Origin of the sequence: Exercitatus varius, from assembly GCF_029577735.1 — a bacterium.
GTDB classification, from domain to species: Bacteria; Pseudomonadota; Gammaproteobacteria; order Enterobacterales; family Pasteurellaceae; genus Exercitatus; species Exercitatus varius.
This window is the reverse complement of sequence record NZ_JARQTO010000001.1, coordinates 287,734-403,076: the sequence shown is the minus strand read 5'-3', so window position 1 is coordinate 403,076 and position 115,343 is coordinate 287,734. Positions and strand designations below refer to the sequence as shown.

101 protein-coding genes and 1 tRNA gene (2 of these 102 only partly in view) are annotated in these 115,343 nt (G+C 45.2%); 41 read left to right on the top strand and 61 right to left on the bottom strand.

From position 1 onward, the window contains the following. Positions 1-562, bottom strand: partial view of a redox-regulated ATPase YchF gene (gene ychF, locus P7M01_RS01870; RefSeq protein WP_202937583.1) — the 5' portion only. The gene continues 530 nt to the left of window position 1, outside the view; only the first 562 of its 1,092 coding nucleotides appear in the window; its start codon is at positions 560-562; its stop codon lies beyond the left edge, outside the window. Positions 563-662: 100 nt separating this feature from the next. Continuing rightward, positions 663-1,247, bottom strand: a complete 585-nt coding sequence (gene pth, locus P7M01_RS01865; RefSeq protein ID WP_317477383.1) for an aminoacyl-tRNA hydrolase — start codon at positions 1,245-1,247, stop codon at positions 663-665. A gap of 173 nt (positions 1,248-1,420) precedes the next feature. Here pth and P7M01_RS01860 point away from each other — a divergent pair, with 173 nt between their 5' ends. Further along, positions 1,421-2,209, top strand: a complete 789-nt coding sequence (locus P7M01_RS01860; protein ID WP_317482859.1) for a TatD family hydrolase — start codon at positions 1,421-1,423, stop codon at positions 2,207-2,209. 53 nt (positions 2,210-2,262) lie between these two features. Here the strand turns inward: P7M01_RS01860 and nrdG are convergent, their stop codons facing one another. The 3 genes from nrdG to ttcA all read right to left on the bottom strand — a co-directional run bounded on the left by nrdG (position 2,263) and on the right by ttcA (position 6,305). Then, positions 2,263-2,739, bottom strand: a complete 477-nt coding sequence (gene nrdG / locus P7M01_RS01855; RefSeq protein WP_317482858.1) for an anaerobic ribonucleoside-triphosphate reductase-activating protein — start codon at positions 2,737-2,739, stop codon at positions 2,263-2,265. 261 nt (positions 2,740-3,000) lie between these two features. Further along, entirely contained in the window at positions 3,001-5,127 is a 2,127-nt protein-coding gene (nrdD, locus tag P7M01_RS01850; protein ID WP_317482004.1) for an anaerobic ribonucleoside-triphosphate reductase, read from the bottom strand. Positions 5,128-5,369: 242 nt separating this feature from the next. Further along, positions 5,370-6,305 carry a tRNA 2-thiocytidine(32) synthetase TtcA gene (gene ttcA / locus P7M01_RS01845; protein WP_317477386.1) on the bottom strand — a complete coding sequence of 312 codons (936 nt, stop codon included), beginning with the start codon at positions 6,303-6,305 and terminating at the stop codon, positions 5,370-5,372. A gap of 220 nt (positions 6,306-6,525) precedes the next feature. On the opposite strand from ttcA, the gene mukF reads away from it, so the two are divergent. From mukF to topA, 7 genes are all read left to right on the top strand, one after another. Then, positions 6,526-7,860, top strand: a complete 1,335-nt coding sequence (mukF, locus tag P7M01_RS01840) for a chromosome partition protein MukF (RefSeq protein WP_317482857.1) — start codon at positions 6,526-6,528, stop codon at positions 7,858-7,860. Between the two features lie 41 nt (positions 7,861-7,901). After that, the gene (mukE, locus tag P7M01_RS01835; protein ID WP_202937576.1) at positions 7,902-8,639 is read left to right on the top strand and encodes a chromosome partition protein MukE; all 738 of its coding nucleotides are present in this window, start codon (positions 7,902-7,904) and stop codon (positions 8,637-8,639) included. An 83-nt stretch (positions 8,640-8,722) separates the two neighbouring features. Then, a complete protein-coding gene (gene mukB, locus P7M01_RS01830) occupies positions 8,723-13,174 on the top strand; it encodes a chromosome partition protein MukB (protein ID WP_449536209.1) in 4,452 nt (1,483 codons plus the stop codon). A gap of 80 nt (positions 13,175-13,254) precedes the next feature. Beyond that, the gene (locus P7M01_RS01825; protein WP_317482855.1) at positions 13,255-14,124 is read left to right on the top strand and encodes an EamA family transporter; all 870 of its coding nucleotides are present in this window, start codon (positions 13,255-13,257) and stop codon (positions 14,122-14,124) included. A gap of 82 nt (positions 14,125-14,206) precedes the next feature. After that, positions 14,207-14,548, top strand: coding sequence for a YegP family protein (locus P7M01_RS01820; RefSeq protein WP_317477389.1), 342 nt, complete (start codon positions 14,207-14,209; stop codon positions 14,546-14,548). Positions 14,549-14,617: 69 nt separating this feature from the next. Further along, positions 14,618-16,033 carry an exodeoxyribonuclease I gene (gene sbcB / locus P7M01_RS01815; protein WP_317482928.1) on the top strand — a complete coding sequence of 472 codons (1,416 nt, stop codon included), beginning with the start codon at positions 14,618-14,620 and terminating at the stop codon, positions 16,031-16,033. Between the two features lie 246 nt (positions 16,034-16,279). Then, a complete protein-coding gene (gene topA, locus P7M01_RS01810) occupies positions 16,280-18,892 on the top strand; it encodes a type I DNA topoisomerase (protein WP_317482001.1) in 2,613 nt (870 codons plus the stop codon). 102 nt (positions 18,893-18,994) lie between these two features. Here topA and asnS read toward each other — a convergent pair whose 3' ends face one another. Then, positions 18,995-20,398 carry an asparagine--tRNA ligase gene (gene asnS / locus P7M01_RS01805; protein ID WP_317475284.1) on the bottom strand — a complete coding sequence of 468 codons (1,404 nt, stop codon included), beginning with the start codon at positions 20,396-20,398 and terminating at the stop codon, positions 18,995-18,997. A gap of 248 nt (positions 20,399-20,646) precedes the next feature. On the opposite strand from asnS, the gene folE reads away from it, so the two are divergent. After that, positions 20,647-21,300 (top strand): GTP cyclohydrolase I FolE, encoded by a 654-nt coding sequence (gene folE / locus P7M01_RS01800; RefSeq protein ID WP_317482854.1) that lies wholly within the window; start codon positions 20,647-20,649, stop codon positions 21,298-21,300. An 89-nt stretch (positions 21,301-21,389) separates the two neighbouring features. On the opposite strand, the gene P7M01_RS01795 is transcribed toward folE, so the two are convergent. Then, positions 21,390-22,718 (bottom strand): CitMHS family transporter, encoded by a 1,329-nt coding sequence (locus P7M01_RS01795; protein ID WP_317477393.1) that lies wholly within the window; start codon positions 22,716-22,718, stop codon positions 21,390-21,392. A 482-nt stretch (positions 22,719-23,200) separates the two neighbouring features. On the opposite strand from P7M01_RS01795, the gene P7M01_RS01790 reads away from it, so the two are divergent. The 4 genes from P7M01_RS01790 (at position 23,201) to P7M01_RS01775 (ending at position 26,476) form a co-directional block, all read left to right on the top strand. Then, positions 23,201-23,956: an alpha/beta hydrolase gene (locus P7M01_RS01790; protein ID WP_317480970.1), complete on the top strand. Its 756-nt coding sequence runs from the start codon at positions 23,201-23,203 to the stop codon at positions 23,954-23,956. Positions 23,957-24,147: 191 nt separating this feature from the next. Beyond that, entirely contained in the window at positions 24,148-24,837 is a 690-nt protein-coding gene (locus P7M01_RS01785; protein ID WP_317482853.1) for a pirin family protein, read from the top strand. 105 nt (positions 24,838-24,942) lie between these two features. After that, the gene (locus P7M01_RS01780) at positions 24,943-25,329 is read left to right on the top strand and encodes a DoxX family protein (RefSeq protein ID WP_317475293.1); all 387 of its coding nucleotides are present in this window, start codon (positions 24,943-24,945) and stop codon (positions 25,327-25,329) included. 250 nt (positions 25,330-25,579) lie between these two features. Then, on the top strand, positions 25,580-26,476 hold the full coding sequence (locus tag P7M01_RS01775; protein ID WP_317482852.1) for a hypothetical protein: 897 nt from the start codon (positions 25,580-25,582) through the stop codon (positions 26,474-26,476). A 116-nt stretch (positions 26,477-26,592) separates the two neighbouring features. Here P7M01_RS01775 and P7M01_RS01770 read toward each other — a convergent pair whose 3' ends face one another. Together P7M01_RS01770 and P7M01_RS01765 are read right to left on the bottom strand one after the other, a co-directional pair. Further along, the gene (locus tag P7M01_RS01770) at positions 26,593-29,616 is read right to left on the bottom strand and encodes a glycoside hydrolase family 2 TIM barrel-domain containing protein (RefSeq protein WP_317482851.1); all 3,024 of its coding nucleotides are present in this window, start codon (positions 29,614-29,616) and stop codon (positions 26,593-26,595) included. 10 nt (positions 29,617-29,626) lie between these two features. Then, entirely contained in the window at positions 29,627-30,910 is a 1,284-nt protein-coding gene (locus tag P7M01_RS01765) for an MFS transporter (protein ID WP_317482850.1), read from the bottom strand. Between the two features lie 185 nt (positions 30,911-31,095). Here P7M01_RS01765 and P7M01_RS01760 point away from each other — a divergent pair, with 185 nt between their 5' ends. After that, positions 31,096-32,136, top strand: coding sequence for a LacI family DNA-binding transcriptional regulator (locus P7M01_RS01760; RefSeq protein ID WP_317482849.1), 1,041 nt, complete (start codon positions 31,096-31,098; stop codon positions 32,134-32,136). 348 nt (positions 32,137-32,484) lie between these two features. Here the strand turns inward: P7M01_RS01760 and P7M01_RS01755 are convergent, their stop codons facing one another. The 3 genes from P7M01_RS01755 to dapD all read right to left on the bottom strand — a co-directional run bounded on the left by P7M01_RS01755 (position 32,485) and on the right by dapD (position 34,288). Next, positions 32,485-32,742, bottom strand: coding sequence for a YcgL domain-containing protein (locus P7M01_RS01755; protein WP_202937541.1), 258 nt, complete (start codon positions 32,740-32,742; stop codon positions 32,485-32,487). A 79-nt stretch (positions 32,743-32,821) separates the two neighbouring features. Beyond that, entirely contained in the window at positions 32,822-33,274 is a 453-nt protein-coding gene (locus P7M01_RS01750; protein WP_317475298.1) for a hypothetical protein, read from the bottom strand. Positions 33,275-33,460: 186 nt separating this feature from the next. Next, complete coding sequence (gene dapD / locus P7M01_RS01745; RefSeq protein ID WP_202937539.1) at positions 33,461-34,288, bottom strand: 2,3,4,5-tetrahydropyridine-2,6-dicarboxylate N-succinyltransferase; 828 nt, start codon at positions 34,286-34,288, stop codon at positions 33,461-33,463. A gap of 333 nt (positions 34,289-34,621) precedes the next feature. On the opposite strand from dapD, the gene P7M01_RS01740 reads away from it, so the two are divergent. After that, positions 34,622-35,173, top strand: a complete 552-nt coding sequence (locus P7M01_RS01740) for an NAD(P)H nitroreductase (RefSeq protein ID WP_317482848.1) — start codon at positions 34,622-34,624, stop codon at positions 35,171-35,173. Between the two features lie 31 nt (positions 35,174-35,204). On the opposite strand, the gene rnm is transcribed toward P7M01_RS01740, so the two are convergent. From rnm to pepN, 3 genes are all read right to left on the bottom strand, one after another. Continuing rightward, on the bottom strand, positions 35,205-36,059 hold the full coding sequence (gene rnm, locus P7M01_RS01735) for an RNase RNM (RefSeq protein ID WP_317482847.1): 855 nt from the start codon (positions 36,057-36,059) through the stop codon (positions 35,205-35,207). 82 nt (positions 36,060-36,141) lie between these two features. Further along, the gene (pyrD, locus tag P7M01_RS01730; RefSeq protein WP_317482846.1) at positions 36,142-37,164 is read right to left on the bottom strand and encodes a quinone-dependent dihydroorotate dehydrogenase; all 1,023 of its coding nucleotides are present in this window, start codon (positions 37,162-37,164) and stop codon (positions 36,142-36,144) included. 54 nt (positions 37,165-37,218) lie between these two features. Continuing rightward, positions 37,219-39,831 carry an aminopeptidase N gene (gene pepN / locus P7M01_RS01725; protein ID WP_317482845.1) on the bottom strand — a complete coding sequence of 871 codons (2,613 nt, stop codon included), beginning with the start codon at positions 39,829-39,831 and terminating at the stop codon, positions 37,219-37,221. 132 nt (positions 39,832-39,963) lie between these two features. On the opposite strand from pepN, the gene P7M01_RS01720 reads away from it, so the two are divergent. Continuing rightward, positions 39,964-40,608: a histidine phosphatase family protein gene (locus P7M01_RS01720; protein WP_317482844.1), complete on the top strand. Its 645-nt coding sequence runs from the start codon at positions 39,964-39,966 to the stop codon at positions 40,606-40,608. Positions 40,609-40,650: 42 nt separating this feature from the next. Here P7M01_RS01720 and folC read toward each other — a convergent pair whose 3' ends face one another. The 4 genes from folC to xthA form a co-directional block, all read right to left on the bottom strand. Next, positions 40,651-41,958, bottom strand: a complete 1,308-nt coding sequence (gene folC / locus P7M01_RS01715; RefSeq protein WP_317482843.1) for a bifunctional tetrahydrofolate synthase/dihydrofolate synthase — start codon at positions 41,956-41,958, stop codon at positions 40,651-40,653. 8 nt (positions 41,959-41,966) lie between these two features. Beyond that, the gene (gene accD, locus P7M01_RS01710) at positions 41,967-42,851 is read right to left on the bottom strand and encodes an acetyl-CoA carboxylase, carboxyltransferase subunit beta (protein WP_317475305.1); all 885 of its coding nucleotides are present in this window, start codon (positions 42,849-42,851) and stop codon (positions 41,967-41,969) included. Positions 42,852-42,930: 79 nt separating this feature from the next. Then, positions 42,931-43,713: a TIGR01619 family protein gene (locus P7M01_RS01705; protein WP_317475306.1), complete on the bottom strand. Its 783-nt coding sequence runs from the start codon at positions 43,711-43,713 to the stop codon at positions 42,931-42,933. Next, positions 43,713-44,513: an exodeoxyribonuclease III gene (xthA, locus tag P7M01_RS01700; protein ID WP_202937530.1), complete on the bottom strand. Its 801-nt coding sequence runs from the start codon at positions 44,511-44,513 to the stop codon at positions 43,713-43,715. Before xthA ends, P7M01_RS01705 begins: the two co-directional genes overlap by 1 nt. 179 nt (positions 44,514-44,692) lie before the next feature. Here xthA and moeA point away from each other — a divergent pair, with 179 nt between their 5' ends. The 3 genes from moeA to P7M01_RS01685 are packed head-to-tail and all read left to right on the top strand — an operon-like array spanning position 44,693 to position 47,441. Beyond that, a complete protein-coding gene (moeA, locus tag P7M01_RS01695; RefSeq protein ID WP_317482842.1) occupies positions 44,693-45,910 on the top strand; it encodes a molybdopterin molybdotransferase MoeA in 1,218 nt (405 codons plus the stop codon). Between the two features lie 3 nt (positions 45,911-45,913). Beyond that, entirely contained in the window at positions 45,914-46,639 is a 726-nt protein-coding gene (gene moeB / locus P7M01_RS01690) for a molybdopterin-synthase adenylyltransferase MoeB (protein WP_317482841.1), read from the top strand. A gap of 19 nt (positions 46,640-46,658) precedes the next feature. Then, positions 46,659-47,441, top strand: coding sequence for a hypothetical protein (locus tag P7M01_RS01685; protein ID WP_317475308.1), 783 nt, complete (start codon positions 46,659-46,661; stop codon positions 47,439-47,441). Here the strand turns inward: P7M01_RS01685 and P7M01_RS01680 are convergent. Next, positions 47,434-48,252 (bottom strand): glycosyltransferase family 25 protein, encoded by an 819-nt coding sequence (locus tag P7M01_RS01680; protein ID WP_317482840.1) that lies wholly within the window; start codon positions 48,250-48,252, stop codon positions 47,434-47,436. The two genes, P7M01_RS01685 and P7M01_RS01680, sit on opposite strands and share 8 nt — an antisense overlap. Positions 48,253-48,379: 127 nt before the next feature. Between P7M01_RS01680 and xseB the strand changes: the two genes are divergently transcribed. The 3 genes from xseB to dxs are packed head-to-tail and all read left to right on the top strand — an operon-like array spanning position 48,380 to position 51,367. Then, positions 48,380-48,616: an exodeoxyribonuclease VII small subunit gene (xseB, locus tag P7M01_RS01675; RefSeq protein ID WP_317482839.1), complete on the top strand. Its 237-nt coding sequence runs from the start codon at positions 48,380-48,382 to the stop codon at positions 48,614-48,616. Between the two features lies 1 nt (position 48,617). Further along, positions 48,618-49,508 (top strand): (2E,6E)-farnesyl diphosphate synthase, encoded by an 891-nt coding sequence (gene ispA / locus P7M01_RS01670; protein ID WP_317481986.1) that lies wholly within the window; start codon positions 48,618-48,620, stop codon positions 49,506-49,508. A 5-nt stretch (positions 49,509-49,513) separates the two neighbouring features. Then, a complete protein-coding gene (gene dxs, locus P7M01_RS01665) occupies positions 49,514-51,367 on the top strand; it encodes a 1-deoxy-D-xylulose-5-phosphate synthase (RefSeq protein ID WP_317482838.1) in 1,854 nt (617 codons plus the stop codon). Positions 51,368-51,511: 144 nt separating this feature from the next. On the opposite strand, the gene cobB is transcribed toward dxs, so the two are convergent. The 5 genes from cobB to nrdR all read right to left on the bottom strand — a co-directional run bounded on the left by cobB (position 51,512) and on the right by nrdR (position 55,213). Then, positions 51,512-52,249, bottom strand: coding sequence for a Sir2 family NAD+-dependent deacetylase (gene cobB, locus P7M01_RS01660; RefSeq protein ID WP_317475311.1), 738 nt, complete (start codon positions 52,247-52,249; stop codon positions 51,512-51,514). A gap of 170 nt (positions 52,250-52,419) precedes the next feature. After that, positions 52,420-52,494: transfer RNA gene (locus P7M01_RS01655), tRNA-Lys, on the bottom strand. Positions 52,495-52,590: 96 nt separating this feature from the next. Beyond that, positions 52,591-53,634 carry an outer membrane-stress sensor serine endopeptidase DegS gene (degS, locus tag P7M01_RS01650; protein WP_317477417.1) on the bottom strand — a complete coding sequence of 348 codons (1,044 nt, stop codon included), beginning with the start codon at positions 53,632-53,634 and terminating at the stop codon, positions 52,591-52,593. Continuing rightward, positions 53,631-54,758: a bifunctional diaminohydroxyphosphoribosylaminopyrimidine deaminase/5-amino-6-(5-phosphoribosylamino)uracil reductase RibD gene (gene ribD / locus P7M01_RS01645; protein ID WP_317482837.1), complete on the bottom strand. Its 1,128-nt coding sequence runs from the start codon at positions 54,756-54,758 to the stop codon at positions 53,631-53,633. Before ribD ends, degS begins: the two co-directional genes overlap by 4 nt. After that, positions 54,755-55,213 carry a transcriptional regulator NrdR gene (nrdR, locus tag P7M01_RS01640; protein ID WP_202937520.1) on the bottom strand — a complete coding sequence of 153 codons (459 nt, stop codon included), beginning with the start codon at positions 55,211-55,213 and terminating at the stop codon, positions 54,755-54,757. The genes ribD and nrdR overlap by 4 nt, the downstream gene beginning before the upstream one ends. Positions 55,214-55,312: 99 nt before the next feature. On the opposite strand from nrdR, the gene P7M01_RS01635 reads away from it, so the two are divergent. Together P7M01_RS01635 and ytfE are read left to right on the top strand one after the other, a co-directional pair. Further along, positions 55,313-55,810 carry a YbhB/YbcL family Raf kinase inhibitor-like protein gene (locus P7M01_RS01635; RefSeq protein WP_317475313.1) on the top strand — a complete coding sequence of 166 codons (498 nt, stop codon included), beginning with the start codon at positions 55,313-55,315 and terminating at the stop codon, positions 55,808-55,810. 171 nt (positions 55,811-55,981) lie between these two features. Further along, on the top strand, positions 55,982-56,650 hold the full coding sequence (gene ytfE, locus P7M01_RS01630) for an iron-sulfur cluster repair protein YtfE (RefSeq protein WP_317482836.1): 669 nt from the start codon (positions 55,982-55,984) through the stop codon (positions 56,648-56,650). A gap of 69 nt (positions 56,651-56,719) precedes the next feature. Here the strand turns inward: ytfE and qseC are convergent, their stop codons facing one another. The 5 genes from qseC to glyA all read right to left on the bottom strand — a co-directional run bounded on the left by qseC (position 56,720) and on the right by glyA (position 61,090). Continuing rightward, a complete protein-coding gene (qseC, locus tag P7M01_RS01625; RefSeq protein ID WP_317482835.1) occupies positions 56,720-58,090 on the bottom strand; it encodes a quorum sensing histidine kinase QseC in 1,371 nt (456 codons plus the stop codon). After that, the gene (locus P7M01_RS01620; protein ID WP_317477421.1) at positions 58,068-58,748 is read right to left on the bottom strand and encodes a response regulator; all 681 of its coding nucleotides are present in this window, start codon (positions 58,746-58,748) and stop codon (positions 58,068-58,070) included. The genes qseC and P7M01_RS01620 overlap by 23 nt, the downstream gene beginning before the upstream one ends. Before the next feature lie 87 nt (positions 58,749-58,835). Then, on the bottom strand, positions 58,836-59,453 hold the full coding sequence (locus tag P7M01_RS01615; RefSeq protein WP_317482834.1) for a YgiW/YdeI family stress tolerance OB fold protein: 618 nt from the start codon (positions 59,451-59,453) through the stop codon (positions 58,836-58,838). A gap of 102 nt (positions 59,454-59,555) precedes the next feature. Beyond that, positions 59,556-59,828, bottom strand: a complete 273-nt coding sequence (locus tag P7M01_RS01610) for a DUF1294 domain-containing protein (RefSeq protein ID WP_317477423.1) — start codon at positions 59,826-59,828, stop codon at positions 59,556-59,558. Further along, entirely contained in the window at positions 59,828-61,090 is a 1,263-nt protein-coding gene (gene glyA, locus P7M01_RS01605) for a serine hydroxymethyltransferase (RefSeq protein WP_202937513.1), read from the bottom strand. The genes P7M01_RS01610 and glyA overlap by 1 nt, the downstream gene beginning before the upstream one ends. A gap of 198 nt (positions 61,091-61,288) precedes the next feature. Between glyA and P7M01_RS01600 the strand changes: the two genes are divergently transcribed. After that, complete coding sequence (locus P7M01_RS01600) at positions 61,289-62,467, top strand: ATP-grasp domain-containing protein (RefSeq protein ID WP_317482833.1); 1,179 nt, start codon at positions 61,289-61,291, stop codon at positions 62,465-62,467. Between the two features lie 55 nt (positions 62,468-62,522). After that, positions 62,523-63,275, top strand: coding sequence for an esterase family protein (locus P7M01_RS01595; protein ID WP_317480996.1), 753 nt, complete (start codon positions 62,523-62,525; stop codon positions 63,273-63,275). Positions 63,276-63,371: 96 nt separating this feature from the next. Here P7M01_RS01595 and P7M01_RS01590 read toward each other — a convergent pair whose 3' ends face one another. The 11 genes from P7M01_RS01590 to P7M01_RS01540 form a co-directional block, all read right to left on the bottom strand. Next, entirely contained in the window at positions 63,372-64,202 is an 831-nt protein-coding gene (locus tag P7M01_RS01590) for an alpha/beta hydrolase (RefSeq protein ID WP_317477427.1), read from the bottom strand. 118 nt (positions 64,203-64,320) lie between these two features. Continuing rightward, positions 64,321-66,783 (bottom strand): glycogen/starch/alpha-glucan phosphorylase, encoded by a 2,463-nt coding sequence (locus P7M01_RS01585; RefSeq protein ID WP_317482832.1) that lies wholly within the window; start codon positions 66,781-66,783, stop codon positions 64,321-64,323. 81 nt (positions 66,784-66,864) lie between these two features. Then, complete coding sequence (gene glgA / locus P7M01_RS01580) at positions 66,865-68,295, bottom strand: glycogen synthase GlgA (protein ID WP_317477429.1); 1,431 nt, start codon at positions 68,293-68,295, stop codon at positions 66,865-66,867. Positions 68,296-68,350: 55 nt separating this feature from the next. Then, the gene (glgC, locus tag P7M01_RS01575; protein WP_317475323.1) at positions 68,351-69,646 is read right to left on the bottom strand and encodes a glucose-1-phosphate adenylyltransferase; all 1,296 of its coding nucleotides are present in this window, start codon (positions 69,644-69,646) and stop codon (positions 68,351-68,353) included. Positions 69,647-69,907: 261 nt separating this feature from the next. Beyond that, positions 69,908-71,911: a glycogen debranching protein GlgX gene (glgX, locus tag P7M01_RS01570; RefSeq protein ID WP_317482831.1), complete on the bottom strand. Its 2,004-nt coding sequence runs from the start codon at positions 71,909-71,911 to the stop codon at positions 69,908-69,910. A 52-nt stretch (positions 71,912-71,963) separates the two neighbouring features. Further along, positions 71,964-74,468 (bottom strand): 1,4-alpha-glucan branching protein GlgB, encoded by a 2,505-nt coding sequence (glgB, locus tag P7M01_RS01565; RefSeq protein WP_317482830.1) that lies wholly within the window; start codon positions 74,466-74,468, stop codon positions 71,964-71,966. A 141-nt stretch (positions 74,469-74,609) separates the two neighbouring features. Then, on the bottom strand, positions 74,610-75,443 hold the full coding sequence (locus tag P7M01_RS01560) for a 4-alpha-glucanotransferase (RefSeq protein WP_317482829.1): 834 nt from the start codon (positions 75,441-75,443) through the stop codon (positions 74,610-74,612). Positions 75,444-75,507: 64 nt separating this feature from the next. Beyond that, the gene (locus P7M01_RS01555) at positions 75,508-75,972 is read right to left on the bottom strand and encodes a YcgN family cysteine cluster protein (protein ID WP_317482828.1); all 465 of its coding nucleotides are present in this window, start codon (positions 75,970-75,972) and stop codon (positions 75,508-75,510) included. An 87-nt stretch (positions 75,973-76,059) separates the two neighbouring features. Then, positions 76,060-76,206: a hypothetical protein gene (locus tag P7M01_RS01550; protein ID WP_317475328.1), complete on the bottom strand. Its 147-nt coding sequence runs from the start codon at positions 76,204-76,206 to the stop codon at positions 76,060-76,062. A 1-nt stretch (position 76,207) separates the two neighbouring features. Beyond that, positions 76,208-77,887 carry a glutamine--tRNA ligase gene (gene glnS, locus P7M01_RS01545; RefSeq protein WP_317482827.1) on the bottom strand — a complete coding sequence of 560 codons (1,680 nt, stop codon included), beginning with the start codon at positions 77,885-77,887 and terminating at the stop codon, positions 76,208-76,210. An 86-nt stretch (positions 77,888-77,973) separates the two neighbouring features. Further along, a complete protein-coding gene (locus P7M01_RS01540) occupies positions 77,974-78,639 on the bottom strand; it encodes an N-acetylmuramoyl-L-alanine amidase (RefSeq protein ID WP_317482826.1) in 666 nt (221 codons plus the stop codon). Between the two features lie 230 nt (positions 78,640-78,869). On the opposite strand from P7M01_RS01540, the gene P7M01_RS01535 reads away from it, so the two are divergent. The 3 genes from P7M01_RS01535 to tdeA all read left to right on the top strand — a co-directional run bounded on the left by P7M01_RS01535 (position 78,870) and on the right by tdeA (position 83,530). Continuing rightward, on the top strand, positions 78,870-80,063 hold the full coding sequence (locus P7M01_RS01535) for an efflux RND transporter periplasmic adaptor subunit (RefSeq protein ID WP_317480198.1): 1,194 nt from the start codon (positions 78,870-78,872) through the stop codon (positions 80,061-80,063). Positions 80,064-80,090: 27 nt separating this feature from the next. Further along, positions 80,091-82,022: a MacB family efflux pump subunit gene (locus P7M01_RS01530; protein ID WP_317482825.1), complete on the top strand. Its 1,932-nt coding sequence runs from the start codon at positions 80,091-80,093 to the stop codon at positions 82,020-82,022. A 134-nt stretch (positions 82,023-82,156) separates the two neighbouring features. Beyond that, complete coding sequence (tdeA, locus tag P7M01_RS01525; RefSeq protein WP_317482824.1) at positions 82,157-83,530, top strand: toxin/drug exporter TdeA; 1,374 nt, start codon at positions 82,157-82,159, stop codon at positions 83,528-83,530. Between the two features lie 101 nt (positions 83,531-83,631). Here the strand turns inward: tdeA and hldE are convergent, their stop codons facing one another. Then, positions 83,632-85,062: a bifunctional D-glycero-beta-D-manno-heptose-7-phosphate kinase/D-glycero-beta-D-manno-heptose 1-phosphate adenylyltransferase HldE gene (gene hldE, locus P7M01_RS01520; RefSeq protein WP_317482823.1), complete on the bottom strand. Its 1,431-nt coding sequence runs from the start codon at positions 85,060-85,062 to the stop codon at positions 83,632-83,634. Positions 85,063-85,244: 182 nt separating this feature from the next. On the opposite strand from hldE, the gene P7M01_RS01515 reads away from it, so the two are divergent. Continuing rightward, positions 85,245-86,180: a Kdo(2)-lipid IV(A) acyltransferase gene (locus tag P7M01_RS01515; RefSeq protein ID WP_317482822.1), complete on the top strand. Its 936-nt coding sequence runs from the start codon at positions 85,245-85,247 to the stop codon at positions 86,178-86,180. On the opposite strand, the gene smrB is transcribed toward P7M01_RS01515, so the two are convergent. After that, positions 86,177-86,683 carry an endonuclease SmrB gene (gene smrB / locus P7M01_RS01510; protein ID WP_202937496.1) on the bottom strand — a complete coding sequence of 169 codons (507 nt, stop codon included), beginning with the start codon at positions 86,681-86,683 and terminating at the stop codon, positions 86,177-86,179. The genes P7M01_RS01515 and smrB overlap by 4 nt on opposite strands. A gap of 77 nt (positions 86,684-86,760) precedes the next feature. On the opposite strand from smrB, the gene prmB reads away from it, so the two are divergent. Both prmB and P7M01_RS01500 read left to right on the top strand, forming a co-directional pair. Then, complete coding sequence (gene prmB / locus P7M01_RS01505) at positions 86,761-87,705, top strand: 50S ribosomal protein L3 N(5)-glutamine methyltransferase (RefSeq protein ID WP_317482821.1); 945 nt, start codon at positions 86,761-86,763, stop codon at positions 87,703-87,705. Between the two features lie 212 nt (positions 87,706-87,917). Continuing rightward, positions 87,918-88,757 carry an NAD(P)H-hydrate dehydratase gene (locus P7M01_RS01500; RefSeq protein WP_317480201.1) on the top strand — a complete coding sequence of 280 codons (840 nt, stop codon included), beginning with the start codon at positions 87,918-87,920 and terminating at the stop codon, positions 88,755-88,757. A gap of 202 nt (positions 88,758-88,959) precedes the next feature. Here P7M01_RS01500 and cspD read toward each other — a convergent pair whose 3' ends face one another. From cspD to P7M01_RS01460, 8 genes are all read right to left on the bottom strand, one after another. Continuing rightward, entirely contained in the window at positions 88,960-89,169 is a 210-nt protein-coding gene (gene cspD, locus P7M01_RS01495; protein ID WP_202937493.1) for a cold shock domain-containing protein CspD, read from the bottom strand. A gap of 192 nt (positions 89,170-89,361) precedes the next feature. Beyond that, the gene (gene rplT / locus P7M01_RS01490) at positions 89,362-89,715 is read right to left on the bottom strand and encodes a 50S ribosomal protein L20 (protein WP_005596075.1); all 354 of its coding nucleotides are present in this window, start codon (positions 89,713-89,715) and stop codon (positions 89,362-89,364) included. Between the two features lie 79 nt (positions 89,716-89,794). Continuing rightward, positions 89,795-89,992 (bottom strand): 50S ribosomal protein L35, encoded by a 198-nt coding sequence (gene rpmI, locus P7M01_RS01485; protein ID WP_005759171.1) that lies wholly within the window; start codon positions 89,990-89,992, stop codon positions 89,795-89,797. Between the two features lie 223 nt (positions 89,993-90,215). Beyond that, a complete protein-coding gene (gene infC / locus P7M01_RS01480; RefSeq protein WP_317478254.1) occupies positions 90,216-90,764 on the bottom strand; it encodes a translation initiation factor IF-3 in 549 nt (182 codons plus the stop codon). A 284-nt stretch (positions 90,765-91,048) separates the two neighbouring features. Further along, a complete protein-coding gene (locus P7M01_RS01475) occupies positions 91,049-92,497 on the bottom strand; it encodes a YdgA family protein (RefSeq protein ID WP_317482820.1) in 1,449 nt (482 codons plus the stop codon). 45 nt (positions 92,498-92,542) lie between these two features. Beyond that, complete coding sequence (locus P7M01_RS01470) at positions 92,543-93,112, bottom strand: elongation factor P hydroxylase (protein ID WP_317482819.1); 570 nt, start codon at positions 93,110-93,112, stop codon at positions 92,543-92,545. A 38-nt stretch (positions 93,113-93,150) separates the two neighbouring features. Beyond that, positions 93,151-94,227 (bottom strand): DNA polymerase IV, encoded by a 1,077-nt coding sequence (dinB, locus tag P7M01_RS01465; protein WP_317482818.1) that lies wholly within the window; start codon positions 94,225-94,227, stop codon positions 93,151-93,153. Positions 94,228-94,300: 73 nt separating this feature from the next. Further along, positions 94,301-95,860: a DUF2813 domain-containing protein gene (locus P7M01_RS01460; RefSeq protein WP_202937489.1), complete on the bottom strand. Its 1,560-nt coding sequence runs from the start codon at positions 95,858-95,860 to the stop codon at positions 94,301-94,303. Positions 95,861-95,915: 55 nt separating this feature from the next. Between P7M01_RS01460 and P7M01_RS01455 the strand changes: the two genes are divergently transcribed. Both P7M01_RS01455 and P7M01_RS01450 read left to right on the top strand, forming a co-directional pair. Continuing rightward, entirely contained in the window at positions 95,916-96,824 is a 909-nt protein-coding gene (locus P7M01_RS01455; RefSeq protein ID WP_317482817.1) for a lysine exporter LysO family protein, read from the top strand. Between the two features lie 95 nt (positions 96,825-96,919). Beyond that, the gene (locus tag P7M01_RS01450; RefSeq protein ID WP_317482816.1) at positions 96,920-97,192 is read left to right on the top strand and encodes a hypothetical protein; all 273 of its coding nucleotides are present in this window, start codon (positions 96,920-96,922) and stop codon (positions 97,190-97,192) included. A gap of 81 nt (positions 97,193-97,273) precedes the next feature. Here the strand turns inward: P7M01_RS01450 and dacB are convergent, their stop codons facing one another. After that, positions 97,274-98,701 (bottom strand): serine-type D-Ala-D-Ala carboxypeptidase, encoded by a 1,428-nt coding sequence (dacB, locus tag P7M01_RS01445; protein WP_317481013.1) that lies wholly within the window; start codon positions 98,699-98,701, stop codon positions 97,274-97,276. A gap of 166 nt (positions 98,702-98,867) precedes the next feature. Between dacB and greA the strand changes: the two genes are divergently transcribed. Continuing rightward, on the top strand, positions 98,868-99,344 hold the full coding sequence (gene greA, locus P7M01_RS01440; RefSeq protein ID WP_202937485.1) for a transcription elongation factor GreA: 477 nt from the start codon (positions 98,868-98,870) through the stop codon (positions 99,342-99,344). Positions 99,345-99,393: 49 nt separating this feature from the next. On the opposite strand, the gene yhbY is transcribed toward greA, so the two are convergent. The 6 genes from yhbY to P7M01_RS01410 form a co-directional block, all read right to left on the bottom strand. Then, positions 99,394-99,690, bottom strand: coding sequence for a ribosome assembly RNA-binding protein YhbY (yhbY, locus tag P7M01_RS01435; RefSeq protein WP_202937484.1), 297 nt, complete (start codon positions 99,688-99,690; stop codon positions 99,394-99,396). A 99-nt stretch (positions 99,691-99,789) separates the two neighbouring features. Further along, positions 99,790-101,721, bottom strand: coding sequence for an ATP-dependent zinc metalloprotease FtsH (gene ftsH, locus P7M01_RS01430; RefSeq protein WP_317482927.1), 1,932 nt, complete (start codon positions 101,719-101,721; stop codon positions 99,790-99,792). Positions 101,722-101,812: 91 nt separating this feature from the next. Continuing rightward, complete coding sequence (gene rlmE, locus P7M01_RS01425; RefSeq protein WP_317475344.1) at positions 101,813-102,439, bottom strand: 23S rRNA (uridine(2552)-2'-O)-methyltransferase RlmE; 627 nt, start codon at positions 102,437-102,439, stop codon at positions 101,813-101,815. An 80-nt stretch (positions 102,440-102,519) separates the two neighbouring features. Further along, positions 102,520-103,104: a D-sedoheptulose-7-phosphate isomerase gene (locus P7M01_RS01420; protein ID WP_317480209.1), complete on the bottom strand. Its 585-nt coding sequence runs from the start codon at positions 103,102-103,104 to the stop codon at positions 102,520-102,522. 4 nt (positions 103,105-103,108) lie between these two features. Continuing rightward, complete coding sequence (locus tag P7M01_RS01415; RefSeq protein ID WP_202937481.1) at positions 103,109-103,468, bottom strand: YraN family protein; 360 nt, start codon at positions 103,466-103,468, stop codon at positions 103,109-103,111. A gap of 4 nt (positions 103,469-103,472) precedes the next feature. After that, positions 103,473-105,197 (bottom strand): penicillin-binding protein activator, encoded by a 1,725-nt coding sequence (locus tag P7M01_RS01410; protein WP_317475346.1) that lies wholly within the window; start codon positions 105,195-105,197, stop codon positions 103,473-103,475. 77 nt (positions 105,198-105,274) lie between these two features. Here P7M01_RS01410 and rsmI point away from each other — a divergent pair, with 77 nt between their 5' ends. Next, positions 105,275-106,120: a 16S rRNA (cytidine(1402)-2'-O)-methyltransferase gene (rsmI, locus tag P7M01_RS01405; protein WP_317482815.1), complete on the top strand. Its 846-nt coding sequence runs from the start codon at positions 105,275-105,277 to the stop codon at positions 106,118-106,120. A 74-nt stretch (positions 106,121-106,194) separates the two neighbouring features. Here the strand turns inward: rsmI and cra are convergent, their stop codons facing one another. Further along, positions 106,195-107,190 carry a catabolite repressor/activator gene (cra, locus tag P7M01_RS01400; RefSeq protein WP_202937478.1) on the bottom strand — a complete coding sequence of 332 codons (996 nt, stop codon included), beginning with the start codon at positions 107,188-107,190 and terminating at the stop codon, positions 106,195-106,197. Positions 107,191-107,508: 318 nt separating this feature from the next. On the opposite strand from cra, the gene nrdA reads away from it, so the two are divergent. From nrdA to yfaE, 5 genes are all read left to right on the top strand, one after another. Next, on the top strand, positions 107,509-109,779 hold the full coding sequence (gene nrdA, locus P7M01_RS01395) for a class 1a ribonucleoside-diphosphate reductase subunit alpha (RefSeq protein WP_317482814.1): 2,271 nt from the start codon (positions 107,509-107,511) through the stop codon (positions 109,777-109,779). A gap of 151 nt (positions 109,780-109,930) precedes the next feature. Next, positions 109,931-111,127 (top strand): tryptophan synthase subunit beta, encoded by a 1,197-nt coding sequence (trpB, locus tag P7M01_RS01390; RefSeq protein WP_317475348.1) that lies wholly within the window; start codon positions 109,931-109,933, stop codon positions 111,125-111,127. Continuing rightward, positions 111,127-111,936: a tryptophan synthase subunit alpha gene (gene trpA, locus P7M01_RS01385; protein ID WP_317477457.1), complete on the top strand. Its 810-nt coding sequence runs from the start codon at positions 111,127-111,129 to the stop codon at positions 111,934-111,936. Before trpB ends, trpA begins: the two co-directional genes overlap by 1 nt. Before the next feature lie 161 nt (positions 111,937-112,097). Further along, positions 112,098-113,228 carry a class Ia ribonucleoside-diphosphate reductase subunit beta gene (gene nrdB / locus P7M01_RS01380; protein ID WP_202937474.1) on the top strand — a complete coding sequence of 377 codons (1,131 nt, stop codon included), beginning with the start codon at positions 112,098-112,100 and terminating at the stop codon, positions 113,226-113,228. A gap of 62 nt (positions 113,229-113,290) precedes the next feature. Further along, positions 113,291-113,548, top strand: coding sequence for a class I ribonucleotide reductase maintenance protein YfaE (gene yfaE / locus P7M01_RS01375; RefSeq protein WP_317481959.1), 258 nt, complete (start codon positions 113,291-113,293; stop codon positions 113,546-113,548). Between the two features lie 2 nt (positions 113,549-113,550). On the opposite strand, the gene P7M01_RS01370 is transcribed toward yfaE, so the two are convergent. Next, positions 113,551-115,011 carry a DASS family sodium-coupled anion symporter gene (locus P7M01_RS01370; RefSeq protein ID WP_202937472.1) on the bottom strand — a complete coding sequence of 487 codons (1,461 nt, stop codon included), beginning with the start codon at positions 115,009-115,011 and terminating at the stop codon, positions 113,551-113,553. A gap of 147 nt (positions 115,012-115,158) precedes the next feature. After that, positions 115,159-115,343, bottom strand: the 3' portion of a protein-coding gene (dapB, locus tag P7M01_RS01365; RefSeq protein WP_317482813.1) for a 4-hydroxy-tetrahydrodipicolinate reductase. It continues 628 nt past the right edge of the window; 185 of the gene's 813 nt are visible here — the last part of the coding sequence; its start codon lies off the right edge, out of view; the stop codon is at positions 115,159-115,161.

Sequence of the window (115,343 nt, the reverse complement as noted above, 5' to 3'; positions counted from 1 at the left end):
GTTCGTCTTTATCCAAGCCGACGGAACGAATCATGCCGGCGTTTTCCAGAACCGGAAGAATTTTTTCCATCACGGACAATTCAAATTTCGCTTCTTTATCGCCGCCTTTGGCGCGTTTTTGCAGACGCTGAATCGCGCGTTCGCAGCTGTCTAAGTCGGCTAACGCCAATTCCGTGTTGATGGTGTCGATATCGTCCGCAGGGTCGATTTTGCCGGCAACGTGAACGATGTCGTCATTTTCAAAACAACGCACTACATGACCGATCGCGTCGGTTTCACGAATGTTAGCTAAAAATTTATTGCCCAAACCTTCGCCTTTACTGGCGCCCGCCACCAATCCTGCGATGTCCACGAATTCCATCGTGGTCGGCAATACGCGTTCGGGTTTGACGATTTCAGCCAGCGCGTCTAAACGCGGATCCGGCATCGGCACCACGCCGGTATTCGGTTCGATGGTGCAGAAAGGGTAGTTTGCCGCTTCAATGCCGGCTTTGGTTAACGCGTTGAAAAGAGTGGATTTACCGACATTCGGCAAACCGACGATACCACATTTAAATCCCATTTTTTGTTCCTGTTGTAAAATGATGACGCGCATTGTGATGCGGGTCTCGGTTATCAATTCGGCGAACGTTTAACATGCGCGCCGTTAATTTAAAATCCTACTAAGCTTTAAAGCCGTTTAAGCGGTTTGTCGCTTTGGTGACGCCGTCTTTCAGCAGAATTTCCACACAAGCGGCGGCTTCGTCCAGCGCTTTATCAATCAATGCCCAATCATCCGGCGAAGGCTTGCCTAATACGTATGAAGTAACCAGATTTCTGTCGCCGGGATGTCCGATACCCACGCGCAAACGATAAAAATTTTTGCTATTGCCTAATTGGGCGATGGTGTCTTTCAATCCGTTATGTCCGCCGTGTCCGCCGCCTTGTTTAATTTTTGCCACGCCGGGCGGAAGGTCTAATTCATCGTGAGCCACTAAAATTTCTTCCGGCTGAATGCGATAAAAGGAAGCGAGTGCGCCGACGGCTTTGCCGCTTAAGTTCATGAAAGTAGTCGGGACTAAAAAGCGAATTTCCTGTCCGCCGATCAGCGCGCGAGCCGTTTTACCGAAAAATTTGGCTTCGTCTTTCAGGCTAAAATTAAAACGACGGGACAGGCGGTCAATCAGCCATTCGCCGGCATTATGGCGGGTATCCGCATATTTATCGCCGGGATTGCCTAATCCGACGATTAATTTGATTTCAGACATATTAGCTTCCGATTGTCAAAAATAGGGGCGTATTTTAGTTTAAATCCGTATTTTTTTCAATGAGATATTATTGTCGTCAAACTGCGAATGGCCTTGTCGCCCCGAGGTTGCCGGCTACTTTTTCCGTTACCGATATGCTATGCTTTCGGCAAAATTCATTTTAGGGAAATATCATGCCGTTTTTTGATACGCATACGCATTTGGATTATCTGCATCATTTCAGCGGCGAACCGCTGGAATCGTTGGTTCGGTGCGCCGAGGCCGGCGGCGTGGAGAAAATACTGGTGGCGGCGGTTTTGGCGCGGGATTTCAAAACTATCGAAAAAATGACCGCATTTTATCCCGATAATTTACGTTATGGAGTGGGATTGCATCCGCTTTATATTAAAGAGCATAAGCCGTCGGATTTGGATGAATTGGAATGTTATTTGTCACAACGTCACGAAAGATTGACGGCGGTGGCGGAAATCGGACTGGAAAGGGCAAAGCCCGAATTGATGACGGCGGAATTATGGCGCAAACAATGTGATTTTTTCGACGCGCAATTACAGTTTGCGAAACAATTCCGGCTGCCGGTGAATTTACACAGCCGTAAATCTCACGATCAGCTTTTCGCTTTTCTCAAACGCGTTCGCTTGCCGGAATGCGGAGTGGTGCACGGTTTTTCAGGCAGTTATGAGCAAGCCAAGCGGTTTGTGGATTTAGGCTATAAAATCGGTGTCGGCGGCACTATTACTTATGTGCGGGCGAATAAAACCCGGCAGACGATCGCCAAACTACCGCTGGACGCTTTGTTACTGGAAACGGACAGCCCGGATATGCCGGTTTTCGGGTTTCAGGGCCAGCCTAATCGCCCGGAGCGGATTAATCGGATATTTCAGGCGTTATGTGAGTTGAGAACAGAACCGGCGGAAGAAATTAAAGCGGTGATTTGGCAAAATTCGCTGACCATGTTTGCATAACGGTCGATAAATTGAAATTTCTATAAAAGTGCGGTCAAAAATTGAGAAGTTTTTTAAAATTCGTTCGATTTAAAACGGTGTACGATTTGATTCGCCGAGCCCCGCCAGACAAGGCTTGGGTCAGCCTGTTCCTGAATAAATTTTCCGTCTATCAAAACATCGATATAGGGTAGCATTTGGCGTTGATAATCGTCCAATTCTCCCAGCGTATAACCCGTCCAAACCCAAATATCCTTATCGGGACATTCGCTTTTAACCCGTTGAACGAAAGGAAGCAATGTTTCGACGTTACGCGGATGCAGCGGATCGCCGCCGGACAGCGTTAATCCCTGCCGCTTAATCCGCGTGTCTTTGAGATCTTTGATGATTTGCTCTTCCATGGCGTGATCAAAGGGCACGCCGGCGCCGAACGACCAGCTTTTCCGGTTGTAACAGCCCTTGCAGGCATGGGGACAACCGCTCACGAAAAGCGTGCAACGCGTACCTTCGCCGTTTACGATATCAACGGGATAATATTGGAGGTAATTCATTTTCTTTTTTAAAAGCAACAGCTTCCCAATGAAAGAGGATATTTTGTTTAGACGGAAAAATTAAATTTTAAGTCGATAGCAGAAATCAAAAAAACATTCAAAAATTTGACCGCACTTTAAGGCAAAGTGCGGAGAAAATTCCTTCGATTTTGACACGCTTTTTGAACGACATTTTTAAGAAACGCTTTTTCGCGAATTTAAACGTTTTGCGTTAAGCAATTTTGTCGCAAAAAATAAGCGGCAAAATCAAGGGGCTTTCAGTTACATGTGTTTAACCCGGCGTTTCACTTCTTCCTGTTTCCCCGGATTAAACGGGCGGGCGTCCGGACTGCCCAGGTATCCGCAAACCCGGCGGGTGACGGAAACTTTTTCGCTGTCATGATTGCCGCATTTCGGACAGGTAAATCCTTTGCTGGTACATTCAAATTCACCGGTGAAACCGCATTCGTAGCATTCGTCAATCGGTGTGTTGGTGCCGTAATAAGGTACGCGGTCGTAACTGTAATCCCAAACGTCTTCCAAGGCTTTCAGATTGTGCTGAATGTTCGGATATTCGCCGTAACAAATAAATCCGCCGCTCGCCAATGACGGATAAGGCATTTCGAAATCCAGTTTGTCATACGGATTGACTTTTTTCTCCACGTCCAGGTGATAACTGTTGGTGTAGTAACCTTTGTCGGTAACACCGTCGATAATGCCGAATTGTTTGGTATCTAAACGGCAGAATCTGTCACATAAATTTTCACTCGGCGTAGAGTAAAGACTGAACGCGTAACCGGTTTCCTTCGCCCATTCTTTGGTGGCGGAACTCAGTCGTTCTACGATTTTGATGCCTTTTTCGCGCAGCATTTCGTCATCGAAGATATGCCCGTTGTTATAAAGTGCATTAATGGTTTCATGAATACCGATGTAACCCAGTGAAACGGAAGCCCGTCCGTTTTTGAAAATTTGCGCCACATTGTCGTCCGCTTTCAAACGTACGCCGCATGCGCCTTCCATATAAAGAATCGGAGCTACACGAGCTTTGGTATTTTCAAGACGCGCAATACGCGTCATTAAAGCTTTTTTCGCCAGTGCCAAACGCTGTTCGAGAATTTCAAAGAAACGTTTTTCATCATGTTTGGCTTCAAGTGCAATGCGCGGCAGATTTAAACTGACCACACCTAAATTATTCCGTCCGTCATGAATTTCTTGCCCGTTTTCTTCGTATTTTCCTAAGAAACTGCGACAGCCCATCGGCGCTTTGAACGACCCTGTCACTTTTACCACTTGATCATAATTTAAAATATCCGGGTACATCCGTTTTGAAGCACATTCCAGGGCAAGTTTTTTAATATCGTAGTTAGGGTCGGCAGGCGATTGGTTAACCCCTTTCTTTATGGTAAACACAAGCTTAGGAAAGACCGGCGTTTTGTGGTTTTTACCTAAACCGCGAATACGGTTGCGTAAAATGGATTTTTGAATTAAACGTTCCTGCCAACCGGTTCCCAAACCGAAACCGAATGTCACAAACGGGGTTTGACCGTTCGCGGTGTGCAGAGTATTGACTTCGTATTCGAGCGATTGGAAGGCATCAAAGCATTCTTTTTCAATACGCGCTTTTGCGAAGCCTTCGGCATCGGGAATTTGCCATTCTTCGGCGATTTTCAGCAGTTTTTCGTAACTAAGCTGCACATACGGCGCCAACACTTCGTCAATGCGGTTAATGGTCGTGCCGCCGTAAATATGGCTGGCAACCTGAGCAATAATTTGCGCGGTTACGGCCGTTGCGGTTCCGATGGATTTCGGTGGCTCGATTTCCGCATTGCCCATTTTGAATCCTTTGGTCAGCATGCCTTTTAAATCAACCAACATGCAGTTGAACATTGGGAAGAACGGAGCATAATCTAAATCGTGATAGTGGATTTCACCGCGTTCATGGGCGTCAACCACGTCTTTAGGTAACAAATATTGTTTGGCATAGTGTTTCGCGACGATGCCCGCCAACAGATCACGTTGAGTCGGGATGACTTTCGAATCTTTGTTGGCGTTTTCGTTTAACACCGCCATATTGGTTTGTTCAATTAACCCTTCGATTTCCTTGGTTAATTTACTGCGTTTTTCGCGCGCGGAATCGCGATCATGACGATATTCAATGTAAGCACGGGCAACCTGCGGATAAGAACTCGCCATCAATTTATTTTCAACAATACGTTGAATATGGCTGATGTCGATTTCGTTTTGGTAATGTTCGAAAATCTCATCGCAAGCCTGCTGACCGATTTGGTGATAATAACGCTCATCCTGTACATCTACCGCTTTTGCCGCTTTCTTAATGGCATTAATAATACGCTGAATTTCAAAGCTTGAGCGCGATCCGTCACGCTTAATTACATAGAATGAAGTCATAATAGTTACCTATATGTAGTGTTTGTTTGAGGTGGTCTATACTATATATAGATCAAAACAGGAATTCAACAACAATTTAGGTATCTTCATCACAATATCGTGGATATTCGTTCGGATAAAACTACAAGATATAGTGTTAACCCAAGAAATAGCGCCGAATGCGGGCAATCGTTCGGCTAAACGGGAAGTAAGAAAGTGCGGTGAAAATTTTTCATTTTTTTCCCGCACTTAGATGAACAAGATTAATTCACTTCTTTAAAATGAATCAGATTTTCCTCGCTGAAATCCGAAAATTCATCTTCATCAAATTGCGCAAGCGTCGGCAATTCTTCCTTATCAAAAGCGATATCGCCTTCAACGCCGGCTAAGCGTTGTCCTCGACGAATGTTCTTAAAATCAAATAAATTCGCATCGCATAAATGGGATGGCGTCACGTTTTGCATAGCGGAAAACATGGTTTCCAGACGACCGGGATATTGCCGATCCCAAGTATTCAGCATGTCTTTTACCACCTGGCGTTGTAAATTCGGCTGTGAACCGCACAGATTGCAGGGAATAATCGGGAACTGCTTTGCCACCGCATATTTTTCAATGTCTTTTTCTTTACAGTAAGCCAGCGGGCGAATCACGATTTGTTTGCCGTCGTCACTGATTAGTTTCGGCGGCATGGATTTCAATTTTCCGCCGTAAAACATATTCAAAAACAGCGTCGCCAGCATATCGTCGCGATGATGGCCCAAGGCGATTTTGGTGGCGCCCAATTCTGTCGCCGTGCGGTATAAAATACCGCGTCGCAGTCGGGAACAAAGAGAACAGGTGGTTTTGCCTTCCGGAATTTTTTCTTTCACGATGCCGTAAGTGTTTTCTTCCACAATTTTGTAGTCGACGCCGATACTTTCCAAATATTGCGGCAACACGTGTTCGGGAAAACCCGGTTGTTTTTGATCCAAATTCACCGCTACAATATCAAAATGAATCGGCGCACTGAGTTTTAAGTTCAGCAAAATGTCCAGCAAGGTGTAGCTGTCTTTTCCGCCGGACAGACACACCATCACTTTATCGCCTTCTTCAATCATATTGAAATCCGCAATGGCGTTGCCTACGTTGCGGCGTAAACGTTTCTGTAATTTGTTCAGGTTATAAATCTGTTTTTTGGCTTTTTCCGTTTGTTCCGTCATAGCATTTTTCTTTATCAATAAAATGAAAATCCTGCGTATGGTACGGTTTTATTCGGAAAAAGCAACCAAGAAAATGCGAGAAAAGCGATTTGAAAAGGCATAAAGTGCGGGCAAAATTTTGCCTGTTTTTTGTGAAAAATCAAGCTATAAGATCTTTCCGAATTCCTGTATAATCGGCAATATTTTTGTTATTTAAATTCTGTTTTGTGAGAATAATGACATGTCCGAAACATCACAAACTCTTCCCGAACTGGTTTCCTGGGCGCGCGAACGAGAGTTCTCGTTAAGCCTGAATACCGAACGGTTGTCCTATTTGCTGGCAATTGCGTTGTATAACAACGAACGCTTTGACGGCGAAATGCAGGAAAGCGATTTGGTAGATATTTTTCGTCACGTATCGAAGCAATTCGCTCAATCCGAAAACATCGCCACCCGCGCCAATAACGCCATCAACGATTTGGTGAAGCAGCGTTTTATTAATCGTTTCAGCAGCGAATTCACCGAAGGCTTGTCTATTTATCGCCTAACACCGCTGGGCGTGGGCGTGTCCGATTATTATATCCGTCAGCGTGAATTTTCCGCGTTGCGCCTTTCCGTGCAGTTGGCCATTGTTGCCGATGAAATCCAACGGGCTTCCGAAGCGGCGGAAGAAGCGGTGCGACGGGAAGAAGACGAATATTACTGGCGTCGTAACGTATTTGCTCCGTTGAAATATTCCGTGGCGGAAATTTTTGACAGCATTGATTTGTCGCAACGCATCATGGATGAAAATCAACAAAATATTAAAGAAGAAATCGCCGAACTGCTGACCAAAGACTGGCAGGCCGCTATTGCCAGTTGCGAGCGTCTGCTGGACGAAACTTCCGGTAATCTGCGCGAATTGCAGGATACGCTGAATGCGGCGGGCGACAAATTACAGGCGCAATTGTTGCGTATTCAGGATTGTGTCATCGGGCAGAGCGAACTGTATTTCATTGATCAACTTATCGTGGATTTACAGTCCAAACTTGACCGCATTATCAGTTGGGGACAACAAGCGATCGACCTGTGGATTGGTTATGACCGCCACGTACATAAATTTATACGAACGGCGATCGATATGGATAAAAACCGCGTGTTCAGCCAACGTTTACGCCATTCCATTCGCGGTTATTTCGATGCGCCTTGGTTCCTGTGGACGGCGCAGGCGGAACGATTAGTGGATTTGCGCGACGAAGAATTAGCTTTGCGCGACGAAGATGCCCTTGGCGAATTGCCGGAAGAATTAGAATATGAACAGCTTTCTGATTTACATGAACAAATTGTCGAAACCATGCAGGCGTTGTTGATTCATCAGCGCGAACATAATCAGCCAATCGATTTAAGCCTGGTGTTAAAACAACAACTCGACAATTATCCGCTTTCCCGTCATTTCGATGTGGCGAGGATTATCGTGGATCAGGCGGTACGTCTGGGCATGGCGAGTGCCGACTTGTCGGGCGTGTATTCCCAATGGCATGAGATCAACGATTACGGCGCGGAAGTGCAGGCAAATGTAATTGATGAATATAAATAATTGAATGCAGGGCCGGTAAGCCCGCTTACGGAAATATAATTATGAACGAAAATCTTCAAGACTTAATTTCAACCAAATTGGCGGCGGCAATCGCCAATCCGCTGTTTCCTGCGGTAGACAGCCAGTTGCGTTCAGGCAGACACATCGGACAGGAACATCTTGACAACTACGCCTTTCTGGCGGATTTCCAAAACGAGCTGGACGGTTTTTACCGTCGCTATAACGTGGAACTTATTCGCGCGCCGGAAGGTTTTTTCTATTTACGGCCGAAAGCCACCACATTGATTGCCCGTTCGGTATTGAGCGAGCTGGAAATGCTGGTCGGTAAAGTGTTGTGTTATTTGTATCTCAGCCCGGAGCGATTGGCGCAACAGGGCATTTTCAGCGTACAGGAAGTGTACGATGAATTATTAAATCTGGCGGACGAGGCGAAATTGCTGAAAGCCATCAATTTGCGCGCCAGCGGTTCGGATTTGGATAAGCAGAAATTAGCGGAAAAAGTGCGGGCGGCAATCGGACGCCTGCGCCGGCTGGGGATGTTGCATACGGTCGGCGAACAAAACAGCGGGAAATTTACCATTTCCGAATCCGTATTCCGTTTCGGCGCGGAAGTGCGAGCCGGAGACGATCCGCGCGAAGCGCAATTACGTTTAATCCGCGACGGGGAAGCGGCGACGCCTGAATCGCTTGCCGCAGAAAAGAACGCGGCGGAAGATGAAAGTGCGGTGGAAAATGAAGAAGATTTTGAAGATGACGATAATCAAGAAGGAGCGGAATAATGGCGGATTTTGAATTAGAGCAAGATGTGCTGGAAACCGAAGCGGTCGTAGAACAGGCGGAAACGGCGGACGATGAAAAAACGATTGAAAATTCTCCCGCACTTTCGCCGTTCAGCGTGCCGGCTGGCGTCGAGCGCGGCAAATTCCGTTCGCTCACCTTAATTAACTGGAACGGTTTTTTCGCCCGTACTTTCGATTTGGATGAACTGGTGACCACGCTATCCGGCGGTAACGGTGCGGGAAAATCCACTACCATGGCGGGTTTTGTCACCGCCTTGATTCCGGATTTAACCTTATTACATTTCCGTAACACCACGGAAGCCGGCGCCAGCGGCGGTTCCCGTGATAAAGGGTTGCACGGGAAATTGCGCCCAGGCGTTTGTTATGCCGTGCTGGACACGATTAACTCCCGTCATCAGCGCACTTTAGTTGGCGTTCGTTTGCAGCAAGTGGCGGGACGGGATAAGAAAGTGGATCTCAAAACTTTCAGCATTCAGGGCGTAGAATTGTCGTTAAATCCGACCGCACTTTTCACCGAAGCCGTCAGCGAACGTCAGGCGAAAGTATTAAATTTAACCGAAATTAAAGACAAAATCGACGAAATTGGCGGTCAATTCAAGCAATATCATTCCGTTGCCGATTATCACGGCATGATGTTCGATTTGGGCATTATTCCGCGCCGTTTGCGCTCGTCGTCCGATCGCAGCAAATTCTACAAATTAATCGAAGCTTCTCTCTACGGCGGGATTTCCAGTGCCATTACCAAATCCTTGCGCGATTATTTGTTGCCGGAAAATCTGGGCGTGCGCAAGGCCTTCCAGGACATGGAATCGGCTTTGCGGGAAAACCGTATGACGTTGGAAGCCATTAAAATGACTCAGGCGGATCGCGATTTGTTTAAACATCTGATCACGGAAACCACCAATTATGTGGCGTCGGATTACATGCGCAACGCTAACGAGCGTCGGGGCAACATCGAAACCGCGTTAAATTTCCGTAAAGAATGGTATAACGCTAAATCGGAACAGAATTTATCTCAGCACCGTTTGGTGGATTTAAGCCGTGAAGCCGCCGAGCTGGCGGAAAGCGAAAAGGTGCTGGAAGTGGATCACCAAAGTGCGTCCGATCATCTTAATTTGGTGCTGAATGCCTTGCGTCATCAGGAAAAAATCGAACGTTATCAAGATGATGTAAACGAGCTGACGGAAAAGTTGGAAGAACAAAAAATGGTGGTGGAAACCGCCGGCGAACAAGTGGAAAGCAGTCAGACGCAATTTGAGCTGATTGAAACGGAAGTGGATCAAATCCGTTCTCAGTTAGCCGATTACCAACAAGCCTTGGACGCGCAACAAACCCGCGCCTTGCAATATCAACAGGCTATTCAGGCGTTGGAAAAAGCCAAAACTTTGTGCGGATTAGCGGATTTAGCGGTGAAAAACGTTGACGAATATCACGAAGAATTTGCCGCGCAAGCGGAAACCTTAACGGAGCGCGTGCTGGAACTGGAACAGAAAATGTCCATTTCCGAAGCGGCAAAATCTCAGTTCGATAAAGCTTATCAATTAGTCTGTAAAATTGCGGGGGAAATGCCGCGCTCTGCGGCGTGGGAAAGCGCTAAAGCCTTATTACGAGAGTTTCCGACCCAAAAAGTGCAGGCGGCGCAGACTCCGCAACTGCGGGCAAAACTGCATGAGCTGGAACAACGTTATGCACAACAACAAAGTGCGGTACGTTTATTAACCGAATTTAATCAACGCGCAGGACTGAATTTAACCGATGCCGACGAATTGGAAGAATGTTACACGGAACATGAAGCCATTATCGAGGATTTAAGCGGAGAACTGTCCGCCCAAGTGGAAGAACGTTCGACTTTGCGTCAAAAACGCGAACAGCTGACGGCGCTTTATAATGATCATGCGGCAAAAGCGCCGGCATGGTTAACGGCGCAAGCCGCCTTGGAGCGTTTGCAAGAGCAGTCCGGCGAGCGTTTTGACGACAGTCAGGATGTGATGAATTTTATGCAGACGCAGTTAGTGAAAGAGCGCGAATTCACCATTCAACGCGATCAACTCGAGCATAAACGTCAGCAACTGGATGAGCAGATTTCCCGTTTAAGCCAGCCGGACGGCTCGGAAGATGCGCGGTTGAACCTGTTGGCGGAACGATTCGGCGGCGTGTTGTTGTCCGAACTGTACGATGACGTGCCTTTTGAAGATGCGCCGTATTTTTCTGCACTCTACGGACCGGCCCGCCATGCTATTGTTGTGCGCGATTTGAATGCGGTGAAAGCGCAGCTGTCCGAACTGGAAGATTGCCCGGACGATTTATATTTAATCGAAGGTGATCCGTCCGCCTTTGACGACAGCGTGTTAGCGGCGCAGGAACTGGAACACGGGGTTGTGGTGCAGGTTTCCGATCGCGAAGTGCGTTATTCCAAATTCCCGGATATCCCGTTATTTGGCCGTGCCGCCCGTGAAAAACATCTGGCGGAGCTGGAGGCGCAGCGTGACGAAGTGGCGGAAGCTTATGCGCAACGCGCTTTCGACGTGCAAAAATGTCAGCGTTTACATCAACAACTCGGTCAATTTGTCGGTTTGCATTTAGCCTTAGCGTTTCTGCCGAACCCGGAAGAAACCATGCGTGAGATTAATGCGGAACGTAACGAAATCGAGCGAGAATTGACCGCACTTTCAACGGGTGAACAACAAATCCGAATTAAATTGGATGCGGCAAAAGAAAAAATGCAACTGCTGAATAAACTGATTCCGCAACTTGCGGTGATTGCCGACGACGGTTTGCAGGATCGTATTGACGAAACCCGCGAACAATTGGATTTAGCGGAACAGGACGAGATTTTCATCCGCCAGCACGGCGCGACGTTGTCACAATTAGAGCCAATTGCCGCTACATTGCAAAGCGATCCGGAAAATTACGAGCGCTTAAAAGAGGAGTTTGCCCAAGCCGTCGCTATGCAAAAACAAGCGCAGCAAAAAGCCTTTGCCTTAGCGGACGTAGTACAGCGCAAAGCGCATTTCAGTTATGAAGACAATGTGCAAACTGAAAGCAACGGATTAAACGAACAGCTACGCGTACGTCTGGAGCAAATGCAGGCGCAGCGTGACGCACAACGCGAACAGCTCCGTCAAAAACAGGCGCAATTTGCTCAATATAATCAGGTCTTTATTCAGTTACAGAGTTCTTTCAACAGTAAAAATGATTTATTGAAAGAATTATTAGCCGAAGTCAACGAATTAGGCGTGCGTGCGGACGAAGGCGCGGAAGAGCGGGCAAGAATCCGTAAAGACGAACTTTATCAACAACTCTCCGCTAACCGCCAGCGTCGTTCTTACATTGAAAAACAATTAACTCTTATTGAAAGCGAAGCGGAGAATTTAACCCGTCGCATTCGTAAAGCGGAACGGGATTATAAACAGCAGCGGGAACTTGTGGTTGCGGCGAAAGTAAGTTGGTGCGTAGTATCTCGTTTGTCGCGTAACAGCGATGTGGAAAAACGCCTGAATCGTCGTGAATTGGCGTATTTGTCGGCGGACGAATTGCGTTCAATGTCGGATAAAGCGCTTGGTGCTTTACGTCAGGCCGTGGCCGACAATGAATATCTGCGCGATGCTTTGCGTCTTTCCGAAGACGGCCGTAAACCCGAAAATAAAGTGCGATTCTTTATTGCCGTGTATCAACATTTGCGTGAGCGTATCCGTCAGGACATCATTAAAACCGATGATCCGATTGACGCCATCGAACAAATGGAAATCGAGCTCAACCGTTTGACGGACGAACTGACCGGCCGTGAACAAAAACTGGCGATCAGTTCCGAATCGGTGGCGAATATTATGCGTAAAACCATTCAGCGGGAACAAAACCGCATTCGCATGCTCAATCAGGGATTACAAAATATCGCTTTCGGACAGGTAAAATCCGTGCGTTTGGTGGTGGATATTCGCGATACTCATGCGATGTTACTGGACGCGTTATCCGGTGATCAGGAAGAATATCAGGATTTATTTACGGACAATCGAATGACTTTCTCCGAAGCCATCGCGAAGTTGTATCAACGCCTGAATCCGCATATCGACATGGGACAACGCACTGCGCAAACTATCGGTGAAGAATTACTGGATTACCGTAATTATCTGAATCTGGAAGTGGAAGTGTATCGGGGCGCGGACGGCTGGTTGCGGGCGGAAAGCGGCGCACTATCCACCGGGGAAGCCATCGGTACGGGGATGTCGATTTTGCTTATGGTGGTTCAAAGCTGGGAAGAGGAAAGCCGGCGTCTGCGCGGCAAAGATATTCTGCCTTGTCGTTTATTGTTCCTGGACGAAGCGGCGCGCCTGGACGGCAAATCCATCAGCACATTATTCGAATTATGCGAACGTTTGGATATGCAATTATTGATTGCCGCGCCTGAAAATATCAGTCCGGAAAAAGGAACGACCTATAAACTGGTACGTAAAATTTCAGGCAACCAGGAACATGTTCACGTAGTCGGATTACGCGGATTTGGGGGGGCGGCTTAAAAACAGGCGAAAAAGTGCGGGAAAAAATACGTTAATTTTTGACCGCACTTTTAACGCGCCGCCAATAAAAAGGAAGTTGTATGCATTTTCTTGTTTTAGCGATTTGTTGCAGCGTATCGGTTTCGGTGCTGTTTAAACTGTGTAAACGCTTTAATGTGGTGACGGAACAGATGATTGCTTTTGGCTACATCATGGCGTTGTCGCTGAGTTATTTTCTATTACGTCCGGATTTTAACGGATTGAGTTTTACCGAATTTTTTATTCAAAGCGAAGCCAAGCCGATTTTTCTTACTTTAGGCGTATTGCTACCGGTGGGATTTATGGTGATGTCGAAGGCTATCGAATACGGCGGAATTGTACGTACTGACGCCGCTCAGCGTTTAGCGTTGTTTCTGCAAATTATTGCTGCGGTGGTGATTTTTGGTGAAACGTTGACGGATTTGCGGATTGCCGGCGTGGCGCTGGCGTTTTTAGCTTTGTTCTGTTTACTGTTCAAACCGGCGGGGACGGTGGGCAATATGGCAAAAGCCGCGTTTGCACTGGGCGGAGTGTGGTTGATTTGGGGAACGTCGGGCATTTTGTATAAGAAAATCGCTTTAATGGGCGGTGCGTTTCCAACCAGTTTATTTATTGCTTTCAGCCTGGCGGCCATGTTGATATTCTCTTATCTGATAATTAAACGCACTCGTTGGACGGTGCCGAGTTTTGTCGCCGGAATGTTGTTGGGATGCCTTAATTTCGGCAATATTTTATTTTACATTTATGCTCATCAGCATTTTAAAGAAAACCCGACCATTGTATTTGCCTGCATGGACATCGGGGTAATTTGTTTAGGTGCGGTTGTTGGTGCGTTATTCTTCAAAGAACGTATCAGCAAAATCAATAGCGCCGGCATCGGATTCGGTATTTTGGCGATTTTCTTGCTTTATGGCGAAAAATTATTTGCCTAGATTATCTTCAACATATTGAAAATTTAGGCAAAAAGTCTATGATTTAAGCGTGGGTTACCCACATAAATTAAGGAGAAACATTATGGCACTCGGTTGGTATGAACTTAAATCGGCGAAAGACGGTCAGTTTATGTTTAATTTGATTGCGGCAAACGGCCAAATCATTTTAACCAGTGAGCTTTATAAAGCCAAAGCCTCTGCGGAAAACGGTATTGAATCCGTGCAGAAAAACGGTTTGGATGAAGCAAATTTTGAATTCAGAACCACAAAAAGCGATCAACCTTATTTCGTGTTAAAAGCGAAAAATCACCAGGAAATCGGGCGCAGCCAATATTATTCTTCACAAGAAGCCGCGAAAAACGGGGTGAAATCCGTGATGAATAATGCCGCAACGACGGAAATCAAAGACAAAACCGCCGAATAAACAAAACCTAATAACAGAATCTGTATCTTTTTAGGTACAGATTTTTTTATGAAATTATCACAAAATTTTATGAGCTATTTCACCTTTTTCATTTACGACTATGAAAGTTTCGGTATTAATCCGGCCACTGATCGTCCGGCTCAATTTGCCGGTATTCGTACCGATGCGGATTTTAACGTCATCGGTGAACCGGTCATGCTGTATTGCAAGCAAACCAACGATTATTTACCTTCGCCGGAAGCAGTGATGGTGACCGGTATCACACCGCAGGAATGTAATGAAAAAGGTTTGCCCGAACCGGAATTTGCCGCCGCCGTACTGGCCGAATTCAGCCGACCTAATACTTGCGTCATGGGTTATAACAACATTCGTTATGATGATGAAATGACCCGCTATACCTTTTATCGCAATTTTATCGATCCTTACGAATACAGTTGGAAAAACGGCAATTCCCGTTGGGATTTGCTGGACGTGGTGCGCGCCTGCTACGCTTTACGTCCTGAGGGCATCGAATGGGCGTATGACGACGACGGTATGCCGAGTTTCCGCCTGGAAAAACTCACAGAAGCCAACGGTATTGCCCATGAAAATGCGCATGATGCCATGTCGGACGTATACGCCACCATCGCCATGGCGAAATTGATCAAACGGAAACAGCCGAAATTATTTCAGTATTTCTTTGAAAATCGCGGTAAACGGGAAATTGAACGTCTTATTAATGTGGCGGAAATGACGCCGTTGGTGCATGTTTCCGGCATGCTGGGGAATTACCGCGGAAACTGTAGTTGGGTAGCGCCTGTGGTTTGGCATCCCGTGAACCAAAATGCGGTGATCGTCTGCGATTTAAGCCAAAACATCGACGATCTCCTCAATAAAAGTGTAGAAGAGTTACGAGCGGCATTGTACACCAAAAAAGAAGAACTGGAAGCGCAAGGTAAATCTCCCGTGCCGTTAAAACTGGTGCATATCAATAAATGTCCGATTCTGGCGCCGGCCAAAACGTTATTGCCGGAAAATGCCGAACGGCTGGGTATTGACCGTCAATTTTGCCTGGAAAATCTACAAAAACTACGTCAATCCGCCAAAGTGCGGTCAAAAATTGAAGAGATTTTTCGCGAAGAGCGCCAATTTGAACCGAGCGATAATGTGGAAACAGAATTGTATAGCGGATTTTTCAGTAATAATGATAGAAATAATTTGGCTATTTTACGTCAACTGCCGCCGGAAAAACTGGCGGAACACGGACTGACTTTTGAAGACAAACGAATTCCCGATTTAATTTTTCATTATCGCGCCCGCCATTTCTTCAAAACCCTGACTCGCAGCGAGCAGTTACAGTGGGAAAAATATCGTCGTCGTAAATTGGAAAAAGAGGCAACGGATTTCGAACAGCGCATGCAAAATTTGGTGATGGAATATACCGGTAATGAAGATAAATTGGATCTATTGCAACAGGTTTATACGTATGCATCAAAATTACTGTAATGCCAAATACCGCTTTTAACGGTTTGAATAGTATATTATTTATTCAAATCTGTTGCGTCTTTGTACATTTGCAGAAAGCGAATCAAAAAAAGATTGACCAAACAATCAATTATTCGGCAATATAAAAAAGACTATTAGACATCAGGGGCCGTTTATTTTCAGCAAAACGCGTGACTCTCTAAAAAACGCAGCGAACGACCCGATTACATCAATTAAACAGACCTAAAAAATCATCAGGTAATAATTATGAGCAAATCCCTGGTTATTGTGGAATCACCGGCCAAAGCAAAAACCATCAATAAATATCTCGGTAATGATTATATTGTAAAATCCAGTGTCGGACATATCCGCGATTTACCTACCGCGGGCGCCTCTTCGGGAGAAAAAGCCAAACCGGTTTCTACTAAGGGTTTAAGCACGGAAGAAAAAGCCAGAATTAAAGCGGAAAAAGAACAAAGCGCCTTGGTGAAACGCATGGGCGTGGATCCCTATCACGATTGGAAAGCCAATTATCAAATTCTTCCCGGCAAAGAAAAAGTGGTTGCCGAATTGAAATCTCTTGCCAAAAAAGCCGATCATATTTATCTGGCTACCGACTTGGATAGAGAAGGGGAAGCGATTGCCTGGCATTTACGCGAAGTTATCGGCGGAGACGAAAGTCGATTCAGTCGCGTCGTATTCAATGAAATTACTAAAAACGCAATTAAACAAGCGTTCGAAAAGCCGGAACAACTCAATATCGATCGCGTAAACGCCCAACAAACCCGCCGCTTTCTCGACCGCGTAGTGGGTTTTATGGTTTCGCCGTTACTGTGGAAAAAAGTGGCGCGCGGTTTGTCAGCCGGCCGGGTACAGTCCGTGGCGGTAAAATTATTGGTGGAACGGGAACGGGAAATTAAAGCGTTTCAACCGGAAGAATTCTGGGAAGTGGCGGCAGATTTATTTACGGCGCATAAAGCCGCAATTCGCCTCGACGTTACGGCATTTAAAGGCAAAAAATTCTCTCCTAAAAATGCGGAGCAGGCACAAAGTGCGGTAGATTTTTTAACTAAATCTGAGTTTATCGTATCGGATTTGGAAACCAAACCGACCACTTCCCGCCCGCGTCCGCCGTTTATTACTTCAACTTTACAGCAAGCCGCCAGCACAAGACTCGGCTTCAGCGTAAAGAAAACCATGATGCTGGCGCAACGTTTGTATGAAGCGGGTTACATCACCTACATGCGTACCGATTCTACCAATTTGAGTCAGGATGCTTTGGGCATGGTGCGCGGTTACATTGAACAGCATTTCGGCGGGAATTATTTGCCGGCAAAACCGAATTTTTATTCCAGCAAAGAAAATGCGCAGGAAGCTCACGAAGCGATTCGCCCTTCCGATGTGAACGTGTCCGCATCTCACTTGTCCGGTATGGAAAAAGACGCCGAGCGTTTGTACGATTTAATCTGGCGTCAATTTGTCGCTTGTCAGATGCCGGCGGCACAATATGACAGCACGACATTAACGGTCTCTGCCGGCGATTATGAATTGAAGGCGAAGGGGCGTATTTTACGCTTTGACGGTTGGACCAAAATTCTGCCGCAAATGGGTAAAAATCCGGAGGATCAGGAATTACCTGCGGTCGCTTTACAAGAAAAATTAACCCTAAACAATGTGCAACCGACCCAACATTTCACTAAACCGCCGGCACGTTTTACGGAAGCCGCATTAGTAAAAGAGCTGGAGAAACGCGGAATAGGTCGCCCTTCAACTTATGCCACCATCATTTCTACCATTCAGGAACGCGGTTATGTACGCACGGAAAACCGTCGTTTTTATGCGGAAAAAATGGGAGAAATCGTTACCGATCGTTTAAATCAGTCTTTCGGCGAATTGATGAATTATGACTTTACCGCCGGCATGGAAGATATGCTGGACCAAATTGCCGACGGCACGAAAAACTGGAAGGCGGAATTAAATCAATTTTTTAAAGATTTCTCCGGTCAATTAAGCAAAGCGGAATTGGACGAACTGGAAGGCGGCATGAAGCCGAACAGTATCGTGCCGATTGATATTGGCTGTCCGACTTGCGGGCGCAAAATGGCTATTCGAACCGCCAGCACCGGCGTATTTCTCGGTTGTACCGGTTATGCCCTGCCGCCGAAGGAACGATGTAAAACCACGATGAATTTAATTCCGGAAGCGGAATTGCTTAACGTATTGGACAGTGAAACCGAGACCAAAGCATTGATGGCGCGGAAACGTTGTCCGAAATGCGGTTCGGCTATGGACAGCTATATTCTGGATTCGCACCGTAAACTGCATATTTGCGGTAATAATCCGAATTGCGACGGCTATCTTGTGGAAGAAGGCGCTTTTAAAATTAAAGGTTATGACGGCCCGGTTGTGGAATGTGACAAATGTGGCGCGGATATGCACCTGAAATTGGGACGGTTCGGTAAATATATGGCCTGTACGAATTGTGACAATACCCGTAAAATTCTGAAAAACGGAGACGTGGCGCCGCCTAAAGAAGAACCTGTTCACTTTCCGGAATTAAAATGTGAAAAATCCGACGCTTATTTTGTTTTACGCGACGGAGCAAGCGGTGTGTTTATGTCCGCTCATAATTTCCCTAAATCACGGGAATCCCGTCCGGCGAAAGTGGCGGAATTGGCGCTATATCGCGAACGTCTACCGGAAAAATTACAATATTTGGCCGATGCGCCGCAAAAAGATCCGGACGGCAACGATGCCTTAATCCGTTTCAGTCGTAAAGAAAAGCGACAATATGTTTCGTCCGACGACAAAAACGGCAAACAAACCAAATGGATTGTGGATTTTGTCGATGGGAAATGGGTTGAACGCAGTAAAAAATAATCCGGATACAGCAAAAGTGCGGTCAAAAACGGCCGCGTTTTTTGTTATCCGAAAGCCGTGATAGCAACAGAAAACGCCCCGATAGCGGGGCGTTAGTTAAGATTAGAAATTCGCGTTACGCGGTGAGCGAGGGAAAGGAATCACATCTCGGATATTTTGTACGCCGGTGACGTAAACAATCAGACGTTCAAAGCCCAGACCGAAACCTGAATGCGGCACCGTGCCGTATTTGCGCAAATCGCGATACCACCAGTAATCATCCGGATTTAAGCCCATTTCAACCATACGTTTGTCTAACACGTCTAAACGTTCCTCACGTTGCGAACCGCCGATGATTTCACCGATTCCCGGCGCTAATACGTCCATTGCCGCCACGGTTTTGCCGTCGTCATTTAAACGCATATAGAAAGCTTTAATATCTTTCGGATAATTTTTCACCACGACCGGAGATTTAAAGTGCTCTTCCGCTAAGTAGCGTTCATGTTCCGAAGACAGGTCGATTCCCCAGGAAACCGGGAATTCGAATTTTTTGCCGGATTTCAATAATACCTCGATCGCATCCGTATAGTCGATTTGCGCAAACGGTGAATTAACGAAGTGTTCCAAACGGTTAATTACGTCTTTATCCACGTGTTTGACGAAAAATTCCAGATCGTCACGACGTTCCGTCAATACGGCTTTAAACACATATTTCAACATATCTTCCGCTAATTTTGCGTTATCGGCCAACGTGGCGAAAGCGATTTCCGGCTCTACCATCCAGAATTCCGCAAGATGGCGGGTAGTGTTTGAGTTTTCCGCTCGGAATGTCGGGCCGAAAGTATAAATCTTACTTAATGCGCAAGCGTAGGTTTCACCGTTCAGCTGACCGGATACGGTTAAAAACGCTTCTTTGCCGAAGAAATCCTGGCTGAAATCCGCTTTGCCTTCCGGTGTGCGCGGTAAGTTTTCTAAGTCTAAAGTGGAAACGCGGAACATTTCGCCCGCACCTTCCGTATCCGACGCCGTGATGAGCGGCGTTGCCACCCAGTAAAAACCTTGTTCGTGGAAAAAACGGTGAATCGCTTGCGCTAAGCAGTGACGAACACGGGCAACGGCACCGATAATATTGGTGCGCGGACGTAAATGCGCCACTTCGCGCAGATATTCGATAGAATGGCGTTTTGCCGCCATCGGATAAGTATCCGGATCTTCCACCCAGCCGGTAACTTCAACGGTTTCAGCCTGTAATTCAACCGCTTGGCCTTGCGCCGGCGATTCGACCACCGTTCCCGTCACAATCACGGAACAGCCGGCGGTTAAATGTAAAACTTCGGCTTCATAGTTTGCGATGTCGTTATTGATAATAGCCTGGATAGGGTTAAAACATGAGCCGTCGTAAACGGAAAGGAAGGAGAGGCCGGCTTTTGAATCGCGGCGAGTGCGCACCCAACCGCGAACGGTTACTTTTTCACCCACGGCAACCTTGCCTTGGAGCACATCAGCAATCGATGCAATTTTTGTCATTTTTATCTCCGAAATTTTGAGTCAATATTTGGTTTGAAAATGTGTGGTAGTTTACCTTAAATTAACCGAATTACCAAAAACTAATGTGATTTTATTCTTCATTCGCAGACAGGATTTCCGGATTGATCCGGTGTTGAAAAATATCGGCCAAAAATCTTTTGATTTTCTGACCGCACTTTGTTGTCTCCGGTTTTTTCTTCAATGAGATTTTGCTAGAATACGCCAATTATTTTTACCGAGATTTTAAAATGACAATTTCAGCGGAAGCAAAAAAAGTCCGGGACGCTTTAATCGAGAAGGGCATCGAAACGCCTATGGTCGATTTGCGGCAGGATAAAAACGAACGTCGTATCGCCATTCAGCAGAAAATGCGCGAAGTGATGGAACTGATTGGACTGGATTTACGGGACGATAGTTTAGAAGAAACGCCGGTTCGTTTGGCCAAAATGTATGTGGATGAAATTTTCAGCGGTTTGGATTATGCCAATTTTCCTAAAATTACCAATATCGAAAATCGCATGAAAGTCAGCGAAATGGTGTTAGTGAACGATGTGACGTTAACCAGCACCTGTGAACATCATTTTGTGACTATCGACGGTTTGGTTTCCGTCGCCTATTATCCGAAAAAATGGGTTATCGGATTATCTAAAATTAACCGAGTGGTCCAATTTTTCGCTCAACGCCCGCAAGTACAGGAGCGCTTGACGGAACAGATTTTACTGGCGTTTCAGACCATTCTGGAAACGGAAGATGTGGCGGTTTACATGAAAGCCACCCATTTCTGCGTAAAATGCCGCGGTATTAAAGACAGCAACAGCTATACCGTTACCTCCGCTTTCGGCGGCGCTTTTTTGGGAGATCGCGAAACCCGTAAAGAATTTCTTTCTTTGGTGAATAAATAAACCGTTTGAAAAATTAACTCTATAGAGTAGTTTCAAAATAAAAGCCTCACAAAATTTGTGAGGCTTTTATTTTGTTATATCGGTAGCACCTATAGTGCGAATAATCCTAACATTGCACCGCAGGCTAAAGAGACGAGCGATAATACCCAAAGGCGCGGAGCACAGAATTTCAGCATATCTTTAATTTCAACGCCGGCCAAACCGCAAGCCAAGAATGTCGTAGCGGCATGCGGTGTAACAAGAACGCCGTAGTTTTTAGAAATTAACATCGCCATTGCCATATCCTGACCGCTGACGCCGAATTGTTCACCGACACCGATAGCTAACGGCATTAAACCGAAGAAATAGGAATCCGTACCCAATAACATGCCGATTGGCACACCCAACACACCGAAGACATCTTGCAGATGACCGCCGATGGCGTTCGGTACGATGCTGATTAAAATCATCGCCATATTTTCCATCATTTTGGTACCGCTCAAGACACCAAGGAAAATACCGGAAGCCAATAAAATCATCGGCATGGTTAATGCGGTATCCGCATGCACTTTAATCGCTTTCGCCTGTGCTTTGGAGCCCGGGAAGTTTACGATCAACGCAACGGCTAAACCGAACATGAACGCGCCGTACAACGGGATTTTAGTGAAGCAGAGCAAACCGATGACTACGGCGGTTAATAGCGCATTAAACCAAAGTAATTTCGGACGTTTCATCGCTTCTAAGTCGGCTTTGCTGGTTCCGCTATCGGTCGGCACCAGAGTTTCGTCAAGTTCCGCCGCTTTGCCTGTCGGATTAAGCCCCGCGCCGCGACGTTTTTCGATAAGTCCCATATAACCGGCAAAGACCACAAGGATCACTAAACCGACAATTTGCAATGGGATTAATTGTTTCCATAATTCGTTTACATCGGTATTCAATACCACACCCACACGTGCGACCGGACCGCCCCACGGCACCAGGTTCATGATACTCATAGCGGCACCGATAATACATAACAGCACCACCGGGCGTATATGCAGTTTCTTATAAACCGGTAGCATAGCCGGGATGGTAATTAATAAAGTGGAAGCCAGCGCACCGTCCAAATGGGCGACAACCGCAATTAAGGCCGTTGCAATGGTAACCAGCATAATATTGTTACCGGCTTTTTTCGCCAGCCAGTTTACCATCGGATCAAATAATCCGACGTCGCCCATCAAAGAGAAATAGACGATGGAGAAAATGAACAATACCGCAGTGGACCAGGTTTTCGACACGCCGTCTTTAATAAAGCCGAAAATTTCTACTGGGGTAAAACCGCAAATCAGCGCGGCAATAATCGGCACGATAACAAAAATCGGCACCGGATGGGTTTTTGATTGAATCAATGCCCAAACAATGACCACAATCATTAAGATACCAACAATACCTAAAAACATATGATGGATACTCCTCAATACTTTGGTTAGACGACTATAAAAGTCATAACGGAGATGACAAAACTGTCAAATATTCAACGCCCAGATAACCTTTATGGAGTATCTGAAAATCGAACGGTCGTATCATAGGGGATTTGTTAAATCACGTCCAATGAGACAAATTGAATTTGTGATGTAGATCATAAAATTTATAGATAACACTAGTCATTTAGATGAATTAATCACCAATTATGCGGTTTTATATCGGTTAAATGATGGGCATAGGCACAAAATGCTTAAAAAGTGCGGGCAAATTTTGCGAAGTTTTTTCGACTCTTAACGAAACCCGGCCGCTTGCCTTTCGGCAAAACTCGCCTTATCCTAACCGCGGAACATCATCAGCAAATGACGATTTGTTTATCGGCAAATATCGGCAAGAGCACTTTACATTATTTAGCGAACGGCAAGTTTTATACTACCGACGATAGTTTGGAGAGGAAATAATGGAAAAAAATTTCGACATTAATGAACAAGGACACAGTATTCGCTGCAAATTATTTTACGACAAAGATCCCCATGCGGCGGAAAATATCGTGCTGATTTTGCACGGTTTCGGTTCGAGCAAAGATCTGAAATCTACCGATAAATTCGGCGAGCGTTTAACGACAAAATACAAAAACTACGCGGCGATCGCTTTCGATTTTCCGGCGCACGGCAGTGACGCCCGCAAGAAATTGACGGTCGCGGAATGCTTGACTTATATATCACTGGTGGTGAATTACGCCAAGGAAAAACTTCATGCCAAGCGTCTGTATGTTTATGCCGCCAGTTTTGGCGGTTATCTCACGTTAAAATATATCGCCAAACGGGAAAATCCGTTTACCAAAATTGCGCTGCGCGCACCTGCAATACAAATGTTTAAAGCGTTTCAAGGCAATATGACTGAGGATGAGCGCGACAAAGCGGCGAAGGGCAAGGAAGTTATGCTCGGTTTCGAGCGTAAAATAAAAATCGGCAAGGATTTCCTGGACGAGCTGGAACAAGGCGACATTCAGCAATATGAATATTTGGACGAATCGGAGAATATTCTGATTATCCAGGGTAACGCCGATAAAATCGTGGACATCGCCGCATCGCAGGCTTTTGCGGAAAATAATATGATTGAGCTAATCGAGGTGGACGGCGCCGATCACCCGTTTTCGAATCCGAAACATATGGATTTGGCGATAGGTAAAGCGGTGGAATTCTTTGCTCCTTAAATGTGAAAACCGGAAAAGGTTTTAAGTTCAATCAATGACATTATGCCCGGTTTTATCCGGGCTGATTTTTCTATTTATCTTTTCATCTATGCAACATAATCTTTAATTATTGTGACTTGTTGCAATTTTATCTTCAATTAAAATAGGCGCATCCATACGCAATAGGGCGTAAGAACAAATAAGGAAAATTTATGTTACAAGTTAGAAAAGCGAACGAACGCGGCTATGCAGATCACGGCTGGCTAAAAGCTAATCACACATTTTCATTTGCGGGCTATTATGACCCGGCGCATGTTCATTTTTCACATTTGCGTGTCATTAACGAAGATTTTGTGGCGCCGACCATGGGATTCGGCACCCATCCGCACGACAATATGGAAATTCTGACTTATGTGCTGGAAGGTCGAATTGCGCATAAAGACAGTATGGGCAATGTGAAAGAATTTAACGCCGGCGAATTCCAGTTTATGTCGGCGGGCAGCGGCGTAACCCATTCGGAATTTAATCCGTCGAATGACGAAATGCTGCATCTTTATCAAATTTGGATTATTCCGAATGTTAAAGATAACGCACCGCGTTATGATCAACGCCGTTTTGCCGATGAAGAAGGCGCAACCTTGATTCTTTCGCCGACAGGCGAGGGCGAATCGTTCCGGGTTTATCAGGATATGAAGCTTTGGCGTTATCAATATAAAGCCGATCAAACGATTGATATTTCACTTAATTCTGCAAGAAATTACTGGTTGCAAGTCGTTAAAGGCGAATTGAAGGTGAACAATATTGCGCTTTCCTCATCGGATGCGGTCGGTATTCGGGCGGAAGAACGGGCAAAAATCGAAACATCGAGCGATGTGGAATTTTTATTGTTCGATTTAAAATAGTATCTTTCCATTTTTGCAAATTTATTTTGCAAAAATATATCTTGTTGCAAATTTGAATTTAAATAAAATATGCGACGAACTTAACATAACTTAACAAGGAAACTTATGAATAGCTTATTCGAAAAACTCTCATCAGCATTAAGCCCGGTAATTTTATTGATTAGCCGCGTGGTAATCGGTTATTTAATTCTGTTACACGGTTTGCAGAAACTCACAGGCGATATGCCGTTGCTTTCGCTCATGGGCGTAGGCGGCTTGATTGAAACCGTGGGCGGCGCGCTGATCATTTTGGGTTTATTCACTCGCGCGTCAGCATTTTTATTAGCCGGTCAAATGACCGTGGCGTATTTGATGTTCCACGCAAGCGCGGCGACTTTCTTCAACCCGATTGCGAACCAAGGGGAGCCGGCGGTGCTTTTCGCCATGGCATTCTTGTTCATTTTCGTAACCGGTGCGGGAAAATTCTCCCTTGATGCGAAAATCGCCAAATAATTTTCTTTAATTTAGCGCTAAAGTGCGGTCAAAAAATGTCGCGTTTTTTGACCGCACTTTTTATTTGTCCCGTTGACCAATTTTCACAACCTCCGGCCGTTTTATTTCATTGGCGTTCGCCTGGCTTTGTACGCTTTAATTCGCAAACTTTTTTCGTACCTCATTCATATTTCTAGAAATTTTGAATCTGAACTCATGCGGTAAATGCGGGTCTATGAGTAGAACGACAGTAAAAAAGGAAAGTAAATTCATGCAAAAATTAGCTAAATGGACCGTCGCATTAGGCGCGATGGCGGCGGTAATGAGCGTATCGGCGAAAGATTTCGCCATTTACGATATGATGGATTATGTAGGCAAACCGAAAGATCTGACTTCGCAGAAAATCTCAAGAGCGATGTTGATTTACGAATCCGAATTGGTGAAGCCGGATCCGACGGGCAAACGCAAACACGGCGTGCTAAATCTGGAAAAAATCATGGAATTGGCGCGTCGTTCGCGAGCGGAAGGGCACACCGTGATTTCTACGGATATCGAGTCCTGGTTTGGCAATAAAGGCGGGCAGTTGTTGTCGCCGGATGAATTGCGTCATGATTTTGAGCTGATGTTTAATATTTTTAAACACGAAAATCCGAATGCAATCATCAGTAATTACGGCTTGCCGACGGAAAGTCTGAGCGTTATTCGCCATTACCGCGGCGAGGCGCCGTATCAGGTTTCGCACGATAAATGGAAAGAATTCAATAAACGCCGCAATCAATCCGGCGCGATTTCGGATTACGCCAATCCGGTGCTGTATATTGTCAATCCCGACGTGACAACCTGGGAAAAAGATGTCAGTCTCACGGTGCAGGAAATTAAAAGCCGCAATCCGAAGAAAAAAATTATCGGCTATATCTGGCCGCAATATTATTCCGCCAAAAACAGCGGATATTTCAAGCAGTTTATCGACCCGAAAGTTTGGCGCCAAATGCTGGAAATTAGTTACAAATACACGGACGGCGTGATGATTTGGTCGGATAAACGGGATGAAAACGACAAAATCGTCCGTTGGGAAGACCCGCGAGTGCAGGCGATCATGAAAGAAACCCAGGCGTTTATCCGGGCGCATAACAACGATATTAAAGTCGTGGGCGTGCAGAAAAAGTAATCGTCGGAAAATATAAAGCCGTCGTTTCCGTTGCCTCGGCGTAACCGGAAACGACGGTTTTTTTATGCAAAAAACTCAACAAAAATTGCCCGCACTTTTATGGGTTCAACCCATGATTATTCAAAGCAAATAACAAAACCGCAGTCAAATTCCGTTTCCAGCAAGCGATATTGCGGTTTTAATACCGGGCCGCAGGAATTGGAACCGATACCGCTCATTTTGTAATCTACGCAAAGTACGGTGGAATCGCATTCCGTCAACTCATAATCATGGGCTTTAGCCGTTAATTCTTCCTGAGTATAAGGCGAAAGATTGAAGCTGAACGGGCGGGTAGAGGAAACCCACAAATTATTCAGGCGAACGTAATGACAACCGAAATGGCTGCCGTTTTCCTGCGGTTTAAGATAATGGGTGTGATTTTCCGCCGCGTTCGTCGCATAATTGCCCAAACGCGCCAAATGGTGTTTGTCCGAATAACTTTCCTGCGAGCCGTAACCAAAATATTGCGCCTGCGCACGGGTTTTCGGCAGAAAGAAACGTAAACCGAAACGCGGTAAATATGGCAGATGAGCGGGGCGTTCAGCGTGAATTTCAACGGACAGCTGCCCGTTTTGATGTAACCGGTAAGTCACCCGCAAGGTTAAAATCCGGCTTCTGGAAGTGGCAACCATGGCTAAAACCGCTTGAATAACGACCGCATTTTCCGTTTGTTGCCAGGTCACAGAATAAGCGCGGCTGTAAGCCTGATGGTAGCCTGCGTTTTGCCATAATTCGCGAATTAAGCGATCGTTATCCGTCGGCGCACGCCAGATATTAAACTCCAGCGGTCGCTCGATTAGCGCTTTTCCTTTTTGTAGAATTTCGGTAAAAATGCCGCGATCTTTATCAAAAATATAATGATAATCCCCATTTTTAACGGCTAAACTGCGCGCGGATTCAATCACCGCAAAAGGCGTAAGTGCGGGCGATTTTTTAGATATTTTCGGTAGAACCAAATCTTTGTCATGAATGACAATTTGGTCGAATCCGTAACAATGGTCGGGTTCCAGCAAATCGGTTTTGGCGGCGGCAATGTATTCCAAGTCCAAAGTGGTAAACTTTCCGCGATAATCCGGCAAGCTCAACGGCAAAAGTGCGGTCCGTTTCGGCGCACATTTTACTTTACATTCGCCTTGTTCTACGGTTTCGCCGTTTTCTTTTACGGCATAACGAATCGTAACGGCTTCGTCTAATTTCGTGAAATCCCAATAATTTTTCACTTCAATCCGATTGCCGCTGAGACGGGCGCGAATCGGTCGGTTGACGTTTTTCAGTTCTAACAGATTGCTGTGCGGAATACGGAGCGGCGAAACCAAACCGTCCATGCAAAAGTTGCCGTCATTCGGTGTGTCGCCAAAATCGCCGCCGTATCCCATCCGTCCGGAATTGTCGGGCAGATACGGCGCGTGATCGCACCATTCCCAGACAAATCCGCCGCAGGATTTATCATATTTTTCAAACGATTGCCAATAATCTTCCGCGTCACCGTTTGAGTTGCCCATGGCGTGGCTGTATTCGCATAACAGGTAAGGTTTGGCGGTTTTGGCATCCGTGCAATAAGTGTCTAAAGATTCGGTGCCCGGATACATTTCACTGTAGAAATCTAAATGGGATAAATCGTTTTGGTGTTGGCTGTGTTGATAAATTGAACTTTCGTAATGTACTAAACGGCCGGCGTCCCGTTGTTTAATCCACGCCGCGGCGGCTTCGAAGTTCTCTCCGTAACCGCTTTCATTACCGAGAGACCAAATCACTACGGAAGTGCGGTTTTTATCCCGTTCTACATTGGCAATCGTGCGGTCTAAAATCGCCGCTTTAAATTCCGGCGCGCGGGCAAAATAGCAGAAATTATCAATAGTTTGCTGCCGTATTTGTTCGTCGCGGTTAATTCGTTGATTATTCAGAAAAATACTTTGTTCCGGCGTTTCCACATAAAGCATGCTGGCACCGTGACTTTCGATGTCGCTTTCTGCAATCAGATAAAAACCGTACCGATCGCACAACTCGCCGAACCAAGGCGCATTAGGGTAGTGCGCAGTGCGAATGGCGTTGATGTTGTGCCGTTTCATCAATTTAAGATCAAGCAACGCTTGCTCACGGGAAATCGCGTAGCCTGTTTTCGGATCGCTGTCGTGACGGTTAACACCCTTAAATTTAATCGGTTGACCGTTAATTTTCAGCACGGCATTGTCCACATAAATTTTGCGGAATCCTATTTTTTGCTCGATAATTTCGTTGCCTGTTTGCATGGTTAATCGGTAAAGCTGCGGATTTTCGGCATTCCATAAAATCGGGTTATCCAAAACAAGTGAAAAATCTACCGCACTTTGATGCGCAATTTCCGCTCCTTGCGGATCATAAAGCACAAATTCGACCTTTTGTTTTTCACCTGAAAATTGGGTTTCAACGGTTAAACTCGCTTGGCTGAAATCATCAACTAATTCACTTTTAATAAAGAAATCCTGCAGATAATTTTTATCGCGTTCTAACAAGTAAACGTCGCGAAAAATGCCCGACATGCGAAATTTATCCTGATCTTCCAAATAACTGCCGTCACACCATTTCAATACCACCGCATCCAACACGTTTTTGCCCGAATTCAGATGATTAGTGATATCAAATTCCTGCGTACAATGACTGATTTGCCCGTAACCTGCAAATTGTTGATTAATATACAAAAACAGGCAGCTGTCCACACCCTCGAAATTTAACAAATAACGTTTATTAGGATTTTTAGTCAAGCCAAATTCGTGGCGATAATGCCCGCAAGGATTGTTTTTTGGTACGAAAGGCGGATCAAATGGGAAAGGGTAGTTAATGTTGGTGTAATGATGGCGGTCAAAACCTTGGGTTTGCCAGTTAGACGGCACGGGAATATTACTTTGTAGAGGCAAATGCAGGAAATTTTCAGGTAAGTTCCGTACGCTGTCATAATAAGTAAAATCCCAGTTTTTACCGGAAAGTGCGGTAAAAAATTGCGATGTTTTTCGCGTTAATTGGTCAGGTTGTTGATTGGTTGCAAACGGCACAAAATACGCATGATGAGGTTGGCGATTAACCTGTAATATTTCAGGATTTTCAAAGTATTGCGGTAAAATCATGCTGGACTCCTTAACGTGATTGCACGTTGCATTTTTGTAATTGATAACGTTCGCTGAACGGCATTTTGTCTGTAAGCGTGAACGCCGAAATGATGGTAAATGTAACAGCTATACAGCCTAAGATAAAGTAGGTGTGTTGAAAGCCGTATAAGTCATAACCTGCACCGACAATTGGCGATACAATCATATTGCCTATTTGTTTAGTGAAATGGCAGGCAACGAGATAAATAGTAGCGGAAAAGTGTAATTCGAAAGTGCTTGCGATGTATTTGAATACACCCACGAGATAAAACGGCACTTCAAACATATGCAGAGTTTTGAGCACCACAACATGCCAAGCTTCGGTAGCGAATGACGAACCGATAATACGAACGCTCATGATGGAACCTGCAATGAGTAAAGCGTTTTTCGCACCTATACGATTAATGACGAGCGGTACAAAGAACATAATCAGCGCATTTAGCATTTCCCCTGCCGTGGTAACATAGCCAAACATTTGAATGCCTTCTGCATGAGAAGCAAAAAAAGTGTTAAAGAAATTCCCGAACTGTTGGTCGAAAATATCGTAAATACATGCTACTCCGACCACATATGCTAATAAAGCCCAAAATTTAGGACGCTTGAAAATGATGATTGCTTGCTTTAGCGTAACGGGATTTTTATTGCTGACAAGCTGTTCCACGACTTTTGCCGTTGAACTTTCTGTCGGCTTCGCAAGAAAAATTAACACCAGCAATACGAGTGATGCCGCAGAACCGAGCCAAAACACATAGTTGGGATTGGAACCGTAAAGATTGCCGGCAATCGATGCACAAATCGCCCAACCGAACATTCCAAACATGCGGGCGCGACCGTATTCAAACCGACATCGACGGCTAACGCGTTCAATATAGGCTTCGGAAGCCGGCGAGCCCGCCTGGAACACAAAACCGATATACGCCCCGCCTACAATGGAACCTAACCAAACGTTGGTTTTGAGCAGGGGAGCAAACACATAAATAAAAAACGGTGCGTAAAATACAAGTGTGACGGCTAAAATCCACAGTAAATGTTTTCGGATACCAAGTTTATCCGATACATACCCAAATACAGGCTGAAAACAGAGTGCGAAGAATGACATCATGGCGAATACCATTCCGGCATCTTCACCGGACAAACCGTTAATATCGCCCAGCCAAATCCCAAGAAACGGGTAGCAGGTTGCCATAATAAAGAAAAACACGAAAAAATAGCCGCTGAATAGCCAATAATTACGGTTAGATAAATAATAGTCTTGAGTGGCAGAATTTTCCATTTTTAACTCCATTTATTGAGTTCTCTAAAATTGCAACTAATGTTAACGTTATCATTTAATTTAAACAAACAAATAATTCATATTTTGTGATATTTATCACAAATTTTAACGTTAACATTTATAAAAATGTGAAGTGGTTCACATTTTTTAGTTAACGTTAACAATAAATTTAGAAAAAAGGTATTATGGGTAAAAGTGCGGTCAGAAATAGGAGAGTTTTTATGGCATCACTCAAAGATGTGGCCCAATTAGCGGGCGTATCGCTGATGACAGTATCGCGTGCACTGAATAATCCCGATAAATTATCAGATAAGACTTATCAATCCGTTAAACGCGCCATTGATCAACTTGGTTATGTCCCCAATTTCGCTGCACAGAATATTAGGGGAGTAACGGGGAAAACAATCGGGGTGTTATCTCTCGGTACTGCGACCACACCGTTTTCTGTAGAAATTTTATTAGCCATAGAAAAAACAGTCCGTAAATTTGGCTGGCATTCATATGTCATTAACACGTTTGAAAATGATGAAGCCGAAATGGAACAAGCAGTGGAACAACTTATTTCCCATCGGCCAAACGGCATCATTATTGCGCGTAACGGCTTAAAAACCGTACAAGTTCCAGAAAAACTGCGTCAATTCCCCATAGCTTTAGCAAATTGCGTGACGGAGGATTTACCCGTAGCAAGCTATATTCCTGATGATTACCAAGGACAGTACAAAATCGGTAAATTATTAGTGGAAAAAGGTTATAAAAAACCGCTATTCCTGCATATTCCTCATAATTATATTGCGACCAAAGCCCGTAAAAAAGGCTTTGAACAAGCATTTTTTGCGGAAGAAACAGATAAAAGTGCGGTCAAAATCAGCCATTATTTTATGCAGGCCGACGGCGAAGATTATTTTGAGGGAGCAAAACCGCTAATAGATTTGCTACAACGTCACAAAAAATTAGATTATGACGTGATTGTCTGCGGCAATGACAGAATTGCGTTTGTTGCGTATCAGCTAATGCTCAGTCACGGATATCGTATTCCTGAAGATATTGCCGTAACGGGATATGACAATATGGTCGGCATTGCACGTCTATTCATACCGCCATTAACCACAGTAGAATTACCGCATTATGCTATGGGCGAGCAAGCGGCATTACATTTAATTGAAGAACGCGAAGATACCGAATGCCACAAGATAACTTGCCCATTAATTATGGGAAAATCTTGCTAAAAAATTAATTCTACCTGGAAAAATATCTAAATTCTTCAGATTCATCTGCATAAAATCCGATGATATTTTATTACACAAAAGTGAATGATTTTTTGTGTAACGCCGTCGTTTTTTATTTTTCTAATTTTCCTTTTCAAAAATCAAAACACATTTATCAGCACAATCAGTTTATAAATAAAGTTAATTGATAAGAGAGTAATAGTAAATTTATTTCCGTGATATAATGCATACATTATTTAACATAATATACATTATGCGAATTCAGTTACAGGGGATTAGATATTTCCCTGTAACAAAAAAAAGCACCTTTCGGTGCCGTTTAAAATAATTTTTTACCAACGTCGTTGTTTACTTTTCAATGGTAAATAACCAATCGTCTTGCGACGGCATTTGCAAATAAAAACCGTTTTGTTTAATTTGTTCCATCACTTCCTGGTTATCCGCATTTATAAGTGTTTTTTGGCCGGCTAAATTAAAAAGCATGACAAACGCCGGCGTGCCAAAAGCTTCGCGTAATGCACTTGGTAAATCGGAAAAATCATCGCGTTTTGCTATATACAAGTACATCCCTTCTTTCTTTTTACTTTTATAAATTGCACATAACATACAGAATTCCTTGAAAAAATAAAAAATCCCAAGGATTCTATAATCTCTTGGGATTTCTTGTAAAGAATTAATGCCAAAATTATTTAGAAGTGTCTTTAACTTCTTTATTTTGTTCGGAAACGGCGTCTGCTGCTTTTTGTGAAGCTGCTTCTCGCATTTCAGTGGCTTTAGCTTCTGCGGCATCTTTCATTTCATTGGCTTTTTCCATTGCCGCGTCTTTCATTTCTGCTGCTTTTTCTTCGGCTGAATTTTTCATTTCAGTCGCTTTTTCCATCGCCGCATCTTTAATTTCGCCGGCTTTTTCTGCCGCAGAATCTTTTATTTCATTGGCTTTATCTATTGCAGCGTCTTTCATTTCACCCGCTTTTTCAGACACAGTGTCTTTTGAATCAGCCATATTTTGATTCACATCTTGAGTTGTTTGCGTTGCCGCATCTTTCACTTCGGCAGTATTATCTTTTTTTGCTTGATCACAAGCAGTTACCGCAAATAAAGCGCTCAACACCAATGTTGCTAATAATGATTTTTTCATTGTTTCCCCTAATCTTAAGTAATTATATCTAATGATATAAGTATTTCGACATTGTATTATGATGAATATAGCTGACTGAAATATAACAAGATATTTGTTATAACCAGCATATTCGTAAAATTAGACTATAATAAACGGCGTAAAGTTCACTGTTACGCCGTTTTTATTGCTCGAATTGAAGATTATTTATTCTTCGATAGAACGCAATAATTCGTTAATTCCCACTTTACCCAGTGTTTTGGCGTCTACTTTTTTCACAATGACCGCGCAATAAAGACTGTATTTGCCGTCTTTTGACGGAAGGCTGCCGGAAACCACAACGGAACCCGCAGGTACGCGACCATAATGGATTTCACCGGTTTCGCGATCATAAATTTTAGTCGATTGACCGATAAATACGCCCATGGAAATCACACAGCCGTCTTCAACAATCACACCTTCAACCACTTCGGAACGCGCGCCGATAAAACAGTTATCGCCGATAATCGTCGGATTGGCTTGTAACGGTTCTAACACGCCGCCGATACCCACACCGCCTGATAAATGAACATTTTTACCGATTTGCGCGCAAGATCCCACCGTTGCCCAAGTATCCACCATGGTGCCCTCGCCTACATAAGCACCAATGTTAACGTAAGACGGCATTAAAACCGCATTTTTTGAAATGTACGCACCTTTGCGCACTGTCGCCGAAGGCACGACACGGAAACCTTCCTGCGCAAAACGTTCTTCGGTATAGCCGGCAAATTTCAACGGTACTTTGTCATAATATTTGGTTTCGGCACCGTCAATGAGTTCGTTCTCATTAATGCGGAATGATAATAAAACGGCCTTTTTCAGCCATTGATGCGTTACCCATTCGCCGTTAATTTTTTCGGCTACACGGAATTTACCGCTGTCTAATCCCTCGATCACTTCTTCAATCGCCGCTCTTGTCGCCGCATCCACTGTTTTAGGTGTAATATCGGCACGGCGTTCAAACGCTTCTTCAATGACTGCTTGTAAGTTTGACATAGTATTTCCTATAAAAAGTTAATGAAAATTCGCCGTTAATGTTACCATATTTTCAGCAAAACTCACCTGTTTTCTGCATTCGGACGACGGCTTAAATTGAGTTAACATTATTGTGACATCGTCACTTGATAACCTTGTATTTTACAAAAACGATTAAAAATTTAACCGCACTTTTTTGTCCGAACTGCCGCCGATTTTATTGATTATGATAAAATTAATGCGTTGATATATAATATTAAACGTCTTTGGTAGATATAATTCAGTAAAAATAATGCGTAATTTTAACGCAAAAAACTCTCAATTTTTTCACCGCACTTTTTAGGATAAAACAAAATGGATACTTTAGAATTATTGCTACATCGCCGTTCGAATAAAAAGCTGACGCATCCCGCGCCGAATGCCGAGCAGCTGGCGCAAATATTTCAAGCCGCATTTCGCGCACCGGATCACGGCAAATTACAGCCTTATCGCTTTATTGTTATCGAAGGCGAAGGGCTGAAACGGCTTGAAGTGTTATTAAAAGCGGCGGCGCAAGAGCTGAATTTAGATGAAAAACAAGCGGCGAAAGCGGAAAAAATTTGCGGACAACCGATGGTCATTGCGGTCGTCGCAAAAATTGATAAAACTATCGAAAAAGTGCCGGACTGGGAACAAATGTTAACCGCAGGTTGTGCGACTTACAGCATTCAGCTGGCGGCGCAAAATTTAGGTTTTGATAATGTCTGGATAACCGGAAAATGGGTGGACGGTTCTGCTCTGCGTCAAGCCTTTGAATGCGGCGCTACTGATAAAGTGATAGCATTGGTTATGCTGGGGACGGCGAAAAGTCAACCGGATAAAGAGCCGAAACCTGTCAACCCAGACAAATTTGTGCGCTATCTCTGAGCGTACGATGAAATTTGCAAAGCGGATAAATTTATCCGCTTTTTTCGTTTAATTTTTCGTTTAATTCCGTCCAAATCGGTGTGACGTTTTCAGGTAAAAACAATGACTTACCGATTTCAATCCAACCGCAGGGAAAATGAAAATCCGAACCGACGGAGCCTAACAGTCCGAATTCATTTGCCCAACGCGCCAGTAAATGACGCTGATCCGGCGTTTGTCCGCAACCTGAAACTTCAATGCCGTCCCCACCCCATTGTTTGAATTCGTCAATTAAACGTCGCAACCAGCGGTTCGTCATGGTGTAACGCAAAGGGTGAGCCAGCACGGCCAGACCGCCCGCCTGATGAATAGTTTCAATCGCAAGCGGAATCGTCGCCCAGCCGGATTTAACAAAGCAAGGCTTACCCTGGGCAAGATATTTTTTGAATGCCTGAGCTTCATTTTTCACTTCGCCTATCTGCACCAAATAACGGGCGAAATGCGCGCGGGTGACTTCTCCGTCCGCCAGTTTTTTCGCGCCGTCGAAAGCATTCGGAATGCCGACTTTTTCCAGCTTTAACCCGATTTCCAACGCGCGTTGATGACGCACTTGCGCCTGTTGCTGCAAAAGTGCGGTCAAATTTTGATGAGTTTTATCAAATCCTAATCCCACAATATGAATGCCGCGGTTTTCCCATTCCGTTGACACCTCTACCCCGTTAATCAACCGAATTCCTGCGGATTTCGCCGCAATTCGGGCTTCTGCCAATCCTGAAACGCTGTCGTGATCCGTCAGCGCCAATACGCTAACCTGCTGTTCGGCGGCTCGTTGAACCAATTCCGTCGGTGTTAATGTTCCGTCTGAAGCGGTGCTGTGGGTGTGGAGATCGTAAATTTTTTCCGTCATATTATGGCAATTTAAGATGTAGGATGGCGCATAACAGAAAAGTGCGGTGAAATTTGACCGCACTTTTTGCTTTGCACGAACGCTATTTGATGGCTTGCACCAAAGCTTTGACTAATGCGGGACCGTGATAAATCAATCCGGAATAAATCTGTAATAATTCGGCGCCGGCCGCCATTTTTTCCCGTGCGTTTTGCACGCCGTCGATACCGCCGCTGCCGATAATCGGAATGTCGCCTTTCAGTTCCTGATGCAAACGGCGAATGATTTCCGTACTTTTATGTTGCAACGGTTTGCCGCTTAAACCGCCGATTTCCGTTGCATGTTTCATGCCTTGCACGGTATCGCGGGAAACCGTGGTGTTGGTCGCAATAACGCCGTCCATTTGATGACGGCGAACCGTATCGGCGATTTGCACTAATTCGGCTTCTGTGAGATCTGGCGCAATTTTCAACGCAATAGGAACATATTTGTTGTACTGATCCGCCAGGATTTTTTGCCGCTGTTTGATACCTTTCAGCAAATCGTCCAATGCGTCACCGTATTGTAAAGTCCGCAAATCCGGCGTATTCGGAGAAGAAATATTCACCGTAATGTAATCCGCATAATTGTAAGCTTTATTCAGGCAGAAAATATAATCGTCTTTGCCGTGTTCAATAGGGGTAATTTTATTTTTACCGATATTGATTCCCAAGGTGCCGTCATAATGGGATTTATTGACATTTTCGATAAGGTGATCGATACCGTAATTATTAAAACCGTTGCGATTAATAATTCCTTCCGCTTCCACAATCCGGAATTGACGCGGTTTGGCATTGCCGTCCTGAGCCAACGGCGTAACGGTACCCACTTCGATAAAGCCGAAGCCCATGGCGCCGAAACCGTCAATCGCTTCGCCGTTTTTATCCGCGCCGGCGGCTAATCCGATAGGATTTTTAAACTTCACGCCCATGACCGTTTTTTCCGCTCCCTGCGGGCAAGCGAGCAACGCTTTCAATGCGCGGTTCAACAGCGGATAGCCGGCTATATGCAACGCTTTTATCACCAGATCGTGAGCGGTTTCAGGTTCTAACGCAAAAATGCCTTTCCGAATAAGTGAATATAACATTTTATGTTCTCTACGTTTCTCTATACTTTACGGTTAACTATAAAATTTGTTCGCTCAGGCGTTTAACGCTTTGTCAATTTTTTCGTATAAATCTTTAGACAGATCTTCCACTTCGCTTAAACGTTCCAGTGCGCGTTTCATTAAGGTCTGACGCTGGCTGTCATAACGATTGAAGCGAATAAGCGGTTCGACTAAGCGCGCCGCCACCTGCGGATTGGTTTCGTTCAGCTTAATCAAAATGTCGGTCAGGAAGCGATAACCCGAACCGTTCGCGGCATGAAACGCTTTTAAATTTTGGTTGGCGAAACTTGCCACCAACGCGCGTAAGCGATTCGGATTATTAAAGTTGAAACTCGGATGCAGCATGAGATGCTGCACCAATTCCAAGACATTGCTGTCCGGACGGGTTGCCTGCAAGGCAAACCATTTATCCATAACCAGTCCGTCATGTTGCCATTTTTCTTCAAAATCGCGCAGTAGGTTTTCACGACAGCCTAGCTGAGCTTTGGTTGCCGCCGTTAATGCGGCCAGCGTGTCCGTCATGTTATTGGCATGCAGATAATGCTTGTTGACAATTAAATTGCCGGTTTCCGTGAAAGCTAAGTATTGCAGGCAAATATTTTTCAAACTGCGCAAGGCAATGTCCCGAATATCGATACGATATTCTTCCTGCTGAATGGCATTATAGGTTTCAAGTAGTTGAGCTCGTAAATTTTCCGCAATAGTACGTTGCATAAAATCGCGCACGGCAACAATGCCGTCCGGATCAATGGTTTTGAATAGCTCGGCAAATTCCGTTTCTTTCGGCAAAGTCAGAATCAGCGTGGTAAGTTCCACATTCTCTTTGTAATTGGCCAACACGTGGGAAAGTGCGGTCAAAATTTCCGCAGAAAATGTGAGTTCTTCACCTTGCTGACTGGCGGTTAAATTGCGGCGCAATTCCGCGGCAAACAGCATTTGCATCGCGTCCCAACGAACAAATTCGTTTTGTGCGAATTTCAATAAGGTAATCAGTTGTTCCGTGCTGTAATGATAATCCAGCTTCACCGGCGCCGAAAAATCACATAATAACGCCGGCACGGGACGTGAACTGACGGAATGGAATTCAAATACCTGCTCTTTTTGTGTTACGTTCAGGACATCACTTACCACTTCGCCGTTGTTCAGCAAGGTAATCGGAATGCCGTTTTTGTCGTATAAGGCGATTTTTAACGGAATGTGCAAATTCACTTTATCCATTTGATCCGCCGTCGGCGGCGTCAGTTGCGAAACAATCAGCTGATAAGTATGTTTTTTCTCGTCGTAGCTGTCGGAAATCGTTAATTTAGGCGTACCGGATTGACTATACCAACGGCGGAATTGTGTTAAATCCACGCCGGATGCGCGTTCCATCGCCGAAACAAAATCTTCGCAGGTGGCAGCTTTATCGTCATTTTCCGCAATATAAAGCTGCATACCTTGTTGGAAGCGTTTTTCACCTAGTAACGTGTGCATCATACGAATGACTTCCGCCCCTTTTTCATAGATGGTCATCGTATAGAAGTTATTCATTTCCAACACTTTTTCCGGACGAATCGGATGAGACATCGGACTGGCGTCTTCGGCAAATTGCGCGGTGCGCAGGAATTTGACGTTATTAATGCGATTTACCGCACGGGAACCGGTATCCGATGAAAATTCCTGATCGCGGAACACCGTCAATCCTTCCTTCAAACTTAATTGAAACCAATCCCGGCAAGTGACGCGGTTACCGGTCCAGTTATGAAAATATTCATGTCCGATCACCGATTCAATCGCCAAATAATCTTCATCCGTCGCCGTTTGCGCATTGGCAAGTACATATTTGGAATTGAATATATTTAGACCTTTATTTTCCATGGCGCCCATATTGAAGAAATCTACCGCCACAATCATGTAAATATCCAGATCGTATTCCAGTCCAAACCGCTCCTCATCCCATTTCATGGCTTTTTTCAGGCTTTGCATCGCCCAATCGGCGCGATTCAGATTGCCGCGATCTACATAAAGTTCCAATGCCACTTTGCGTCCGCTGCGGGTGGTAAATTCATCTTGCAACACATCAAAATCACCTGCGACCAATGCAAATAAATAACTCGGTTTCGGGAACGGATCCTGCCATTCCACCCAATGTTGACCTTTATCCGATTCACCGCTTGCAATACGGTTTCCGTTGGAAAGCAAAATCGGATAACGGGTTTTATCCGCAGTAATTTTTACCTGATAACGCGCCAATACGTCCGGGCGGTCTAAAGAATAAGTAATCTGGCGGAAACCTTCCGCTTCGCATTGAGTACAAATTCCCTCGCCCGATTGGTATAAACCTTGTAATGAAGTATTTTCGGCGGGCACCAGAATTGTCACAATTTCGAGCTCAAAATCTCCCGCACTTTCTTCGGGTAAAGTCAAAGTTAAACTTTCGCCGTCTTGTTTATAAGCGGAAAAATCGCTACCGTTAAATTTAATTGAAGCGAATTGGAAACTGTGGCCGTCTAAACGCAGGGTTGTGCTTTCGGAATTAAGACGTTGGAACCGGGTTTTAGCGGTAACCACGGTGTGTTGCGGATCGAGTTGAAAATCAAGGAAAATATCTGTTGCGGTGAAATCAGGGGTTTTATAATCTTTGCGGTATTTAGCTTTCGCGTGCATAAAAACATCCGTTAAACGATAAAAAATTTCTGTTTAGGATAAATTTTTTAAGGCAAAGTTGCAAAGTATTTTTAAATTTTCATTGCGGCAAGAATCCTGTAAAATCTTGTCTTACGAAAATAAGGAACAGTCATGAAAAAAGATATTCGATTTTATCTTATCCGCCACGGCAGAACGGTTTGGAACGAACAGGGCTTAATGCAGGGATGGGGCAATTCCGACCTGACCGAAGAAGGCGTAAAAGGCGCAAAACTCACGGGATTGGCGCTAAATGATGTGCCGTTTGTCGCCGCCTATTCAAGCTGTCTGCAACGTACTATCGATACCGCCAATCATATTTTAGACGGACGGAACGTACCGCTTTTTCAGCATAACGGGTTAAACGAACATTATTTCGGTTCTTGGGAAGGCACTAATGTGGAATTAATCCGTCAAACCCAAGAATTCCAACAAATGGTTTCGGATCCGGTTAATTACAAAGCGCTGACCAACGGCGGCGAAACCTGGGAACAGTTAGCCGACCGCACCACGAAAGCCATCGATGACATTATCCAAATTCATGATAACGGCAATATTTTAATCGTGTCTCACGGGCATACCGTGCGTTTATTAATGGCGATATTCGGCGGCGCCACCTGGCAGACCCATCGCGATCCCGGCAGAAGCGAAGCGATGAAAAATACGTCGATTAATATCGTACGTTACGTTCGAAACGGACAAGCGGATTCGGGGCGATTTATCGTGGAAAAAGTTAACGATACCCGTCATTTACAATGATGAAAAAGGCGCTTAATGGCGCCTTTTCATTTTATCTGATTTTCACAATAACTGTAAAAATTCGCCTACAGTGTGAAAGGAACCGAATAATATCACTACGTCATTTTTATGGGATTTTTTGACCGCACTTTTTACCCCCTCTTGCACCGAACGGCAGATTTCCGGGCGTACGTCAGGGGCGATTGTCCGAAGTTTTTGACTTAGCGACTCCCCTGTTTGTCCGCGATCGCCCGTTAAGGTGACGCAAATCCATTCGTCTATAACCGGTAACAAAGGCGTCAGCACGCCGGCGGCGTCTTTATCCTTCAAAATTCCGCAAACCGCAATAATTTTGCCTGAAATCCGAGAACGAAGTGCGGTCAATTTTTCGCTTAAATATTTTGCGGCATGCGGATTGTGCCCTACATCAATGATAAATTGCGGTAAAGCCTCTACAGGCTTGTTTGTTAATTCCGCAAGGGTTGATAATTGTGTCGATTTAATCGTTTGAAAGCGTCCGATCAATTCCACTTCCCGCAAAGATTGACGGATAACCGCTTCCGAAATATTAAAAGGCAACGCTTGAACGGCAGCTAATGCTGTCGCCGCATTGGGCAACGGAATGTCGCAAAACGGCAAATTTTCTAACCGCACTTTAGCATTTTGCCATGTCCAGGATTCCGCCTGCTGTGTAAACGACCAATCGGCATTTCTACGTGAAACCGCACATTTCAGTTGCATTGCCTGTTCCAGCATGCTGTGCGGACAATCAGGCTCTCCGATAATCACGGGCTTACCGGCACGGAAAATACCGGCTTTTTCGAATCCGATTTTCTCGCGGGTATCGCCTAAAAAATCCACATGATCGATATCGACACTGGTAATAATCGCCATGTCGGCATCCACAATATTAGTGGCATCCAAACGACCGCCCAACCCGACTTCCAAAATTGCCACGTCAACTTTGGCCTGCTTGAATAAATGCAATGCGGAAAGCGTACTGAACTCGAAATAAGTGAGAGATTGACTTTTGTGTTCATTAATAAAAGCAAAAGATACGGTGTGTTGTGAATCCGGTAATTCCTGATTTTGGATTCTCACTCGTTCGTTATAACGAAGCAAATGCGGTGACGAATAAACACCAACCCGATAACCGGCATTAATCAGCATCGTTTCCAATAAATGACAGGTCGTTCCCTTGCCGTTTGTTCCGCCCACAGTCACGACATAAGGTGCAGGACGTAATAAATCCAACTCCTGTGCAACGGTTTTAACCCGTTCCAGACCCAAATCGATAGCTTTAAAGTGGCTATTTTCCAAATAAGAAAGCCACTCGTTCAGTGGCGAAGTGGCTTTTAAATGATGTTGCATGATTTTACCTAGTCAGCAATAATTTCAGGTTCTAAAAATGGTGACGGTTTATTCATTAACTTGCTCAATATACTGGCTAGTTTTTCACGCATTTCAGAACGTTTGACGATCATATCAATGGCGCCGTGTTCCAACAAAAACTCGGCACGTTGGAAGCCATCCGGCAATTTTTCACGTACGGTTTGTTCGATAACGCGCGGACCGGCAAAACCGATTAAAGCTTTCGGCTCGGCGATGTTTAAATCACCTAACATGGCGAAACTGGCGGATACGCCGCCCAAAGTCGGATCCGTTAATACGGAAATGAACGGTATGCCTTTTTCTTTCATTTTCGCCAGTACGGCACTGGTTTTTGCCATTTGCATTAAGGAAATTAAGGCTTCCTGCATGCGGGCGCCGCCGGAGGCGGAAAAACAGACGAAAGGACAATTATTTTCCATGGCTTTTTCTGCGGCGCGAACAAATTTTGCTCCGACTACGGAACCCATAGAACCGCCCATAAAAGCGAAATTTGATGCGGCGGCCACAATCGGCATGCCGTATAATGTACCGGACATAGCAACCAATGCGTCTTTTTCGCCGGTATCTTTTTGTGCGGCGGAAAGACGATCTTTATATTTCTTTAAATCTTTAAATTTTAAAATATCTTTCGGTTCTAAATCCGCTGCGATTTCCGTCATGCTGTCTTTGTCCAGCAGGTATTCCAAACGCTCGCGGGCGTCAATACGCATATGATGACCGCATTTCGGACAAACTTCTAAATGGCGTTTTAACTCATCGCGATATAAAACCTGTTCACATGCCGTACATTTCGTCCACACGCCTTCCGGCACGTTTGCCCGGCGGGAATCCGAAGACGGCTTTTTGCTAAAAATTTTATCTATCCAGCTCATGTTTAACCTGTTAATCAATGAAAATTCAGCGTATTAAACCACAATTTCCGGCATTATGCCAGTAAGCTTTAATCGGTCGTTAATTTAGCTGCGCATCCTCTACTAAATTGTCGCATTCCCATCCTTGATATTCCCCGGAAAACTCTTTTGCCAGATATTCAAAAGATTCCACATAAACGAAAATATCGCTGTTATCCAACGTCAGTTCCTGCTCCAGTTTTAATATGTAGACCTCGTCATCCTCGTCATCAAGACGCACGGGCTGATCCGTGTACTGAATTTGATTAAACGGAATATCGCTTAATCCCATTTTTTCGATAAAAGCCTGCATTTTTTCTTTCTGATCGAAATGGAAGCTATGTTCTACCAAATAGGTATCGCTTAACGAACGGTTATTTTGTGTCAGCATTTCAATCACTTCTTCCGTCGCATTAATTTTCATTTCTAACGGTGAAGGCAGCAGAAAATCAAAATACAAATCCCAATCCCCATCACGCTGAACTTCTACATTGTCCACTTCTTCAAACTGTGCCAGGACGGACTGAAATGCATCGCTGTCCCGGGTATAAAAATACAAACGCGCCATACCGTCGCTGATAATATGCCCGGCAAACAAAGTATTCGGTAACGCGGATAATTGGGTTAATACCTTAAAAATTTTACGAATTAGCGTTTGGTATTCATCCGCTATCGGCAATCCGCTTTCATCCTGTTGATAAGGCAATGAAAATTGCACCACAGAACTTAACTGCGGATTCGGATAAGCGGTAAATAAGGCAAGGTTTGCGGTAAAAATCGCAATGTTATCATTCAATAATGAACGATAAGTTTGCCAGTTTTGTTCCTTTTCCGTATCAGTCATCAGCTAAATACCGCCCAAATCGGTGCATGATCCGAAGGTTTTTCCATGCCTCGGATAGTTAAGTCAATGCCGGTTTCCGTGCAATGTTCCGCTAATTTTGTATTGGCCAAAATATGATCGATTCGCAACCCGCGGTTTTCGTTAAAGCCTTTGGAACGATAATCGAACCATGAGAATTTGTCGCTTACCGTCGGATTCAATTTGCGGAAAGTATCTTCTAAACCTAAATCGTATAAATGCTGATACCATTCCCGTTCTTCCGGTAAAAACGAACATTTGCCCGTGCGCAACCAACGTTTACGATTTTCTTCGCCGATGCCGATATCCAAATCCGTCGGACTGATATTCATATCGCCCATAATCACTACGTTATCGCAAGGCAAATCCTCCGCCACATAACGACGTAAATCCGCATAAAATTTTGCCTTTGCCGGAAATTTGGTTTCGTGCGCGCGACTTTCGCCCTGCGGGAAATAGCCGTTAATCACGGTTAAGGAGCCGAAATCCGTATCAAAATCCGCCATAATAATGCGGCGTTGCGCATCTTCGCCGTCGGTCGGAAAACCGCGACGCACGGCTTTCGGTTCCTGCTTGGTCAATAACGCCACACCGTAATGGCCTTTTTGCCCGTAATGAAAAACGTGATAACCCAAATCCGCTACAAGTTCATAAGGAAATTGTTCGTCCGCCACTTTGATTTCCTGCAAACCTAAAATATCAGGCCGATGAATATCAATAACTTGTTCTAACTGATGAGGTCTGGCGCGCAACCCGTTAATGTTAAAGGAGATAACTTTCATAACATTCCTAATTGGTCAAAATTGCCGGTTATTATACTGGTTTTTCGCACAATTACGAAACTTGATTATAAAATCTTTTTGCCGTTTTAAGACCGAACATATTCCTAAAAAAACGATCATTTTTGTGACCGCACTTTTATGTTATGATCGCGCCGATTTTTTGGAAAAAGGATAAGCTTATGTCTTTACTTTCGCTCGAACAGGCATTAGAACAAATGCTGTCCGTCTTACCTTCCCCGACAAAAACGGAAACCCTTGCCATCCATCAGGCGGCCAATAGAATTTGTGCAAAAGATATGATTTCGCCGATTAACGTTCCTTCTTTTGATAATTCGGCAATGGACGGTTATGCCGTCCGTTTGGCGGATTTAGCGCAATCCATGACGCTGTTCGTTGCGGGAAAATCCTTTGCCGGCAAGCCTTTTGAAGGAGAATGGAAAGCGCAAACTGCGGTCAGAATTATGACCGGCGCCGTGATTCCGGAAGGTGCCGATGCCGTAGTTATGCAGGAAGAAGTTAACGTGAATGCCGACGGTTCGGTAACCTTCACTACTCTGCCTAAATCAGGCCAAAATATTCGCCGTATCGGTGAAGATGTAAAACAAGGTGATGTCGTGCTAAAAGCCGGTACAAAGTTAAACGCCGTGTCGTTGCCGTTGCTCGCTTCGTTAGGTATTGTAGAAGTCGACGTATTTACGCCGTTAAAAGTTGCCGTGCTGTCCACCGGCGACGAACTGGTCCCTGTCGGACAACCTTTAAAGCAAGGGCAAATTTATGATACCAACCGATTCGCCGTAAAACTTATGCTGGAAAAGTTACACTGTGACGTATTGGATTTCGGTATTTTGCCGGATAATCAAGCCGAATTCGAAAAAGCCTTTCTGACGGCGCAGGAACAAGCGGATTTGGTGATTACCAGCGGCGGCGTTTCGGTGGGCGAAGCGGATTTCACCAAAACCGTACTTGAAAAAGTCGGACAAATCAACTTCTGGAAACTGGCGATTAAACCCGGCAAACCTTTTGCCTTCGGCCGTTTAAATAATGCGTGGTTCTGCGGGCTGCCGGGCAATCCGGTATCCGCTTTAGTCACGTTTTATCAGCTTGTTCAACCCGTTATCGCCAAACTATCCGGCTTAACCTATTCGCAACCCACACGACTTCAGGCCGTTGCCGCGACTAAGTTGAAAAAATCACCTGGGCGTTTGGATTTCCAACGGGGTTTTTATCATGTCAACGAAAACGGACAGTTGCAGGTTCAACCCGTAGGCTTCCAAGGCTCGCATTTGTTCGGTTCTTTTGTGAAATCCAATTGTTTTATCGTGCTTGAACGGGAACGAGGCAATGTGGAAGCCGGTGAAACCGTAACGATTGAATTATTTAATGAATTATTGGCATAACCCATGGCTGAGTTAAGTTATCAAGAAGAATTGCGTTACAACCGTCAAATTATTCTGAAATCGGTGGATTTTGACGGACAGGAAAAATTAAAAGACAGCCGCATGCTGATCGTCGGTCTGGGCGGTTTAGGTTGCGCCGCCGGCCAATATTTAGCGGCCGCCGGAGTGGGACATTTAACGCTGCTGGATTTTGATACGGTAACCTTGTCGAACCTGCAACGGCAAGTGTTACATAACGATAGCCGGCTGGACATGCCGAAAGTGGAATCCGCCAAAATTTCGTTGGAAGCGTTAAATCCTCATGTTGAAATCCGCACCGTTAACGGTTTGCTCAGTGAAGAAAAACTATCGGAAATCGTACCGCACTTTGATGTCATTTTGGATTGTACCGATAATGTCGATGCCCGAAATCAGCTTGATCGCTGCTGCGAACGGGCAAAAATCCCGTTAGTTTCCGGGGCGGCAATTCGTTTTGAAGGGCAAATTTCCGTCTTTACCTACGAACCGCATACGCCGACTTACCGCCGGTTAAGCCGGCTTTTCGGCGATACCGCCTTAAGTTGCGTAGAAGCCGGCGTAATTTCGCCGATTGTGGGCGTCGTCGGCGCATTGCAGGCATTGGAAGCCATCAAAGTGCGGTTAAAAATCGGCACGAATTTATGCAGTCGCTTATTGATGATCGACGGATTGAATATGACGTTCCGGGAAATTAACCTTCCCTCTCAGTAAAATATTTTAAGGAAATGCTATGACGGCAAAATTTGATTTATCCGATGTGGAATTTCATTCTTTCCATTGGGATAATTTCAACCGCGACGTATTGAATGCCCATAAAAAAGTGATGGCTCATTTCGGACTGAACGTAATTTACACGGAAGAAAATATGGAACACGGCGAATGGCTTGATCGCGTCATGAGCCGGGCGACAAAAAATGTTGTGGCGATTATAGAACCGGATTGTATTCCGCTTAATCGCGAAATTATTGAACAGTCCGCGGAATTCGTATACAAAAATAACACTTTTCTGGGGCCGGCTCAGGCTTCCAATCATATTTATCCCGGCAGCCATATTTTCGCGTCACCCGCTTTCTTTTTTATGGCGACGGATTGCTATAAACGCATGGGATTTCCTTCGTTTAAATTAAATGATCGGTCCGACGTAGCGGAAGAAGTTGCCTATCGGGCGGAAAAATTAGGCGTTCCATACCGCGCCTTATATCCGACACATTACGAGCGGGAGCCGTTGGAAGGCATTTGGCGTTTAGGTAATTACGGATATTACGGGATCGGAACGGTTTTCGCAGGCAGTATTTATCATCTGTTTCAAAGCCGTTTCGAACAAAATGTTAAACTCTTTTTACAACATTGCGACGAAGTGATAAACGACCGTTTTTCATTGGACGCATTCCGTTGCTCGACGGTATTGTCGCCGCCCGAACGTCAAATGCCGTTACCGAAACCCAAACCGCTTGTTAAACGCATCCGAAAACGGCTTAAACGGGGTTTGTATACTAAAAATAAATTTATTTAAAAGGCACAATACGACGTTGAAGTTTAAGATATTTACGATACGGCGTCGTCACGATTTTCCGAACAGCATCAAAAAGCGATTTCGGTTCGATATAAGGACGCACTTTTTTAAGGTGTGCCCTTTCCATTTCCAGACTGCTCAATAACGTTACATTGTTTTTATTATAAAACGAATCCTGCACGCAAACCGCCGGATAGAGCTGCACAAGCTGAAAATCCGGATTTTTCAGTAAATCGTCAAATAAAATCAAATCAATCGCTTTTAAGGTATGCGCCAGTCGCGTTCTAACATAACGTAATAATGCTTTCGCTGTGGCATGAGAAATGATATAACCCGCCATACCGATATGCGCGCGGCCGACCGTCAACCGCATAAATTGACGGGATTGATAAGCTTCTATTTGAGGTAACGGTTTAAAATTGGTCTTTCCTAACGCCGTTTCCAGTTTAAGAATAGTCGGCCGTGATAAATCAAAACGCGCTTCAAACCATTGATAATCGGACAAAAAATCGCTTGCATTTTCGCCCAGTAAAATATCATCTTCAAAAATGGCGATATAAGGCAAATTTTCATCGAGACATTTCTGCCATAAAGAAACATGGCTCATAAAACAGCTTTTTTCACCTGCCGTTAAGTGTTCCGCTTGTTGTAAATTCGGGACAAAACGACGCATTGCGGCGTCTAAGCCTGCATCAGGCGAAATAGCGTCAAAAAATTCAAACGACACATTCTGTTTTTGAAATACGTTTTGGATGTGTTGGCGTCGAGAAACCGCTGTCGGTAAACTTATAACATAATTTACATTATTCAAACGACGATCCTTTAAGAATACAGTACTCAGCTATAGTTATTATTAAAGTCGCTATTATACATATTTTTTAACTTTTAAGTAAAAATAAAGTAGAATACGTTTATTTTGGATTAACTTAGGATTTCGTATGGCCCGCAAACCCGTAGAACTAGATTTTGAATCCGCGCTGATACAACTGGAAGCGGTGGTAACCAAATTAGAAAGCGGCGATTTACCGCTTGAAGCCGCCTTAAAAGAATTTGAAGCCGGCATTAAATTGGCCAAACAAGGACAAGAACGGTTACAACAGGCGGAACAGCGAATTCAGATCTTGCTGCAAAAAAGTGATACTGCGCCTTTAACGGATTATTCCGCGGACGAATAATATGTACGATTTTCAACAAAATTTATCACAAATTCAGCAGCGAATTAATGCGTTTATGGAAACCCAATTCGACGACATTCACGCCTCCGGTTCGCCACTGGCGGAAGCGATGAAATACGGGTTATTGCTTGGCGGAAAACGCATTCGTCCGTTTTTGGTTTACGCTACGGGAAGTATGCTTGGTGCGGATTTAAACGCCTTGGACCATGCGGCGGCGGCTATTGAAAGCGTCCATGCCTATTCATTGATTCACGACGATTTGCCGGCAATGGACAACGACGAACTGCGCCGTGGTAAACCTACCTGTCATATTGCTTTTGATCACGCAACGGCAATTTTAGCCGGTGATGCGTTGCAGGCATTTGCCTTTGAAATCATCGAAAAATCTACCGCACTTTCCGCACAACAAAAGTTAAATCTGGTGCGGGAATTAAGCCGTGCCGCCGGCGTTCGGGGCATGTGCTTGGGACAAAGTCTGGATTTAATATCGGAACACAAACAAGTTACGCTTGCCGAATTGGAGTTCATTCATCGCAATAAAACCGGTGCGTTATTAACCGCTGCCCTGATGATGGGATTCATTTGTTCGCCGCATTATGAAAATTATGAACTGGCGTGCCGGCTAAAGCGTTATGCGGAAGCTATCGGACTGGCTTTTCAGGTGCAGGACGATATTTTGGATATTGAAGGTAATCAGGCGGAAATCGGTAAAACCGTGGGCGCCGATTTGAATCTGGATAAAAGTACCTACCCTAAATTACTCGGATTGAACGGTGCGAAACAGAAAGCACAGGAACTCTATCAAAGTGCGGTCAAAAATTTAGATGAAATTTCTTTTGATACCACGGCATTACGCGCATTAGCGGAATTTATTGTTCATCGTAAAAATTAATTATTATGAAATACCCTTTACTTTCTTTCATTAATTCGCCGGACGATTTACGCACCTTAGGCAAAGAACAATTATCGCAGGTTTGCGATGAATTACGGGCTTATTTGCTCGAATCCGTCAGTCAAAGCAGCGGTCATTTGGCTTCCGGACTGGGATGTGTGGAATTAACCGTCGCCTTGCATTACGTTTATAAAACACCTTTCGACCAATTAATCTGGGATGTGGGACATCAGGCTTATCCTCATAAAATTCTGACGGGACGCCGCGACAAAATGTCGACTATTCGCCAGAAAGACGGGCTTCATCCGTTCCCGTGGCGCGAGGAAAGCGAATTTGACGTGTTAAGCGTCGGCCATTCGTCAACCTCCATCAGTGCCGGATTAGGCATTGCCGTCGCCGCGCAAAAGGAAAACGCCGGACGCAAAACCGTGTGCGTAATCGGTGACGGCGCGATTACCGCAGGTATGGCGTTTGAAGCGCTGAATCACGCCGGCGCATTACATACTGATATGCTGGTTATTCTCAACGACAACGAAATGTCGATTTCAAAAAATGTCGGCGCGTTGAATACTCATCTTGCTCGCTTATTTTCCGGATCGTTCTACTCTACGGTGCGCGACGGCAGTAAAAAGATTCTGGACAAAGTCCCGACCGTAAAAAATTTCATGAAGAAAACCGAAGAACACATGAAAGGCGTGATGTTCTCGCCCGAAAGTACCTTGTTCGAAGAACTCGGTTTTAACTACATCGGACCGATTGACGGTCACAACATCGAGGAATTGGTTGCCACCCTTAGCAATATGCGCGAATTAAAAGGGCCGCAATTCCTGCATGTTCGGACTAAAAAAGGAAAAGGCTACGCGCCGGCGGAAAAAGACCCGGTTCGTTTCCACGGCGTACCGAAATTTGATCCGATTTGCGGCGAATTGCCCACATCCGGCACAACACCGACCTATTCGAAAATTTTCGGGGATTGGTTATGCGAAATGGCGGAACAAGATCCATATATCGTGGGCGTCACACCGGCGATGTGTGAAGGTTCCGGCATGGTGGGATTTTCCAAACGTTTCCCGGAACAATATTTCGACGTTGCCATTGCCGAACAGCATGCCGTAACCTTTGCGGCGGGTTTGGCCATCGGCGGTTATAAACCGGTGGTGGCGATTTATTCCACCTTTTTGCAACGCGCTTATGATCAGCTGATTCATGATGTGGCGATTCAAAATCTTCCCGTTCTGTTCGCCATCGATCGCGCAGGCGTTGTGGGGGCGGACGGGCAAACCCATCAAGGCGCATTTGATATCAGTTTTATGCGTTGCGTACCGAATTTAATCATTATGACGCCGAGCAACGAAAATGAATGCCGTCAAATGCTGTATACCGGTTATCGTTGCGGAAAACCGGCGGCGGTGCGTTACCCTCGCGGCAATGCCGTCGGTGTGGAACTGGAACCGTTACAGGAATTAGTGATCGGTCAGTCAAAATTGATTCGTGAAGGTAAAAAAATCGCAATCTTAAACTTTGGAACGCAGCTTTCTTCGGCAATCCACGTCGCCGAAAAATTAGACGCGACAGTGGTGGATATGCGGTTTGTGAAACCGATTGATGAAAAGCGCATTTTAACCGTAGCCCAAAACCATGAGCTGATTGTGACGTTGGAAGAAAACGCCATTCAGGGCGGCGCGGGTTCCGCAGTGGCGGAAGTGCTAAATTCTCATCAAAAATCGACCGCACTTTTACAGCTCGGATTGCCCGATTTCTTCATTCCTCAAGGCTCGCAACAAGAGATTCTGGCGGATTTGGGACTGGACGAAAAAGGCATTGAAGAAAAAATCCGACATTTTTTTACAATTTGTTGAAAAAATCTTGAACTATTCTTTATTGGACGAGTCTGAGATATTGCTAGTGCACTGCTATTGAGAAATATCAGTTGTCTTTTTTAAATTTTCTTAATTTTAAGATTCGCCGCTATCCTGTTGATAGCGGTTTTTTTATGGTTGATTTTAAGATAATTCCGCCAGCAGCTCATTCACGAATATCGGCACGATTTCCGTCGCTTTCCCGTATTTTTGCCGTGAAAACTGCGAACGCGTCAAACTGGGCTCCAGATTTAATTCTATGGTTTGCGCTCCGAAACGATTGGCTTCCTGCACAAATCCCGCCGCCGGATAAACATTGCCGGACGTACCGATAGCGATAAAATAATCGCATTCGGAAAGTGCGGCGTAAATTCGGTCCATTTCTAACGGCATTTCGCCGAACCAAACAATATGCGGACGTAAACGATGAGGCGGCGAACAACAATCGCAACGATCCTGTTCCGCCACATCCCGTTCCCAATGATAGGTTTTCCCCGACCATTCACAGCGTACGGTCAATAAATCGCCGTGCATATGAATTAAATTTTTCGATCCGGCCCGCTCATGCAAGTTATCCACATTTTGCGTCACCAAGAGAAAATTATCGCCTGCCGCCCGTTCCAATTCGGCTAAGGCAAGATGCGCCGCATTGGGTTTCACAGCCGGATCAAAAAGCTTTCTCCGTCGTTCATTATAAAAATTCTGTACTAAAGTCGGATTGCGCAAAAAACCTTCGGGTGTCGCGACATCATCCACTTTATGGTTTTCCCACAAACCGTCTGCCGCCCGAAAGGTGCGAATCCCCGATTCTGCCGAAATTCCCGCGCCGGTCAGCACCACTATTTTTGGTTGTTTCATCTTAATCTCCTTATTCCGATTCATTCTGCGGAGGAATTTCAGTATATAACGTTCGCAGAGAAAAATCTTTCAACACGCGCTTATTAGCTTGAATAGAAAAATGGATAAACAATGAAAATTAACGCCAAAAGCATAATTTCACAAAAAAGTGCGGGCAAAAAAACGAAAGAATTTTTGCCCGCACTTTTGTATGTTGGTGGGTCGTGAGCGATTCGAACGCTCGACCGACGGATTAAGAGTCCGCTGCTCTACCACTAAGCTAACGACCCAAGAGAGACTTGAATTTAAGTGGAACGAATTCTATCACATTTTTTCAGCGCTGTATCAAATCAACCTCAAATTCCGTCATTTATTTATAAAAAGGATTAATTTTCGGGATATTCTTCAATCACAACAGGCAGTTCAAGAATTTTATCCAAGCGGGAAACAATAAGATTTACCGTTGTATTCGGGCGGGTGTTACTGATTAACTCCATCATCTGCGCCGGCGATTCAATATCCGCATCACCGTATTTAAGAATTAAATCGCCCGGGCGGATTCCTGCTTTGGCGGCCGGTGAACCGGCTTTAATATTTTCCACTAAAATCCCTTTGCCGAAATCGCGTTCTTGTCCGTTGCTGTAAAGAATATTGGTGCTGATGCCCAAATAACCGCGAATGACCCGGCCGTCGCGAATGATTTTGTGCATCACATCATTGGCGACACTAATGGGAATGGCGAAATTCAAGCCTTCCGCAATGTCATTCGGATTTTTGCCGATACTCAATGTGCTGATGCCCACCAATTCGCCTAGTGAGTTAATCAGCGCGCCGCCGGAATTGCCGCGATTAATCGAAGCGTCCGTTTGGATAAAATTCTGACGGCCGACGGTTTCGCCAATCGCATTACGTCCGGTGGCGCTGATAATGCCTTGTGAAACGCTCTGCCCTAAGTTATAAGGATTGCCGATAGCTAACGCCACATCTCCCACATGGACCGGCCGATCGGGATTTTGCGGAATAGTCATTAAATCATCGGCCCGCACTTTAAGCACCGCCAAATCCGTCAGACTGTCCGCTCCGATTAAATTCGCTTCAAAAGCGCGTCCGTCTTGCAACGCGATGATAATTTGATCCGCACTTTGAATCACATGTTTATTGGTTAAAATATAACCGTCTTTCGACATAATCACGCCTGAACCCAGGTTATTGGTAGTGACGTCACCGGCATCCAGATTGGCTTCGCTGCTGAAAGATTGGTTATACACATTCACCACGGCGGGCGAGGCAATGCGCACGGCCTCTTTGAAAGACATCACTTCGCCGTTTAATTGCATCGGCGAACCGCCGGTGAGTCGGGGGAGAACAAATAAAATTAAACCGGCGCAAACCAAGCCGATTAAAGCCGATTGTAATAATTTTTTTATCATACTGATTTCCTTGTATAGACGGTTTTTAAATCTTCGCCGATTTTGACCGCACTTTGTAACGTCCATTGTGGTGCGTCGGCAAGACGGGTCACATGAGGCAGTTTGCATAGCCCGCGAGCTTGCTCACCGAGCAATTTCGGTGCGATATAAATAATCAATTCATCCGCCAGATTTTGTTCGATTAATGCGCCGGCCAGGGTTGCCCCCGCTTCCACCCAAAGCGTATTCATCTGACGGCGGCCTAATTCCTGCATAAGCGCAAAAAGTGCGGGAGAATTTTCCGTTGTTTTTAATCGAATGTGTTCGCAAAATGTCGGAAATGCCGACATATCCCGCGCGTTTTCACTGACCAACCAAACCGGCGATTCAATCTGAAAAAGCCGGTGATCCGGCCGCACCCGATGTCGGCGATCTAAAATCACTCTAACCGGCTGACGTAAATCCGCCGGCGAATATTCCGCCTGAACCTCTTGCGGCAACTGTTCCCAACGCACATTTAATTGCGGATTATCGGCGAGCACGGTTTCGGCGGTGGATAAAATCGCCGACGCCTGCGCGCGCCCTTCCTGTACGTCCGCACGGGCGATTTCGCCGGTAATCCATTTACTTTCGCCGTTCGCCATGGCTGTCCGCCCGTCCAGGCTCATGGCCAGTTTTAGCTGTACGAACGGTTTTCCCGTCCGCATACGTTTCAAAAATCCCCGATTAATGTTTTCGGCTTTTTCTTCCAATAATCCGACCGCACTTTCAATGCCGGCATCCCGCAACATCTGTAAACCTTTGCCCGCCACCTGCGGATTGGGATCCTGCATGGCGGCAATCACTTTTGTCACGCCCGCCTGAATTAACCCTTGCGCACAAGGCGGCGTGCGCCCGTAATGGGAACAGGGTTCTAACGTGACATAAGCCGTGGCGCCTTCGGCGTTTTCGCCGGCATCTCGCATTGCCATCACTTCAGCATGGGGTTCGCCGGTGCGGAAATGAAAACCTTTTCCTACAATTTTATCGTCTTTAACTAAAACACATCCTACGACCGGATTGGGTGTGGCGGTAAAGCGTCCTTGGCGGGCTAAATCAAAGGCAAGCTGCATATAAGTCTGATCTTGCCGGGTAAATGTTGTCATTTTTGACTCTTCTTTAATTTCTCAATTTCTTTGGTGAATTCATTAATATTTTCAAAACTGAGATAAACCGAGGCAAAGCGAATGTAGGCAACTTTATCCAGTTTTTTTAATTCGTCCATTACCAAATTACCCACTAATTTACTCGGCACTTCTCGCTCACCGGTAGTTTGCAATTGATGAATAATATGGCTGACGGCCTTTTCCACATCATCTTCGCTGACCGGGCGTTTGCCTACCGCCTGCTGAATGCTGTGTCGCAATTTGTCTTCATTGAAAGGCTCGCGCGAGCCATCGGTTTTCACAATTTTCGGGATAACTAATTCCGCAGTTTCGAAGGTGGTGAAACGTTCATGGCAGTTCGTACATTCGCGGCGTCGGCGCACCTGATAGCCTTCCGACACCAGCCGGCTGTCAATCACTTTTGTTTCTTCCGTCGAACAAAATGGGCAATGCATAAAAATTCCTTAAAAAACGAGAAAAATTTGACTTAGTTTAACAAATATCCGGCGAATTTACGATATGATTGATCCGGCAATTTACATGAGGAAAAGTCTATGAAAGTAACAAGTTCAGCTATTGTAAAAGGCGCATTTGAAGATAAATACGGCAAACGCGGCAATCAATTCACGCCGAACGGTATGCCGAGTTATTCCGTTCCGTTTGAAATTACCGATGCACCGGAAGGCACTAAATCTTTCGTTGTCGTTATGGAAGATAAAGATGCGATTACCGCCAGCGGTTTTGTCTGGATTCACTGGCTAATTGCCAATCTTCACCGTACTTCCGTCAGCGAAAATGAAAGCCAAACGGCGACGGATTTTATACAAGGCGCCAATTCCTGGGCAAGTAAACTGGGCGGATTCAGCATTGAAGAAGCTTCCGCCTATGGCGGTATGGCGCCGCCTAATTGTCTGCACCGTTATGAAATTATTGTCTATGCGTTAGACACGGATTTGGATTTGGCTCAAGGTTTCCGTTTCAATGATCTGCATTTTGCTATGCAAGGGCACATTTTAGCTCAGGCGGTCGTCATGGGCACATATGACGTATAATTTTGCTTCCTTTATCTATTTTGCCGCGGAACCGTCGCGGCATTTTTATATTTCAGCTCACCTTGGAAAGTCACTACCCTGAAATGAGTAATAAAAAACGATTGCAATTTTTGCCCAATACCTTACTATTTTAATCAGATTTAAAACCCGATAAAATTTGAGGAAATTATCATGTCTTTTGCACATCAAAAATTAGGCGAAATCGCCGTAGCCATTCCCGGCGCCACTCAACTTTTCCGCGAATATGATTTAGACTTTTGTTGTGGCGGTGCGGAAGAATTATCCGCCGCCGTACAACAAAAAAACCTGAATCTTGCTGAAATTGAAGCAAAACTTCTCGAATTACGGCAAAACGCGGCAACACCGGAAAACGACTGGACGACAGCAAGTTACGATGAATTCACCCGATTTATCGTGGCGCGTTTTCATGAACGTCATCGCGCACAATTACCGGAACTCATTCGCTTAGCCGAAACCGTAGAACGCGTACATGCGGAACGCGACGATTGTCCGACGGGCGTCATGGCGGAATTACAGGAGCTTTATGAGCATCTAAGCCAACACATGATGAAGGAAGAACAAATTCTTTTTCCAATGATTCGAGCAGGAAATTATGCCATGGCGACCATGCCGATTCGCGTGATGGAAGCGGAACACGCGGAAGCCGGCGATCAACTGGAAACGCTGAAAGCCTTAACCAATAATGTTACGGCTCCGGCAGACGCCTGTACCACGTGGCGTGCGCTTTATGCCGGTATTTCAACCTTTATTGACGATTTAATGGAACACACACATCTGGAAAATAATATTCTGTTTCCGCGCGTACGTGCCGAAGTGTAATCGGTAAAAAGCATAAATTAAAAGGCGGGATGGTGAGCCAAACTCATATTCCCGCCTTTTGTCATACGGCTAAAGTGAAAATACCACGCGTAAACCTTCGCGTTTTCCCTGTAAATTCTTTCGATTTTCTAACCGCACTTTTATGCGATGTAACTCGGCGATGCGGAATACGATGGATAAACCTAAACCGCTGCCCTTTTCATTCTGTCCCGCCGGACGATAAAAACGCTGTCCGAGTTTGCCCAAATCCTCTTCATCCACACCGCCGCCGTTGTCTTCCACCAAAATCTCCGATTTTTTTAACCGCACTTTAATATCCGTTCCTTCGGGACAATATTTCATCGCGTTATCAATTACATTGCGTAACATCAGAGATAACAACAAAGGTTGCCCTTTTTGAACAGCCGGCGTTTCCACGAGTTCGAAAGATAAATTCATCCGCCGTTTTTCCGCACTGAAATACAACTCACCAATCAGCGATGGAATCAGTTGTTCCCAATGAATATCTTCCAGATTATCAAGTTGCTGTAAATTATCCAACCGAGACAACGTCAATAATTGTTCGATAAGCTGTGTGGCGCGATCGATGCCGCCGGTCAGGTTACGCAGCGCGTCTTCCCGCAATTTTTCATCATCTTCCGCCATTTGTGCGATTTCCGCCTGAATGCGCAATCCTGCCAGCGGACTGCGTAATTCGTGAGCGGCATCGGAAGTAAAACGGCGTTCGCGCAGCAACATATCGGAAGTGCGGCTGAAAAACTGATTCAACCCGTTTACTAACGGCAAAATTTCATTCGGTACGTTTTGCGTGGAAAGCAGCGTTTGCGATTCGGGCGAACGCTTGCGCATTTCGTCTCCTACGCGTTTTAACGCTTTCAGTTCTTTGGTAATCAGAAAAACAATCAACGCAATCAACAACGGCAAACCGGCAATCCATACCCACATTTGCCCGAAAACCATGTTTTGTACGATTTCGTTGCGGTAATCGATTTGCTGCCCGACGGCAATCATCAATCTTCCGTTATCCGACGGCAGCCAGAAAATGCGCCATAAATCATTTTCACCGCGAGGTTTAGCCAGGGTAAAACCCGGCCGCGGCGCAAACTGAATATTATCGCCTTTGGCGTCATCCCCGGCAATGAACTGTCCGTGACGAGTAAAAATAGCAAAAGCAAGCGCATTATCATCGTAACTTCTCGGTCTTACCCGATATCCGCCGCGATAACGGTGACGAAGTTGCCGATCTAACAACATACCGCCCAGATCGGAAGAAGCTAACCGTTTGGCAAATAAAATCTGCTGCGCATCAAATACTTCATTGACTTCGTTTTTCGCCTGAAACCAGGCAATCGCCGTCGCCAGAGACCAAATAATCAGCGCCGCCAACGATAAAATGACAATCAAACGGAAGCGTAAACTACGCATTTTCAGCAGTTTCATCGTTTTTTCCTAAGACATAACCCACGCCGTGTACCGTGCGGATAAACTGTTTACCCAATTTTTTGCGCAAATTATACATATGCACTTCCAACGCGTTACTGCTGATGTCTTCATCCCAGTTATACAGTTTTTCTTCAATAAAAGAACGGCTTAATACGCGTTCTTTATTCAGCATAAATAATTCGAGCAACTTGTATTCGCGGGTAGTAAGAAAAACCTCTTCGTCCCGTAACGTGACGCGGTGATTATTCGGATCAAACTTAACCAAACTGTGCTCGATAATCGGATTGCTTTGTCCGTAACGGCGCCGAATCAACGCTTGCAGCCGCGCCACCACCTCGGCTAAGGCAAAAGGCTTGCATAAATAATCGTCCGCGCCCATTTGTAAACCGTTGACCCGTTCGTCTAAGGTGTCGCGCGCCGTTAAAATCAATACGGGAACATCGAGACCGTCGCGCCGCCATTGTTGTAATATCGCCAAGCCGTCCATTTTAGGCAAAGTCAAATCCAGTACAACCGCATCGTAAGGCGCGGATTTTGCCGCTTCCAGGCCGGTTTTGCCGTCCGTAAACCAATCCACGGAAAAGCCCGACTTGGTCAGCCCGATATTTAATCCGTTTCCGATTAACGGGTCATCTTCGATTAATAAAACTCTCATTTTTTTGACCGCACTTTTATCCGATATTCGTTTTGTCCCAATCAGTTTAACAAAAAAGCGACATGACTGCCGCTTTCTTTCATTTAATTATTGGCTTTTGGCCGGTTTGGTTTCGTCCGTCGATTCGACACTGAGCGCCAGCACTTCGGTTTTACCCCAGGATTTTTCCACGCCTGCCGTAATGCGGACCTTATCTTTCGGTGTGACGACGTCACGCCATGCGCGACGCGGAATTTCCAGCGTCAATTCACCCGAAGCGTCTTTAAATACGAAATATTTTCTGCCCGTTTGTTTAACGATATTGCCTTCCAGAATGATGAGCTGATCATCTTGCCATTTTTCCGCATCCACCACTTTTGTCGGTTCGTTAGATGCGTAGAAACCGCTCCAATCCGAATTGGCAAAACCTTCTTGCATGCAATAATTATTCGGCATCATGCCGCGATGATAGGATCCCCGCATCGGATGGCCCATTCTAAAATCCCGTTGGCAGTTCCGATCGCAAGGTAATCCGTTTCTCATATATTGCGCGCGTGGCGGCAATCCGGCGGCATTCATATCGTTAGTCGCCGGCATTTCCACTTTTTCGCTCGTCGATTGATCCGTTAAATTGGCAAATCCCGGTTGAGGTTCTGCGGCATAAGCAAAAACGGCGGCGCCAATCAAAGATAAGGTTAGAATTGAAACTAAATTGGCTTTTTTCATGGTAATCCTCCTTAAAGAACATCCGTAAGCAATAGGATTATTGCTTTTGCTGAACATATTAAAACAAGGAAACCTTAAGAAAAAATGAAGAGAAGAAGAATTTTAAACAAACAAAAAATAAAACGGAAAAACGATCAAAAATCCTACCGCACTTATCAACACCGCCGCTTTAAACTTCCAATGCCGGGTTTTGTGACGGTAATGTTGCATGCCCAAATGCACGCCGATAAATCCGCCTACAAAGCATAGAAGAAAAAAGACGTATTCGGGCACGCGCCATTCTTTATTAACGGCACGTTGTTTATCCGAGCGTATTAATAAATAAGCGGCGATATTCACCGCCGCCGTATAAAGGATTAACGTCCAATAAAACATTAGTTGCCGTAAACCGGTAAACGTTTGCAGATGTCTAACACTTTGGCTTTGGTATCAGCAATGACTTGTTCGTGATTGTCTTTGCCGATGCTTTCCAATACGTCGCACATCCAACCGGCTAAGGTTGCCGCATCCGTTTCGGTAAACCCGCGACGAGTAATTGACGGCGAACCGACACGGATACCGGAAGTCACAAACGGTTTTTGCGGATCGTTCGGTACGGAGTTTTTATTCACCGTAATATTGGCGGCGCCTAACGCGGCATCCGCTTGTTTACCGGTTAACCCCTGTTTGATGAAACTGACCAGGAACAAATGGTTTTCGGTGCCGTTAGACACCACATCGAAACCGCGCTGTTTAAACACTTCCACCATGGCTTTGGCGTTTTTCAGAACTTGTGCCTGATACGCTTTGAAAGACGGATCCAACGCTTCTTTGAAGCATACCGCTTTCGCCGCAATCACATGCATTAACGGACCGCCTTGGTTCGCCGGAAAAACGGCACTGTTTAATTTTTTATAGATCTCTTCGTCGCCGCAGGCGGATAAAATCAAACCGCCGCGCGGTCCTGCCAAGGTTTTATGAGTGGTAGTGGTAACCACATGGGCATGCGGCAACGGATTCGGGTATAAACCTGCGGCAATTAAACCGGCCACGTGCGCCATATCCACAAACAGATAGGCTCCTACTTCATCGGCGATTTCACGCATTTTGGCCCAATCGACCACCTGAGAATAAGCGGAAAAACCGGCAACAATCATTTTCGGTTTGTTTTCTAACGCTTTTGCACGAACATCGGCATAATCAATCAAACCGTCCGAAGTGATACCATAAAGGACGGAATTGTAAATTTTACCGGAAAAACTCACTTTTGCACCGTGAGTTAAATGGCCGCCGTGCGCCAGATCCATCCCTAAAATGGTGTCGCCCGCATTTAATAAGGCGCCGTATACTGCAGCATTGGCTTGTGAACCCGAATGGGGCTGTACGTTGGCATATTCCGCACCGAATAAGGTTTTAGCCCGATCAATGGCTAACTGTTCCACAATATCAACATATTCGCAACCACCGTAGTAACGTTTGCCCGGATAGCCTTCGGCATATTTATTGGTCAATTGAGAACCCTGCGCTTCCATGACCGCCGGCGTGACATAGTTTTCCGACGCGATCAACTCAATATGTTCTTCCTGACGACGCACTTCATTTTGCATGGCGTCCCATAAAACCGGGTCAAATTCCGCAATGGTTTTCTTTTCTAACATGTGTATTTTCCTTCTAAATAAAAGAGACGGATGTAAATCGTTTGCGTCGCTTATTCTAACCTATTTCTTATTAAAAACGCATTAAAAATTTTTAATTGCGAAATTGCACGTTTTTGGCTAGAAAATCGTTTAAAAAATACCGATTTTCGCTTAGAATCAAATCATTGATGATTTTTTTACCAACCGGAGAACCAGCTTATGAGCAAATCTCTCAACTTCGTGATGATTTCTCCCCACTTTCCAACCAATTTCGAAACCTTTGCCACTCGAATGAAAGAATGCGGGATTAATACATTGGGCATTGCCGACACCCCTTATGATCAACTCAGCGACAACTTAAAAGCTTCGCTTACCGAATATTATCGTGTGGATAATATGGAAGACTACGATCAGGTTTACCGCGCCGTCGGCTATTTCGCTCACAAATACGGACGCATCGACCGTATCGAATCCCACAACGAATACTGGCTGGAACTCGACGCCAAACTGCGCACCGATTTCAATGTTTTCGGCTATAAAAACGACGACATGCTTGCTATCAAAACCAAAGCGCAAATGAAAGAAATTTTCCGCAAAACCGGCTTGAAAGTGGCGCAAGGCCGCGTGTTCGGCGATGACGATGACGCCCGTAAACTGGCGAAAAGTCTGAAATTTCCGGTTATCATTAAGCCGAATTCCGGCGTAGGCGCCAGCGATACTTATAAAATTAAAAGTGCGGTCGAATTAGAAGACTTTTTTGGCTACAAAAACCCGAATACCGAATACATTATGGAAGAATTCATCGACGGTGACATTGTCACCTTCGACGGTCTGGTGGATCACGACGGCAACATTGTCTTCCATTCCAGTCTCGAATATTCCGAAGCGGTGCTGGACACCGTAGAAAAAGACGGCGATATGTTCTATTACGTGCCGCGGGAAATTTCACCGGAACTGGTGGAATTAGGCAAAAAATGTGTGGAAGCCTTTAACGTGCGCGAACGTTTCTTCCATTTCGAATTTTTCCGCGTGAAAAAAACGGGCGAATTGTTACCGCTTGAAATCAACTGTCGTCCGCCGGGCGGGTTAACCATTGACATGTGGAACTACGCCAACGATTTTGACGTATTCCTTGAATACGCTCATGTTGTCACGGAAAATAAATTCTACGCAAACATCACCCATCCCTGGAATGTGGTATATATTTCACGCAAAGCCAACCAGAATTATGTGAATTCCATCGATGAAGTTTGCCGAAAATTCGGCGACAACATCATCAGCGTGCAAACCGTGCCGGGAGTTTTTGCCAAAGTGATGGGCGAGCACGGTATTCTGGCGCGTACCGAAACCATGGAACAATTACGTGAAATCGTGCGATTTGCACAAGCAAAGCAATAACCGTTAAAAAACCTATAAACGGTGAGCGACTAATCTACCCGTAAAAGGAAAAACTATGCATTTTGAAAGAAGAAACCATTGGAGCAGCGAATTAGGCCGTGAAATGTACTTTAATGTATATGGTCACGCAGGAAAACCGGTTATTGTGTTTCCGTCATCCGGCGGAAATCAGAACGAATATGCCAATTTCGGCATGATTGATGCCTGCCGCAGCTTTATCGATCGCGGGTTAATCAAATTTTATACGCCGGATTCTTATGATAAAGAATCCTGGCTGGCCACTTGGAAATCCGGACATGATATGGCGTTAGCTCATAACGCTTACGATCGTTATATCGTGCATGAACTGGTACCGTTAATTCGGCACGAATCCCAGTGGAACGGTACGATGATTGCCACCGGTTGCAGCATGGGCGCCTTCCATTCCGTTAATTTTGGATTACGTCATCCCGATTTATTCGATACGGTCATTGCATTAAGCGGTGTATATGACGCGCGTTTCTTCACCGGCGAATTCGGCGGTGATCAAGCGGTTTATTTCAATTCGCCGATTGACAATCTGTGGGGACAAAACGATAACTGGTTCCTGCAACGTTATCGCCAGAATCATTACATTATTGCCGTGGGACAAGGCGCCTGGGAAGCGGATCATATTTCCGATACCGCGCGCTTGAAAGAAGCGTTTGAAGCCAAAGGCATTCCGGCCTGGTTTGATTTCTGGGGAAATGATGTGGATCACGATTGGCCTTGGTGGCGGGTTCAAATGCCGTTTTTCCTGAGCAAACTGGAAGAACAGGGAATCATCTAATCGGAAAAAAGCGCAGCATAACCAATGATTGCGCTTTTTTATCGAAGTCAGCAAGGCAAAAAAACGTTAAATTTTTTGACCGCACTTTTGGCTTTTTTATCTTCCCATCAACGAGAACGCTAAAAATTCCGAAAAGTGATCCGCCCAGTATTTTTCATGGTGAATTTCGTTTGCCATAATTTTTAACCGAATGTTGTCCAGCGGATGGCCCGTTCGTAACAGCGATTGATAATAACGCAAAGTGCAATCGATATAAGCCTGATTCATATTGGAAATAAATTGGGAATCCGCTTCGTCTCCTTCGTTGGTTCCCACCTGAATGAAAACCCGGCTTTCGCGAATAATAGGATGACGGTGCATAAAATCTAAAAATGCCGGCTCATTAAACCATGAAGCCAGTGAAAATACGCCCAAATGACCGAAAACCTGCGGATAAGCCGCGCCCATATAAGCAGTGATAATACCGCCCATGGAGCTGCCGGCCAATAAGGTGTTCGCGCGATCGGATTTCGTGCGGTAATGGTGATCGATAAAAGGTTTCACCTCATTCACCACCCATTCGCCGTATTCATAACCCATGCCGCCCGCACGACGGGCTTCCTCCGTATATCCCACATCCGTTTGCCAGGGCGCATATTCGTCTAAACGTGCGCCTTCCGCATTATCAATTCCCACCACAATCATCTTCGGAAATTCTTTATGGCGCTTAAGCGTCGGAATCACTTTCCACGAATAGCCGGAATAGGATTCTTTGCTGTAAAACACATTTTGTCCGTCGTGCATATACAACACGGGATAATAATTATCGGGTTCATTGTGATAATTTTTCGGCAACAGCACTCGAATCCGGCGTTGATGGTTGTAATAAGGAACGTAAAGGAAATGTTCTTCCATTTTCAGATAAAAATAATCGGGATTATGGCGCATACTTCTGCCTTTTATAAAATCTAAAATAACGAAACCGGAAACCGAGCATAGCCAAAAATAAAAGTGCGGTCAAAAAATTTATCAAATTTTGACCGCACTTTAGCCGAATCACGGCGGATTAATCTATATCAAGCGGTTTGATACGCCAGATTCTTTCCGCATATTCCTGAATGGTCCGATCCGATGAGAAGAAGCCCATATTGGCAATATTGTGCATCGAGCTCATCACCCAGGCATCCTGATCTTTGTATTTTTCATCCACTAACGCTTGCGTATCCACATAACTGCGGAAATCCGCCAGTGTTTGATAATAATCCTGCGCCTGCGCGGAACTGCCTACCGGATTATAACGGGTCGGTTCTTTCGGTGAAAAATGTCCCGATACGATTTGATTAACGGCAAGACGTAAATCCTCATCATTAGAATAATAATCCATCGGATGGTAGCCGTTACGACGTAACTCCTCTACCTGTTCCACGGTATTACCGAAAATAAAGATGTTGTCTTTTCCCACGTTATCCAGAATTTCTACGTTGGCGCCGTCCAGCGTACCCAAAGTTAACGCACCGTTCAGCGCGAATTTCATGTTACTGGTACCGGAAGCTTCCGTGCCCGCCAAAGAAATTTGTTCGGAAATATCCGCCGCCGGAATGATCAGTTCCGCCAGGCTGACGCTGTAATTCGGGATAAATACCACTTTAAGCAGTCCGCGAATTCGTTCGTCGTTATTGATGATTTCGGCCACATCGTTAATCAGTCGAATGGTTTGTTTCGCCATGTAATAAGAAGACGCCGCTTTACCCGCCAGAATAAACACGCGTGGAACCCAATCTTTTTCAGGATTTTCCAGAATATGATTATAACGGGTGATAATGTGCAACACGTTCAACATTTGGCGTTTGTATTCGTGAATACGTTTGATTTGTACATCAAATAAGGCATGCGGGTTCACTTCGATACCGAGTTTACGCATGATGTATTTCGCCAGTTTTTGTTTGTTGGCGAATTTAATTTCGGCTAAACGGGTTTTCAGTTTAGGATCGATAAAATGTTCTTTTAAATTTGCCAACTCACTTAAATCTTTACGCCAGCCCAAGCCGATATATTCATCGAATAATGCCGCTAATTTCGGGTTGGCAACGGCAATCCAACGGCGCGGAGTAACCCCGTTTGTGACGTTGGTAAAGCGTTCCGGATAAATTTTGGCGAAGTCGGCAAAAGTGGAATCCACCATCAACTGAGAATGAATTTCCGCCACACCGTTAACCTTATGAGAACCGACGACAGACAACCAACCCATTCTGACTTTACGTTGATCGCCTTCTTCCACCAGTGAAACGCGACGGATAAAATCCATATCGGTCGTGACGTAGGTTTTCACATATTCAAGGAAATAATCGTTAATCTCGAAAATCATTTGTAAATGACGAGGCAGAATTTTGCTCATCATGTCCACCGGCCAGGTTTCCAACGCTTCGGACATCAAAGTATGGCAGGTATAGGAGAAAATCCGACGGGTCATTTCCCAGGCTTTTTTCCAAGAGAAACCTTCGTCGTCCACCAATATGCACATTAAATCCGGAATGGCTAATGCAGGATGGGTATCATTCAAATGAATCGCCACTTCTTCCGCTAAATTATCTAATGTGCCGTGAGTTCGTTTATGACGTTTAACGATATCCTGCAACGAAGCGGAAACTAAGAAATATTCCTGGCGCAATCTCAGTTCGCGTCCGGCCCAAGTGGAATCGTTCGGATACAACACGCGGGAAACGTTTTCAATTGAGGAACGATCCGCAATGGCGCCAAAATAATCCCCTTTATTAAATTCTTCCAAGTTAAATACATCCGCTGCGTGCGCATTCCACAGACGAAGCGTGCTGGCGGATTTCGTATCATAGCCCGGAATAATGGTGTCGTAAGCCAACGCAGTAATTTCTTCCGACGGCTTCCAAATACATTTTTTGCCTTCAAAATAAATGCTGCCGCCGAAACGGATTTTATGACGTTTTGACGGACGCACAAATTCCCAAGGCGCTCCTTTTTCCAGCCAGGCATCCGGTTTTTCCACTTGCTGACCGTTTTCGATGGACTGTTTGAACATGCCGTATTCATAACGAATACCGTAACCCATACCCGGCAAACTCAAGGTGGCAATGGAATCCATAAAGCAAGCGGCCAAGCGACCTAAACCGCCGTTACCCAAGCCCGGATCCACTTCTTTTTCCAGTAAATCTTCTAAATTGATATCCAGTTCTTTTAGCGCTTCTTTGGCAATATCGTAAATGCCTTCGGATAACAATGCATTGGAAAGAATGCGTCCGAGCAGAAATTCCATGGAAAGATAATATACGCGACGGGTATCTCTCGCTCTGAATTTTGTTGCCGTATCGATCCAACCTTCGGTAACCAAATCACGGATGGTGAGCATTAAAGCGTTCAGCCAATCGCGTTCACTGGCTTCCTGAGGCGAACGTCCGATGGCGAAAACCAATTTATACACCACAGACTTTTTAAAGGATTCCACCGTTTCTTGCGGTCTATCGTAGATAAACTCCAGATCCGTTACTTTATCCAACATAAAACATTCCTTCTGAAAATAAAAAACAAGAATAAAAACGACCGCACTTTACTCTTTTTTTTAAGTGCGGTCAAAAAAACATCAGATTTTACTGTACAATTCATGATAACGATGCGCCGCTACCTGCCAGCTGAAGTCCTGCTCCATGGCGACGGTACGCACAGCAAACCAAGTGCGTTGCTTGCTCCATAATGAGAACGCCCGTTGAATGCAATGGCGTAACGCTTCGGGATGCGCATCCTCAAAGACGAAACCGGTGGCGCAGCGCTCTTTGATATTTTCCGCGGTACAGTCCACTACGGTATCCGCTAATCCGCCGGTGCGACGAACCAACGGCAACGTGCCGTATTTCAAGCCGTAAAGTTGCGTTAAACCGCAAGGCTCAAAGCGACTTGGCACCAGAATTACGTCACCGCCCGCGACCATTAAATGAGAAAGCGGTTCGTCGTAACCAATCCAAACACCCACATTATCGGGATATTGTGACGCCAGCCAGTTTACCCAATCCTGTAAATGAGGCGCGCCGGAACCCAGAATCATCAGCTGTCCACCTTGATTCACGATTTCATCCGCGCATTGCAGCAGTAAATCCACGCCTTTTTGTTCGGTTAAACGGGTAATCATCACAAATACCGGCGTATCCGGATTTTGCGGCAAATTAAAGCGTTCCTGCAATTGCGCTTTGTTTTTCGCTTTGCCGCCCATGTTTTTCAACTTGTAATGATGCTGAATATAGGGGTCGTTATTCGGGTGCCAAATACTGTCGTCCACACCGTTTAACACGCCCGTCAGGCGACCTTGATGATCTAAAGTCGAAAGCAATCCCTGTAAACCGTAGCCGAATTCCGAAGTGGTAATTTCTTTCGCGTATGTCGGGCTAACGGCGGTGACCATATCGGAATAAAATAATCCCGCTTTCAAATAAGAAATTTCACCGTACAATTCCAGCCCGTTAATACTAAACATATCCGGCGGCAAGCCTAATTCGGTTAAATGGCGAGCGGCAAATTTGCCTTGGTAGGCTAAATTATGGACGGTGAACACGGATTTCGCCGGATGTCCTTTCGCTGCCAGATAGGCGCTTGCCAAGCCCGCATGCCAGTCATGAGCGTGCACGACTTCCGCCTGCCACCAGAAATCCAACCCTAACGCCAATTCCGAAGCGACCCATCCCAACAACCCGAAGCGTTTATAGTTATCCGCATAATCGTTATACCATTGATCATGATACGGGTTGCCTTCGCGGGCATATAAATGCGGTGCGTCGATTAAATAAACGCCGATGCCGTTATAAATTCCGTAGCGTAAAGTGACATGACCGGCGAAATTATCGAATTCCGCAACCACTACGGTATCGGGAATGCCGCGCCAAATTGCGGGATAAGCCGGAATTAAAATTCGTGCGTCATCCCCGATCTCTTTTTGTGCGGCGGGCAATGCGCCCACCACGTCGGCAAGACCGCCGGTTTTTAATAAAGGATAAAATTCAGAACAAACATGTAATATTTTCATACTTTTACTTTCCGATAAAGATGCGGTGCACATGATGTACACCGCAATGATTTATTTAGTCTAAATCATCTTCTGATTTAACCGATTCACCTTGCATTTTCTGTAACATTTTTCCCGTAACTAAGACAATTCCTTTAGAACTGATACGGAAATGTTTACTGTCTTCTTCAGGGTTGACCCCGATTTGCATGCCATCCGGAATCTGGACATGGCGATCGACAATACAGCGTTTCAGAATACAATTTTTACCGACTTTTACCTGAGGCAGAATCACGCTCTCGTCAATTAACGTTCCTTCGTTTACTTGAATATTGTCGAACAGCACCGAATAGCTGATAGACGCGTTGGTAATGACGCAACCGCCGGCAATTAATGAATTATCCACTTGCTTGCAAGCCGGATCGTCATAGAAGAACTTAGACGGATAAGCCTGCACCGGATTACCGCGAATCGGCCAGGTTTGATCATAAATATCCAATTGAGGTTCTTTTGACACCAAATCGATATTAGATTGCCAGTAACTGTCCAGGGTACCCACATCACGCCAGTAAATTTCGCCTTCGGTGTTACGTCCCATGCAGGAACGATCGAACGGATGCGCATAAAGCACCTCGTCCTGCAACGCCATCGGCATAATATCTTTACCGAAATCGTGAGAAGTTTGCGGGCTGTTCACCGTGCGTTCCAACGTTTCATACAAATAATCCGCATTAAACACATAAATCCCCATAGAAGCCAATGAGGAATTCGGTTTACCGATCATCGCCGGCGGATCAGCCGGTTTTTCTACGAAAGCTTTGACTTTTAAGTTTTCATTCACCGCCATCACACCGAATTCTTTAGCGGATTCGCGCGGCACTTCGATACAACCGACGGTACATTTCGCGCCGCTGTTTACGTGATCCAGAATCATTTGCGAATAATCCATTTTGTAAATATGGTCGCCCGCCAGAATCAATACATATTTCGGTTGATAATGGTTTTTAATGATTGCCATGTTTTGATAGACCGAATCCGCCGTGCCGCGATACCAAGTATTATCGTCAATTTGTTGACGCGCCGGTAACATGTCCACGAATTCGCCGCGTTCCTGCGGTAAAAATGACCAACCGGTTTGTAAATGACGCAATAACGAGTGTGCCGCATATTGCGTAATCACACCGATTCGGTTCAAACCGGAATTGATACAGTTAGACAAAGCAAAGTCAATAATTCTGCGGTTTCCGCCAAAATACAGCGCCGGCTTTGCACGTTTATCCGTTAATTCATGAAGTCGAGAACCCCGTCCGCCTGCTAAAATTAGCACTAAGGTATCACTTACCAAATCATACTTTGTTATTACTTTGCTCATATTTATTCTCCCATGTATAGAACATTAACAGGCAACTACAAATCAACTAACAACAATCAACGTGAAACGATTTAGTATTCAGCGTAATTACGACTTTTTGCAAACAAAGCAATCGTTTGCAATGTCTTCATTATATTCCCCCGTTAAAAATAAACCATGAGGTAGATCACATAATTGAACATTAGTCGGAAAAGTGCGGTCAAAAAATCAGTTATTTTTTGATCGTGCGGTTAAAATCGGTTTACTTCCCGAAAAACGCTTTTAATGTCGGGACAGAACGCAAAAACCCAGATCGCTCATCACCAGTTTTCCCTGACTTTTCTCCAAATAATTTCCCGTTCTGACCTGCCATTTTCCCGGCGGAAGGCGGAATACCTGCAATTCCGATTTTCCGTTCAATAAAAACAGCCATTTTTCATCCAACATAATCTGTAAAGATTTTCTGCCCTGATTCTGCCAATCCATCACTGTCATCGGCTGTCCCGCATCAGTCAGCCATTGCACGTTTTTACCGTCCCACCAGGCGTCATTTTGCAGGCTTTGAATTTGCTTACGCAAAGCAATGACTTCCCTCGTCAGATTCAATAAACGCACATCCTGTTTTGACCAATCGATCCACGTGGTTTCGTTATCCTGACAATAAGCGTTGTTATTACCGAATTGGCTATGCCCGATTTCGTCGCCCGCCAGCAACATCGGCGTACCGTTGGACAGCAACAGCGAACACAGTAAAGCGCCGGAACTCAAATAACGGTGATTTTCAATAGTTTTTCGTTCACTGCCGAATAAATGATTGACATCCCCTTCGTAACCGTGGTTATAACTGAAATTGTTATTTCGCCCGTCGCGATTATTCTCTCCGTTGGCTTCATTATGTTTATAGTTATAACTGACCAAATCACGCAAGGTAAAGCCGTCGTGCGCGGTAATAAAATTCACTGAACTGTGCGGTAAGCGCCCGTCTCGCTTAAAAATATCGCTGGAACCGGCCGCTCGGGAAGCCATCGTTCCCACATCACCGTTTTTCCATAACCAGAATTTTGTGACGTCATCACGATAACGATCATTCCATTCTGCAAAAAACGACGGGAAATTCCCCAATTGATAGCCGGCGGGGCCAATATCCCAGGGTTCCGCAATAAATTTTGTCTGATGCAAACTCGGTTCGTCAGAAATTTCGGCGAACAATGCGGCTTTAGGGTTAAATTCGGGCGAATCCCGACCTAACACCGATGCCAGATCAAAGCGGAATCCGTCGATGTGGCATTCTTCCACCCAATATTTCAGGCAGTCTATCACCCAACGCCGGGTATGCGGCGAGGATAAATTCAGCATGTTGCCGCAACCGGTCCAATTCAGATAATTGCCCTGAGCGTCATGCCAATAATAATTATTGTCATCGATTCCTCGCTGACTGAACGCCGGATAAAATTTCTCCGACTCGGCGGAATGGTTAAACACCACATCCAGAATGACTTCGATACCCGCTTTATGCATCGCTTTCACCATGGTTTTGAATTCGTTCAGCGGATCATTCGTAGCGGCATAACGGGGCTCAACGGCAAACATTGCCAACGGATTATATCCCCAATAATTCACTAATCCTTTTTCCTGCAAATGCGGTTCGTCCAGCATATAATTCACCGGTAACAGTTCCACTGCCGTCACGCCCAGAGATTTCAAATAGGCAAGCGTCGAAGGATGAGACAACCCCGCATAAGTGCCTCGAATATGTTTCGGCAGATTCTTTTGCAACTGCGTGAATCCTTTCACATGCAACTCATAAATCACCGTTTTTGCCCAAGGCGTACGCGGAAAACGATCACGGCCCCATTTGAAGGCACCGTCAATCACCACGGATTTCGGCGCAAACCGGGCATTATCGCGGGTATCGTTTAAAACAAACCACGACCGCTTTTCAGCGGTAGTTAAATCCGGTTTCCCGACCACCGCCTTGGCATAAGGATCCAGCATCAACTTATTCGGATTGCTCAAAGTGCGGTCGAAATTCACCACATATTCATGCTGCCCGTAAATTCGGTAGCCGTATTTTGTTCCCATCGGCACACCGGGAATCCAAATATGGAAAATATCGTTGGTCTTTTCCAAAACCGAAAAGCGCAATTCATGATCAAACCGATCAAACAAACATAACTCCACCGCTCGTGCCTGCGCCGAAAATAAGGCAAAATTCACGCCCCATTGATTTTTAATTTTCTTCGGTGTGGCGCCAAGCGGATAAGGCGCACCTTTCTGAGTCTCCATCTCATTTCTCCTTCATACTGAAAAAAGGCGAGCTTTCGCCCGCCTTTTATCTTTATGCATTCTCTTTTTGTTTAGTTTTCTTTACCGTCGTTTTTGCTGCCGCGCTTGCCGCTTTTGTCACTTTTTTTGTGGCGACCGTTTTCGCTATCACCGCTTTTGTAGCAGCTTTATCCGCAGATTTTTTCGTTGTCGCCTTAGCTCCGGCTGATTTAGCCCCGGCTTTAACCGATTTTGTCTCGGTAGATTTCGTGGCTTTCGCCGCGCTGACCTTAGCGGATTTTGACGCAGACGCGTTTTTCACAGCGGTTTCGGCACTATCTTCCGCTTTTTTCTTGCTCACTTTTCTGGGAGAAGCGGCCTTACGGGCGGACTTTAGTTTGAGATAAATCGTTGCCAAAGGCGGCACCATAATGGAAATGGACTGCGCTTTGCCGTGGCTCTCGATATTTTCGCTATCAATCACGCCGGCATTTCCCAAACCGGAACCTTTGTAAATATCGGCATCCGTATTTAAGATTTCTTCATAACTGCCCGCGATGTTCACGCCAAAGCGATAGTTTTCCCGCGGAACCGGCGTAAAGTTACTGACGACGATAATCGGTTCGCCTTTAGCGCTGCGACGTTCGAAGACAAACACGGAATTTTGCGAGTCGTCCACAACTAACCATTCGAATCCTTCAGGTTTGGTATCGAGCTGGTAAAGTGCGGTCTGTTTTTTATAAGTTTTATTCAAATCCCGAACCAAACGCTGTACGCCGCTATGCCAGCCGCCGCCGTGGAATTCGTCCAGCAGATACCAATCCAGACTTTCCTGATAATTCCATTCCCGGCCTTGCGCAAATTCATTTCCCATGAACAGTAATTTTTTACCCGGATACGCCCACATATAACCGTAATAAGCCCGCAAATTGGCGAATTTCTGCCATGTATCGCCCGGCATTTTATCCAGCAGCGAACATTTTCCGTGTACCACTTCATCATGTGATAACGGTAGCACAAAATTTTCGCTGTATTGATACAACATACCGAAAGTCAGTTTGTCGTGGTTGTATTGACGATAAATCGGATCCAGTTTCATGTAGGATAACGTATCGTTCATCCAGCCCATGTTCCATTTGAAATTGAAACCTAAACCGCCGTTTTCCGGCGGTAGCGTCACGCCTGCAAATGCGGTGGACTCTTCCGCGACATTCATCACGCCGGGATGTTCGGTTCCTAAAATATAGTTGGTATGTTTTAAGAATTCGATGGCTTCCAGATTTTCCCGTCCTCCGTATTGATTCGGAATCCATTCGCCGTCGCGACGACTGTAGTCGCGGTAAATCATTGACGCCACCGCATCCACCCGAATACCGTCCAATCCGAACCGTTCCACCCAATAAAGTGCGTTTCCGGACAAATAATTTTTTACTTCATTGCGTCCGTAATTATAAATTAACGTGTTCCAGTCCTGATGATAGCCTTCTCTCGGATCCGCATGCTCGTATAATGCCGTGCCGTCAAACGTCGCCAAACCGTGCGTATCGCTCGGGAAATGTCCAGGCACCCAGTCGAGAATGACGTTAATTCCGGCGGCATGCGCTTTATCAATAAAGCGTTTAAAGGCTTCCGGCGTACCGAAACGGCTGGTCGGCGCATATAATCCGATTGGCTGATATCCCCATGAACCGTCGAACGGAAATTCGGAAATCGGCAACAATTCAATATGAGTAAAGCCCATTTCTTTCACATAAGGAATCAGTTCGTCGGCAATTTCATCATAAGTTAACCAGAAATTATTGGCCAAATTACGACGCCATGAACCGAGGTGAACTTCATAAATGGAAATCGGCTGATCAACCTGATTGGCTTTACGTCGGGCTTCCGTCATTTCCTGTTGAATTTCAGGCAGTCCGCTGACTTGTGAAGCGGTATCCGGGCGAAGCTGCGCCGCAAAAGCATAAGGATCCGATTTCAAACGCAAACGGTTATTGCTGTCCAGCAACTCGAATTTATACAAATCGCCCAGCGCCACTTTCGGAATAAACAGCTCCCATACGCCGCTGGCCTGATGGAAACGCATCGGATGACGGCGACCGTCCCAATAATTAAAATCGCCCACCACGGAAACCCGCTTGGCGTTCGGCGCCCACAAACGGAAATTCACGCCGGATACGCGGTCGCATTCCATAAAATGCGCGCCCAACACTTCATAAGGACGTAAATGTGAACCTTCCGCCAATAACCAGTTATCCAGTTCCTGAATCATCGGATGAAAACGGTACGGATCTTCAATCCGAAGGACATCTTTTCCCCAGGATACCTGCAACTGATAATTAAAAAAACTGTCCCGTTGCGGCATAACGCCGGCGAAAAATCCCCGTTCATCAATGCGAGATAATTCGCAGACTTCATCCTGGGTTTCTTTATCAATTACGACAACTTGTCCGGCATCCGGCAATAAGGCGCGGACTTCAATACCGTTATCGGTTTCGTGCATGCCCAATACGGCAAACGGATCGGCGTGACGCCCGTCAAAAAAGGCGTTAATGGTGTCTTGTGTTACGAATATTGTCATAATAATGTTCTCTATTTTGATTGTCTGTTACGATGAATAACGGAAAGCAAACGCCGAATCCGATCATCAGTGAAAATCTGTTCTAAGGGGACGGCAAGCTTCCTGCGCCAGTTCGGATATTCTTTCGATGTCCCCGCTAAATTAAAGGAAACTTCCTGCCCAATTAAATTTTCTCATTGAACTCCGATTAAGCGGCTTTCTCCTTCCACCTGATACCGATGAATCACCTCGTCTAAATGATCGTGCATCACCCTCATAATTCGGCGGCAAATCACCGTCACGGTGCAAAGTGTCCAATAAAGCCTGTTTATCCTCTACTCGGTCGTCATATTTCTGTTGAAGAATATCGTCCGTTAAAACTTGAAGATTTGTAAATTCCGGCACCGCCGTATAAAGCTGATGCAACGGATTAATCCCTACAAAATCTGCGCCAAATTTGACCGCACTTTCAATCAGATAACGTAAATCGGCGAAATCGCCTACGCCCCAATTTCGTTCGGAATGTAAACTGTAAAGCTGAACGGAAATTCCCCGAACTTTGTCGGTTTGTAAATGAAGCGGTTGATAAACTTGAGGCGGAGAAATTAATAGACAAATTCGCAGAGATTGCTCCGCGCCAATCAGATGAAGCCAGTAATAACCGGCGGCCAGCGCGGAAAAGGAAAGCGTTGTCGCACCCTGAACAACTTCGGCTTCCCGTACGCAGAAATGATGTTCGTCAAAAAGCTGATAATTTAACTTGACCGGAAGCTCGGAGAAAAATCGGGTTAAATCCACCTCAAAATCGGTGTTTTCCGTGGCAACCCAAACGCCATCCGTTTTAACTTGCGACGATTTTTTAGCCGGCTGCAAAAGTGCGGTGAAATAATTAATCGTTTCAGGCGAAGCATAAATCAATTCCCCATCAATGGAATAGTGAGAAACGGCAATTCCCGCTTGTTCCGCCAGATTTTTTTGCTGTTGAGAAATCATCATAGCGTTGCCCCGTAAAAACGAATTAATCACATTTTAACCAAGCAACCGATAAATACAATGGTTTTTAGGCAGTTTTGTGATCTTCATCAATCACAAATTCAAACCAGTCAATCACATCTTCTTCGTGAATGCCGTTTTCAATCAACATTCCCGCTCGTTCTACCGAGCGTTCATCGTTGGAAATTAAAGGATGCCAATCGAATAAAGGTTTGCCTTCATAAAGTAAGCGGTAAGCGCAGGTTGCCGGCAACCAACCGAAATCCGGCAGGTTCTTTTTAGTCAGCTTGGTACAATCCCGTTCGAGTTTAAAACGATTGGCATAATCGCTGCAGCGACCGCTTTTCAGATCCAGCAAATTGCAGGCAATTCGGGTGTAATAAAGTTTTTTCCGTTTGCCGCGACCTTCGATAAACTTGCGGTAACAACATTTTCCGCAACCGTCGCACAAGGCTTCCCATTCCGCCTCGTTCATCTCCTGCAGAGACTTATGTTTCCAGAATTCCGGCTCTACGTTTATTTTTTGCTGCATGATATGTTCGGAATAAATTAAATTTGAGATAAAACAAAGTGCGGTCAAAAAACTTGATGTTTTTCGACCGCACTTTTTCCATATTTATTAACGGTTTAAGTCAAAGGACTTATCGGCTTTGTTATATTTTAAGCCGGAATGGGAACCTTCCGAACCGTTGATATAAATATCTTTCGGTTGCGAACAAGCGGCAATAAATGCAGCCGTCACCACTAACAAAATCATTTTTTTCATCTTAAAACCCCTCTTTTAAACTAACGGTCAGGTTGAACACCAAATGTCCCGGACGGCTGTCTTTGCTGTCCGCGCAATAATAGCCCTCCCGTTCGAATTGGTACGCTTTTTCGGGCTCGGCGTTCGCCACGCTTTTTTCCACAAATCCCTGTTTCACCACCAATGATTGCGGATTAATTGCGGCGATAATGTCCTCTTCTGCGCCCGGATTCGCCATGGTGAATAAACGGGAATATTGGCGAAATTCCGCCGGCAGAGAATCCGTGGCGGAAACCCACTGAATCACGCCTTTCACTTTGCGCCCGTCGGCCGGATTTTTACCGAGGGTTTCCGGATCATAACTACAATATACGCAAACGACGTTACCTTCCGCATCTTTTTCGACCCGTTCCGCTTTGATGATATACGCGTTGCGCAGGCGAACTTCTTTGCCCAACACCAAACGTTTATACTGTTTGTTCGCTTCTTCGCGGAAATCCGACTGATCGATGTAAAGTTCTTTCGTTAACTGGACCTGACGGGTTCCCATTTCTTCACGATTCGGGTGATTAGGCATCGTCAGCGTTTCCGGCACTTCAAGATTTTCAATCACGATTTTTAACGGATTAATCACCGCCATGGCTCGCGGCGCATGCGTGTTTAAATCGTCGCGAATACAGCTTTCCAGCGCGCTGAATTCCACCACGTTATCCTGCTTGGTCACGCCGATACGACGGCAGAATTCACGCAACGACGCCGGCGTGTAACCGCGACGGCGTAAGCCTGAAATAGTCGGCATGCGCGGATCATCCCAACCGTCAACCACACCTTCTTCCACTAACTTCAATAACTTACGTTTGGATGTCAATGTGCCTTCCAGGTTCAAACGTGAAAATTCATACTGATGCGGTAACGGACGTTCGATAGAAATATGTTCCAGCACCCAATCGTATAAACGGCGATTATCCTGGAATTCCAGCGTACAAAGCGAATGGGTAATCCGCTCAATGGCATCCGAAATGCAGTGGGTAAAATCATACAGAGGATAAATGCACCATTTATCGCCGGTTTGATGATGGCTGGCAAATTTTACCCGATAAAGCACCGGATCACGCATCACCATAAACGGCGACGCCATATCGATTTTCGCCCGTAAACAGGCTTTGCCTTCCGCAAATTCGCCGTTACGCATTTTTTCGAATAACGCCAAATTTTCTTCTACGCCGCGTTCGCGATAAGGACTGTTTTTCCCCGGCTCGGTTAAAGTGCCGCGGTATTCACGGATTTCTTCCGGCGAAAGCTCGTCTACATAAGCCAAACCTTTCTTGATTAATTCGACGGCATAACCGTAAAGCTGATCAAAATAATCCGAGGCATAACGCGGTTTACCTTCCCATTCAAATCCTAGCCATTCCACGTCCCGCTTGATGGAATCCACATATTCCACATCTTCTTTAACCGGATTGGTGTCGTCGAAACGCAGATTACATTTGCCGTGATAATCTTGCGCGATCCCAAAGTTCAAACAGATTGATTTCGCATGTCCGATATGCAGATAACCGTTCGGTTCCGGCGGGAAACGGGTATAAACGTTGTGATGCTTGCCGCTGGCAAGATCTTCGTCAATAATCTGGCGAATAAAATTGGTCGGAGTCGCCTCTTTTCCCGCCTCGTTTGCTAATGTGATATTTTCTGTTGGCATAACTGTTTCTTGGTAATAAAAAATAGGTCGTTGAAATGCCGCGTATTCTACAGGTTTTACGGCAGAATTTAAAGTGCGGGCGATTTTTAATGAGTTTTTATACAATCGGCAATGCCAAGACTGATCGCTTTTGCGATTTGCTCTTTAACCGCCGTCCGTTCCAACCGTTTCGCTTCCGACGGATTGGCAATCACGCCGATTTCAATCAGGATGGCGGGCGAACGGGCGTTTTTCAATACCGCCAACTCATCGTAGCGATAGACGCCGCGTTCATCAAGCAAGGTTTTTCGTTCACCTTCAATATCCGATTCATGATAACGGGAACGGCGCTCGCCCGCCTGAATTAAGCGGCTCGCTACCGCTCTTGCGCAATTCAGACTTTGCGGATAATTCGGATTTTTTTGCGACACAAAAACCGAAAAGCCGGACAAATTTTCACGTTGTGCGTTCAATTCCGGCGGAAACGAATCATGATGAATGGATACGAATAAATCCGTTTTGTTTCCGTAAAGCGTGCGATGCTGCAAAGTTAAATCCGGCTGCGTATTCGGCACCAGTTCGACATCAAGCTTCCGAGCTAAAATGTGACGTTGTAGCGTCGTCACCATGGCTTGGTTATAGCTGAATTCCGTCTTATTGAACGGACTGACGGCACCGTAATGTTTTTCGGTGTGGCCCGTGTCCAAAATAACGGAAAAAGCGACCGCACTTGAGGCGTATAAAGCCGCCGATAATATTGCCAATATTTTCATCGTCACTCCCTGAATGTCCGTTCATTATGCTGAGAAAGCTCAATGAAATCAAAAAAATATCACGTATATTCCGGAAAAAACTATGCTAAAATTTACCGCACTTTTCATATTCTCCGAACAATCCTTCGGAATAATGGTCATAAAAACGATTTAGCCGCCAATGCTTAAGAATCTCTTAAGTTTTTATTTTTATACTCTGCCCGAGTTTTACGGATATATTGGAAATAATCATGAAGAAAAAAAACTTAATCATCGCAATTTTACTCGTCGTTATTGCAAGCGGTGCGTACTTTTTTATGTCCGGCGGAGAAAACGGTCCGACTTTTCTTACCGAAGACGTTCAGCGCGGCAATATAGAAAAATCCGTTGTGGCATCGGGATCGATTGAAAGCTCGAATGAAGTGGATGTCGGTGCGCAGGTTTCCGGTAAAATTACTAAACTGTATGTGAAATTAGGCCAGGAAGTAAAAAAAGGCGATATGATCGCCGATATTGATTCCACCACTCAAGTGAACAGCTTAAATACGGCCAAAGCGGCACTGGCGAGTTATCAGGCGCAGTTGAAAGCGAAACAAACCGCTTACAGCGTGGCGCAATCGAGCTATAACCGCTTATCGAAACTATACAAATTACAAGCCGCTTCTTTGGATGACGTGAACAGCGCTAAAAATACGTTGGACGCCGCGATTGCGGAAATCGACGCGTTAAAAGAATCCATCAAACAAGCGGAAATCGAGGTAAATACGGCGGAAACCAATGTGGGTTATACTAAAATTACCTCGCCTATCGACGGAACGGTAATTTCGACCCCGATTTCCGAAGGTCAAACGGTCAACGCCAATCAAACCACACCAACCATCGTCACCGTGGCGGACTTGCAAAAAATGTTAATCAAGCCTGAAATTTCGGAAGGCGACATTACTAAAGTCAAAGCGGGGCAGGAAGTGGAGTTTACTATTTTGTCCGACAGCTCAACCAAATACCACGCGACAATCAACAGTATTGATCCCGCAACCACAGACAGCACGGACGCCAGTTCAACCTCTTCAAGTTCAAGCTCAGGCAGCAGTTCGTCATCGTCCTCTTCAACATCGGCGGTTTATTATTATGCCAACATGGAAGTGGATAACACCGACGGTGTCTTACGCATTGGCATGACCACGGAAAATACGATAAAAATTGCAAATGTTCAAAACGTGTTGCTTGTCTCCAATATGGCATTGCAGAAGCGAGACAACAAATATTTCGTGAATATTTTGAATGACAAAAATCAAGCGGAAGAACGCGAAGTGACGATCGGCGTGCAAAATGATTTTCAAACGGAAATTAAATCCGGTTTAAACGAAGGTGAAAAAGTGATCGTGTCACAAGTCGCCGCCGGTGAAAAAGTCGGCACAATGAATCGCGGTCCGCGTATGTTCTAATGCAATCCAAAGTGCGGTGAAAATTTTATGAATATTATCGAAATAAAAGACCTTAATCGCTATTTTGGTGAAGGTGAAAATCGTGTTCATATTTTGAAAAACATTTCCCTCAGCATTGAAAAAGGCGATTTTGTCGCGATTATCGGACAATCCGGTTCCGGGAAATCCACTCTGATGAACATCATCGGCTGTTTGGACACGGCAACCAGCGGTTCTTATAAAATCGACGGTAAAGAAACCGTGGAACTGACGGCCGATCAGCTTTCCGATTTGCGCAGCCAGAAATTCGGCTTCATTTTCCAGCGTTATAACCTGCTGTCCGCCCTCACGGCTCAGGAAAACGTGGCTTTACCTGCGATTTATGCCGGAAAACCTCAAGCCGAACGTTTATCTCATGCGGAAGAATTGCTAGAAAAACTCGGATTAGACGGCAAAGAACAAAACAAACCGAGCCAGCTTTCGGGCGGTCAGCAGCAGCGTGTCAGTATTGCCCGCGCGCTAATGAACGGCGGTGAAATTATTCTTGCGGATGAACCTACCGGCGCATTGGATTCCGCCAGCGGCGAAAACGTGATGCAGATTTTGCGTCAACTGCATGACGAAGGCCACACCATTATTATGGTTACTCACGACCGCCACATTGCGGCAAGCGCCAATCGCGTCATTGAAATTAAAGATGGAGAAATTATCGGCGATAACCAGAAATCGCCGGTAAAAAGTGCGGTCGAAAATATTAAAGTTTCTAAATCCCGTTTCGGTTTCAGTAAAGATCAGCTGATTGAAGCGTTTCGGATGTCGGTGAGCGCCATTATCGCTCACAAAATGCGTTCTCTGCTGACCATGCTCGGCATCATTATCGGGATCACCTCGGTGGTGTCCGTCGTAGCGTTAGGAAACGGTTCGCAACAAAAAATTCTGTCTAATATCAGCGGGTTAGGTACAAACACCATGACCATTTTTAACGGGACGGGATTTGGCGATCGGCGGGCGGATCAAATGCAGAATTTAACGGTAAACGACGCCAATGCATTGGCTAAGCAAAGTTATGTGATAAGTGTCACGCCGAACAGTTCCTCCACCGGTTTATTGATTTACGGCAATCAATCTTTCACCTCCACTAACCTGCGCGGTATCGGCGAGCAATATTTCGATGTGGAAGGCATGAAACTTGTGATGGGACGTTCCATTACTCAACAGGAAATCAACGAAAACGCGCAAGTCGCTTTGTTGGACGAAAGCTCAAAAAAATCGATTTTTCCGAATGAAAATCCCTTGGGAAAAATTGTCATGTTTGCCAAACGCCCTTTCCGAATTATCGGTGTTGTGACGGATCGTCAAATGAGTCAGGCAAGCAGCTCGCTAAATATTTACGCGCCTTATACGACGGTAATGAATAAAGTGACAGGGGGAACAAAAATCGGTTCTATCACCGTAAAAATTGCGGATAACGTCAACACAACCGTCGCTGAAAAAAGTCTGACCGATTACCTGATTGTCCGTCACGGCAAGAAAGACTTTTTCATTATGAACAGCGATACGATTAAACAGACGATTGAAAGTACCACCGGTACCATGAAATTACTGATTTCGTCCATCGCCTTTATTTCTCTTATCGTCGGCGGTATCGGGGTGATGAATATTATGTTGGTGTCGGTGACGGAACGCACCAAGGAAATCGGCGTACGTATGGCCATCGGGGCGCGTAAAAGCAATATTTTGCAGCAGTTTCTAATCGAAGCCGTACTGATTTGTATGATCGGCGGCGTATCCGGCATTTTGCTTTCTCTCATTATCGGTAGCTTATTCAATATCTTTATGACGGATTTCACTATGTCGTTTTCCACGTTTTCCATTGTAGCGGCGGTGTTGTTCTCGACCTTAATCGGTGTCGTATTCGGTTATATGCCGGCGAAAAAAGCCGCTCAACTCGATCCGATTACGGCTTTAGCGCGTGAATAGTAGCAAAATGAAAAAATTCTGTTACAATACGCCACGACTGAACGAACGTTCATTAATAAACAGATTGCCTGAAGTGCGGTCAAAAAACTCGTTAATTTTTGACCGCACTTTCCCACTTTTATAAGGAAATATCCATGTTAAAACTGAATAAAATTGCTTTCAGCGTTCTCCTTTCAACGGCGTTGGTCGGCTGCGCCAATATCAATGACAGCTACCAAGCCAGCCAAGACGATTACAAACAATACGAAGAAATTACCAATCAATACAATATTAAAGAAAACTGGTGGTCGCTCTACAATGACGCACAATTAAACCGCGTGGTAGAACAGGCATTGTTAAACAATAAAGACTTGGCAAAAGCGGCGATTTCCGTGAATTCCGCACTTTATCAGGCGAATTTATTGGGTGCGGATTTAGTGCCGAGTTTCAGCGGTTCCACCTCCTCTTCCGCTTCTCGCCGAACGGACACGGGCGCAAATTCCACTATCAGCCACGGCGGTTCTTTAAGTGTGAGTTATACGCTGGATTTATGGCGTCGTTTGGCGGATGCGGCGGATGCGGGCGAATGGACTTACAAAGCAACCCAACAGGATTTGGAAGCCACCCGTTTATCGCTGATTAATTCCGTGGTTGTGACGTATTACCAGATTGCTTATCTGAATGACGCCATTGCCGCTACAAACGACAGCATTGATTATTACGGACGCATTAACAGCATTATGCAAAACCGTTTGAATCAGGGCGTAGAAGATCGCGCCAGCACGGATCAGGCGCAACAAGCTGTCTTAACCGCGCGTAATAATTTAATTTCCTATCAAACGCAGCGTAAAACGGCGGAACAAACATTACGCAATTTATTAAATTTAAAACCGAATGCGCCGTTGAACATCAATTTCCCTCATATTCTGGATGTGAAAACCACCACTGTGAATTTAAACGTGCCGGTATCTACTATCGCCAATCGTCCGGACGTGAAAGGTTATTTGTTCCGTTTGAGCAGCGCGTTTAAAGACGCCAAAGCTATGCAGAAATCCTGGTTCCCGACCGTTTCGCTCGGCGGTTCTATGTCCTCAAGCAACAACAAAGTCAGCAACGCCTTTGATAATCCGACCGCAGCGGGAACATTGGGAATCAGCTTGCCGTTCCTGGATTGGAATCACGTAAGATGGAACGTTAAAATTTCGGAAGCCGCTTACGAGACCGCGCGGGTAAATTACGAACAAGGCATCACTACTGCGTTAAACGAAGTGGATACCAATTATTTCGCCTATAATCAAGCGGTACAAAACTTCTCTAATTTACAGCGAAAATATGATTACGATAAACGTATCACGCAATATTATCAAAACCGTTATAACGCGGGCGTATCCGAATTACGCGAATGGTTAAATGCGGCGAATACGGAAAAAACCTCGCAAATATCCATTCTGAACGCTAAATATAGCGTCATTCAGAACGAAAACGCGATTTACAGTTCAATGGGCGGTTATTATTCGCCGAAATTCTAAAATACGGAATTTCTAAAAATAAAGGCAAGATGAAAATCTTGCCTTTTTCTATCTTACTCCCGAGAAAAAGTCCGAAGAGTAAATATCGGACTTTTTCACCGTTAATCTTTCAATTTCTGAATTTTTTTAATCACATTACTGGTTGAACAACCGTTTTCAAAATTCAACACCAATACGTCGCCGCCGTTTGCCCAAACTTCTTTTGAACCGGCAATTTCTTCCGGTTTATAATCCCCGCCTTTCACCAATAAATCCGGCAAAATTTCCGCGATTAACCGTTGCGGCGTATCCTCATCAAAGGCAACCAGCCAGTCCACGGAAGATAATCCCGCCAATACCGCCATGCGGCTTGCCAAATCGTTAATCGGGCGAGTTTCGCCTTTCAAACGTTTCACCGACGCGTCGGTATTCACTGCCACAATTAAACGATCGCCTAACTTACGGGCATTTTCCAAATAAGAAACATGTCCCGGATGTAAAATATCGAAACAACCGTTGGTCATCACAATTTTTTCGCCGCGATCTTTCGCCAATTTAACCGCACTTTTCAGCTCGGCTTCCGTCATAATACCGAAACCGGTAGCAGTACGCCCGTGAATCGCATTTTCCAATTCAACGGTAGAAACCGTAGAGGTACCCAATTTGCCCACCACGATACCGGCCGCCACATTCGCCAAATAACAGGCTTCTTCGAAAGAACGACCGTCCGCCAGCGCCGTTGCCAGCACGGAAATCACGGTATCGCCCGCGCCCGTCACGTCATAGACTTCTTTTGCTTCGGTCGGCAAATGGAAAGCCGGTTGATTCGGACGCAGCAAGGTCATGCCTTTTTCCGAACGGGTGACTAATAACGCCGTTAAATCGTAATCGGCAATCATTTTTAAGCCTTTTTTTACGATGTCCTCATCGGATTGACATGTTCCCGCCACCGCTTCAAATTCCGACATATTCGGCGTTAATAAGGTCGCGCCGCGATAACGTTCAAAATCCGTACCTTTCGGATCAATCAACACCGGAACATTTGCCTGACGGGCAATTTGAATCATATGCTGCACATCGTTCAGCGTACCTTTGCCGTAATCCGACAATATCAAAGCACCGATATTTTTGACCGCACTTTTCAATTTAACAAGCAGATGATCACTATGTACGTTATTAAAATTCTCTTCAAAATCAAGGCGCAACAATTGCTGATGACGAGATAAAATGCGCAGCTTAGTAATTGTCGGATGGGAATCCAGCTTTACGAAATCACAATGAATTTTCTGATTTTCAAGCAAAGCGGTTAATGCGCCGCTCGCTTCATCGTTTCCGGTTAAACCGAGCAACCGTACCGGCACGTTTAAAGAAGCGATATTCATCGCAACGTTGGCCGCTCCGCCCGCCCGTTCTTCGTTTGCTTTCACGCGCACCACCGGCACCGGCGCTTCCGGTGAAATCCGATCGGTCGCACCAAACCAGTAACGATCAAGCATAACATCGCCTAACACCAAAACTTTTGCATGCGGAAATTGTGCTGAATACTGCGCCATTTTCGAATCCTTTTTTGTTTTTCAAAAATTTACGCGCGATTTTAACACAGGCGGAAAGGCTTTGGCTTAAAATTTAGTAAAATTTACGTTAAACTAACCGCACTTTTCTTCCATTTGTATTATGCGACCCGGATGTTCTATAAATTCACGGACAGCCGTCATTAACTGAAATTTAATCGATTATGACGAAAAATCATCTACCACAATTCGAAAAATCCTATCTGCTCCCAAAACACTGGGGATTCTGGCTTGCTTTAGGGCTGTTTTGGCTGATTCTCTGTCTGCCTTACCCGATTCTGCGTCAAATCGGATTGGGACTCGGTTGGTTATTTTCAAAACTCAAAGTAGGAAAGCGGCGGGCTAAAATCGCGCGGCGCAATCTTGAACTGGCGTTTCCCGATATGCCGCTACGACAACGCGAACAAATTCTGCAGGAAAATCTGAATTCCGTGGGAATGGCCATTATCGAAACCGGCATGGCGTGGTTTTGGTCGGATCGCCGTATACGAAAATGGTCAAAAATCGAAGGCTTGGAACACCTTAAAAATCAAGGAAATAACGGAATTATATTTGTCGGCGTACATTTTTTAACGTTGGAATTAGGGGCGCGAATCGTGGGGATTCAACATCAGGGAATCGGCGTATATCGTCCTAATGATAATCCGCTGTTTAACTGGTTGCAGGTTTGGGGACGGCTACGTTCCAATAAAGATATGCTGGATCGCAAAGACTTGCGCGGTATGGTGAAAGCCCTGAAACGCGGCGAAACCATTTGGTACGCGCCGGATCACGATTACGGTCGTAAGAATGCCGTTTTCGTACCGTTTTTCGCTGTGCCCGACGCAGCCACCACCACGGGTTCCTACTTTTTACTTCATGCGGTACCCAATGCCAAAGTGGTTCCTTTCGCCCCTTTGCGTAATGCGGACAGCTCCGGTTATACCGTCAGCATCTCACCGGCCGTGGATTTTTCGGATTTAGCTGATCCGCATGATGTGGCGCTCAGAATGAATCAGATCGTGGAAAAAGAAATTATGAAAGGCGTTGAACAATATATGTGGCTTCATCGTCGGTTTAAAACGCGTCCCGATAAAACCGCGCCGAGTTTATACGATTAAACCTCGACTAAAATTAAAATCGCCGCATCGCCGCCCCATTCTTTCGGTGCCTGGTGCAATGCACGTACCCGAGGATGTTGCACCAGCCAGCGCGGAATTTGTTTTTTCAGGGTAAAGGTGCCGTATCCCGTCATAATACTCGCACAATAAACATGTTCATCCACGCATGCCTGCAATAATGCGGCAAGCTCTTGCTTCGCCTGTTCGCGCGTCAATCCGTGCAAATCCAAAAACAGCTCCGGCGAAAAATCACCGCGACGCAACTGTTTCAATAAATAACTATCTTCATTTTCTCGCAAATATTTGACCGCACTTTCTTCGTCTAACAGCGGTTCATATTCGTCAGAAAAATAAAAAAGCGTATCCTGCTTTTCTCTGATTTCCCGCACTTCGGATTTTTTCTTCGTATTGACCTTGCGCGACGTCACAAAGGTATTCTGTTTAAATTTTTTAGTGCCCCGAATATTTTCTCTGAACAGGGCGATATCCTCTTCCTTTAACATTCTTTTCCTCTTTGGTGGAATCCGAAACGGATTTTAGCATATAATCCCTCTGAATTTTACTCACAAGGTGACGACCGATGGAAACATTTAACCAAGATTTACTGGATTTAATCGAAGCGGACGATGTGCCGGCTAATCTGCATACGTTGAAGGATTATCTGCGCTGGACATACAGCAATTTTAACCGCTCCGACATTTATTACGGGCACGGACAGGACAACGCTTGGGATGAAAGTTTACAACTGGTACTTGCAGGCCTGAATTTACCGATGGATTTGCCTAACGAACTGTTTGATACCAATTTAACGCCGTCAGAAAAGCAGCTAATCGTCGGCTTGGTCGCCGAACGGTTAGCCAAGCGCATTCCGGTGGCCTATTTGGTTAACAGCGCGTGGTTTTGCGGATTGGAATTTTACGTAGATGAACGCGTTATTATTCCTCGCTCGCCAATCAGCGCGTTGATTCAATCGCATTTTAACGGTTTGTTATCTCATGTGCCGAAACGCATTCTGGATTTGTGTACGGGCAGCGGTTGTATCGCCATCGCCTGTGCCGATGTTTTTCCGCAAGCCGAAGTGGATGCGGTGGATTTGTCTTTTGATGCGTTGAACGTGGCGGAAATTAATATTGAACGTCACAATATGCTCAACCGCGTCTTTCCGTTACAATCGGATTTATTTGAAAACCTGCCGCAGGATCAATACGATTTAATCGTTACCAACCCGCCTTATGTGGATTTGGAAGATTTAAGCGATATGCCAGAAGAATTTCATCACGAACCTGAATTAGCGTTGGGTTCCGGCGCGGACGGGCTGGACATCACCAAAAGGATTCTGGCGCAAGCCGCAGATTACCTAACGGATGACGGCGTATTGGTCTGTGAAGTGGGAAACAGCATGGTGCATCTCATGGCACAATATCCGGAAGTGCCGTTTAACTGGCTGGAATTAACAAACGGCGGCGTGGGCGTTTTCAGTTTAACCAAAGCTCAATTGCTGGAATATCGCCATTGCTTTGAATAGGTCGCCAAACCGTTCGACAATCCTTGAAAAAGCAAATATGTTTCAATGAAATCCTGCAAAAAACGTTGAAAAAATCGACCGCACTTTTACATGTCGCGGTCGTTGAAAAGTTGTCTTGCTGCAAATGTAATCGATTGAAATATCAGAAATTTATTGATGAAAAAGATAATCGTCCGCTTCCCTCGTTCAACACTTTTCGTAAGGAAAAAATAATGAAAATGCTGACATTTAACGAGCTCGCCCACCGGCTTCCGCCACGCAAAGCGATCTCGCATAAAGGCGACTACGGCCGCCTGCTGTTAATCGGCGGTAATCGCAATATGGGCGGAGCGATTATGCTGGCGGCTCAGGCGGCGGTTTGTTCCGGCGCCGGGTTGACTACGGTGGCGACAGATGAAGTCAACCACACAGCTCTCCACTGCCGGCTGCCTGAAGCCATGGTGCTGAACTGGGAAAATAACGATTTGCTGATAAGTAAAATCAAAGGTGCGGATGTCATTCTGATTGGCTGCGGATTGGGGCTGGAAACAATATCGGTCCGACTGTTGCAAACCGTTTTGATTAATATTGCCGATCATCAGAAATTGATTTTAGACGGCGACGCCATCACGCTTTTCGCCCGAAATCCTCAATCACCGACTGCACTGAAAACATTGGCGACACCGCATCAAAAAGAGTGGGAACGATTATCCGGCCTGGCGCCTTTGCAACAAACGGAAATTAGCAATCAAACCGCCGTCAAGCGACTGGGGATTGATGTTGTCCTGAAAAAACACGGCACCGAACTTTATCTTGCCGGCAGCGAACCTCAACGCATTAACGTCGGCACGCCCGCCATGGCAACCGGCGGTATGGGCGACACTTTGGCCGGCATGCTGGCGGGATTCATCGCACAGTTCCCGCACCATTACCGACAAGCCGTTTGCAGTGCCGTTTACCTGCACAGCCATATCGCCCAAGGTTTGGCCGAAAGTCGCCATGTCGTACTTCCCACTGATATTATCAGCCGTATTCAGACGGAAATGAAAGAAATGATTGCGCCGGAAGAATGAATCAGAAAACAAAAGTACGCTGGTTTTTAACAGTTTTTTGAGTGCGGCAAGCACGGTTTCCGGCAAATTAACAACTATTTTATCTGCCATACCATTTTTCTGTGCCCTGCCACCCTCACTAAAAAAACATGCCGAAAATCCACCGCACTTTGATATTTTTCTGATTAAACGAACTTTTAATTCATTGGGGCGAAGTTATTAATTATTCGACAATAGGAATAATTTTAGTCGCATGTGAACCTTTATCGCCTCGAATCACCTCAAAATTTACTTTTTGCCCCGCTTTTAAAGAACGATAGCCATCCATTTCTATCACGGAAAAATGGGCGAAAATGTCCTCATCGCTACCTTCCGCATTAATAAAGCCGAAACCTTTCGCATTATTAAACCATTTAACCACACCAATTTCCATACGATACCTCTCTTGGTCTAATTACAACACTGCAAGGCTTTCGCCTTGTTCTTCATGTCGGTTCAATCATCTAAGATTTCGCTTGCTTTGGCAATCGGCAAAGGTTAAAAATGCAAAGTAGATCACAAAAATTATGTGTTCCGCATAAAAAAGGACGCTTTTTAGCGTCCTAATTTCTCTATTCTTTAACAATTAAAGAGCAGATTTTGCTTTTTCAACTAAAGCTGCAAATGCAACTTTATCGAATACAGCGATGTCAGCAAGAATCTTACGGTCGATTTCAACAGACGCTTTTTTCAAGCCGTTGATGAATTTGCTGTAAGACAAACCGTTTTGACGTGCCGCAGCGTTGATACGCGCAATCCATAATTGACGGAATTGACGTTTACGTTGACGACGGTCGCGATAAGCATATTGACCGGCTTTAATCACCGCCTGGAACGCAACGCGATAAACGCGTGAACGTGCACCATAATAACCTTTAGCAGCCTTAAGAACTTTCTTATGGCGTGCTCTTGCAATAACACCACGTTTTACACGAGCCATTATTTAATCTCCTACTATCTATTAATAACTAAAATTCACTTGACGTACGTCGGCTTAAACTTCGATAAACCGCTAAGGTTTATACGTATGGCAAGCAAGCAACGACTAAAACGTTATCCGCTTTTGCAACCATGGATTTATGACGTAAGTGACGTTTACGTTTAGTGGTTTTCTTAGTCAGAATATGACGTAAGTGAGATTGTTTACGTTTGAAACCGCCGGAAGCTGTTTTTTTGAAACGCTTAGCGGCGCCACGTACAGTTTTAATTTTAGGCATTGTTTAAAAACTCCGCATTGTTTGTGAAAACTTGATAATCAGGCGAAAAACGCGGTGATTTTTGACCGCACTTTTACTTTGAAGCGCTGCTCATCTCTCATGTTGGCATAAATGCCGTAAAAGCGAATCAGGCTGCGAAATTGGGCCTGTTGATCACTTTGTTTTTCCGATATGAAAAAACGGACGAATTTTACAGAATTCGCCCGTTTTATGCAAGGAAATCTTATTTTTTCTTCGGTGCAATAACCATAACGGCTTGGCGACCTTCCAATTTGCCCGGTGCGGATTCAACCATAGCGATTTCAGCCGTATCCTGTTTTACGCGTTCCAACACGTCTAAACCGATATCCTGATGTGCCATTTCGCGACCACGGAAACGCACCGTGATTTTAACCTTATCGCCGTCTTCCAGGAAACGGAAAATACTGCGAAGTTTGACCTGGTAATCGCCTTCATCCGTGCCCGGGCGGAATTTAATTTCCTTCACTTGCACGACTTTTTGTTTTTTCTTCTGCTCTTTTGCGGCTTTTTCTTTTTCGTAAATAAACTTACCATAGTTCATAATACGGCAGACCGGCGGTTCGGCATTCGGACTGATTTCCACTAAGTCTAACTCAGCTTCTTCCGCGCGATTCAACGCGTCTTGAATTGACACGATACCAATTTGTTCACCATTTTCATCCGTTAGGCGAACCTCTTTTACGCCGCGAATTTCATCATTAAGACGATGAGCGCGATTTGTCTGAACACGTTTTACAGGTTTAATAGCCATATTCCTTCTAGTAAGTTTTACCGTATTTATCTGCTAAGCAGAAGTCTTTGCGGCTTGTTCGATACAAGCAAAATCGGACGAATATTATAGTATTTACATAAATCATGCAAGCGAAAAGATATGTAACTGTGCGGCGGACTTACATATTATGTTTTTTCACCTTACGCGAATTTCAGGCGTACTTTTCAAACTTTCATCGAATGCCGAAAATGAAAAGTGCGGTCAAAAATCCTTGAGTTTTTTTGACCGCACTTTACCCATAAACAGGCTACTCGCATGCGCGATTACTGTTCCAAATTCATCATCAATGCAAATAAAAGCATTTGCACTTCTTTTTCCGATAATTTCGTGCCGTTAAAATGCAATCCGTCTTTTTCCAGATTCAACACCAGTTTCAGCGAGGTTTCATCTTCCGTCAGGAAATTATTATTTTTCGCCTGCATGATGAAATCGCTCAGCAAGGCGTCCGCTTGCTTATCCGCCTCGTTTTTCGGCAGCTGATCTTTTTTCTGCGCGACAGCGGATAATAAATCTTTCAACGCCGCTTTGTTTACCTCAACCGTCCAGTTCAACGCACTAAAAACGGCAAGCACATTACTTTGCGACAAATGCGCCAAATCAATTTCCGCCAACGCTACATTCGCTTTCATTCCCAAATTGCCTTGTTCGCGTATCAGCAACATCGGATCGATTTTCAACTGCGGCTGATGTTTGATTATGGTGGATAAAGCCGTCTCCGCCGCCGGCGATAAGGTTTTGTCCGGATAGGCTTGCGCTTCGCTGATAAGCGTATTCATGGCTTTCGCATCAAGATGATTGAATTCCCAATGATTGATTAATTTCCCCAGATTAATTTCGTCATAATGCAAAGAATCCGCATTATTGTCGATGCGATAATCCACCACGGAATCCTTCACTTTCGCAAAAAAATCGAATTTTGCATTTTTAACGGTGATCGGCACGCCTTCACCCTGCTGCGTTTGTCCCGACAGATGGATTTCGTCCGCCTTGAATTGGTAATTCAAATCGAACACATTCGGCAACTCCGCGGAACGCTCCCCGGTTTCCACCGCCAACTCTGCATTTTTCAGCTGAATTACGTATTCCGCCACTTCTTCCGGCGTGGCGTTAGGCTTGATACCTTTTCGGGTAAATTCTTTAACCTCAATATTAGCCTTGCTGTTATTACCGTTTTTATCCAGTTCATATCGACCGGATAAATTCAAGGTGAAATATTCGCCTTCTCCCAGTTTAGCGTCACGCAGATTGGCCTCGGTTTTTCCTTTTAAACGCTGCCCGTAGCTGAGCGTAAAGGCATTCTTGAGCGGTGATTGTTCGGAGGCAAACCAATCTTTGGTTACGTCATTGCGGGCGATTTCCAGTTCCGCCGAAAAAATTGCCGGTGCAAAATCGAACCGTTTAATTTGATTTAACGGCAACGGACCGTGGTAAAGCGCGCCGTTAAACGGCACCGATACTTTTTCGTCTGGCAACTCGACCACCGTATCGTAACTGACTTCGGAAACAAACCAGCCGCGCTGAAAACGAACATTATCCATTTTCACCTGAATCCGCACATCATTTGCCGACAGTGCTTTAGCGATTTCCGTATTCGCCCGCTGCACTTGAGATTGAAATTCCGCTTCGGCAACTTTTCCGGTGTACCAGGCGCCGCCCGTCCAAATTGCAGTCAAAGCAATTACTGCCGACAGCGCCAATGTTAATTTTTTCATATGCTTTTTCAATCCTGATTTTTCCGTTGAATTTATAGTCGTGAGCTAAATGCGGGAGATGTCGAATTTCGCTAAATTAATGCCGTCTTCCGTGCCATAAAATTCGCTCAATGCACGACGCAATTTTTCCGCCCGTTGCGGCAGCCCTTTTTCCGCGTAGGTTTTAACCTGGGCATAAACCGCTTGTTTGAAAGGCGCAATATCGCCGGGGTTGCCGTTCAAATTATCCGCACTGGCGAAATAACGGAAATTGGCGGCGGTTGCCAATATCCATTCGATAGCCTGCGGTTTGACTTCCACTTTTTCAAATTCCCGCTGCCGTTCCGGCGAGCGCCCGTCCGGTTCGTACCAATAGCCGAAATCCTCTAATTTACGGCGTTCCGTACCGGCCACCAGCCAGTGAGAAATCTCATGCAAGGCACTGCTATAAAAGCCGCGGGCAAAATAAATGGCATGATAAGGCAACACATCATAACCCGGAGTTTTATGTTCCGCTGGAATATAAATCGGTTCATCGCCGCCTTTTACCAGTTTGGTATTAAATTCCTTTTCAAAGCAACCGTTAAAAATCGCAATAATATCGTCCAGCGTATGGGTTTCCGAATTCTGTTGCATAATTTCGCTCCATGATGGCAACTGATTTTGCCGGCATTCTACCATAAACTCATTTGTCCGCTCTTCCCCTCTTCGGGGACAGTGACATGTAATCCGACCAATCGAACGCTTCGTCCTTGACTGCGCAGCCATATTCGGCTTAATAAATCGACAAAAGTTTCTTGCCGAAATTCCACCGCACTTTTCTCCAACGTGGTGACCTGAAAATCGTCAAATTTCAGTTTCACTCCCATTTTTCGGTAACGCGATAAAGGAATATCCGGCTTCGCCCGCAACATGCGCCGCATGAGCTCGGGATAGAGACTATCAAGGATCGCCAGCCCTTGCTCCGGCGTAAAAATATTTTGTGACAGGGTTCTTTCCACGCCCACGGATTTTCGCTCGCGATGAGATTGAATCTCTCGATCGTCAATACCGCGGCTGAAATCCCAAATCCGTTTTCCTATTTTTCCGAAGCGATTTAATAAAATCGGCAAGCCGGCGCGCTGAACATCTTCACAGGTTTGTAATCCCATTTCCGACAACAGCTCCGATGTCACCTTTCCCACGCCGGGGATTTTAGACAACGGCAAAGTGCGGATAAATTCCGCCACGTTTTCCGGCTTAATCACAAACTGTCCGTTAGGTTTGTTCTGATCGGAGGCAATTTTTGCCAGAAATTTCAACGGAGCAATACCCGCGGAGGCCGTCAGATGTAATTCATCAAAAATCGCCTGACGGATTTCCCGTGCAATCCAGGTGGCGGAACCCGAACATTTTTCGCAATCCGTAACATCCAGGTAAGCTTCGTCCAGGGAAAGCGGTTCGATAATTTCGGTATAACGATGAAAAATTTGGTGAATTTGCTGTGATACTTGTTTATACAACGCCATGCGCACGGGCAGCACAATCAAATTCGGGCACAGTTTTATCGCCTGTGCGGTGGGCATGGCGCTGCGGCAACCGAATTTTCTGGCTTCGTAATTGCAGGTCGTTAATACGCCCCGTTGACGGCTGTGGCCGCCGACGGCAACGGGTTTGCCGATTAAGGACGGCTCTTCCCGCATTTCCACGGCGGCATAAAAACAGTCCATATCAATGTGAATAATTTTGCGCTGAAACGATGAGTTAAACATAAAAGTGCGGTCAAAAAACGTTAAGATTTTTGACCGCACTTTAGCATAATAAACTGTATAAATGAACAAATAATTATTGCGTTCGCGTTAAATTCAGCACTTTGGAAAATAACCGTTTGAATAATAACGGAACAGACTGGCTGCCGCGCTTCTCTATTTCCGCCGATAAGGCAATGGCGAGATCCGGTTTGGATGTGCGCTGAATGGCGCGCTGAATAATTTTCCGCATCGGCAGATAACGCCCTTGCTGTTCCCAACGGGCCAATCGGATAAACACGTTTTCAAACCCTTCGGTGTAAAAGAAATGCTCGATATCCAGTTTAGGCAACGTGGTGATGCGCTGCGAGGTCATTTCATCTTCTTCCAACAAACTGTGGGCGACTTCGCTATATTTTCGCCCCGCATCGTCGCCGTCCGTCAGCACATACCATTCGATACCCATGGCTTTGGCGTACTTGATCAGCGGGCGTAATCCCGACTGAGCGAATTCTACAATGCGGATACCTTCCATACTCAAATTGATGTCCAGCAATTTAGCCAATTCCGTCAGAATCCACACTTCCGTTTCCCCTTCCACTAAAATCCAGGTGCGCGAAAACAACGCCAGGCTACGGTTATGGTGAATATGAAAAGTTAACCGGCGCAAATCTTCTTTACCCAAATCGTGGCGGTACAACTGATAAGATTTGGTGCGATCCGTATAACGCACCAGGCGGCAAATATTCTGTAATTCCGCCTGCGAGACCAGCTCTACCGAATTGGTAGTGGTGATGCGTTGAATCGGCAAATATTGCATTAATTCCCATAAAATGGCGATCATACGCGGATGCAAACGGGCTTCGGGATCTTCAAACAATAACACCGGACGATGATGTTTACTCATTTGCACCGGCTTTTCGCCGACAAACAGGGTTTGCAGAAACTCCACCAGGCGAGTGCGTAACTCCCGGGTTTCATCCTGTTTTAACCGCTGACACAACAGTTTTAATTCGTCCCAAAGTGCGGTCGGTTCCAACAACATTTTTTGCGCCAATGCATCGTTTTGACACGAAGACATAAAATAATGTTGCAACACCAATCCCACCGCCTGGAACTGAAGATCTTCCGATTCATATCTTGCCCGCATAGTTTGCGGATTCAACAGATTCCGCGTCGGATTTAAACGGGCGTCTCGAAAACGATAAATCGGATGGCGGCAAATCAGAGATAACGCCACTTCTTCCGCATTGTTAAGAGAAATCGGTTCGCCGCTTTCATCTAAAAAAGAATAGGTGGTGATCACTTGATTTTGCACCATTTCGCCCGCCACCCGAAAATAAATACGATCGAATCCGTCTTCATGAGGAACAAAAACCTTTTGAAACAAATGATTTTTATCATCCGTATTTTCTTTAATGTCCCGCTCGCTGAAAGTAAATAAAAGTGTGATGGCAGGCGTATTTTCTTCGTGATGAAAATCTTCCGGCGTGAAGCGGTAAAGCTGATTTTTATTGTTCAAAATTAAGCTTAATGCCGCTAATAAACTGGATTTCCCCCAAGCGTTTTCCCCGATGAGAACCATGTGCGGGCGCAGATGAATGGAAAGTCGGTTAATGCCTCGGAAACCAACGAGATCACATTGACGTAAATACATAATTTTCCTGCTATACTACCTTCTTTTCCGAACGTAATTCACAGGGAATTCCGCCATGTTTGAAGGTTTATTGATCGTGCTTGTGCCGATGATTTTAGGTTATTTGATAAAATCCGACAACAGACCGTTTTTGCAAACGATAAATCGTCTCGTCATGATTTTACTCTATATTATTCTGTTTGTAATGGGGGTATCCCTCGGCCAGCTGGATGACGTGATGCAAAAACTGCCCGTTATCGGTTGGTCGGCATTAGTCTTTTCGTTCAATATTATGCTTTGTAATATTATCGGGTTAATCGCTTACGATAAATGCCGGCCCGCACCGTTAAAACGTTTAGGCGGCAACTTGCCGCCCCGTTGGAAATTACTGATGGACAGCGCCAAACTATGCGCCATGGTGATCATCGGTTTTATAACGGGATTTTTTGGGAAAACCGTTTTTGTCCTGCCCTTAGGAGCCGGCACTTATGTGCTCGTATTGCTCATTTTTTTCGTCGGCATTCAATTACGCAATAACGGAATTTCATTAAAGGAAGTGCTGTTCAATAAACGAGGCATTTACACCGGCGTCATTATGATTGCCACGTCTTTATGCGGCGGTGTGATCGCCGCATTCTGGTTGCAACTGCCAATTACGCAGGGACTGGCCATTTCCTCGGGCTTAGGCTGGTATTCCTTGTCGAGCGTAGTGATCAACGATGCTTGGGGGCCGATTTTCGGCAGTATCGCTTTTTTTAACGATCTCAGCCGGGAAATTTTCAGCCTCTTTATGATTCCTTTTTTTATGTATCATTACCGTTCTACCGCAGTGGGGTTGGCGGGCGCAACCGCGTTAGATTGTACTCTGCCCGTCATTCAGCGTTCGGGCGGATTAGAGGTGGTGCCGTTGGCCATTAGTTTTGGTTTCGTCACCAATATTGCGCCGCCGATTTTATTGGTATTTTTCACTGCTATTCCGTTATAAAAACCGCTTCAGAATTTTTTAAATTCTTTTTAGTCTAATAGCAACGTAGGAGGAAAGTTTTTCGCCTACATGATTTTTATTTCAGGGGTAACATTATGAAAAAATTACTTTTTTTGACCGCACTTTCGGTTTTAACCTTGTCGTTAACCGCCTGTATCATAGACGGCGGTTATTATGGTGACGGATATCATGAACGGGCGCGTTATGACAGAGATTATGATCCGCGAGACAGAGATTCCCGCAGAGATTACTACGGCCCGGAACGACGCGCCGCGGAGGCAAGACGTCGGGCAAATGAGCAAGTGCATAAAGCCGAACGTCGCTCCGATCGGGAAGAACGGGAACGTCGGGATATCTATTACCGTTGACCCAGATAAATAAACAATAAAAAAATGCGGTCAAAATCGACCGCACTTTTATCGGTGACGCCGCTATTTCAGCGTTATCGGTTATTCGGCGTAAAGCGCGTTGTAAAGTTTGTTCTCAAAACTGACGAGTGGTGCGCGTTTGGTTTTATTTTCCAATTCGCCGGTAGAATAACCGTTAATAAACTGAACAAAAGCAATTTTCTCACCCCGTGCATTGGTCATAAATCCCGCCAGATTATACACGCCTTTCAACGAACCGGTTTTCGCCAGCACGTTTTTGACTAACGGCGCCTGAATGAGACCGCCGCGCCCGCTGATTGTTCCGTCTACGCCGGCAATAGGAAACGTTTCCAGCAAATGCAACTTATCCTCGTTTTTTGCCATATATTCTAAAGCCTGCAGCATCGTATTGGGATCAATCAGATTGTGACGGGATAAACCGGAACCGTCCGCCACAATGGAATGACCGAAATTAATACCTGCCTGACCGGATAACACGCGTTTCAACGCCATGGCGCCTAATTGGAAAGAGGCCGGACGTTTAAAAGTTTCATACGCTGCGGTACGAAATAACGCATCCGCAATTTGGTTATCGGATTTCTTCATCATTTTTTTCAACAAATCCGGTAAAGGTTTAGACAGATGTTGCGCCAAAATCGTACCGGTTTGCGGCTGGTGCGGTATTTTTACCTGTCCGGAAAACTGAATACCGAGTTGTTTCAATTGACGTTGCACGATTGCGGCGGCGTAAGCATCCGGATCTTGCACCGCAAAACTCAGCCCGAACGGTTTACTTTGGCGGGCAATACAGCCTTTTATCTGATAACGGTTATTATCATGTACGACAGCGTCCAGCTGGCAATAAGGCGCTTCGTTGGCATTGACCACTTTAACCTGTCCGAATACTTGAATCGGATATTGAGATGGTACATTGAATTTGACATTCTCACCTACAGGCTGATTCGCATCTAAATCCACATAAAAGCAGTTGTTATCCAAATTTGCAGCGGCAGGCGGAGAATTAAAACACATGACCAAATCGTTCCAGATCCAACCGGAACCGCGATCGTGGCTGGCAAATACCGAAGTATCCAAAATCAAATCGCCATTAATTTTATCGATATTGTGTTTTTTCAGTCGAGCTAATAGATTGTAAAGTTGCCCTGTGGTTAAATCCGGATCACCGGTAAATTTCACAATTAAATCGCCTGTCAAAGCACCGTTTTGAACTTCGCTGTTGCTAAGTAAACTGGTGGTGAATTGGAATTGGTCGCCCAAAACCAGTTTCGCCGCCAATGCGGTGAAGGTTTTTTGAGTGCTTGCGGGCAACATGAAGGTCGATGCGTTGTAATCCGCAATAATTTCGCCGCTGTGCAGATTCTTGGCCACAAATCCTAAACTGGCGCCTTGCGGCAGTTCCTTGCTTAACGCTTGCACATCCACTTGGGCTGAGGCCGTACCGATAAAAAAGAGTGTTGAAATAAGAAATTTTTTTGTAAAACCAAACATATTCAAAAAGGAGACTGTTGCTATTTTTTTTCAGGCGAACAATAATAGACCCCGAATCAAATTGAGTAAATAAATTTTCTCAATTTCATCTTATTATTTTGATCTACTGCGGCATTGTCATGCAATGTCGTGGTTTTGTTTTACCTTAAAAAGGAAAGAAATCGCAATGAAACAAATTCCCATGACTGTCCGCGGTGCGGAACAATTACGTGAAGAATTGAACTTTTTGAAGAATACTCGTCGTCCTGAAATTATTAAAGCTATCGCCGAGGCCCGCGAACACGGCGATTTAAAAGAAAATGCCGAATACCACGCCGCTCGCGAACAACAAGGTTTTTGTGAAGGTCGTATTCAGGAAATCGAAAGTAAACTGTCAAACAGTCAAATTATCGATGTCACCAAAATACCCAATAACGGCAAAGTCATTTTCGGTTCCACCGTAGTATTAGTGAATGTGGATACGGATGAGGAAGTAACTTACCGAATCGTCGGCGATGATGAAGCCGATATCAAAGCCGGTTTAATTTCGGTGAATTCCCCCATTGCACGCGGTTTGGTCGGAAAGGAGGTGGACGATACGGTGAACATTGTAACCCCGGGCGGTACGGTAGAATTCGATATTATTGAGGTGAATTATATTTAATCAAAACGGCGAGTAAAAATACTCGCCGTTTTGATTTATATGAATTGAATTATTTACGAGGCAATAGAATTTTAGGTTCATCACTCGGACGATAAAGCACCAGAACATGCCCGATAGTTTGCACCTCTGCCGCATGAGTCTCACGTACAATCGCATTAATAATCAACTGTTTTGTATCGCGATCCGCGCCCGCCACTTTCACTTTAATTAATTCGTGGTGATTTAACGCATTGTCGATTTCCGCCAACACTCCTTCCGTTAACCCGTTTCCGCCCAGCATGACGACCGGATTCAAATGATGCGCCAAGCCTTTCAGGTATTGTTTTTGTTTGGTTGTTAATATCATAAATAATCCTAAATTCTTTTCAATTATAAAATCGGCGTGATTATAGCGAAAAAGAAGGGAGCTTTCACTCCCTTTCTGATTTATCCTGTCGTTTCTTATTTATGCCGATTTGTTGTCTGAATCCGAATTCTCAAATTCATCGCTTTTTTTGACCGCACTTTCAGCATTATGATCTTCCGTTTCCGCTTCGGTCACGTGAGGATTGCGAGAAGATTCGTTCCAACCCTCTGGCGGCGTAACCGGTTTACGGTTCATTAATTGTTTAATCTGATCTTCTTCGATGGTTTCATACTTCACCAGCGCATCTTTCATCGCATGAAGAATATCCATATTATCAATTAACAGCTGTCTTGCGCGTTCATAGTTGCGCGTCACCACGGCGCGGACTTCTTCGTCAATCACATGCGCGGTTTCATCGGACATGTGTTTGGCTTTTGCCATGGAACGACCTAAAAACACTTCGCCTTCATCTTCGGCATAAAGAATCGGACCAAGCTTGTCGGAGAAGCCCCACTGAGTCACCATATTACGTGCGATATTGGTTGCCACTTTAATGTCATTTGACGCACCGGTGGAAATATTTTCTTCACCGTAAATTAATTCTTCCGCCAGGCGACCCGCATACAAAGTCGAAAGCTTACTTTCCAGTTGCTTTTGGCTGATACTGATTTGATCACCTTCCGGTAAAAAGAAAGTTACGCCTAAAGCTCGTCCGCGCGGAATAATCGTGACTTTATGCACCGGATCATGTTCCGGTACGAGATAACCTACAATAGCGTGGCCCGCTTCATGATACGCCGTACTTTCTTTTTGCTTGTCCGTCATAATCATTGAACGACGTTCAGGTCCCATGTTGATTTTATCTTTGGCTTTTTCAAATTCCAGCATGGTAACGACACGTTTATTTGTACGTGCCGCAAATAATGCGGCTTCGTTCACCAGGTTCGCCAAATCCGCACCGGAATAACCCGGCGTGCCGCGCGCTAATGTCATAGCATCGACATCATCGCCAATCGGTACTTTACGCATGTGTACTTTTAAAATTTGTTCGCGGCCGCGTACATCCGGTAAACCCACGGTCACCTGACGGTCGAAACGCCCCGGGCGCGTTAATGCGGGATCCAAAACGTCCGGACGGTTGGTCGCCGCAATCACAATAACGCCTTCTTTACCTTCAAAACCGTCCATTTCAACCAGCATTTGGTTTAAAGTTTGTTCGCGCTCATCATGTCCGCCGCCTAAACCGGCTCCCCGTTGACGACCGACGGCATCGATTTCATCGATAAAAATTAAACAAGGTGCATTTTTCTTGGCCTGTTCGAACATATCGCGTACACGGGAAGCCCCTACACCGACGAACATTTCAACAAAATCCGAACCGGAAATCGTGAAAAACGGCACTTTAGCTTCACCGGCAATCGCTTTGGCAATTAAGGTTTTACCCGTTCCCGGAGGACCGACCATTAAAATACCTTTCGGAATTTTACCGCCCAATTTCTGAAATTTACCCGGATCCCGTAAAAATTCAACAATTTCGCCTACTTCCTCTTTTGCTTCATCGCAACCGGCAACATCAGCAAAAGTAACTTTAATTTGGTCCTTGGTTAACATTTTTGCACGGCTTTTCCCAAAGCTCATTGCTTTGCCGCCACCGCCCTGCATTTGACGCATAAAGAAGAACCATACCCCGACAAGGAACAACATCGGGAACCAGGAAATAAACAACTGTGACAAGAAACCGCGTTGTTCAGGTAATGCACCGTCTACTTTTACTTTTTGTTTTAATAAGTCGTTGAGCAATTGGCGATCTTCTAACGGTGTCGGTAATACGGTGGTATATTTGGAACCGTCTTTTTTGGTAACAAAAATTTCACCGATTTCATTAAATTTAGTTTGGGCAACCTGCTGGTTTTCCACATCCGTCATAAATGTCGTGTAATCAATCCGATTACTCGAATCCGAGTTAAATCCTTGGTATGCTGTCATCATAATCACGGCGACAACAACCCACAGGACAAGGTTTTTGACCATATCGTTCAAGGTTTTACCCCATATAGTTAGTTAAAAATTTGTTAATAGCTTACACGAATTTAGGCAAGGAATAAAATAATCAATGTAATAATTAATATTTATAACCTGTTGCCACTATATAGACTTCTCGGGAACGTCCGCGGGACGCTTCCGGTTTCCGCACTTTTACAACTTTAAACAGAGAGCGGATTTCACGCAAATATTCATCAAATCCTTCCCCCTGAAAGACTTTTACCACAAAACTGCCGTTATCGGCGAGAACCTGTTTACACATATCCAAAGCCAATTCGACTAAATACATAGCTCGCGGAATATCTACCGAAGGCATGCCGCTGAAGTTTGGGGCCATGTCTGACATCACGACATCGACTTTTGCTTCACCAACACGTTCCAGCAAAGCGGCAAGCACGTTTTCATCGCGGAAATCACCTTGCAGAAAATCCACGCCCACAATCGGATCCATTTCTAAAATATCGCAGGCAATAATCTTTCCTTTTGAACCTATTTGAGTAACGGCATATTGCGACCAGCCACCCGGTGCGGCGCCAAGATCGACCACCGTCATCCCCGGTTTGAACAAACGATCCGTATGTTGAATTTCATCCAGTTTAAAGTAAGCTCGTGAACGCAGTTTTTGTTTATGCGCTTTTTGGACAAAAGGATCTTTAAAATGTTCGTTTAACCAACGGCTCGAACTCGCCGAACGTTTTCTTCCCATAAAGTAATCTGCAAATTTTAAAATGATTAGTTGCTAAATAGGGATGAATACCCCAAATTTCAAGTGCGGTCAATTTTTAGTTAATTTTGATTAAATAATGAATAATCAATTAACTCGCATAACGCATTAATAATGAAAAGATGACTTTCCAGAATCCGGCTTTCTTTTTGTGCCGGTACTTGAATTTCCACATCGTTTTCGCTTAACAATCCCTGAAAATAACCGTTATTCATACCGGTTAGCGCGATGATTGCCACATCTTTGGTCGAGGCACAATCCATCACATCTAAAATAACGTCTTCATTGCCCTCAGGTGAAAGCACAATCAGCACATCGCCTTGTTGGGCTACGGCATTAAATTGACGCTGATAAAGAGTGGTAAGCTGGTTATCCAAAACGATAGCGGAACCGACCGCACTATCCAAACTCAATAATACCGAAGGAAAACTCGGGCGCTCCATTTCATAACGATTAAGCAGATTGGCGACTAAGAGCTGCGCATTGGCATAAGATCGTCCGTGCCCGCACACAATAATTTTATTCCCGCGCAATAAAGAAGAAACCAGTAAATTGACGGCTTTTTGAATTGAAACCGGTAAAGCGTCAGAGGCGGAAATTTGCGTTTGAATACTATCGGCGTACAACGCCTTAATTTTTTCTAACATGATATTAATCTAAAAAATTGGGAATCCATTCAATATCGGCGACAGTGCGACCGAAAGCAACCAAATCGAAACGACAATCGGCATCTTCCAGACTCAAATTCAATTGAGCCAACCACATACTGGCGGCATCTAACCATTTTTGCTGTTTGCGCCAATCCACGCTTTCCACGGCGGAACCGAATAATGCGCTTTTACGCTGACGGACTTCCACAAAGACATAGGTTTCGCCGTCAGCCATAATAAGATCTAATTCACCACATTTAAAATGCTGATTGGCAGCAATAAAACGCAAACCTTGTTGTTCTAAAAAAAGGCGAGCTTGTTGCTCAAAGCTCGCCCCTTTTTCACGGGTAGTTTTAAACATCTGATTAATTTAACGGTACAACGTTGCCATCCTGGTATTGATACCACGTCATGCTACGTTCGATATTGCAGTTCGGGCCTGCACTCAAGGTACCGGTTAAACCGCTGACGGAATACCCCGGAACTTGACGTAATTCATTGAATTTGTTGATTAACAACCAAGCATCCGCACCCATTGCATACAAACGCATCAGACTATAATCACCATTGGTGGCTTGTAAGATTTTTTGATATTGACTTGAATCCGATTCTTTAAAGAACGGAATGTCGCTAAATTTCACACCGTTCATTTGTAAACGATATTCCGGCGTACTGTTGGATGTATTGCTACGCGAGCTGGCATAAATCTGCAAACCTTTGTTGGCATTATCAATGGTTGATTTAATGTCCACCAATTCACTGTCTGTAGCGACCACATATACGGCTTTTGCCGCTTGAGCCGCCCCACTTTGTAAAGCAACGGAAACGTCATCGGTTGATCTGAAGAACACGATATTGGCATCCGTCGCAGCAAGTTGTTGCCAGCGTACATTAAAGGCGGAAGCCGTACGCTGTCCCAGATCAGACTGAGGAACCAGCACTAACGGTTCGCGAATATTATCGTTCCACATTTTATCCGCTGCGGATTCCGCTTCGTCTTCCGGTGATAAACCGTAATAGCACATTTGGTTAATCGCACGGCTGTTATGAGTCGAATTTAATGCCAATACGTCCATACCTTGCACCGCACTAGCATTGTTAATAACCGCATCCACATTAGGTTTTAATAACGGACCGACGATTGCGGACGAGCCTCCTTGTTTAGCTTGAGACAAGGCATCCTGTATCGGTGTTGCGATAGTATCGATAGTCTCTACCTGCATGCTGGTATCAGCGCCGCGCGAATCGTCAAACCCGGCTTTAACCGTACTACCAATTAAACTGGCGTCACCGCTTAACGGCAACAATAAAGTTACTTTGTTTAATTGAGTTTGTTGGAAATTCGATACGCTTCTAAGTTCGGTCGGCAACATATAAGCGGCGCTATGATTCGGATAAGACGCTTTCCAGTCTTCTAAAGCTTTGTTTAATTGCGCCGGTTGACTCATGTTATCGTTATATGCTTTTGCTAAAGCCAACCAACCCGCTAACGCTACGTTACCCTCGGCGGACGTATTGTTAATCGTACCTTTATTGGCGGAACGCAATAACGCCCAAGTGCGGTCAATATTTTCCTGTTTTCTTTGAACGTCGGTTAAATTGTAATCTTTCTGAATACGGGCTTTTACGGCTTCAATAATTTCACGTTTATTTTCCGCTATGCGCGCCGCCACTTCATAATAACGGGATTTTTGTGACGCACTAAGCTTGGTCAAATCAATGGCTTTCAACTGCTCGGCGGCAAGTGAATTTTTATTTTTAATCGCTGAAATATGGGCCTCAACAATTGATTTATCCAGCTGTTGTTCCGGTGTCAAATCTTTTAACTCGGCCAATAACGCTTCGGCCTGAGGTACCTTATTTTCAGTCACCATGACGCGGGCGGCTAACAATGTATAAGTCTGTTTGTCTTCAATTTCCTGAGTTTGTTCGATTTTATTCATATAAAAATCGGAACTGGCATTGGCGTCGTTTTTTAAAACGTTAGTAAAGCTGCTACCGAAGAAATTTGTACAGCCGGCCAGCATCATCGGAAATAAAAGCGGCATTAAACGTTTCTTAAATTTCGCGCCTTGTAATAGAATAGACATAATAACTCCGTCAGTCGTAAAAATTACTCGGATCTTACTTCGCCCACCGATTAAAATCAAATAAAAGAAGAGAGAAAATGCATAATTCATCAGGGATTTTATATATTGTCGCCACCCCTATCGGGAATTTACAAGATATTACCCGGCGCGCACTGGACGTTTTTGCCCAAGTGGACCTAATTGCGGCGGAAGATACGCGCCACAGCGGTTTATTATTAAGTCATTACGGTATAAAAAAACCGTTTTTTGCCTTACACGATCATAACGAACAACAAAAAGCGGCGTTATTGGTGGAAAAATTACAGCAAGGAGTTCACATTGCCTTGATTTCAGACGCAGGCACGCCGTTAATCAGCGATCCCGGATTTCATGTGGTGCGTCAATGTCGGCAGGCCGGTATCCGGGTCGTACCGTTACCCGGCGCCTGCGCGGCAATTACGGCATTATGCGCGTCAGGCATTGCTTCGGATCGTTTTTGTTTTGAAGGTTTTTTACCGGCAAAATCGAAAGCGCGCCGAGATAAACTACAAAACCTGGCGGAAGAATCCCGAACCTTGATTTTCTATGAAAGCACACATCGCATTTTAGAAACGTTAGAAGACGTAGAATTTGTATTCGGCGGGGAACGTTATGCCGTATTGGCGCGTGAAATTACGAAAACCTGGGAAACTATTTCCGGAGACATAATAAGTCGGTTACGTCAATGGCTAAGTGAAGATCCCAATCGAACCAAAGGCGAAATGGTACTGATTATCGAGGGAAAACCAAAATCGGAAAATATTGAATTCGACGGGCAGGCATTGAAAGCGCTGCAGTTAATCAGCCGGGAATTACCGCTAAAAAAAGCGGCGGCAATTGTAGCGGAACTATACGGTTACAAGAAAAATGCTTTATATCAGTACGGATTGGAACATTTCGGTTAGTTCCGTACTTAAAATCGACGGCGTGTCGTGAGATACGCCGATTAAATTAATAATTTGTCCATACGCCGCTGATTCTACCAATGATAATAATGCAATGCCCGTCGCAAAGAATCTGTCGAAGGAAGCGTTCTTTTATTTTCCTGCAATTTCTTCAACGTCAACGCAAGTAACGAATCCACAATAGCTTCATAATTTTGCACACTGGCAATCACCGGATTACGTAATAATCCTAAAATTTCACTTTCACCAAAAGTCGCAATCACCAATTGCTCAGGAATGGCACGATGCGAATTAACAAATGAAGCAAGAACTCCTTGCAACAGAGTGAGCGATGTAGTGAAAATAGCATCCGGCAAGTCGTGTTGGGCTAAAAAATCTTTAAACGCCGCGGCGGATTCCGTTTTATTAAATGCCGCCGCATAAACGAAATCCACCGAATTCATGGAAATATTTTTTTCTTTTAACGCTTCGCAGAATCCTTGTTCCCGTTCCCGGCTCATCGACAATTCCGGTAACGCCCCTAAAAACAGAATGCGGCCATAGGCTTGCCGGTTCAAAAAATCCAGCGCCAGTCGCTTGGCGTCCTGTACGTCATCGGCATGAATATTAGCAACATTTTCCGCATTAATCTGACGATCAAAACCAATCACCGGCACGTCGGTTTTCTGATAAAAATCCGAATCCGAAGGCAAACTGGTAGACACAATTAACGCATCGACCTGTCGAATGAAAAGCTGCTTGGCGCATTGCATTTCGTTTTCCGGTTTATCATTTGAACAAGTCATAAGAAGTTGATACCCTTGTTCGCGATAACGCGTTTCCAGACAATTAGCAATTTTTGCGTAGCTGATATTTTCAAAATCAGGAATAATCAAACCGATCGTATTTGTCCGTCCGGCACGTAATCCCGCCGCCATCGGATTAGGTTTAAAGTCATATTTTTTAACTAACGCCTGCACACGTTCAATGGTTTTTTCGCTTACCCGATATTGTTTCGCTTTTCCGTTCACCACATAACTGGCGGTTGTGCGGGAAACGCCCGCCAATTTCGCTAATTCATCTAACTTCATATTCAATCCTTAAATATTAGACCCAAAACCTGTTCGAGTATAACACCCCCTTTTTTAAAATGCTGAATCGAGTATTAAAACTTTGATCTTGATCGCAAAAAAATTTGGTTCGCACCAAAAAACATGTCATTTTTTGACCGCACTTTTGCGTTTTATAAAAAGATAATGAATAAAAAATATTTTTCCTTTACTGATAACAAGTTATTTTCTGTCAATATTTCATACGAAAATTTACCGCTTGAAATTTATCGCCTAACCCACTATCTTGTAGCGCAATTTCAAAATTAATCTATATATTGTGTTTAGCAGGTAATTTTTATGAATAAAACATTGATGGTCACCAAGCGCAACGGTAAACAAGAACCTTTAGATTTGGATAAACTTCATCGCGTTATTACTTGGGCTGCCGAAGGTTTGCATAACGTATCGGTTTCTCAAGTGGAATTACGTTCGCACATCCAATTTTATGAAGGTATCCGTACCGCCGACATTCATGAAACCATCATTAAATCCGCCGCCGATTTAATCAGTAAAGACGCGCCGGATTATCAATATTTAGCTGCGCGCCTTTCCGTTTTTCATTTGCGTAAAAAAGCATTCGGTCAGTTTGAACCGCCGCATTTGTATGATCACGTTAAAAAGCTGGTGGAAATGGGCAAATACGATCAAGCGTTGCTCACCGATTACAGCCGCGAAGAATGGGATCAAATGAATGATTTCCTGGATCACTGGCGCGATATGAATTTCTCTTATGCCGCCACAAAACAATTGGAAGGAAAATATCTGGTACAAAACCGTGTGACCGGCGAAATTTATGAATCCGCACAATTTTTATACATACTTGTGGCGGCAAGCCTGTTTTCCCAATATCCGAAAGCAACCCGTTTGGATTATGTGCGTCGCTTTTATGACGCTACATCCACATTTAAAATTTCATTGCCGACACCGATTATGGCGGGTGTGCGTACGCCGACACGCCAGTTCAGTTCATGCGTATTAATCGAATGCGGCGACAGTTTGGATTCCATCAATGCCACCGCATCCGCTATCGTAAAATACGTTTCTCAACGGGCCGGCATCGGCATTAACGCGGGGCAAATCCGCGCGCTGGGCAGCCCGATCCGTAACGGCGAAGCCTTCCATACCGGTTGCATTCCATTCTACAAATATTTCCAAACCGCCGTAAAATCCTGTTCTCAGGGCGGCGTTCGCGGTGGCGCGGCGACGGTTTACTACCCGATTTGGCATTTGGAAGTGGAAAGTCTACTAGTCCTGAAAAATAACCGCGGTGTGGAAGACAACCGTGTTCGTCACATGGATTACGGCGTTCAACTTAACAAACTAATGTACCAACGCCTGATTAAAGGCGGTGACATTACGCTGTTCAGCCCTTCCGATGTTCCGGGACTTTACGAAGCCTTTTTTGCCGATCAAGAAAAATTCGAACGGCTTTACGTTCAATACGAACAGGATCCTGCAATTCGCAAACGCAGTGTAAAAGCCATTGAGCTGTTTTCTTTATTGATGCAGGAACGCGCTTCAACCGGTCGTATTTACATTCACAACGTAGATCACACCAACACCCATTCGCCGTTTGATCCGACGGTTGCACCGGTACGCCAGTCCAATTTATGCCTGGAAATCGCATTGCCGACAAAACCGTTACAAAATATTAACGACGAAAAAGGAGAAATCGCGTTATGTACGCTTTCCGCCTTTAACTTAGGCAAACTGGAAAATCTGGACGAATTGGATAACCTTGCCGATTTAGCCGTTCGCGCTTTAGACGCGTTGTTGGATTATCAAGACTACCCTGTCGCCGCCGCTCGCCGCAGTTCTTTAGGCCGTCGTTCTCTGGGTATCGGGGTAATTAACTACGCTTATTATTTGGCGAAAAATAACGTGCGTTATTCCAACGGCAGCGCGAATGCGTTAACCCATCGCACCTTTGAAGCGATTCAATATTATTTGCTGAAAGCCTCCATGAACCTAGCCAAAGAACAGGGCAAATGCGAATTGTTCCACGAAACCCGTTATGCGCAAGGCATTCTGCCGATCGATACTTACAAAAAAGACGTGGACGGTTTAACCAATGAACCGTTGCATTACGACTGGGAAAGCCTGCGTGCGGATATTCAAAAATACGGTTTACGCAACTCAACTCTAACGGCGTTAATGCCGTCGGAAACCTCTTCGCAAATTTCCAATGCCACCAACGGCATCGAGCCGCCGCGCGGACACATCAGCGTCAAAGCCTCAAAAGACGGCATTTTGAAACAGGTGGTGCCGGATTACGAAACGCTCGGCGAAAACTACGAATTATTGTGGGACATGCCGAACATGGACGGTTATTTGCATTTGGTGGGAATCATGCAGAAATTCGTCGACCAAGCGATTTCCGCCAATACCAATTATGATCCGCAACGATTTGATGACGGCAAAGTGCCGATGAAAATCTTACTGAAAGATTTACTCACCGCCTACAAATACGGTTTGAAAACCCTGTATTACCAAAATACCCGCGACGGCGCGGAAGACGCGCAGGAAGATATGGATGACGGTTGTGCCGGCGGCGCTTGTAAAATCTGATTTCGTTTAATTTCGCTTTTAAGTGCGGTCAAAAAACTTCATGAATTTTGACCGCACTTTTATTTCATACAAATTTCCTCAAAAAACCCCTTTACTTTTTTGTACTAGTTAACTAGTATAGCGACGTAAATAATTTACGAAAGGATTGATTATGTCAGACACGATTTTAAATCCCTATTTCGGCGAATTCGGCGGAATGTATGTACCCGAAATTCTGGTTCCCGTACTGCAACAGCTGGAAAAAGCCTTTGTAGAGGCCAAAGACGATCCGGATTTTCAACAGGAATTTCAAAACCTGCTCAAAAACTATGCAGGGCGCCCAACGGCATTAACGCTTTGCCGCAATCTCACCAAAGGCACAAAAACCAAACTTTATCTGAAACGGGAAGATTTACTGCATGGCGGCGCGCATAAAACTAATCAGGTTCTGGGCCAAATTTTACTGGCCAAACGTATGGGAAAAACGCGCATTATCGCAGAAACCGGCGCCGGTCAGCACGGTGTCGCAACCGCCCTGGCCTGCGCGATGCTGGATATTCCTTGCCGCGTGTATATGGGCGCAAAAGATGTGGAACGCCAATCGCCGAACGTCTTTCGTATGCGTTTGATGGGTGCGGAAGTCGTACCGGTGGAAAAAGGTTCCTGTTCATTGAAAGACGCCTGCTGCGAAGCCATGCGCGACTGGTCCGCCAATTACGAAAACACCCACTATTTACTGGGAACGGCGGCAGGTCCGCACCCTTTCCCGACCATTGTGCGCGAATTTCAAAAAATGATTGGCGAAGAAACCAAACGCCAGATTCTGGAAAGCGAAGGTCGCCTGCCCGATGCGGTAATTGCCGCGGTGGGCGGCGGTTCAAACGCCATCGGCATGTTTACGGATTTTATTGATGAACCGAACGTACGGCTAATCGGTGTAGAACCGGCGGGCAAAGGCATTGAAACCGGTGAACACGGCGCGCCGTTGGGACACGGTAAAACCGGGATTTATTTCGGTATGAAATCCCCGATTATGCAAACCGACGACGGGCAAATTGAAGAATCCTACAGCATTTCCGCCGGATTGGACTTTCCGTCCGTCGGCCCTCAACATGCTTACCTGAATGCCATCGGGCGGGCGGAGTATCCAAGTATTACCGACGATGAAGCCCTTGCCGCATTTCAGGAATTAGCCAAACACGAAGGCATTATTCCGGCGTTGGAAAGCGCCCACGCCCTGGCTCAGGCATTAAAAATGATTAAAGCGAATCCCGAAAAAGAACAATTGCTGGTGGTGAATTTATCCGGTCGCGGCGATAAAGATATTTTTACCGTCGATAAAATTTTACGCGCCAAAGGAGAACTGTAATGTCCCGTTTCGATACTTTATTTGCTCAGCTGGAAGCTAAAAACGAAGGCGGTTTCGTACCGTTCGTCACCCTTTGCGACCCTGATTTCGACCGCTCTTTCGACATCATCTGCACCTTAGCGGATAACGGCGCCGACGCCCTTGAACTGGGTTTTCCGTTTTCCGATCCGCTGTTGGACGGTCCGGTTATTCAGGCCGCCAACAATCGCGCATTACAAGCCGGTTGCAGCACGGCGCAAAGTTTTCAATTACTGGCCAAAGTGCGGGAAAAATATCCGGAAATTCCTATCAGCTTATTACTTTGCGCCAACTTAATTTATGCGCAAACTTTGGATGAATTCTATCAACTTTGCTCGCAAGTCGGGGTAGACGCCGTCTTGGTGGCGGATATTCCGCTGCTTGCCTGCGAAGATTATGTTGCCGCCGCCCAAAAACACGGAATTCAACCGGTTTTCATCTGTCCGCCGAATGCCGATGAAAAAACCGTCGCCGGCGTGGCTGCACGCAGTGAAGGTTACACCTATCTGGTTTCCCGTGCGGGCGTAACCAGCGCGGAAAATCAATCTCACGCCGCGAATCTGGACAGTTTGGTAGAACAGTTAAAAGCTCATCAGGCCGCGCCGATTCTGCAAGGATTCGGTATCGCCAAACCGGAACAGGTTAAAGACGCCTTGAAATTGGGCGCAGCCGGTGCGATTTCCGGTTCTGCGACGGTGAAAATTATTGAAAGAAATCTGGATGATCATCAAGCCTGTTTGCGACAGCTGGCACAATTTGTGCGCGATATGAAAGCGGCGACCCGTGCCTGATGACATAAAAGTGCGGTCAAATTTTCGATAGTTTTTTGGCGAACGGATTGTCCGTTCGCCTTTTTGATCTGTTCGTCGCTTTCCGGTTTGTTTGCCTTTCTATTTGATTAAAACTCAAGTAAAATACTCGGACAATTTTTTCCCATTTAAGGTAGCAATCAATGGCATATACAACTTTCTCCCAAAATAAAAACGATCAACTTCTTGAACCTATGTTTTTCGGGCAAAACGTTAACGTCGCCCGCTACGATCAACAAAAATACGAAACCTTTGAAAAACTGATTGAAAAACAACTGTCCTTCTTTTGGCGTCCGGAAGAAGTGGACGTATCGCAGGATCGCATCGACTACGCCGCCTTACCGGAACATGAAAAACATATTTTTATCAGTAATTTAAAATATCAAACCTTATTGGATTCCATTCAAGGACGTAGTCCGAACGTGGCGTTGCTGCCGTTGGTGTCCATTCCCGAATTGGAAACCTGGATCGAAACCTGGACATTCAGCGAAACCATTCACAGCCGCTCCTACACGCACATTATCCGCAACATTGTGAATGATCCGAGTATCGTTTTTGACGATATTGTCACCAACAAAGAAATCATCAAACGGGCGAAAGACATTTCCGCTTATTACGACGATTTAATCCGCGACAGTCAGCTTTACGGTTTATACGGCGAAGGCGTTTATCAGGTGGACGGCAAAGAATGCGTTGTCACCCTGCGCCATCTGAAAAAACGGTTATACCTGTGCTTAATGAGCGTCAACGCATTAGAAGCCATTCGCTTCTATGTGTCATTCGCCTGCTCTTTTGCCTTTGCCGAACGCCAGTTAATGGAAGGCAACGCGAAAATCATTAAATTTATCGCTCGCGACGAAGCCTTACATTTAACCGGTACACAACATATTTTGAACATTATGGCGGCCGGTCAGGACGATCCGGAAATGGCGGAAATTGCGGAAGAATGCAAACAGGAAGCCTACGATTTGTTCGTTGCGGCGGCGGAACAGGAAAAAGCCTGGGCGGATTATTTGTTCAAAGACGGCTCAATGATCGGGTTAAATAAGGATATTTTGGTGCAGTACGTGGAATACATCACCAACATTCGTATGCAGGCGGTGGGGCTCCCGTTGCCGTTTGAAGCGCGTTCCAACCCGATTCCGTGGATTAACGCCTGGTTGGTATCCGACAACGTTCAGGTGGCGCCGCAGGAAGTGGAAGTCAGTTCTTATCTTGTCGGACAAATCGATTCAAAAGTGGATACCGAGGATTTCGGCGATTTCGATCTGTAATTTAAAAGTGCGGTGAAAAAACGTTTAATTTTTTTACCGCACTTTGTCGTTTTTCAGAACATATGAAAATCTACAGCGTTCATCTGACGCAAACGAATCTCACCTTTGCGCATTCCAATCGCACTTCCCTGCTTGAAACCCTGGAAGCGAACAATGTGCGGCATGAATATCAATGCCGTTCGGGTTATTGCGGTTCCTGTCGCACCAAAATTAAAAAAGGCAAGGTATCTTATAAAGAAACGCCCCTTGCCTTTGTGAATTCGGATGAAATTTTGCTCTGTTGCTGTCAGTTGGAATCCGATGTGGAATTGGAGCTATAGTTTTACCACCAACCGAGCACCTTCATCCAAGCGCCGCCTACGCCAAACCAAATGGCCAAAGATAGCAGCGAAACCACAAAACTCACGCCCCACCATTGGCCCGTCGTGTTATAACCGGAGCCGAATAACGCCGGTCCCGGGCCGCCCGCGTATTGCGTCAAGCTCATGGATAAGGTTGATGTGTAACCTAATCCGATTGCGGCGATCATCGGCGGCGTGCCTACCGCAATAGCGGCGGCTACAAATGCCAGGTACATTGCGGAAATATGCGCCATCGCAGAAGCGAAGAAATAACGGGTGTAAAAATACACCAGCACTAAAACGGAAAAAGCGATAGGCCAATCCAACGAGCCGACGGACGAAGAAATATGGTTCGAAATCCACGCAATCGCGCCGTATTTATTGAGCGCATTCGCCATCATTACCAATACGGCAAACCAGAACATGGTATCCCACGCCGTGGTTTCCGATACGATATTTTTCCAGCTCATAATGTTGGTTAACAGTAAAATCACTAAACCGATGAAAGCGGAAACCGTCGCCGAAATATGGAAAGCCAAATCTCCGACCGTCCAAAGAAACAGCAATAAAATAAAGTCTAACGCGAGAATCCATTCCGCTTGGCTCATCGGCCCCATATTTTTCAACTCTTCACGCGCCATTTCCGCCATTTTCGGCGTATCTTTTAATTCCGGCGGGTAAATGAGATACACAAAATAAGGCAACGCAATCAAGCAGACAATGCCCGGAACAATAGCGCCCAAAAACCATGTCATCCATGAAATAGTCACGCCTTGCGATTGAGCCAGCTCCGCAATCAGCGGATTTCCCGCCATCGCGGTTAAAAACATGGTACAGACAATGGTATCGATTTGCGAAACGGCAATGGCTAAAAACGCGCCCGCCCGTCTTGCCGTCGGGCCGGGTTTGGAGTCGTAAGCATCGGCGATAGATTGCATAATCGGATACATAATACCGCCGCCGCGTGCGGAAGCGGACGGAATACCAGGGCCGATAACCACATCGGCAAGCGCCATACCGTAAGCGACTCCCATCATTTTTTTACCGAAACGAGCAACGAAATATAATGCAATACGTTTACCCAATCCGGTTTTAATCACCGCACGGGATAAAAACATGGCAATACCGATTAACCAAATGGTGCCGTTAGAAAAACCGGATAACATGCCGACATCGCCCTGCTTGGCTGAAATCGGCGTTAATCCGGTTAATCCGCTAATGACTAATGCCACTAAAGTAGCGGCGCCCATTGGCATGGCTTTGGCGATAATGGCAACAATCGTTGCGACGAATAACGCCAGCATTCCCCAGGCTCTGGAGCTTAATCCTTCAGGCGTCGGAATCGCCCAAATGACAAGACCGACAATAATGGCAATCAATAATCCCTGCCATTTAAAGTTGAGTTTCACCTCAATTTTTGGGATAGGAGTTGAACTTTCCATATAAATTCTCTGTGTTTGCTAATCAAATAAAAAAGGAATACCGCCGGCATTCCTTTGTGTCGTTTTACGCTATTTTCCTTAATAGCGAGATAAATTTAGCATACCTCATTATAAATTTAAATAGCATTTAACATTTTATTTGATTTGTTAGAGATTGTTTAAATCCAATACATCCGTCATATCAAACAGACCTTGTTTTTTATCGGCAATCCATTTCGCCGCCCGCACGGCACCATTCGCGAAAGTCATACGACTGGATGCTTTATGCGTAATTTCCACCCGCTCACCGATATCTGCAAACCAAACGGTGTGTTCTCCCACTACGTCCGCCG

Excerpts from the sequence above, each read along its gene's own strand:
- pth (WP_317477383.1), bottom strand. The coding sequence starts at position 1,247 with ATGTCTGAAATCAAATTAATCGTCGGATTAGGCAATCCCGGCGATAAA.
- P7M01_RS01860 (WP_317482859.1), top strand. The coding sequence starts at position 1,421 with ATGCCGTTTTTTGATACGCATACGCATTTGGATTATCTGCATCATTTC.
- nrdG (WP_317482858.1), bottom strand. The coding sequence starts at position 2,739 with ATGAATTACCTCCAATATTATCCCGTTGATATCGTAAACGGCGAAGGT.
- nrdD (WP_317482004.1), bottom strand. The coding sequence starts at position 5,127 with ATGACTTCATTCTATGTAATTAAGCGTGACGGATCGCGCTCAAGCTTT.
- ttcA (WP_317477386.1), bottom strand. The coding sequence starts at position 6,305 with ATGACGGAACAAACGGAAAAAGCCAAAAAACAGATTTATAACCTGAAC.
- mukF (WP_317482857.1), top strand. The coding sequence starts at position 6,526 with ATGTCCGAAACATCACAAACTCTTCCCGAACTGGTTTCCTGGGCGCGC.
- mukE (WP_202937576.1), top strand. The coding sequence starts at position 7,902 with ATGAACGAAAATCTTCAAGACTTAATTTCAACCAAATTGGCGGCGGCA.
- P7M01_RS01825 (WP_317482855.1), top strand. The coding sequence starts at position 13,255 with ATGCATTTTCTTGTTTTAGCGATTTGTTGCAGCGTATCGGTTTCGGTG.
- P7M01_RS01820 (WP_317477389.1), top strand. The coding sequence starts at position 14,207 with ATGGCACTCGGTTGGTATGAACTTAAATCGGCGAAAGACGGTCAGTTT.
- sbcB (WP_317482928.1), top strand. The coding sequence starts at position 14,618 with ATGAGCTATTTCACCTTTTTCATTTACGACTATGAAAGTTTCGGTATT.
- topA (WP_317482001.1), top strand. The coding sequence starts at position 16,280 with ATGAGCAAATCCCTGGTTATTGTGGAATCACCGGCCAAAGCAAAAACC.
- asnS (WP_317475284.1), bottom strand. The coding sequence starts at position 20,398 with ATGACAAAAATTGCATCGATTGCTGATGTGCTCCAAGGCAAGGTTGCC.
- folE (WP_317482854.1), top strand. The coding sequence starts at position 20,647 with ATGACAATTTCAGCGGAAGCAAAAAAAGTCCGGGACGCTTTAATCGAG.
- P7M01_RS01795 (WP_317477393.1), bottom strand. The coding sequence starts at position 22,718 with ATGTTTTTAGGTATTGTTGGTATCTTAATGATTGTGGTCATTGTTTGG.
- P7M01_RS01790 (WP_317480970.1), top strand. The coding sequence starts at position 23,201 with ATGGAAAAAAATTTCGACATTAATGAACAAGGACACAGTATTCGCTGC.
- P7M01_RS01785 (WP_317482853.1), top strand. The coding sequence starts at position 24,148 with ATGTTACAAGTTAGAAAAGCGAACGAACGCGGCTATGCAGATCACGGC.
- P7M01_RS01780 (WP_317475293.1), top strand. The coding sequence starts at position 24,943 with ATGAATAGCTTATTCGAAAAACTCTCATCAGCATTAAGCCCGGTAATT.
- P7M01_RS01775 (WP_317482852.1), top strand. The coding sequence starts at position 25,580 with ATGCAAAAATTAGCTAAATGGACCGTCGCATTAGGCGCGATGGCGGCG.
- P7M01_RS01770 (WP_317482851.1), bottom strand. The coding sequence starts at position 29,616 with ATGATTTTACCGCAATACTTTGAAAATCCTGAAATATTACAGGTTAAT.
- P7M01_RS01765 (WP_317482850.1), bottom strand. The coding sequence starts at position 30,910 with ATGGAAAATTCTGCCACTCAAGACTATTATTTATCTAACCGTAATTAT.
- P7M01_RS01760 (WP_317482849.1), top strand. The coding sequence starts at position 31,096 with ATGGGTAAAAGTGCGGTCAGAAATAGGAGAGTTTTTATGGCATCACTC.
- P7M01_RS01755 (WP_202937541.1), bottom strand. The coding sequence starts at position 32,742 with ATGTTATGTGCAATTTATAAAAGTAAAAAGAAAGAAGGGATGTACTTG.
- P7M01_RS01750 (WP_317475298.1), bottom strand. The coding sequence starts at position 33,274 with ATGAAAAAATCATTATTAGCAACATTGGTGTTGAGCGCTTTATTTGCG.
- dapD (WP_202937539.1), bottom strand. The coding sequence starts at position 34,288 with ATGTCAAACTTACAAGCAGTCATTGAAGAAGCGTTTGAACGCCGTGCC.
- P7M01_RS01740 (WP_317482848.1), top strand. The coding sequence starts at position 34,622 with ATGGATACTTTAGAATTATTGCTACATCGCCGTTCGAATAAAAAGCTG.
- rnm (WP_317482847.1), bottom strand. The coding sequence starts at position 36,059 with ATGACGGAAAAAATTTACGATCTCCACACCCACAGCACCGCTTCAGAC.
- pyrD (WP_317482846.1), bottom strand. The coding sequence starts at position 37,164 with ATGTTATATTCACTTATTCGGAAAGGCATTTTTGCGTTAGAACCTGAA.
- pepN (WP_317482845.1), bottom strand. The coding sequence starts at position 39,831 with ATGCACGCGAAAGCTAAATACCGCAAAGATTATAAAACCCCTGATTTC.
- P7M01_RS01720 (WP_317482844.1), top strand. The coding sequence starts at position 39,964 with ATGAAAAAAGATATTCGATTTTATCTTATCCGCCACGGCAGAACGGTT.
- folC (WP_317482843.1), bottom strand. The coding sequence starts at position 41,958 with ATGCAACATCATTTAAAAGCCACTTCGCCACTGAACGAGTGGCTTTCT.
- accD (WP_317475305.1), bottom strand. The coding sequence starts at position 42,851 with ATGAGCTGGATAGATAAAATTTTTAGCAAAAAGCCGTCTTCGGATTCC.
- P7M01_RS01705 (WP_317475306.1), bottom strand. The coding sequence starts at position 43,713 with ATGACTGATACGGAAAAGGAACAAAACTGGCAAACTTATCGTTCATTA.
- xthA (WP_202937530.1), bottom strand. The coding sequence starts at position 44,513 with ATGAAAGTTATCTCCTTTAACATTAACGGGTTGCGCGCCAGACCTCAT.
- moeA (WP_317482842.1), top strand. The coding sequence starts at position 44,693 with ATGTCTTTACTTTCGCTCGAACAGGCATTAGAACAAATGCTGTCCGTC.
- moeB (WP_317482841.1), top strand. The coding sequence starts at position 45,914 with ATGGCTGAGTTAAGTTATCAAGAAGAATTGCGTTACAACCGTCAAATT.
- P7M01_RS01685 (WP_317475308.1), top strand. The coding sequence starts at position 46,659 with ATGACGGCAAAATTTGATTTATCCGATGTGGAATTTCATTCTTTCCAT.
- xseB (WP_317482839.1), top strand. The coding sequence starts at position 48,380 with ATGGCCCGCAAACCCGTAGAACTAGATTTTGAATCCGCGCTGATACAA.
- ispA (WP_317481986.1), top strand. The coding sequence starts at position 48,618 with ATGTACGATTTTCAACAAAATTTATCACAAATTCAGCAGCGAATTAAT.
- dxs (WP_317482838.1), top strand. The coding sequence starts at position 49,514 with ATGAAATACCCTTTACTTTCTTTCATTAATTCGCCGGACGATTTACGC.
- cobB (WP_317475311.1), bottom strand. The coding sequence starts at position 52,249 with ATGAATCGGAATAAGGAGATTAAGATGAAACAACCAAAAATAGTGGTG.
- degS (WP_317477417.1), bottom strand. The coding sequence starts at position 53,634 with ATGATAAAAAAATTATTACAATCGGCTTTAATCGGCTTGGTTTGCGCC.
- ribD (WP_317482837.1), bottom strand. The coding sequence starts at position 54,758 with ATGACAACATTTACCCGGCAAGATCAGACTTATATGCAGCTTGCCTTT.
- nrdR (WP_202937520.1), bottom strand. The coding sequence starts at position 55,213 with ATGCATTGCCCATTTTGTTCGACGGAAGAAACAAAAGTGATTGACAGC.
- P7M01_RS01635 (WP_317475313.1), top strand. The coding sequence starts at position 55,313 with ATGAAAGTAACAAGTTCAGCTATTGTAAAAGGCGCATTTGAAGATAAA.
- ytfE (WP_317482836.1), top strand. The coding sequence starts at position 55,982 with ATGTCTTTTGCACATCAAAAATTAGGCGAAATCGCCGTAGCCATTCCC.
- qseC (WP_317482835.1), bottom strand. The coding sequence starts at position 58,090 with ATGAAACTGCTGAAAATGCGTAGTTTACGCTTCCGTTTGATTGTCATT.
- P7M01_RS01620 (WP_317477421.1), bottom strand. The coding sequence starts at position 58,748 with ATGAGAGTTTTATTAATCGAAGATGACCCGTTAATCGGAAACGGATTA.
- P7M01_RS01615 (WP_317482834.1), bottom strand. The coding sequence starts at position 59,453 with ATGAAAAAAGCCAATTTAGTTTCAATTCTAACCTTATCTTTGATTGGC.
- P7M01_RS01610 (WP_317477423.1), bottom strand. The coding sequence starts at position 59,828 with ATGTTTTATTGGACGTTAATCCTTTATACGGCGGCGGTGAATATCGCC.
- glyA (WP_202937513.1), bottom strand. The coding sequence starts at position 61,090 with ATGTTAGAAAAGAAAACCATTGCGGAATTTGACCCGGTTTTATGGGAC.
- P7M01_RS01600 (WP_317482833.1), top strand. The coding sequence starts at position 61,289 with ATGAGCAAATCTCTCAACTTCGTGATGATTTCTCCCCACTTTCCAACC.
- P7M01_RS01595 (WP_317480996.1), top strand. The coding sequence starts at position 62,523 with ATGCATTTTGAAAGAAGAAACCATTGGAGCAGCGAATTAGGCCGTGAA.
- P7M01_RS01590 (WP_317477427.1), bottom strand. The coding sequence starts at position 64,202 with ATGCGCCATAATCCCGATTATTTTTATCTGAAAATGGAAGAACATTTC.
- P7M01_RS01585 (WP_317482832.1), bottom strand. The coding sequence starts at position 66,783 with ATGTTGGATAAAGTAACGGATCTGGAGTTTATCTACGATAGACCGCAA.
- glgA (WP_317477429.1), bottom strand. The coding sequence starts at position 68,295 with ATGAAAATATTACATGTTTGTTCTGAATTTTATCCTTTATTAAAAACC.
- glgC (WP_317475323.1), bottom strand. The coding sequence starts at position 69,646 with ATGAGCAAAGTAATAACAAAGTATGATTTGGTAAGTGATACCTTAGTG.
- glgX (WP_317482831.1), bottom strand. The coding sequence starts at position 71,911 with ATGGAGACTCAGAAAGGTGCGCCTTATCCGCTTGGCGCCACACCGAAG.
- glgB (WP_317482830.1), bottom strand. The coding sequence starts at position 74,468 with ATGACAATATTCGTAACACAAGACACCATTAACGCCTTTTTTGACGGG.
- P7M01_RS01560 (WP_317482829.1), bottom strand. The coding sequence starts at position 75,443 with ATGATGATTTCTCAACAGCAAAAAAATCTGGCGGAACAAGCGGGAATT.
- P7M01_RS01555 (WP_317482828.1), bottom strand. The coding sequence starts at position 75,972 with ATGCAGCAAAAAATAAACGTAGAGCCGGAATTCTGGAAACATAAGTCT.
- P7M01_RS01550 (WP_317475328.1), bottom strand. The coding sequence starts at position 76,206 with ATGAAAAAAATGATTTTGTTAGTGGTGACGGCTGCATTTATTGCCGCT.
- glnS (WP_317482827.1), bottom strand. The coding sequence starts at position 77,887 with ATGCCAACAGAAAATATCACATTAGCAAACGAGGCGGGAAAAGAGGCG.
- P7M01_RS01540 (WP_317482826.1), bottom strand. The coding sequence starts at position 78,639 with ATGAAAATATTGGCAATATTATCGGCGGCTTTATACGCCTCAAGTGCG.
- P7M01_RS01535 (WP_317480198.1), top strand. The coding sequence starts at position 78,870 with ATGAAGAAAAAAAACTTAATCATCGCAATTTTACTCGTCGTTATTGCA.
- P7M01_RS01530 (WP_317482825.1), top strand. The coding sequence starts at position 80,091 with ATGAATATTATCGAAATAAAAGACCTTAATCGCTATTTTGGTGAAGGT.
- tdeA (WP_317482824.1), top strand. The coding sequence starts at position 82,157 with ATGTTAAAACTGAATAAAATTGCTTTCAGCGTTCTCCTTTCAACGGCG.
- hldE (WP_317482823.1), bottom strand. The coding sequence starts at position 85,062 with ATGGCGCAGTATTCAGCACAATTTCCGCATGCAAAAGTTTTGGTGTTA.
- P7M01_RS01515 (WP_317482822.1), top strand. The coding sequence starts at position 85,245 with ATGACGAAAAATCATCTACCACAATTCGAAAAATCCTATCTGCTCCCA.
- smrB (WP_202937496.1), bottom strand. The coding sequence starts at position 86,683 with ATGTTAAAGGAAGAGGATATCGCCCTGTTCAGAGAAAATATTCGGGGC.
- prmB (WP_317482821.1), top strand. The coding sequence starts at position 86,761 with ATGGAAACATTTAACCAAGATTTACTGGATTTAATCGAAGCGGACGAT.
- P7M01_RS01500 (WP_317480201.1), top strand. The coding sequence starts at position 87,918 with ATGAAAATGCTGACATTTAACGAGCTCGCCCACCGGCTTCCGCCACGC.
- cspD (WP_202937493.1), bottom strand. The coding sequence starts at position 89,169 with ATGGAAATTGGTGTGGTTAAATGGTTTAATAATGCGAAAGGTTTCGGC.
- rplT (WP_005596075.1), bottom strand. The coding sequence starts at position 89,715 with ATGGCTCGTGTAAAACGTGGTGTTATTGCAAGAGCACGCCATAAGAAA.
- rpmI (WP_005759171.1), bottom strand. The coding sequence starts at position 89,992 with ATGCCTAAAATTAAAACTGTACGTGGCGCCGCTAAGCGTTTCAAAAAA.
- infC (WP_317478254.1), bottom strand. The coding sequence starts at position 90,764 with ATGGCTATTAAACCTGTAAAACGTGTTCAGACAAATCGCGCTCATCGT.
- P7M01_RS01475 (WP_317482820.1), bottom strand. The coding sequence starts at position 92,497 with ATGAAAAAATTAACATTGGCGCTGTCGGCAGTAATTGCTTTGACTGCA.
- P7M01_RS01470 (WP_317482819.1), bottom strand. The coding sequence starts at position 93,112 with ATGCAACAGAATTCGGAAACCCATACGCTGGACGATATTATTGCGATT.
- dinB (WP_317482818.1), bottom strand. The coding sequence starts at position 94,227 with ATGTTTAACTCATCGTTTCAGCGCAAAATTATTCACATTGATATGGAC.
- P7M01_RS01460 (WP_202937489.1), bottom strand. The coding sequence starts at position 95,860 with ATGTATTTACGTCAATGTGATCTCGTTGGTTTCCGAGGCATTAACCGA.
- P7M01_RS01455 (WP_317482817.1), top strand. The coding sequence starts at position 95,916 with ATGTTTGAAGGTTTATTGATCGTGCTTGTGCCGATGATTTTAGGTTAT.
- P7M01_RS01450 (WP_317482816.1), top strand. The coding sequence starts at position 96,920 with ATGAAAAAATTACTTTTTTTGACCGCACTTTCGGTTTTAACCTTGTCG.
- dacB (WP_317481013.1), bottom strand. The coding sequence starts at position 98,701 with ATGTTTGGTTTTACAAAAAAATTTCTTATTTCAACACTCTTTTTTATC.
- greA (WP_202937485.1), top strand. The coding sequence starts at position 98,868 with ATGAAACAAATTCCCATGACTGTCCGCGGTGCGGAACAATTACGTGAA.
- yhbY (WP_202937484.1), bottom strand. The coding sequence starts at position 99,690 with ATGATATTAACAACCAAACAAAAACAATACCTGAAAGGCTTGGCGCAT.
- ftsH (WP_317482927.1), bottom strand. The coding sequence starts at position 101,721 with ATGGTCAAAAACCTTGTCCTGTGGGTTGTTGTCGCCGTGATTATGATG.
- rlmE (WP_317475344.1), bottom strand. The coding sequence starts at position 102,439 with ATGGGAAGAAAACGTTCGGCGAGTTCGAGCCGTTGGTTAAACGAACAT.
- P7M01_RS01420 (WP_317480209.1), bottom strand. The coding sequence starts at position 103,104 with ATGTTAGAAAAAATTAAGGCGTTGTACGCCGATAGTATTCAAACGCAA.
- P7M01_RS01415 (WP_202937481.1), bottom strand. The coding sequence starts at position 103,468 with ATGTTTAAAACTACCCGTGAAAAAGGGGCGAGCTTTGAGCAACAAGCT.
- P7M01_RS01410 (WP_317475346.1), bottom strand. The coding sequence starts at position 105,197 with ATGTCTATTCTATTACAAGGCGCGAAATTTAAGAAACGTTTAATGCCG.
- rsmI (WP_317482815.1), top strand. The coding sequence starts at position 105,275 with ATGCATAATTCATCAGGGATTTTATATATTGTCGCCACCCCTATCGGG.
- cra (WP_202937478.1), bottom strand. The coding sequence starts at position 107,190 with ATGAAGTTAGATGAATTAGCGAAATTGGCGGGCGTTTCCCGCACAACC.
- nrdA (WP_317482814.1), top strand. The coding sequence starts at position 107,509 with ATGAATAAAACATTGATGGTCACCAAGCGCAACGGTAAACAAGAACCT.
- trpB (WP_317475348.1), top strand. The coding sequence starts at position 109,931 with ATGTCAGACACGATTTTAAATCCCTATTTCGGCGAATTCGGCGGAATG.
- trpA (WP_317477457.1), top strand. The coding sequence starts at position 111,127 with ATGTCCCGTTTCGATACTTTATTTGCTCAGCTGGAAGCTAAAAACGAA.
- nrdB (WP_202937474.1), top strand. The coding sequence starts at position 112,098 with ATGGCATATACAACTTTCTCCCAAAATAAAAACGATCAACTTCTTGAA.
- yfaE (WP_317481959.1), top strand. The coding sequence starts at position 113,291 with ATGAAAATCTACAGCGTTCATCTGACGCAAACGAATCTCACCTTTGCG.
- P7M01_RS01370 (WP_202937472.1), bottom strand. The coding sequence starts at position 115,011 with ATGGAAAGTTCAACTCCTATCCCAAAAATTGAGGTGAAACTCAACTTT.